This window comes from Candidatus Binatus sp. (assembly GCF_030646925.1).
Classification (GTDB): domain Bacteria; phylum Desulfobacterota; class Binatia; order Binatales; family Binataceae; genus Binatus.
The window spans coordinates 1-83601 of sequence record NZ_JAUSKL010000027.1 but is presented as its reverse complement, the minus strand read 5'-3'; the positions used below and the strand labels follow the sequence as shown (position 1 = coordinate 83601).

The window sequence follows — 83601 nt, the reverse complement described above, 5'->3', positions numbered from 1 at the left end:
GCCAGTGACGACGATCATGTTGAGCCCACCTTACAGGCAGCTTTCATAAGATTGCAGGGCGCGATCATTCTAACTGCTTTGCGGCGTCGCGATCATCAGGCGCGGGCGAATTCGAGCCGCGCACCGAGAACGGAATGGAATCGCGCGCGCGTCCCGATGCGTCGATAAGGGTAAGCGTGTGCGCGCCGGGGGCGGGCGGCCAGAGCGCGATGCTAGCAGCAGGCGCGAAACCGCGGCCGTCGAGTATCCATCGCGAGTCGGCTGGAGTATCGCGCGCTGCGAATGCGATGCGCTGCGAGCGGGGCGGCAGATCGGGATCGAGCGCGACGGTAGTGCCGGGCGTGGGCGAAGTGATGCGCGCGATCTGATGATCGAGATGCGGCGCGGGAAAATTCGGTTCGGTGCCGGCGATGAACCATTCGCGCCGCGGCGGCTCGATCGCGTCGGGAAAATTCACGACGCTCGCGACGACGCCGGGCGGGCGCGCGATCTCCCGGCTGCCGAGCCGATCGTTCAGATAGTTCATCACGTCGAGCCAGACCGGAGCGGCGCCGGTGACGCCGGTGACGTCGCGCATCGGCGCGCCCGAAGAATTTCCGACCCACACGCCGACGGTGAAGCGGCGGGTGAAGCCGACGCACCAGTTGTCGCGCATGTCCTTGCTGGTGCCGGTTTTGACGGCGCTCCAGTAGCGCGTGGCGAGGCTGTTCTCGAGGCCGAAGGTGGCGCTGCGACTGGCGCGGTCGGCGAGAATATCGGAAATCACGAACGCGGCCTGGGGCGAATAGATCGAGGTGCGCGAATCTTCAGTGCTGGCGCGCGGAATGAGCCGCGGCTCCGAATAGTCGCCGCGGTTGGCGAGAGTCCGATACGCGTTGGCGAGTTCCCAAAGACTCACGTCGGCGGAGCCGAGCGCGAGCGCCGCGCCGTAGTAATCGCCCTCTTCGCTGAGGCCGCGGAATCCAAGTTGGCGCAGATTGCGCGCGAACGGTTCGAGCCCAATCAGATCGGCGGTGCGCACGGCGGGAACGTTAAGCGAAGAGGCCAGCGCAGTGCGCATCGAGACCAGGCCGTGAAACCGGCGATCGTAATCAAGCGGGCGATAGATGCCGCGCGGTTCAGAGATTTCGAGCGGCGTATCTTCGAGCATCGAAGCGGCAGTGAGCAGATGTTGATGGAGGGCGAGCGCGTAGAGAAAAGGTTTGAGGGTCGAGCCGGGCTGGCGAATCGCGCGGACGGTGTCGAAGTACGGCGCGGCGGAGAGATCGCCGGCGCCGCCGACGTAAGCCCACACTTCACCGGTGGCGTTTTCGATCACGATGACGGCGCCGTCGTCAACGCGACGATCGCGAACTTCGGCGACGTGCCTGCGGAGAGTCTCGGCGGCGAAACGCTGGAGATCGCGATCGAGGGTGGAGCGGAGCGCGCCGGTGCGGCCGCGCATCAGGCGCTCGGCGAGATGCGGCGCGAGCGTGATGCGTGCGAACGCGCCTCGATGCTCGGCGAATGCGCGATCGATCGCGGCGGACACACCGTCACGCGGCGAGGAATCGAATTCAGGTTTCGCGAGCAGAGCCTCGGCACGACGCGCGACCGAATCGCGGCGGGCGTTGGGTGCGCGAATCAATGCGGCGAGGATCGCAGCCTCGGATGCGTCGATGCCGTGCGGCGACTTGGCGAACATCACGCGCGCCGCCGCGCCAACGCCCTGCAATTCACCGCGATAGGTGACGAGGTTGAGGTAAGCCTCGAGAATTTCGCGCTTGGTCCACGATCGTTCGATAGCGAGCGCGGCGCGAATCTGGCGGAGTTTCTGAAAGACGGTGCGAGGGGCGTTGGTGCGCGCGAAATTCGAATCGAGCAGCGACGCGAGTTGCATCGTGATCGTGCTGGCGCCGCGGCCGTGATGATCGGTAAGTGCATGCGACACGGATCCGAGCAGCGCGACGAAATCGACGCCGCGATGGCTCCAGAAGCGATGATCCTCGGCGGCGACGACCATCCTATTGAGCGCCGGAGAAATTTCGTCGAGCGAAGTCCAGGCGAGGCGCCGGCCGTATCGATCGATCCGCAACTCGTGAACCGGCTCTCCGTAGCGGTCGAGCAATTGAAGATCGGACGGACGCCAGCGGTCGCGCACGCCGGTAAAAGTGGGAGGCGACGGCGCGCATAGCATCCAGACAACAGCGATAGCGATGACGCCGATCGAGATGTATCCGCCGACGCGCATCACGGCGCAACCTCGAACGGCGCGTTGGGCAATTCGCCGAGCATCTCGGGTTGGTAGATGGCCTCGACGCGCGTCGCGGGCAGGTTGAAAGTGCCCGCCTGGTTGAGGCGAATCGTGTACTCGATATCGAAACTGCCTTTGGGCACGTAATCGTAGTAGGCGCGCAATCCGTCGAAGGCGCGCTCGGTGAAAGCGGGCCAGACGTAGGTGTCGTTGGTTTGATTTTCGCCGCTCGCAGCGATTTGCGAGTCGCGGCCAAGGCCGGCGCCGACATGCGATGCGCCGGCGGGAATCGGATCGTTGACGACGACCCACGTCATGGCGGTCTGCGCTTCGATTTTAAGTTGTACGCGGACCAGTTCGCCGCGTTTCCATCCGGCGCTGCGCCCGGCTTCGACTGGAGTCAGCGTGCGAGTGATTCGATAGCCGCTGGAAAACGGCTGCGAGAGAGGAATCGCGGCGAGCGCACGAACCTCGGCCCACGGATTTCCGCTGCCGGAATGCTCGAGCTTCAGATTCGCTTGGGCCGCAGGCCATTCAAAGGAGAGAGTTCCGCCTTGCGGATCGTGCACCCAATCGAGTTTCTGCGCGGCGGCGAGCATCGAGGCCGTGGTGACGCCCGCGACCGGCGCGGACTCGAATGCGCGCGCGAATTTATTCACCGCAACAGTGCCCCAGGCATTGGTGATCGTTTCGGGCCACGCGCCGCGCGATTGCAGAGCGATCGCACCGCGCAACAGGAGCGGCAGGTCGTCGTGCCAGAGATTGTTGTCGAGCAGGAGCACGGCGAGGCGCACCATGTTGCGATCGGGCGACACCATCAGCCACCACATGTGATTGCGCGCGTCGCTCGCGAGATGCATCGCGGTTCCCTGCTGATTCAGGCGCGATCGCATGACCTGCTCGATCTCGTTCAAGCGGCGGTCGCGATCCTTCAACTGCGGCAGGCGCAGCACGATACTCCACCAATCGATCACAGCAGAGTCGGGCCAGAGATTAGGTTCGATCGTGACGCTGGCGAGCAGCTTCGGGTCGGCCTTGCCGGCGCTCGCGAGCGCGTCGATCGCGGCGAGTTTTCGAAGCGGCAAGTCGGCGGCGAGGATCGGGCCAGCGAAAGCATTCTTGCCTTCGACGAAAGCGCGCAAACCGTTCGTGATGGTAGTTTCGGAATCGGGCGGAATAGTCAGTCCGCCGGCATGTGCTATTGAAACTACATATGCAGTGAGTACCTCACTGCCGCGCGGCATATTCGGGAAATATTTCAGCAATCCGTCGGAATCGATGTAGGACGGGAGATCGGCGATGATGGCGCTCCACAGTTTCGGATCGCCAAGCGCAACCGCGCGCGAGACGCGTTGCTCGAGGCATGAATACGGATACTCGCGCATCCAATCGCGCACCCCGTCGAGGCTCGCTGCGAGCGACGGACTGAGCGCGACTTGCACGCCGCCTTCGCCTGCGAGCGCGTCGGCAGGCCGCGCGATCGGTTGTTCGAGCGGCTTGTCCAACTGCGCGAACGTTGCCTGAAAAGTGCGAACGGGGACGGCGGGAATCACGCGTTGAGCGATCAGCAAACGATCGGACGGGCCGTTCTCGACGCTCGCGTCGACGTGGTACTTGAGTTCGCGCACTGTCTGCGGCGCCGCCACGTTCCACGTGATGCTGCGGCCTTCACCCGGGGCGAGCGCGACCTTGAACGGCGGTTGTGCGGGCGACGCGAGGCCGTCGATGCTGGCATTGATGCTGGCGTCGAACGGATGTTCGGACGCATTGCGCACAGTGAACTCGGCGGTAAACGAATCGCCGTTGCGGATGATCGGCGAGACGCCCGAGAGCAGCATCAGATCCTGCGTCGAGCGGATGGTTGCGGCGCCAGTGCCGAATTGGTCCGCGCCGGCGGCGGCAATCGCGACGATGCGAAAACTCGTGAGTGAATCGTTCAGCGGAACTTCGACGCTCGCGTTGCCGCTGGAATCGAGCGGCACCGACGCTTTCCACAAAAGCAGCGTGTCGAAAAGTTCGCGCGTCACCTGGCGGCCGCCGCCGCCGCCCGGAGGAATCGCCTTCAGGCCGAAGTGGCGCTTGCCGACGACCTGGGTCTCGGCGGTCGAAGTTTCGATCTGATAGCTGCGCCGATCCATCATCGCGTCGAGCAATTTCCAACTGTCATTCGCGCGAAGCTCGAGCAATCCTTCATCAACGGCGGCAATCGCGATCGCGCTGCCGGGAGCAGGCGCTTTGCCGTCGCTGGTGCGCACCGCGATTTTCACGAGCGCCTTGTCGCGCACGTGATAGACGGTTTTTTCCGGCGCGACGTCCACCTTGAGGCGATGATCGCGCCATCCGACGCGAATCTCGGCGATGCCGAGTTTGAAGGCGGGCTTGCCCAGATCGATCATTGCAGTTGGCTGCACGCCGGCGATTCGGCCGCGCACCGCAAGCACCGAGACGAACACGTTGGGAGCGTAATCGCGCACGGGCAGAGTGAGAACGGGATCGCGTCCGCTGAGATGCACGATCGACGCGGCGAGGATTCCCTCGCGTTCGACGGTCACGAGAGCGGTCGCTGCGGCGAAGGGCATCCGCACCTGGAAGCGCGCTTGGTCGCCGGGTTCGTAGCCCGGCTTTTCGGGCAGCACGTCGATGCGATCGTCGTCGCGGCCGGCGAAGGATTCGCGGTCGTTGCCGGGGATGTAGATCTCGCTGGTGGCGGAACTTGAATTGCCAGCGTCGTCGGTGACGGTCGCCTGCAGGATCGCTTCGCCGCGGAGCGGCGGCTTGACCTCGCAATTCAAGCGGCCGCGATCGTCGGTGGCGCCGGAGCATAGCGCCCCCGCGGCCTTCGTCTCGACGATATTTTCGTAGGCATAGAATCCGCCGATGAGGCGTTTGCGATAGGCGTAACGCGTGCGGCCGAAAATATCGACGTGAACGGGAACATGCGCGGCCGGCTTGCCGGCATCGTTGACGACCATGAAGTGCGCGCGGATTTGGCCGGGCGACGAGGCCCAATCCTCGACCTGGATTCCGGCCAGCAATTTGGCCGGCCACACCACGATGTTGTTCGAAACGGTCTGGCTCTCGCCGTTTGGATCGCGATACTCGAGCTCGGCATGCACCTGAACCGGGGTCGGCAGCCGCGGGAGGTCGCTGATGTCGGTGCGCGCGCCGCCCGCCGCGTCGAGGACGAGGTCCTTGCGCTGATGGACGCCGGGCGGCGGCGGCTCTGCGGGCTCCTCGGAATAATCATTGCGGACGATGCCGGTTTTCACGACGCCATTGGCGAACGAGAAATCGTCGAAGTCCGGGAACCGCGGAATCCAATCCTTGACAATCTGGCTTCGGAGCGTGACCGGCAGGCCCTTGGCCGCACCGCCTGACAGATACTGAGCGCTGAGATCGAGCGGAAACTCTGTGACCGCGACGAGCGGCTGCGAAGGAACCCGGATAGCGGCTTTCATCACGGGGATTCTGAACTCCTCGACGCGAAAGCTGCCGGTGGTGAGCGATTGATTGGATGAATCGTAGCTGTCTGACGCGGGCGTGGGACTAGTATTGCGCCGGGACATCGTGACCGTGTACTCGCCGAGCCTGGCCTCGCGCGGAATCTGCCAATCGCTTGCGGCGGCGCCGGCGCCGGACCATTTGAGGCCGAAGTCGTAGTGCTGATCGGAGTCGGCGAAGGTGATCGTCAGCCTGTTGGGTTGCTCGTTCGGCGATACCGGCGACAACCCGCTCATCGTTTTTGCGCGGATGAAATGCTTCATATGGACCGTTTCACCGGCGCGAAGCAGCGTCCGATCGAACACGGTGTGAGCTTCATAGGGTGAGGGCTGATAGTCAGTTGGTAAATGGAAACGCCATGACTCGATACCCTGTTGCCATGTCGAGTGTACAAAGCTGAAATCATCGCCGTGGCGTGCAGTGACTAATACGCCGTGACTCAATTCGCGAATCGATTCGACCTGATTTGAGTAATAGTCACTATCCTGTTCGCCCTGGGCGGAATCGCAGTGAGTGAGATTATCGAACGCGGCCAGTTTCGGCACCGTTGCGAGGCCGCGGCGATCGGTAACGCCGGACCAAAGTTCAGTTCCGTGACAATCGGTGATCGAGACGCGGGCGCCGTGCACCGGACGTGCGGATTCCAGTTCGGTGACCCAGACGATCGAGTTGTCATGTCCCTGCTTGAAATGCACCGCGAGGTTGGTGACCAACGCCGCGGTCGGAACGTACATCGGCTTGGGCTGGCCGAGCAGAACAGAGCCGAGGCGAGCGCTCTTGAGTTCGACGATATACAAGCCGGGGCGGCGGAGCGGAATTCCCATCACCTCGAAAGCCTGCGCGCCGTTGGGCTTCGGCATCGTGAAGGCCTGGGCGGATGCGGCCGGCTGTTGGCTGAAAACGGAGGCGGCGCGCTTCGCCTCGGCTACTCGCTTGAGCCATGAGAGGACGTTCTCGCTGCTCGGTTCGGGAACACGCCACAGGGTGGCTTCGAGACGACTGATCAAATTGCGAATGGTCGAAGAGCCGGACGACGAATCGCCGAGTTTGAGCGATGCGCCGGCGATTTGAGCCTCGAGGTTGCGCACAGTGACGGGCAGAATCGGATCGGCCTGCTCGATAATTCCGAAGCGCGCGGAGAATTTCGCGAGCGGCGGATATTCGCCCATCTCGACGGTCATCGGAAATCGCGATTGGTTGGCGAGTGCGCGTCCGGTGTCGTCGGCGAGCCTGGACGGCAGCTCAATTTTGTATTGCGACGATTCCGTGAACGGTCCCTTGAAGGTCACCGATGAAACGTCGGAAGGATCGGTGAGTTTGACGAATTGCCGCTGCCCATCAGGGGAAATCAACGCGATCTGCTTCGCCTGCGCCGCGCTGATTTCGCCGGTGAACGAAACGATAAGCGGCGTCAGCGGGATGCATCCGGCTTTCGGACTTTCGCGTTCGCATTGCAGCTTGGCCTCGAAAACCTTGCGCGTGGTGTAGCTGAAAGTCTGATCCTGGTCGTTGGCGATGCCAGTCTTCGACTTGATCCCCTTGCCCCAGACCAGCGTGACCGCGGTGTTGTTGGGAAAGCGCTGCTTTGCCTGGAGAATGATCACCGGTTGCTTCGCGGTGACTCTTTGAAAACGTTTCAGCAAGAGGTCGCGGTCCGCGCCGGCGACGATCGTGACGCTGATTCGCTCGGGGATTCCTTCGACGGAAAAACCAGCGTGCTCGAGAACGGAAGTTTCGTCGGCATCGCTGTCGAGCACGAGCACGAATGCCTGTTGTTCGTCGATGCCGCTGGCGCCCGACCACGGGCGGGTTTCGCTGATGGAAGGGCCGCCGGTATCGAAGGAAAAAGTCCTGATACCGCTGAAGTCCTTGCCTGCCAGCGTCTTTAGCCCGGCGCGGAGTTTGAAATTGCAGCGTAGCCCGGCGGGTAAATCATGATCGAAGTCGAACGACCAGTTGCGGCTGTCGATCCATCGCGCGGAGCCGTGCGCAGGGCAATCGATGTCGAAGGGCATCGAGGTGTCACGCGGATCGCCGAGCGGCACCATCGGCTCGGAAAATCGCGCGGTCACTTGGCGGACTTGTTTGACGGCGCCGCGCGGGCTGAATCGTGCAACGGACGCGGTGGCAGCGGCGGCTGAGACGGCCGTTCCCAGGATCGAAGCGATCAACAGCACTGCGAGGGGAATCGCCATCGCCGGGAAGTTGCGGGCAAATCGCAATCGAGCATTAGTTAGTTCGCGATTGATCGTACTTTCTCTCCGTTTTACGCGAATAGCTAGTTGTTATATAGTTTCGCGGCTCTCAGGTGGCGTTCCGCAAGATTGCGCCGCAACTCCCGCGGCTTCAATACCTCGACATAGGGCGCCATGCTCATTACCCAGTTCTCGAGTTCAGCGGTGCCGCGGACTGTCATAGTGATTACTGCCTTGCCGTCGCGCCGTCGGACGAGTTGCTGAGTGGGATGCAGCTTGCGCGATTTCATGTAGGTCTCGGTGCCGGGATTGAGCAGCAGCAATTCAACCTTGGTCTCGGGACCGTCAACGATCCCGAAGGCGCCTTCCGTGTAGGAGGCGGGATTGTGGGTGCGCGGGTATGGGAAGCGCGCCGGCTGTCCGTCTTTTTCCAGCACCATCTCGACCGACAGCATCCGCTCGACCGCGAAATAAATGGTTTTGCGAGCGAGCTTGCTATAGCCGAGGACATAGAGACCGCCACGATATTCGATGAGCGTATAAGGATTGAAGTCGTGGATTTTGTTTTTTCCGCCGACGCCAGTGTAATCGATTCGAACAGTAATCTGCTCGAGCAGCGCGCGCAGGATGATGTCGAGCTGATCGTTGTAGCTGGAATAATCCTTGGGGGCGTAGGGGACGGTGTAAAACTTGCGGTCGAGGTACGCGAGTCTGCCCTGTTGCGCGGGCAGGAGCTTGCCGTAAACGCGCTGCCAGAGGCCGTCGATGCCTTCCTGCAGCACGGTGCCTTCGAGAAATCGAAGCACGCTCAGGCCGAAATAAAGGAACGCCGCGTCGTAGGAACTGAGCTGGGGAACGCCGATCGTGGCGGCGAGGCGGAGCGCGCGGCTGTCACCCGCGCCGACTACGACGATCATCGGGACGCCGCGCGAATCGCGCATGCCTTCGCGCAGCGCCTGGACATATCTCAACAGCGTGCGGCTCGAGATCTCGAGCGCGGCCTCGATGTCCCTGAACTTCCAGCCGTAGGGGCGGGAGTAGAGTTCGGCGGCGATGCGCGCGAGGCGGACGGCGGCGCCATAGGTCGGTTTTCGGCGAGTCTTCTTCATCGGGCGCGATTCAGGCAATATCACCACCTCGCGCGTCGAATGACAACCGTTGTCGTAGTGCCCGAGTAGCATCGGCGTATCGAAGAAATCGCAGAGAGGAGTGAGCCGGATGCGGAGCGGGGGCAATCTGCACCAGGTGAAGTGTCACGGGTGCGGACTGAAAATGGCGTGCAGTTGCTGGACGGTGAAAGGGAAACCTCACATCATCATCCTTTGTCCAAAATGCCAGGTCGAGGAATTCACCGATATGCTGTGCGGGGGCGCAGGCGGCCCGGAGGAAAGTGAAAGCGAATCGGCGCGGCCGGCCGAGATCAAGCTCCGATGATTGAACTTCACTACTCGAACCGGCTGGAAAATCTGATCGAACCGCTCGCCGCGGCGATCAAGCGCCAGCAGCGCGGCGCGCCGCTCGAGCCGGTGTCGATTATCGTGCCGAACCGGGTCGTCGAGCAGTTCGTGCGCTACCGGCTGGCGGAAACGATCGGTATCGCGGCCAACTTGCGATTTCCATTTCTGAGGAGCTACTTCGCGCGGCAGCTCGAATCGATTGATCGCAGGCTTAAGATTCTCGACGCGGACAATTTGCAGATTGTCCTGTTCGAATGCATCCGAGGCGAGCGCCATCGCAACGATGCTGAGCTGGGACTGGTGCGCGACTACGTCGAGGCGGGCTCGAAGTCCGCATCGGACATCGAGCTGCGAACTCTGTTGCTGGCGGGGCACGTGGCGCATCTGTTCCGCGAATATTCGATCTCGCGGCGCGCAATGCTGCAGCGGTGGAGCGCGGCGCGCGCGAACTCGGCCGCGGCGATGACCGGGACGGAGCGATGGCAGCGGCATCTTTGGCGATGCGTTTTCGGTGCTGACGGCGCGGTGCTGCCGGAGTGGGTGGCAGATCCGTCGAGGCGCTGGATGATGCTGCCGGATGCGATCGACGCGCTGGATGCGGCGGAGCGGCGGTCCGCATTCAGCGGCGAACTCCACGTGTTCGGGCAATCGTACATGGGGACTGCGTTCGCGGAAATTTTCTCGACGCTCGGCAAGCAGGACGGCTTCAGCATCCATATATATGCGTGCAATCCGTGCTTCGAATTTTGGGAAGACGTCGCGGGCGCGAATCTGGTCGCGGGGGCAAAGCTGGTCCGCCGCGGAGATCGGATTGGCAAGTTGCGCGAGGATGCCGAGGATCCATTCGAGCTGGCGTCGGGCGACACGCCGGCGCTTCGGCTGTGGGCGCGGCCGGGGCGCGAGCATATCCGGCTGCTGAACGAGCTGACCGACTGCGATTTCACGGCGCACTTCAGCGATCCGACGAACGAACATAGCGCGACCCTTCTGTGCACGCTGCAGAATGACATCCTGACTCGCGCGCCGGAGCGTTCGCTGGTCGAAGACGGACACGGAGCGCAGATCGACGCGACCGTTCGGTTCCTCGCGTGTCCGGGAATCCGGCGCGAAGTCGAGATCGTCGCCAACGAGATTCAATCGCTGCTGAGCGCCGACGATCGCCGGCTTGCGGGCGGAGGTGCGGGACCGCTTCGGCTTCACGAAATTGCGATCGTGGCGCCCGATGGATCTTTCGAGCAGTATCTGCCGCATCTCGAAAGCGTGTTGCGCGAGCATCATCAGATTCCGGTCGATGTGGTCAACCGGCGCTTCGCGAATATCAGCCGCGTGGCAGAGGCGATCGAGCTGCTGGTGCGGCTGCCGCTGGGACGATTCGGCCGCGACGAGATGATTCGCCTGCTGACGCATCCGGCGATGATCGGCGACGCGGACGACGTCGAAGCGTGGCGGGTCTGGATCGAGCAACTCGGAGTATTCTTTGGCGCTGACGGCGACGATCTGCGCGATACTTACATCCGCGACGATCTCTTCAACTGGGACCAGGCGCTGAAACGCCTGGCGCTCGGCACGCTGATGGCGGGCGAGGTCAGCGGATTCGATGAGACTTTCGATAGCGCGGCAGGCGATCATTATCTGCCGCTTGAAATTCCGCAGGATTCGATCGAGAGCGTGGCGCGGCTGGTTTCGACGGCGCGCTCATTGATTGCCGACGCGCTCAAGATTCGCGCGGCGCAACTGACGCTGCCCGAATGGTCGCGCGTGCTCGGCGAACTTGTCGCCCGTTATATCCGCGCGGAGACTTCGATCGATGAGCGCGTGCGCGATTCTTTTCTGGAGGAGATCGAGGACCTGGCGGCGGACAGTCTGCGCAGCGAACAGGTCGGCTTTGAGACGGCGCAGCAACTGGTAGCGTCGCGAATCGAGGAGCTCGAGTCGCGCGGCGGCAAGCTAGCGGCGACGGGCGTGGCAGTGGGTTCGACGTCGGCGCTGCGATCGATTCCGTTCAAGGTGATCTTTGCGCTGGGATTGGGCGAAGGAGAATTTCCGGCGCGCAGCGCAGCCGACCAGCTCGACCTTCGTTCGCAGCGGCGGCAGGCCGGCGACGTATCTTCGACCGAGCGCGATCGCTACCTGTTCCTCGAGGCGCTGCTGGCTGCGCGCGATGCGATCTACCTTTCGTACGTCGCGCGCGATGGCCGCACCGGCGATCCGCTCGAGCCTTCGGTGCTGATTCGCGAGCTTCAGTTCATTCTGCGCGGCTACCTGGATGAAGCGGCGTTGCGCGCGCTAACGATCGAGCATCGCGTGAGCCGCTACAGTCTTGACTATTTTCCGACACTGCCGGGCGCCACCGATGCCGAGAAAAACGCGCGACTCGAGAGTTTCGACGCGGATGCGCGCCGCGGCGCGCGGATGATCGCGCTCAGGAGAAATCTCGGAAAGCATCTTGGCGCGCGGGATCTTCCGCTGCCGTCAAGGCCGCTCGCTTTGATGCCAGCCGAAGCTCGCAAGCGGATTCGCGAGAGTCTGAAATTCGTCGAAGCGAGCGCCGACACAACTTCAGTTGAGCCAGAGCGAGATGAAATCTGGCTGCCGATATTGGCCTTGAAGCAGTACCTGGAGTGCCCGCTCCAGGCGTCGGCGAGATATGCGCTCGGGATGTTGCGGGAGGATATCGACGACCAGGAGGACGCGCAGGAGCCGCTGGAGCAGTCAGCGCTGCAGCGCGCGGTGCTGATGCGCGAAGTGTTCTGGGAATGCGGCGGCGACAAAAAAGCGATCGCGGAGAAATTCGAGGAGGCGCTGCTAATCGCGCAAATGAAGGGCGAGGCGCCGGCGGGGATGTTCGGTGAGACAGTCGCAAGAGACGGCGAGGAGTTGATCAAGGGTTGGATCGATCTCGCGCGGAAAGAAGGCGTGAGCGATCTGGCCGAGTGGCAGGACATCCGGATCGGGCGCGCCGATGAATTTCTTACGGCGACGAAAACGCTCGATGCGATCTCGCTCGACGTAACGATCAAACGGCCCGATGGAGTTGCGATCAGCAAGCGCGTGAAGCTGCACGGCGCGGTCCGCCGATTCTCGCCGCGGCTAGACGCGTCGATCCAGGGAGTGGTGCGAAAGACGATCGAAGCGAAACATTTTTTGCCGCTGTTTATCAATGCGATCGCGCTGTCGGCGGCGGGCGAATCGATCGCCAGGAACTTTCGCGCGATTGTGCTTGGCGATGGTCGTGCTCAAGCGAAGGAATGGTCGCCGCCGAAGCCGAGCGACGCTCGCACCTATCTAGCGCGATTGGCCGGGAGTCTGCTGTCGGATGGAAATTCGTATTTCCTGCCGTTCGAGGCGATCGAAAAATTCTGGAAGGACGGGGACAAGGCGGGGGTCGATATCGAAGCCGACCTGGAGGAGATGCGGCTGAACAGCAACTCGCGCTGTTTTTCGGATTATGGGCCGGTGCGCAACGCGCGCGATTTGGATTTGCCGGATTTGAAGGCGATCCGATCGATCATAGCCGAACGTTATGAGCTGATCGGCGCGATTTTCGAAAAGGCGAAGACGCGAAAATGAACAGCTTCGAATATCGGCGTCCACGCATCCTCGATCAGATTTCGCTCGACCAGCACGCGGTGATCGAAGCGAGCGCCGGCACCGGCAAGACGTTTACGATCGAGAATATAGTGGTCGAGATTCTGTTCGAGGAAAAAGCGACGCTCGATCAAATTCTGGTGGTGACGTTTACCGAGAGGGCGACCAGCGAACTGCGAAAGCGGATTCGCGGCAGCCTTGAATCGGTGCTGTCAGGCAAATCGATCAACGACGCGCCACCCGAAGAGCGGCGCAGACTACCCGCCAGCAGCCGGCGAATTATCGAGGATGCGCTGTTCGCGTTCGATCGCGCACCGATTCATACGATCCACAGCTTTTGTCATCGCACACTGTCGGAGTTGGCGTTCCAAAGCGGGATGCGATTCGGGATCGAGCTGACCGACGCGCAGAGCAGCCTGCACGAGGCGTTTCGCGCCGAACTGCGCGAGCACTTTGCCGTCGATCCCGCGGCGAAAAAATTGAGCGACGAATGGCTCGCAAACAAGACGGTAGCAAATCTCGAAGAGATGCTGGTGGCCGCGTATCGCAAGCGCTATCTCGCGAGCGTCGATCATCGTTCCGCGATGAGCGCAGGCAAGCGAGCGTCATTTCCGCTCGAGGTGCGCGTCGCGGAGGCGTTCCTGCCGCGAGTGGCAGCGCGGATGGAACGCATGAAGCGCGAGCGCGGCGTGATCGACTACGACGACATGCTGCAGTGGCTCGCCGATTCGCTGGAGCAGCGGCCGGGCGCGGATCTGATCGCGTCGCTGCGCGCGCGTTATCGATACGCGTTGATCGACGAGTTCCAGGACACCGACGATTTGCAGTGGCAGATTTTCCGCAAGGTATTCATCGACGGCGGCGCCGGCACGGTCGCGCATCTGATCGGCGACCCCAAGCAGGCAATCTATTCATTTCGGGGCGCCGACGTTCACAGTTATCTCGACGCGCGCCGTGAGCTGGAGGAGCAGAAGATCGCGCCGATCAGGCTGGTCGAAAATTTCAGATCGACAGCGAGGCTGATCGAAGCGACCAATTTGATTTTTCGGCAGAACGTCAGCGCGCCGTTTTTCTCGGGCAATATTCGCTACGACGCTCCTGTGACGTGCGGACGCAAAAATCTGCGGGCGGTCGATGCGCGCTTGCAGGATGTGAAGCCGGTTTCGATGCTCAAGCTGGTTACCAGCGAGAAAATTTCTGCGCAGCGAGCGCGATTGGCGATTGGCCGGCGAATCGCGCGGATCCTGCGCGAAATGCTGGCGCCCAATTCGCGCCGGCTCAGAGTAGCGGAGGACAGCGGCGCGCCCCGGCAAATTCAGGCAGGCAGCGTGTACATACTTACGCGCACCAACGCCGAGAGCATCATGATCGGCAGGCTGCTCGCGGATGCGCGCGTGCCGTACGCGTTCTACAAGCAGGAGGGGCTGTTCGAGACGCGCGTTGCGGGCGACATTCTCGACGCGCTCAAAGCCGCGCAGGAACCGAATGTTCGCTCGCGCCGGCTGAAGGCATGGACGACGCCATTCTTCGCGGTGCCGGTTGCCGACCTGCCGCGGCTTGCGGATCCGCCGCCGGGACACGTGTTGCTCGAGCGCTTGTACGAATGGAAGTCGCTGGCCGATAAGGAGCAGTTCGCGCAACTGTTCGACGCGATGCTGCATCGAAGTGGCCTCGTCGATCGCGAGTTACTGCTGCGTGAGAGCGAGCGCGATCTGACTGACTATTTGCACATCTTCGAGATCCTGCTCGAAAAAGCCGTCGCGCGCAGGTTGGCGCTCGGCGAGCTGATCGAGCTGCTCGAGAATTACATCGCGAAGCGCGCGCTGCCCGGCGACGAAGACAGCGACGTGAAGCGCCTCGAGAGCGAGCGCCAGGCGGTGCAAATCATGACGGTGCATCGGAGTAAAGGACTCGAGGCCGACGTGGTGTTTTTGTTCGGCGGTACAAGCAACTCGTCAAACCGCGATCCGGTCGGCGTTTTTCATGATCAGAGCGGCCGGCGCGTGGCCGTCTGCAAACCGATTAAAGGCGAGGAGGGATATGACGAGCTGAAGCGCGAGGAAAAGGAGGAAGACGAGCGCCTGCTGTATGTCGCGCTCACGCGCGCGCGGCTGAAGTTGTATCTGCCATTCTTCCCGGAAGGCTCTTTGAAGAAATTCGACGGCTACTACCGGCATTTGAATGATCGGCTGGACGTACTGATTCAAAACGACAGGAACAAGACCGTCGCAGACCTGTTCGAGATTGAGGAAGTAGGCGAATCAAGCTCGGGTGGCGACGATACGATCGCAAAGGTCCGGAGCGCGCTCAAGGACTGGAATCCGCCGCCGGAACTGCTCGACGAATCGCACGATCATGACGGGGAGCATCATTTCGCGGAAATCCGCGAGCGTCACGCGCCGTTGGAAGTGCGGTCGTACACGGCGATCAAAGCGGCGCTGGAGGCAGCCGAACGCGCGCGCAAAAAAAACAGCGCCGAGGACATCGAAGCCGATGACTTCAAGAACGGTGTCGACTCGATCGACGAAGACGGCAGCATCGCCGATCTGCGGGGCGGACGCGAGGTTGGTATTTTCCTGCACGGGGTCATTGAAAAACTCGATTTGGCAACCTTCGGCGACGACCCGGACGAAAAGCTCTGGGCGGCGCGCGCCGACGTTCGCGAACTGTTCGCGAGCACGATGCGCCGCCACGGCGTCCGCGACGCGCGATGGCTCGAGCGCGGGCGCGAAATTGTTTTCCGCACGATGACATCGCCGGTCGCGATGGGCGATGCAATCCTCGCACGCGGCTTTTGCGCGACCAACGGCGTGCGGGAAATGGAATTTACCTATCCAATTCCCGAAGCTCATCACCGGCTGCTCGCGGGGAACGGCGGCGGCGAATGGCGCGCCGAGCGCGGCTACCTGAAGGGCTTTGTCGACTATATTTTTCAGCACGATTGCAAGACCTACTTCGCTGATTGGAAAAGCGATCTGCTTGCTTCATACGAAGCCGATGCAGTCGCCGCGCACGTGCAGGCTCATTACTCATTGCAGGCGCAGATCTACTCAGTCGGGGTAGTGCGGATGCTTGGAATACAGAACGAAAGCGACTACCGCGATCGCTTCGGCGGTTTGCTCTACGTCTTTCTGCGCGGCGTCGGACTCAACGGCGACGCTAATTCAGGTATCTATTTTGCACGGCCTGAATGGACAGAAATAGTCAATTATGAATCAAGCTTGATAGCTATTCCGGCTGATCCAGGAATAGCTCAATGAACTACGAATTGCTGGCGATGGATACTGCATGGCGGCGCTTTGAAAGGTCGCACGGCAATGCTCAGTCGATTCAGGAAAACCGGATTCGTGCATTTGAGATGGCATGTCCGGCGGTCAATCTTGCCCCGGAAACGGTACAGATTGCAACGGAAATAGCTGCTTTTCAGGCCGATCTGGATACTGACGATCGAACCGCACTGATCGTGCTCGTGCTTGTGTCGCTCGCCGCATTGCAGCAAGGCAGTACTCAGTTCCCGGTGATTGGACCGCAAGCCCGGCTGCCGATGCTCCGGATGGTCGGGGCGTTATGCGGAAGTCCTGGTGACGGCCTTGTCGAGCAGGTAATCGAGCGCATTGATAAGTTGATTACTCAGAGGCGTGCTTCTGCCGTAATTGGCTATCAAGGGACTGACTATAAGCCATTACTATTTGCCTCCCCACATATAATTAATCATCGCATCAGTCACGCCGAACGCCAGCTCGCAGCGATTTTTGCCGCGATGCTCCGCTCGCGTGCAGCCGCGCAATTCAGTGAGACGCAAATTCGAGCCGCGCTCGACAAGGTGCTGGCAAGGCCGATGAGAATCGGCGGCGTCACCGGCTCGCTATCAGCAGAACAGCGCGAAGCGTTAGTTGCGGTTGCGCGCCGCGGATTGACGCTGATCTCGGGCGGGCCGGGCACCGGCAAGACGTCGATTGTTCTCGCGATTATGCGTTTGATGGTGCGGCTCGGAATTCAGCCGTCACAAATTGTGCTGGCGGCGCCGACCGGCAAGGCGGCGTATCGGATGGGCGAGAGCATCCGCGAGGCGCTCGGCATCGAGGCGGAGCGCGACGAGATCGATCGAGCGATTGCCGACGCGCACGTGGACCCCGCGACGATACATCGCCTGCTCGGCTATTCGCCGGAGACGAATCGTTTCCGGCATCATCGCAACAACCAGCTCGCGGCAAAGGTCGTAATCATCGATGAATGTTCGATGCTGGACCTCACATTGATGGAACGGCTCGCGGGCGCGGTCGAATCAGATGCGCGCTTGATACTGCTTGGCGACGCAGACCAGCTTCCGTCGGTGTCGGCAGGCTCCGTTTTTCGTGACCTTGTAGCGCCGATCGGCAGTGCCAGGGCGGCGCTCACGGATGCGTCGATCCGGTTGCAGGAAAATCATCGCATGAAGCAGGAGGATGCGGGTGGCCGTTCGGTTCTGCGTGCGGCGATTTCAATCAATCAAGGCGATGTTGGACTATTGAATGCAGTCGAGCAGTCGGCGGATCGAGTTGCGTCGCGGCGGGCTTCGCCAACCGAGCTTGCATTCGAAGGATTCGAATTTCTCGCGGCGTTGCCGACAGAGCTTGGCACGTTTCTCGATCACTGGTACGAGAAGCGGCTTCGCGGCGACGCGGACATCGAGTCGTTTGTGGCGGATCAGTACGTGCAGCGCGATGCGGGCTTCGACGGCGAGGATTGCGCGCGGCTGCGGCGGCTGTTCGCGCATGCGGCAAAATCGCGAATCCTGTGCGTGACGCGAGTGTTTGACACTGGCGCGACGCGGATCAATGCGCGCTTCCACGCGCGGGCCGCGGCAGACGCGCGAGTTGCCGGCGAGCGCGTGGAATACGTAGTGGGCGAGCCGCTGATCGTGCTGCGCAATGACTATCAGCGCGGTCTCTTCAACGGCGATCAAGGCATCCGGCTGTGGGTGCGGCGCGGCAATCGCGCGCAGGTTCCGATGGCGGTATTTCCGCGCGGGGACAATTTTGTCGCGTTCCATTTCGACGCGCTGCGCGAGCATCTGGAACTCGGCTACGCGATGACGGTCCACAAGGCGCAAGGCTCGGAATTCGATTCGGTCGTGATCGTGCTGCCCGAGAAATCGATCCCGATCCTGACACGCGAGCTGATCTACACGGCGGTGAGCCGCGCGCGCAAATCAGTGATCGTCGTCGGCGATGAAGCGCGTCTCGCAGAGGCGATCGCGGCGCCGGTCGAGCGATTCTCGGGACTCACAGCTCAAATCGACGCCGCACTCTCCCGCTGAATCAGGCTTTCGGCGTGTGTGAGATCAGAAATTCGCGCACCCGCTTGACCGCCGGCTTGACTGCCTCGGGCGTTTTCCAGGTTTCGATCAATTCGGCATTGGGCGCCAGCGCGGCGATCTCCTTCGATGTCTCGGTGGGATGATAATCGTCGCTGCCGCAGAGGATTAGCATTGGCGTCCGGCAGGAGCGCACAAAATCGCGCGACACGTTGAACACGAAATCGCCGCTGTACATTCGTTCGCGGAACGGGCCGAACGCCGCTTCCTCGATTTGCGGGCGTTCCCGTTTGAGCGCCTTCGCCCAGCCGTCGAACATCGCGTAGAACATGTCGCGGTTGCGCAGGCTCAGCCCAATCGGATTTTGCAGGATCGCGGCGCTGACGCGCGCCGGCGCCAGCTTGATCAGGCCGAGGCAATAGGACGAACCGATACATCCGCCCATCACGTGGCATTGCTTGATGGCCAAATGATCCATCAGCGCAAGGTGGTCGTTCGCGTAGGTTTCCCATCCGTCGGACGCGGCGATCGGCGCGGTCGAGTTGCCGGCATTGCGTTGATCCATCGCGATCACCCGGAAATCGGACGCAAGTTCAACGGTGGGATCGAACGGGCTCTTGTGCCAGAACTCGACCGATGAGCGCATCCCGCCCGGCGCAAACAGTAAAATCGGATAGCCAGTTCCGTATTCTTCGTAGTAAAGCGAAGTCTCGGCGCGATTGAATGTAGGCATGGCTCGAATATCCTCTTTGATTGCCTAAGTGCTATTGTCTAATTACTCAGTTGCTAATTGCGAATGGCGGACGGAGATCGCGCCACGGCCGCGCGGCCTCGAAAGCGGAGGCAATAGATAGCAGCTCAAATTCACCATTCGGCCGGCCCACGATTTGCAGTCCAATAGGCAGTCCCGATGTACTGAATCCGCAGGGGAGAGTAATCGCGGGCTGACCGGTTGCATTAGCTGGATACTCAAATGCTATCCAGGTCCATAGTTCATCGAGGTAACGCTCCGGCTTCGATGGGAATGTGCCGTTACGCATTGCGGGCCGCGTCATGGTGGGAGTGAGTAATGCGTCGAAGGGGTCGAGGCGCTCGACAATTTCACGCGCCACGTTGTGCATCGTGGCGACCAGGTTGACGTATTCGGCGCCGCTCACCTTGCGGCCAAAGTCGTGCATTTCGCGCACGACCGGATCGACCCAATCGGGATTGGTGAGCGGAATCGCCGCGATGCCGACGCAAATCAGGATGCGCGCGCAATCGACCAGCAGCGCACCCGGATCGAGATCGATCGGTTCGACCTGATGCCCCAATTCGCGCATCGCGCTGCACGCGGATTCGCACGCCTGCGCCACATCGGGATCGACCTCGCCGAGTTTAGAAGTTGAAATTGATGCGAGCTTGAGATTTCGCGGAATCGCGCTGACGGCTTGCTCGAACGGACGAGTTGGAGGCGGCGCCCAATATGGATCGCCGGTGACGGGACCGGCGATGACGTCGAGCATCATGGCGACGTCGCGCACCGAACGCGCGATCGGACCGCGCGTTGCGAAGCCGCCCCACGCCTCGCCGCGATGAGGCGCGTAGGTGAGTCGTCCGCGCGAGGGCTTGAGTCCGACCACACCGCAATTCGACGCCGGGCCGCGAATCGAGCCGCCGCCGTCGCTGCCTTCCGCGATCGGTCCCAATCCCGCCGCGACTGCAGCCGCCGCGCCGCCACTCGAGCCGCCGGCGTTGTAGTCGAGGTTCCACGGATTGCGCGCCACCGGACAGAGGCCGCCTTCGGTGGTCGGCCGTCCGCCAAATTCGGGCGTCGTGGTTTTGCCGAGCAGGATTCCGCCAGCGCGCGAGAGGCGCTGGGCAATCACTGCTTCCATCGGAGCGAGATTGGTCGCGTAGTTGCGCGAGCCGAGCGTGGTGGGGATGCCGAGCGTCGGAGTGAGATCTTTCAGCGAATACGCAACGCCGAAGAGCGGCATCGAGGGTGCGTCCTTGCGCGAGGCCTCGAGTCGCGCGGCGTCGGCGAGCGCGCGATCGGCGGTGATCGTCATGTAAGCGCCGAGAGTTGGATTGAGGCGTTCGATGCGCGCGAGGAAAAATTCTGCGACCTCGCGCGGCGCGACCTCGCCCTTCGCAACCAGATCGCGCAGCGCCCAACCTTCGATAAACGGATCGAGCATCGCGATTCCTACTGCGCCGTCAGCGCGCCGTCCACGCTCATCGAGCATCCGGTTACGAAAGACGCGGCGTCGGAGCAGAGCCACGCGACGGCTTCGGCGATCTCTTCCGGTCGCGCCTTGCGACCGATTGGCCCGGCGGCTTCCAGAGCGGCCGCGAGGCGCGGGCGGCCCGCGACCATGCCATCCACAAGCGGCGTATCAACGACGCCCGGGCATACGTCATTGACGCGGATGCCGGTGCGCGCGTACTCGAGCGCGGCGCATTTCGTTAGGCCGACGACGCCGTGCTTGGCGGCGGTGTACGCGGGCATCGAGTGCGCGCCGACGAGGCCGGCCGCCGACGCGGTGTTGACGATCGCGCCGGGGCTCTTCTGTGCTAGGAACTGGCGGATTTCGGCGCGGATGCATAGCCATACGCCTTTCAAATCGACCGCGATGATTTGATCGAACTCCGCTTCGTCGTAGTCGGCGGTCTTGCATTGCGAGCCTGCGATTCCCGCGTTGTTAAACGCGCAATCGAGCCGGCCAAATTTCTTGACGGCCTCGGCCACGAGCGCATCGACGTCAGCGGCGCGCGACACGTCGCACTTGAAGAAATGCGCTTCGGCGCCGTTTTCGCGCGCGAGGCGGACGGTTTCGACGCCGCGTTCCTCGGCCATGTCGGCGACGATCAGCCGCGCACCTTCTCTTGCGAAGACCAGCGCGGCGGCGCGGCCGATTCCCGACGCGGCACCGGTGACGATCGCGCTTTTGCCATTGAGCAATCCAGCCATCAATAACGCCTCCGTCGAAACCCGCGTTCGCGGGGATCGCGATCGGGGCGAGTTTGGCATCATCGCGGCAATTCGTCCAAGCGCGCGGATGGCCCTGATCGGCGCCGGTTTGATAGACATCATGCGCCGCGTATTGGCTGAAAAAATCGACAGCGCGGCAATGGTGAAGATATGCGTCGCACGGAAAACCGGATTCTGACGACTCATGCGGGCAGCCTGCCGCGTCCCGCGGCGCTGGTCGAGATGCTGGTGCGAAAGAGCCGCGGCGAAGAGCCCGACGGCGCGTCGATGGCGCAGTTGATCGAGGAATCGACTCGCAGCGCGATTCGCAAGCAGCTTGAGGCGGGAATCGACGTCGGCAACAACGGCGAGCAATCGCGCGAGAGTTTTTTCACCCACGTGCGGCATCGGATGACCGGCTTCGGCGGGCGCAGCGAGCGGCCGATCATGCGCGATTTGGTGGAGTATCCGACCTATCGGCAACTGATGGCGCCCTTATTTCAGCGCACGATGGTGGATCTGCTGCACGCGCCGAAGGCGATCGGCGAGGTCAAGTATCGCGATCGCAGCGAAGTCGAATTCGAGTGCAGCGAGACGCTTCGCCTGCTCGCGGAGCAGCAATCGAAGTTCGTCGAACCATTCATGACGGCGCCGTCGCCGGGAATAATCGCGTCTGCAATGCTCAATGAGTATTACTCGAACTATGAGAACTATGTAAATGCAGTAGCTAGTGCGCTCAAGACTGAGTATCAGTGTATAGCCGCGAACGGATTCGTGCTGCAGATCGACGCGCCCGATCTGGCGATGGAACGGCACACGTCATACGCGGATCGTCCGCTGAAGGAATTTCTCGAATACGTCGAAACGAATGTCGAGGCGACCAATCGCGCGCTCGAGGGCATCGATGCGGAGCAGGTCAGGCTGCACGTATGCTGGGGCAACTACGAAGCGCCGCACGATCTCGATGTACCGCTGGGCGAAATTCTACCGATTCTGTATCGCGCGAAGGCGGGGGCGCTGGTGCTGGAAGCGGCAAACCCGCGCCATCAGCACGAATATCGCTGCTTCAAGCAGTGTCCGATGCCGGAGCACATGAGCCTGGTGACGGGCGTGATCGACACGAAGACGAACTACGTCGAGCATCCTGAAACCATTGCCGATCGGCTCGAGCGTGCGGCGATGGCGGTCGGCGATCCGCGGCGCATCATGGCGGCTACGGATTGCGGCTTCGAGACTTCGGCAGGGCTCGGCGAAGTCGTGGAGGAAGTGGTGTGGGCGAAATTGCGCGCGATGCGCGAGGGCGCCGATCTCGCATCGGAGCGGCTGCTTAGGAACTGAGGAGGTTCGGGATTCTGTGGCGGCGGCGTCCTGCACCCTCACCCGCCGGTCCCTCACTTTGTTCGGTTCCGGCGACCTATCCCGCAAAAAGGCGGGCGAGGTATAAGACGGCGGCCCGCGTCAGAAGTCTTGAGATGTCACACGATGATCAATCTCACCGCTTTGTCACTCTGCGGCGACCGCCATGGGCCCAAGAATTCCGATCTAGCTATGCCACGGTTCGACCAGAATCTTCGCGTGCGTCTCCGGTGAGGCTAAATCCTGGAAGGCTTTCGCAACTCCCTCGACGCCAACTTTGCCGGTGATGAGCGGATCGCCGTTCACTTTGCCCTCGGCGAGGTTGTGCAGCGTCTGCGCGAACTCGTCGGCGGTGTAGCCGAGCACGAACTGGAGATTCAATTCCTTGTTGGTGCCGTACATCGGCTCGATTTGATCGCGTTCCATGCATACGCCGACGACGACAACGCGTGCGTGTGACGGCGCGCCCGACATGATTGCCTCGATTACGCCAGGGACGCCGACACATTCGAAAATCACGGCTGGCCTGAGCGCCGGTCCGGGCATCCACGGCGGCAGCGCGGGCGCGCGCGAAGGATCGGGGTAGGTCGCCATCTGCTCTTCCATGATTCGTAGGGCGACTTCAGCTTCGGATCGACTACCAGGTCAGCGCCCATCTGCTGAGCGAGTTCGCGGCGGCGCGGCGAAAAATCCGCCGCGACGATCGGATGCACGCCCTTCAGCTTGAGCGCGCCAATCACCGACAGCCCGACCGGTCCGCATCCGATCACGAGCGGCGCATCATCCTGCTGCAGCCGCGCCATCTGCACGGCGTGATATCCGACCGCCATCGGCTCAGTCAGGGCCGCGCGCTCGGTCGAAAGACCATTGGGCACTTCCAGCAGCAACGATTCGCTGAGCCGCATCAACTCCGCGTATCCGCCGGGGTTGTCGTTGGAGTACCCGACCGTCTCGACGCCGGTCGGCTTGATCAGAATCGGCATCGCGCAGATCCGCTGACCCGGTTTGAATCGCTTTTGCGTGCCAGGTCCGTAATCGACCAGCTCGGCGCAGAACTCGTGGCCCATCACGATGTCACGGCTGAGATCCATCACGAACGGACCGCCGGAGCGTCGCGCGCCCTCGACCAGCTTGTCGGAAAATTTGAGGAAGTGCAGATCGGATCCGCAGATGCCGCAGGCGAGCGTTTTGACCAGCACCTCGCCCACGCCGGGGGTTGGGGTAGGAATATTATTATCGACCACGAGTTTTTTATTGCGCATTACGGTAGCACGCATAATCGTTCTCCTTTTCGAGCGGCCAGGCTGACGGGGCTGCGATCGCCGCTACTCTAACAGCATTGCGGTCGATGCAGTAAAGGTGTCGAAGCGGCGCGGCGTCGAGCGTGCGCGGTTTATGAACGCCGCACGGAATTCATTCGGCGAGAGCGGTTTTCCCCGTCTCTTTCATGCTGAGCACGAACAGCGCCGACACGATCGCCGCCGCGATCATGTACATCGGCGGCACCATCTCGTTGTCGGTCTTGTCGATCAGATAGGTCGCGACCATCGGCGCGGTTCCGCCGAGCAGCGCCATGCAGAGATTGTGGCTGAGTCCGACGCCGGTGCATCGCACGTTGGCCGGGAATGCTTCAGCCGCAGTCACCGGAGCGACGCCGACGAACAACGCGACCAGTGTCGCGAATATAATTTGGCTCAGCAGCGGCGCACCGAGTTTCGGATGCCACATCAAATTGAAGAGCGGCCACGCGAACACGATGATCGCGGCGGCCGACGCCAAGAGCATCGGCTTGCGCCCGATTCGATCGGAAATCGCGCCGGCGACCGGCAGCATCAGAACCGCGGCGGCCATCCCGATGGTGTTGATCGTGAGCGCCTGGGTTTTCGTGATGCCGACGATTTCAGTGAGATAAGTCGCCGCGTACACGAACATCAGGTAGAAGCCGACCGACTCGAGCACCTTGAAGCCGGCGACCTGCAGCACGCGCGGCCATTGCGCGCGCAGCACTTCGAGCATCGGCGGCGGCTTGACCGGCGGCAGATCGCTGACGTTGCGCAGTTCGCGGCGGATGATATAGCCGGCGATGCCGATCGTGATGCCGGCCAGAAATGGCAGGCGCCATCCCCACGCCGCGAGCGCCTGTTGCGACATCAGCGAGGCAACGATCGCGCCCACCGCAGAACCGAGCATCACGCCGCCGAACGCGGCCGCGGCGCCGAGCGCACCCATCATGCCGCGCCGGTCGCTGTGCGCGCCTTCAATCATGAATATCACCGAGGTGGTGTATTCGCCGCCGACCGACAGGCCCTGGATCAGGCGCAGGATGACAAGCAGGACGGGCGCGGCGACGCCGATCTGATGATAGGTCGGCAGCAGGCCGATGGTGACGGTTGGAATTGCCATCGCAACCACCGACAACGTCAGCGCGCGCTGCCGCCCGTAGCGATCGCCGACGTGGCCGAAGAGCAGTGCGCCGACCGGGCGCATCAGGAAACCCGCGGCGAACACGCCGAACGCGTCGATCAGCGAGGTGGCTTTGCTCTGCGACGGGAAAAAATTTTCGCCGATCGCGTACGCGAAAAATCCGTAGATCGAAAAGTCGTACCACTCGAGGATGTTGCCGGCCATGCCCGCGATCGCAAGCTTGCGCTGGGAATGGCCCGGAGCTTCAACGGCCACAATCGCCCTCCCGAATCGCCGCGACGATGCGACGGCGTAAACGCGCGACCGTACCAGAGAAGTGCGCGCGAGGGCAATTATTCGCGCTACTCGAGCGCGACGTCGTCGCCGATTGCGAACGCGCCGCCGCCGGCGACTGTGCAATACGAGCCGACATTCTGGTCAGCATCGCGCACGATAGTGCGCAGCACGGAGGGATCCTTCGGCAAATCGATCTGCTCGAGCGTCGTCATCACGCAGCGCACGCACGGCATCTCGATCTTGATTCGCGCCGCGCCGATTCTGAGCGTGCGGCCGGTCCAGTTCGCCTCGACCAGACCAGTCATCCCCGCGTTCGTCTCGATCAATACGTTGGGGCGGAAGCGGCGCACGTCGATCTTCGCGCCGGGCGTAAGCTCGCGCAGCTTTTCGATCGACGCGGTAGTGACGAGATGAATTGGCATCACGTCGAAGTAGGTTCCGAGCGGCGAAGTGAATTCGAGAATCTCGGGACCGAACATCGAAATGTCGGGAATCGGTTCGTTTTCGAGGCGGCCGAAAATTTGCCGCAGTTCCTGCATCATGTCGGGATTGTCGGGCGCGGAGCGGCGGTAGTGCTCGCGTGCCGTGACGGGCTGAAGCGGCCACAGCGTCACCGGCCGTCCGAGCAGATCGGAAAGTTTTTGATTTGCGTCGGGAGCGCCGGTCTTGAATTTGGCGCCGTCGGGGAGCGTGATTTCCGCCGCCGGAATTTCGGTTGCCGATGGTTCGCTGACGTAGTGCGCCTGACATTTCATCAAGGCGGGCATTTTTTTCGCGCCGCGAATCTCACCGGCTTTCTCATCGCGCAGCGCCCATCCGCGATCGCCCGGAATTCCGCGCGTCCCCACCGAAGCGCGCTCGAGCCGTTCGCCGGCCATCGACTTCACGGGATAGCGCCAAATTTCTGCGACACGTCCGATTTTTTCCATGCCGGCAAAGTACCGCATGACACCGGCGAATCCCAACTCCGGCGAATCTCGCGGCGCGGTGGACGGCGCGAATTTCGGCGCGTAGAAATATCAGTTGTGAAAGTGAATGCAGCAATCGCAAACAAGGCCGGCGAGCCGCTCGAAATCGCGTGCGTCGATCTCGAAGGTCCGAAGGCGGGCGAGGTGCTCGTCGAAATCAAGGCGACCGGCGTTTGTCACACCGACGCGTTTACGTTGTCGGGCGCCGATCCCGAGGGTCTGTTCCCGTCGATCCTGGGGCATGAGGGCGCAGGCGTCGTGATCGAAACCGGCGCGGGCGTCACCACCCTGAAGCGCGGCGATCACGTGATACCGCTCTACATCCCGGAATGCCGCAACTGTCCCGCGTGCCTGTCGGGCAAGACCAATCTGTGCGTCGCGATTCGTGAGACGCAGGGCCGCGGCGTGATGCCCGACGGCACCAGCCGTTTTTCTCGCGACGGCAAGATGATTCATCACTACATGGGCACCTCGACGTTCGCCAATTTCACGGTGGTGCCCGAGATCGCGCTCGCCAGAGTTCGCGAAGACGCGCCGTTCGAAAAAATTTGTTACATCGGATGCGGCGTCACGACGGGAATCGGCGCGGTGATCAATACGGCGAAGGTGCAGCCCGGCGATCGGGTGGTGGTGTTCGGCCTCGGCGGCATCGGCCTGAACGTCGTGCAAGGCGCGCGGCTGGCCGGCGCGTCGATGATCGTCGGCATCGATCTGAATCCGGCGCGCAAGGCGATCGCGGAAAAATTCGGGATGACGCACTTCGTCAATCCGGCCGAAGTCGAAGGCGACTTGGTGCCGTACGTCGTCAATCTCACGCGCGGTGGCGCGGACTTCTCGTTCGAATGCATCGGCAACGTGACGCTGATGCGCCAGGCGCTCGAATGCTGTCAGCGCGGATGGGGCACGTCGGTGATCATCGGCGTCGCGGGCGCGGGCCAGGAAATTTCGACGCGGCCATTTCAGCTCGTCACTGGCAGGACGTGGAAAGGCACTGCGTTCGGTGGCGCGCGGGGCCGGCGCGACGTTCCGAAAATCGTCGATTGGTACATGGACGGCCGCATCAACATCGACGATCTGATCACGCACGTGATGCCGCTCGAGAAAATCAACGACGCGTTTCACCTGATGCACGAGGGGAAATCGATTCGAAGCGTCGTGACGTTCGGCGATGCGAAGGCGGCGTGACGAAATGTTTATGAAGTCTCATCACGCAGCGATTCTCGTAGCGGCTTGCGTGCTTGGTGTCGCGGGATGCTGGCATAAGGAATCGCAACAGCAGCAATTTCTCGAAGCGCTGAATCGCGGCAACGGCGCGCAGGCCGGCGAAATCTGGCGCAACATGGATGCCGACAGCCGCGCGGCGCTCGCGCACAACGAAGGCATCAAGCCGAAACTCTCGCCGGCGCAAGTCCAGCAACAAGTGATGAAGCATTACGGCGGTGACTCGCAATCCGATTCGGACGAAACGATCGAACACGTGACGCCGAATATCGGGTCGGGCGGAATCGAGAGCCTGCCGGAATACATCGGGCCGTCGGGCGGCGGTGCGCCGACGGTCACCGTCCCGCCAATCACGACGCCGTCCAACTGAGAGAAATTGAAATGGATTTTGCACTCACCGGCGAGCAGGAACTGCTCCGGGATACGTTGCGCGATTTCGCGCGCCGCGAGTTGCTGCCCGGCTACGCTGCGCGCGACAAGGACGAAGATCTGCCGCCGGCGCTGGTGAAGAAACTTGGCGAACTTGGCGTACTTGCGCCGATGGTCGATGCCAAGCACGGCGGCTCTGGCCTGGATTACGTCGCGCTTGGCATCGCGCACGAAGAAATTGCGCGCGGCGACTTCAACGCCGCGTACGTATTGCTGTTGTCGGCGCTGGTCGGCGCGATCATCGCGCGCAGTGCCGATGCCCGCCAGCAAGCCGTGTTTCTGCCGCCGATTTGCCGCGGCGACCTGATTCCCGCGCTCGGCGTGACCGAGCCGTCGGGCGGTTCCGATGCCGCCCACGTCAAAATGCAGGCGCGCCGCGACGGCGATAGCTATCTGCTCACCGGCGAGAAAACTTCGATCTCGTTTTCGTCATGTGCCGGCGCCGCACTGGTGATGGCGCGCACCGGCACGCTCGAAGAAGGCGCGCGCGGTGTGAGCGCATTTTACGTCGATCTCAATTCGCCCGGCGTGACGCGCACTCGTTTCCGCGACCTCGGCTCGCGCGCGATCGGACGCGGCCAGTTATTTTTCGATTCGGTCCGCGTGCCGGCGGAATCGCGCGTCGGCGCGGAGGGCGCGGGCTTCATCCAGGTGATGCAGGGCTTCGATTTCAGCCGCTCATTGATTGGCCTGATGTGTATCGGCGCGGCGCAGCAGAGCGTCGATGAAACCTGCGCGTACGTCGCCGAGCGCGAGGCATTCGGCGCGCCGCTTGCGCGCTTTGAAGGCGTCTCGTTCCCGCTCGCCGAAGCTGCGGTGCGACTGCGCGCCGCGCGACTTCTTTGTTACGAGGCGCTCTGGCTCAAGGATCGCGGCGAGCCGCACGGCTGGCTGTCGGCGGGCGCAAAGTGGCTCGCGCCCGAGTTGTCCGCGCAGGTGCTGCATCAATGCCTCCTGCTGCACGGCCACCTGGGTTTCAGCCTCGACTTGCCGCATCAGCAGCGGATGCGCGATGTGATCGGCCTCGAGATCGGCGACGGCACCGCGCAGATCATGAAGACGCTGGTCGCGCGCGAGATTATCGGCAAAGTCGCGCGCCCCTACTAGCGTCACCGATCCACCTCGCGGGCACTGCCGCGGCAGTTGACTATCGCCCGTCCCGAAGTGGTAAGCATTGTGCTCGATGTCCGTGCTTAGTCCATATCGCGTGCTCGATCTGGCCACTGAGCGCGGCCTCTTGTGCGGCCAACTGCTCGGTGACATGGGCGCCGACGTGATCAAGGTCGAGCCGCCCGGCGGTTCCAGCGCGCGCAGCATCGGGCCGTTCTTCAACGATCAGCCGCATCCGGATCGCTCGCTCTACTGGTGGGCGTACAATCGCAGCAAGCGCAGCATCACGCTCGATCTCGAGCGCGAGCAGGGGCGCGACATTTTTCGCCGGCTGGCCGCGCGTGCGGATTTTCTGATCGAGTCGGACAATCCAGGCTACCTGGCGGAACGCGGTCTCGCTTTTCCCGATCTGAGCGCGATCAATCCACGGCTCATCTATGCGTCGATCACGGCGTTCGGACAGGACGGGCCCAAGGCGAGTTACGCCGACAGCGATTTGATCATCATGGCGGCGGGCGGTCCGTTGATTCTCGCTGGCGACGAAAATCGCCCGCCGGTGCGCCTCAGCGTGCCGCAAGCGTATCTGCACGCGTGCGCCGATACTGCTGTTGCGATGCTCGCGGCGAATCACGAGCGCGTTCGCACCGGCCTCGGACAGTATATAGATGTTGCGGCGCAGCAATCGGTCGGCATGGCGACGCAATCGTACATTCTCGCGGCGGCGCTCGGATCATCCGAAGCGCGTCGGATGGCGGGCGGCATCAAGTTCGGTCCGCTTGACATCCAACTGGTGTGGCCGGCGAAAGACGGGTACGTCGCGATGACGATGCTGTTCGGATCGGCGCTCGGCGTCTTCACCCGCCGCTTCATGCATTACCTCTGCGAGCAGGGTTTCTGCGATGAAGCGACGCGCGACAAGGATTGGATTCAGTACGGAGAGATGCTGTTCGATGGCAGCGAGCCGATTTCGGAATTCGAGCGCATCAAGGAAATCGCGCGGACATTTACGCGCAGCCACACCAAGGACGAACTGCTGCAACTGTCGGTCGAGCGCGGATTGCTGATCACGCCCGTGACGACGATCGACGAGGTGGTCGAGAGTACGCAGCTCGAGTCTCGCAATTATTTCCAGAACGTCGAGCATCCGGAACTGGGCGCGTCGTTTCGCTACCCCGGCCCGTTCGTAAAATTCGGCGCGACGCCGATCGAGTATCGGCGCCGGCCGCCAACTGTCGGCGAGCACAATCGCGAAATTTACGAAGCCGAACTGGGTTTCAGCCCGCGCGAAGTCTCCGAGTTGAAGCAGAAGGGGATCATCTGATGACGGATGCGCGCCCGCTCAGCGACGTGAAGATTCTCGACTTCATGTGGGTGATGGCAGGGCCCGCCTCGACGCGCATCCTCGCCGACTATGGCGCCACGATCGTGCGAATCGAATCGCCGACGCGCATCGATACCGCGCGCACGCTGCAGCCGTTTCATGGCAACGCGCTCGGTCCCGACAGTTCCGGACTGTTCGCCAATTGCAACGCCGGCAAGTTCGGCATCTCGATCGATCTCGGCAATCCGGCGGCGCGCGATCTGGTTTTCGATCTCGTGCGATGGGCCGACGTGGTCACGGAGTCCTTCTCGCCCAAGGCGATGCGCGCGTGGGGCTACGACTACGAATCGATCCGCAAGGTGAAGCCAGACATCATCATGCTGAGTTCGTGCCTGATGGGTCAGACGGGACCGCTCGCGAAAATCGCCGGCTTCGGCAACATGGCGGCCGCCATAGCGGGATTCCACAATCTCACTGGATGGCCCGATCAACCGCCAGCCGGGCCGTTCGGCGCGTACACCGATTACGTTGCGCCGCGCTTCACCGCGATGGCGCTGATCGCTGCGCTCGATCACCATCGTCGCACCGGCGAGGGCCAGTATATCGATCAGTCACAAGCCGAATGCGCGATTCATTTCCTGGCGCCCGCGATTCTCGACTACACCGCCAACGGGCGGGTTGCCGGACGCGTCGGCAACGCCGACTATGAGTTCGCGCCGCATGGCGTGTATCCCGCGGCGGGCGAGGATCGATGGGTCGCGATCGCGTGCCGCCACGACGACGATTGGCGCCGCCTGTGCTCGGCGATAGGTCGCGAGGATCTCGCTCGCGACGCGCGCTACAGTTCCGCTGCGCAAAGACGCGAGCATCGCGCGGCGCTCGATTCGGCGATCGCGGCGTGGAGCAAATCGCGCGATCCGGTCGAAGCGGAAACGATCCTTCAGGCGCGCGGCGTGCCCGCGCACCAGGTGCAGAACAGCGCCGAGACCTATCGCGATCCGCAGTTGCTTCATCGCGGACATTTCGTCGATCTCGATCATCCGACGCTCGGCAAATTCACGGTCGAGGGTCCGCGCGCGAAACTTTCGCGCACGCCGGCCGAAGTGCGCCGCGCCGCGCCGACGCTCGGCCAGCACAATCAGTATGTGCTCGAAGAAATCCTGAAATATGACGAGGCGAAGATCACCGAGTTGGCGACAGCCGGCGTGCTCGGTTAGACCTCGATCCGTTAGCAATCACTCACTGCGTCGAGATCGCCTCACTTGATGGCGCTCGCGGATGTTTAGTAATTGGACAGGTGCGCATCGCCCAAGTTGCGCGCCGAGGTCACCATGTTCCAGGGCATCGATCATTTTGTCGTCGTCGTGAGCGAACTCGAATCCGCGATCGCGAGCTTCACGGCGGCCGGCTTCACCGTCGTGCGCGGCGGCAAGCATAACATCGGCACGCACAACGCGCTGATCGTATTCGCCGACGGCGCCTATATCGAGCTGATCGCATTCCTGAATCCGGTGCCGGGGCATCCGTGGCAAGTCGCGCTCGAGAAGGGCGGCGGCATTATCGATTTCTGCATGCAGACCGACGACCTTGGCGCCGATGTCGAAGCATTGCGGCGCGCCGGCGCAGCGATGGGCGATCGGTCTGCGATGTCGCGCGAGCGGCCTGACGGCTACCGTGTCAGTTGGGTGCTTTCGATCCCGCAGCCGCCCTTCAACGGGCGCGTTCCTTTTCTTATCAAGGATGACACGCCGCGCGACGAACGCGTTCCGCGCGATCGCTCGCATCCGAACGGGGCCACGGGCATTCGCACTCTTGCGATCGCGGTCGAAGATCCGGGGGACACCAGTCGCTACTACGCGCGCGTGCTCGGGCGACCGGGCTTGCCGGTGCATCGCCCCGAGCTCGAAGCCGCTGGCGTCAGCTTCAAGATTGGATCGAACGCAGTGCAACTGCTTGCGTCCAAAACGGAAGATGGTCCGCTCGCGCGATGGATTCGCGAGCGCGGTCAATCCGTGTATGAAGTGGTGCTGGCGAGCGCGAACGGTAGCAAGGCCTCGCTCGATCCGGCGCTGCTGCAAGGCGCGCGCATCCGAATGGAATAAATCAACGGAGGCATCACGATGCCGACCGGAAAAGTAAGTTTCGGTTTCACGATTCCGCAGCGCGGCGTCTTTTTCGACATCGCGACGTGGCCGCAGATGCTCGCGCTCGCGCGCGACGCCGACAAAAATCCGCTGTTCGATTCAATCTGGGTCGGCGACTCCGTGATGGCCAAGCCGCGCCCCGAATCGATCGCGCTGCTGGGCGCACTTTCCAGCGCGACCGAGCGCCTCAGACTCGGCGTCGGATGCATGGCGAGCTTTCCGATTCGCGATCCGATCGTTTTCGCGTACCAGTGGGCCACGCTCGATCTCATTTCCAGCGGCCGAATGCAGCTAGCCGCATGCACCGGAATTGTCGCGGGCGGAGTGAGCGCGAAAGAGGGGGGCGTCTTTGGGATCAAGGACGGCCAGCGTGGAAATCGGATGGCGGAGAACATCGCGATCTGCCGCCGCCTCTGGAACGAGGACAACGTGAGCTTCGCCGGCAAGTATCGCTCGTTCGAAGGCGTCACGATTACTCCGCGCCCGATTCAGCAGCCGTGTCCGATCTGGATCGCGGCGAATCCGCCGCCGAATCAATCTGAGATTCCGCTGCGGCGCGTCGCTAGAATCGCCGACGGCTGGATGACGGTGCAGATTTTTCCCGGGATGCTCGGCGCGCTGTGGTCGAAGCTGTCCGATTATCTGAAGGATGAAGGCAAGGACCCGGCGACGTTTCCGAATATCGCGTATCACAACATCAATATAAATCCCGATCGCAACGCTGCGCTCGACGAATCGAAACGCTTTCTCGATCTCTACTACGGGCCGGTTTTCGCTCCGCAAATGGTCGAGGCGTGGACCGCCGCCGGCACGCCGGCGCAATGCGCCGATCACTTGCGCGCGCTCATCCGCGACGGCGCCAAGTCGATCACGCTGCGCATCACGTCGTGGGATCAGCGCGGCCAATACGATCGCCTGGTGAATGAAGTCCTGCCGCTGCTGCTGGGTTAGGCGTCTCCGGTTTGCTGCGGCGGCGCGGCGGCGCGCGATGTAGTAGAATCGGGCGCGATGGCGAATGCGCTCGACATTCCGCGAATCGTCGTTGCCGCCACCGGCAGTGGCGTGGGCAAGACGACCGCGACCGTCGCGTTGATGGGCGCGCTCAGGGCGCGCGGGCTCAAAGTCGCGCCATTCAAATGCGGTCCCGACTATCTCGATCCCACGTATCACCAACGCGCGGCGGGCATTCGCTCGCACAACCTCGACGGCTGGATGATGCATCGCGACGGCGTCGTCGCGACGTTCGCGCACGCCTCGCGCGGCGCCGATGTCGCCGTGATCGAAGGGATGATGGGTCTGTTCGATTCCGCGACGCCGACCAGCGACGAAGGTTCGACCGCGGAGATCGCAAAATGGCTCGACGCGCCGGTGCTGCTGGTGCACGACGCATCCGGCATCGCCCGCACTATTTCAGCGATCGCGGCCGGCTTCGCGCGCTTCGATCCGGCGGTCCGCCTTGCCGGACTGATTTGCAATCGCGTCGGCTCGCGCGGGCATCTCGATTTGCTCCGCGCGGCGGAGCCCGAAGTTCCAATAGTCGGCGGATTTCCCGAGCAAAGCGATCTCGCGTTTCCCGAACGTCATCTGGGATTGCTGATGGCCGACGAAGCCGCGGTGCCGCAATCGCGGCTCGACGGATGGGGCCGGCTTGCCGCCGAATGGCTCGATCTCGACGCGATTTTGGCGATCGCGCGTTCCGCGCCACCGCTCGACGACGTTGCGCAACGCGCATCGCAATCGCCGACGCAGGCAAAATGCCGCATCGGCATCGCCTTCGACGACGCGTTCCATTTCTACTACGAGGACAACCTGAATCGGCTGCGCGCGCTGGGCGCCGAACTGGTGAATTTCTCGCCTAGCCGCGATCGCACGCTGCCCGACGTCGACGGCCTCTACTTCGGCGGCGGATATCCCGAGGCGCTCGCGCGTGAGCTTTCCTCGAATGCTCAAATGCTCGACGCGATTCGCAAGTTCGCCGCGCGCGGTGGAGTGATTTACGCCGAATGCGGCGGCCTGATGTACCTGTCGGAAAGCATCCGCACGCTGGACGGAACGACGTGGCCGATGGCGGCGCTCATTCCCGGCGTCGCGGTGATGTCCGATCGTTTGCAGGCGCTCGGCTACGCAGAAATCACGACGCGGCGCGAATCTATCCTCGGGCCGGCGGGTACGTCGTTTCGCGGTCATCAATTTCGCTACTCGACTTTGCGGCGCGACGAAGGCGAAAACGAGATCGAATGCATTTACGATGTCAAACCGCGATGGGGCGCAAATGCTTTCGCCGAAGGCTATCGCCGTCGCCACGTGCTGGCGTCGTACGTTCACGCGCATTGGGCGTCCAATCCGAAGGTCGCGGAAAATCTGGTCGGCGCGTGCGCCAGCAATCGACGTGGTGTGTAGCGATCACGTGATGCTCGCACCTCGCGACAACGGCTGTCGAAAGATTTAGATTACTCACATGAGCAGCGACCGCCGCACAGGCGAGCAAACGATACCGGCTGATTTTCCCGCCGCGCCACTCACGCTGGAAGGCTACAGCATCCTGCATCAATTGTTTCGCGTGCGGCGATCGGCGTGGCGCGCGCTCGACGATGCGGCCCGCGAAGCCTTGCTCAACGACGCGGCGAAATTATTCGACGAGATGTCGCGCCGCGAGGACGGCGAGACGGCGCTCTTCTCCGCGCTGGGGCACAAGGGCGATCTGATGCTCGTCCACTTCCGCCGCGGCTTCGACCAGCTCAAGGATGCGGAACTCGCCGTCGCCCGGCTTGCGCTGAGCGACTATCTCGAGCCGGCCACTTCCTATCTGTCAGTCATCGAGATCGGTCTTTACGAAGCGACCGTTGCGCTCTATCAAAAGCTAATCGAGAAAGGCATCGGCCCGCGATCGCCCGAATGGAAAGCCGAGATCGACGCGGAGCTCGTCCGCCAGCGTGAAAAAATTTCGCCGCGCCTCTTTCCGCGCATCCCGAATCGCCCGTATCTCTGCTTCTACCCGATGGACAAGAAGCGCGACGGCGCCGATAATTGGTACCGCCTGCCGATCGCGAAGCGCCAGCATCTGATGCACGAGCACGGGATGGTCGGGCGGCGCTTCGCCGGCGAGGTCACGCAGATAATTTCCGGATCGATCGGCTTCGACGACTGGGAATGGGGCGTGGATCTGTTTGCCGACGATCCGATCGTCTTCAAAAAGCTCGTTTACGAGATGCGCTTCGACGAGGCGAGCGCGTCGTACGCGAAGTTCGGCCCGTTCTACGTCGGCCTGCGAATCGATCCGGCGCGCCTCAGTGAAATTTTCGCCGTGTGACGCGCCACTGAAGTCTCATTTGCGATCGTTAATCGCGGTCCGCGCTTGCCCGCGCGCGCCGTTCTGATTTAGCCTCCGAACCAGCGCGCAAGGAGAGTTTGTGATGATCACCAGCGGCGACGACTATCCGATCCATCAGACGCCCGAGCCGGTGCAGCAGGTTTTTACCAGCGACCGGAATTTTTACGACCGCTTTTTCTTCAACGGATATTTCCGCGAGGGCGAGCCGTACTTCGCCGCCGCGATGGGCATCTACCCCAATGTCGGGATAATCGATTGCGCGTTCAGCGTGATTGCCGGCGGCGTGCAGCATTGCGTGCGCGCGTCGCGGGTGCTCGGCGATGATCGGCTCGACACGCGCGTCGGGCCGATCTCGATCGAAATTGTCAAGCCGATGCGCACGATGCGCATCCGCGTCGATAAGGATCCCATCAAGGCGGATCTCATCTTCGAGGCGCGCGCCAACGCGATCGAGGAACCGCGCTTCACGCGGCGCACCGGCCCGAGAATCACGATGGATCTGACGCGCTTCACGCAGCACGGCGGCTATTCGGGCAGCCTCAGCGTCGGCGGCAAAAAATACGATGCACGCCCGTCGCGAGTGTGGGGATCGCGCGATCGCTCGTGGGGCGTGCGCGGCATCGGCCCGGCAGATCCGGCCGGCGTGCCGGGCAATCCGCTGGCGCAATTCTATTGGCTGTGGTCGCCAACCAATTTCGAAGATCTCTGCACGCACTTCGACGTCAATGATTATGCCGACGGCTCGCGATGGCACGAATTCGGCGCGATCACGCGCGCGGAGCCCGGCGCCGAGCTCGATCTCGCGACCGCGGTCGATTTCAACGTCAACTATGCGCCGAATACGCGCCACGCGAAGAGCGCCGAGATCATTTTGCGAACGCCCAAGGCCGGCGAAAGCCGCATCGAACTCAAGCAGCTATACAACTTCTACATGCAGGGCATCGGATATTTTCATCCGAAGTGGGGGCACGCGATGTACGTCGGTCCCGACGAATCAACCTACGAATCGTTCAAGACCGCCGACGTCGATGAGCGCGACCTGATTCATCAGCACATCCAGGCGGTGTGCAAGGCGAAGCTCGGCACGCGCGAAGGGATGGGCATCCTCGAGATGGCGATCTTCGGTCCGCACGACAAGAGCGGCTTCAAGGATTTCCTCGATATGCATCCATAGCGGATGCGCGTTGAGCGCCAGCTCTATTTCGCGGGCGGTTGCTTGCCGTCCTTGATCGCGCCGAAGATTTCCTCGACTTCATCTTCGACCGGGAACCGGCCCGATTGCGACTTCGAGAAAATCAGGCGGCCGTCGGCAATCACGTCGAATTGGCCCGATTTCCCCGGCGTGATTTGCACATCCTCGCCGAACTTGCTTTTCAATGATGCGGCCAGACTGGCCGCGCGCGGCTTGTAGCCTCAGACTGCGCAGTAGAGAATTTCAGTTGCCATAAGCGCGATCGTACCTGCGCGGCGCAGGCCGTTCAAACGCGAATCTCGGCCAGACTACCGCCCATTGGGCATATCGACGAACACCGCCGCCGCGACCACCGTTGACCACAGCCCGTCGCGATCGCCGATCGCTGACTGCGTGACGTTGCGCGTTGTGACGATCTTGTCCGACACGCGCCAGATATCCTTGCGCTCGTCGTAGCTGAGATTCGGATCGAAATCGACGCCGAGGATCGTCGCGAGCATCGACGCCGCGAGGTCTTCGGCGTAGTCGCCCGCCTTCTGATCGGTCTCGCCGAAGCTGTGATGCTCCGAGAGGTAGCCGTACTGCGACGGATTGGCGGGAATCGCGACACCGACCGACGACGCGATCAATCGATGCGGTTCGTTGGTGGCGTTGTCGCTCATCACTGCAAAAACGATCTGCCCCGGCGCCAGGTATTTCATCCCTTCCTGCTGGCTCAGCAGCTTGCAATTGGGCGGGAAGATCGATTTGACGCGCACCAGGTTGAACTCCGCGATACCTGCAGCGCGCAGCGCTAGTTCGAAGGAAGTGAGTTTCTCGCGATGCCTGCCCGCGCCCTTGGTCAAGAAAGCGCCCTTGGGAACTGGTCCCATCTATGGATTCTCCGCTGATTGCGCGGGCGTGCCGCGGAAACTGGTGGATTTCTGAATCTTCGTTCGCGCCGGAAAGTCCCGCGCGCCCCCCTTGGTCCGAATCGATCACTCCGATCTAGACGGTGATGACCGGCTTATATTCGCCGAACACGCGGCGCATCGCGTCCGAGATCTCGCCGAGCGTACACCACGCGCGGACCGCGTCGATAATCGATGGCATCAGGTTCTCGCCATTGTTCGCCACTGCCTCGACCCGCGCGAGCGCCGCCTTCGCTGCCTGTTGATCACGCTCGGCCCGCACCCTGGCGACATTTCGCCGCTGCTGCTCTTCGACTTCCGGCTTCACCCGCAAAATGTCGCCCGGCGGTTCGCCACCTCCGGTAAACTGGTTGACCCCTACGATAATTCGATCCTTCGTTTCAATCTCGCGCTGATAAATAAACGCCGCGTTCTGAATTTCGCGCTGCATGTATCCGCGCTCGATTGCCGCCACCGCGCCGCCAAGATCGTCGATGCGCGAGATGTACTCCGTCGCCTTCTGTTCGAGTTCCGTCGTCAGCCGCTCTACGTAGTACGAACCGCCCAGCGGATCGACGGTGTTGCCGACGTCGGACTCGTGCGCGATCACCTGCTGAGTCCTGAGCGCGAGCAGGACCGAATTCTCGGTCGGCAGCGCCAGCGCTTCGTCCTTCGAGTTCGTATGCAGCGATTGCGCGCCGCCGAGCACCGCCGCCATCGCTTGCAACGTGACGCGGACCACGTTGTTGTCCACCTGCTGCGCCGTCAGCGTCGAGCCCGCAGTTTGCGCGTGGAAACGCATCATCATCGAGCGCTCGTCCTTCGCGCCAAACCGCTCCTTCATGATTTTTGCCCACAGCCGCCGCGCCGCGCGGAACTTCGCGATTTCTTCGAAGAAGTTATTGTGCACGTTGAAGAAGAACGAGAGCCGGCTCGCGAACGCATCGACTTCGAGCCCGGCCTTGATCGCGGCATCCACGTAAGCGATTCCGTCGGCGAGCGTGAACGCCAGTTCCTGCGCTGCGGTCGAGCCAGCTTCGCGGATGTGGTAGCCCGAGATCGAAATCGTGTTCCAATTCGGAACTTCCTTCGACGCGAAGCTGAAAATGTCGGTGATGATCCGCATCGAGCCGCGCGGTGGATAGATGTATGTCCCGCGCGCCACGTATTCCTTGAGCACGTCGTTCTGGATCGTGCCGTTGACTTTGTCCCAACTCACGCCGCGCCGTTCGGCCGCGACCAGATAGAGCGCCAGCAGGATCGACGCCGTCGAGTTGATCGTCATCGAGGTGGAAATTTTGTCGAGCGGCAACTCGGAGAGCATTGTCTCCATGTCCGCGAGCGAGCAAATCGAAACGCCAACGCGCCCGACTTCCCCGCTTGCGAGTGGATGGTCGGAATCGCGGCCCATCTGCGTCGGCAAATCGAACGCCACCGAGAGTCCCGTCTGCCCCTGCTCGAACAGGTAGCGATAGCGGCGATTCGATTCTTCCGCGGTGCCGAAACCTGCGTACTGGCGCATCGTCCAGAGTCGCCCGCGGTACATCGTGGGCTGCACTCCGCGCGTGAACGGATACTCGCCGGGAAAGCCGAGGTCGTTCACGAAATCGAAGCCGTTCAGATCGTCAGGATCGTACGCGCGCTTGATCTCGATTCCGGAACTGGTGACGAAATTCGGCTTGCGCTCCTTGCCGCGCTTGAGGCTCGGACCCAGTTTGCGCTCCTCCCAGTTTTTGCGGGCGGACGAAAGCTTGCGCGAAAGTTTACGATCGTCTTCGGACATGGCGTTGGCCTCGGCTACTCGATTACCATCAGCAGTTCGCCTTTCTCCACCGTCTGGCCCGCCGTCACCCGCACCTCGATCACCTTGCCGGCCTTGGGCGATTTCACTTCGTTTTCCATCTTCATCGCTTCGACCACGATAATTCCCTGGTCGCGTTTGACCTCGTCGCCCTTCGCCACCAACACGTTTATGACGCGCCCCGGCATCGCCGCCTTGATTTCCGCGCGCCCGGTTACTTCGCGCCGCTTCCCGCCGGCGCGCGCGGTCCGCCGGCTCGGATCGATCAGCGTCAATCGCGTCGATCCGCTGCGCGACGCGACCAGCGTCTCCTCGCCGTCGCGCACGACTTCGAAGTCGAACGATCGATTATTGATCATAATCGAAAACGAAGCTGGCCCCACCTTGCGGACGTCCGCCTCGTAGCGATTTTCGCCGAGTTGGATCGCGTAGATGCCGCCGCCGACTTCCTCGAACTCGATTTCGTGCTCGATGCTCTCGATAGTTGCGACGTAACGCATCTGGCTACCTCCGCAACATGTCGAGCCGGCCAACCGCGCGCCACGCGGACGACCTGGCTGCGGGCGCTGGCGATGCGGCCGCCTGAGGAGCCGCGCCGTTGGCATGTAGCACCTGTCGATTCGAGGCGATCGCAGCAGTCAGAATCGCGGCCAACTCGTCGTTCGCCGGCCCGCTTTGAGCGCCGTCGTGCGGACGATACTCGGCATCGATAAAATTAGTGTCGAAGTTGCCCGCCAGGAACCGCGGATGAGTGATGATCCAGCGATGAAAATCCAGGTTGGTGCGCAACTCGCCTGAAATCACGAACTCGCCGAGCGCGCGCCGCATCCGATCGATCGCCTGCGCGCGATCGGCGCCCCAGACCGTGAGCTTCGAGATCATCGGATCGTAAAACACCGACACTTCCGCGCCCGCGTACACGCCCGCGTCGTTGCGGACGCCGGGACCTTCCGGAAATCGCACCGTCTCGATCTTGCCCGGCGACGGCATGAATCCCGCCGCCGGATCCTCCGCATAGATGCGGCACTCGATCGCCCATCCGCGCTGCGACAGATCGTCCTGCTTGAACGGCAGCTTTGCGCCCGCCGCGATCTCGATTTGCGTCCGCACCAGGTCCACGCCGGTCACCATCTCCGTCACCGGATGCTCGACCTGGATGCGCGTGTTCATCTCGAGAAAATAAAAGTTGCGATCCGCATCGACCAAAAACTCGACCGTGCCGGCGCTGACGTATTCGGCGGCTCGCGCAGCTCGCACCGCGACTTCGCCCATCGCGCGCCGCATCCCATCGGTGATGAACGGCGACGGCGATTCCTCGACCACCTTCTGATGCCGCCGCTGAATCGAGCATTCGCGCTCGAAGACGTGAACGATATTGCCGTATTGATCGGCGAGCACCTGCACTTCGATGTGGCGCGGCTGCTTCAGAAATTTCTCGACGTAGAAACGGCCGTCGCCGAATGACGACTTCGCCTCGCTCGCGACGGTGCGCACGATCGACGCAAGATTCTTCTCATCCTCGACGAAGCGAAGTCCCTTGCCGCCGCCGCCCGCCGCGGCCTTAACCATGATCGGAAAACCGATCGCGCGCGCGATCGCGATCACTTCTTCTTCGGTCTCGAGCGTGCCGGGCGAGCCGGGCACCACCGGCACCGCGGCCGCCGACATGATTTTGCGCGCTTCGACCTTGTCCCCCATCCGCTCGATTGCTTCGGGCGGCGGGCCGATCCACGTGAGACCCGCCTCCTGCACCGCGCGCGCGAACGCCGCACGTTCCGAGAAAAAGCCGTAACCCGGATGCACCGCGTCGGCGCCGGTCCGCTCCGCGGCTTCAAGAATTTTCGCGGTGTTGAGATAGCTCTCGGCCGCCGGCGACGGACCAATCGGATACGCGCGGTCGGCTTCGCGCACATGCAATGCGGCCCGGTCGGCTTCCGAATAAACCGCCACCGATTCGATTCCCATCTCGCGGCACGCGCGGATGATCCGCACTGCAATCTCGCCGCGATTGGCTATCAGGATCCGTTTGAACATCAGCTTTTTTTCAGCCCCCCGTGTGTACTATCAGCGCCGGCTCACGATCCTCATTCAATTACAGAGGGATGTTGCCGTGCTTGCGCGGCGGATTCTTGTCGCGCTTGTTCTCGAGCGCTTTCAGCGCCGAGATAACCTTCGACCGCGTCTCGCGCGGCATGATCACTTCGTCAACGTAGCCAAGTTCGGCCGCCTTGAATGGATTCGCAAATGTTTTCCGATAATCATCGGCCAGCCGCGTCCGCTCGACGGCCGCGTCCTTCGCATTCGCCAACTCGTTGCGGAACACGATGTTGATCGCCTGCTCCGGACCCATCACGGCGATTTCCGCGCTCGGATACGCGAAGTTGAAATCGCCGCGAATGTGCTTCGACGACATCACGTCGTACGCGCCGCCGTAAGCCTTGCGCGTGATCACCGTGACCTTCGGCACCGTCGCCTCGCAGAACGCATACAGCAGCTTGGCGCCGTGGCGGATGATCCCGCTGAACTCCTGCGCGGTCCCCGGCAGAAATCCCGGCACATCGACGAACGTGACGAGCGGGATGTTGAACGCATCGCAGAAGCGCACGAAGCGCGCGGCCTTCACCGACGCGTCGATATCGAGGCATCCCGCGAGAAACGCCGGCTGATTCGCCACCACGCCGACCGAGTAGCCGCCGAGGCGCGCGAACCCGATCAGCATGTTGTGCGCGTAGTCCTTCTGGATTTCCATGAAGTGGCCGTCGTCCACCACGCGCCGGATAATATCGGCCATGTCGTACGGCTTGTTCGGATTCTCCGGCACCGCGGTGTCGAGTTCCACGTCGCTGCGATTCGGATCGTCGACGGTCGGCACAAACGGCGGATCGTCGATATTGTTCGACGGCATGAACGACAGCAGTTCGCGAATCATCAGCAACGCGTCCTGATCGTCGTCGGCCTCGAGATGACACACGCCCGAGCGCTGAGAATGAGTATCCGCGCCACCCAGTTCCTGCATCGAGACTTCTTCGTGCGTCGTCGCGCGAATCACGTCGGGGCCTGTGATGAACATATAAGAGGTGTCGCGCACCATCACGATAAAATCGGTCATCGCGGGCGAATACACGGCGCCGCCGGCGCACGGCCCCATGATCGCCGAGATTTGCGGCACCACTCCCGACGACAACACGTTGCGCAAAAAAATGTCGGCGTATCCTGCGAGCGATACCACGCCCTCCTGAATGCGCGCGCCGCTGCCGTCGTTGAGTCCGATCACGGGGCATCCGGTTTTGGTCGCGAGGTCCATCACCTTGCAGACTTTTTCCGCGAACGCGCCCGACAGGCTGCCGCCGAATACCGTGAAATCGTGCGAGAAGATGCATACCTGGCGCCCGCCGATCGTGCCGTAGCCGGTAATCACGCCGTCGCCCGGGATTTTCTTGGCGGCCATGTCGAAGTCGGTGATGCGATGCGTCTTGAACTTGTCGAGTTCGACGAACGAGCCGGGGTCGAGCAGGGATTCGACGCGCTCGCGCGCCGTCATGCGGCCGCCACTGCGCTGTTTCTTCAGCCGATCGGGGCCGCCGCCGGCTTCCGCTTCCCGCTTCAGTTGTTCGAGTCGCTCGATATTTTCTTTGAGGCCCATTTATCCAGACCGCGCTACCAGGGTAATCAGGTCAACAAGCAAAGTGGCACGGACAATCCGGTCCCCGCGCCACCGGCAAGATAGATATCGTATGTTACGCGCGCATTAAAGCGTCCGCTGCGGAGAGTCGCAATCCCGGCCGGGCCCACTATGCTGCCGCGCAAGGTGCTCTGCGTATTTCGGGCGCCATGCGCCGACGCTAGTCGATCGCGCGATTCGCGAATCCCAAGAAATCCAGACGGTCGCCGGCTTTGATTCCGTGGCGGGCGCAGAATCCGGCATTCACTTCCAGCACGTACTGCGAATCGCTCTCGACGCCGAGCAGCGTCTCGGAGAACGGCTGCGCATTCGCGACGATTCCGACGACGCGCAAGCTCGCATCCGCAAATATCATGTCGAGCGGAAGCTCGGTGTTATGCATCCAGAATCTCAGATTGCTCGGCGACTTGAAGATGAAGATCATGCCCGCGTCGGCGTCCATGCTCTTGCGATACATCAGGCCGATCTCGCGCTTCGAATTGGTGTCCGCCACCTCGACTCGAACCGTCGCGCGAGTCCTGCCGTCCGGCGCGATGATCGCGACGCACGGCCCGCGGGCGCATCCGAGAATCGCGACGATCGCGAGCACCAACGTCAGCGAGCCTGGTCTGGTGCGCGAGCGAGGGTTCAAGTGCCGGCCAGACTAGTCATCATCAAGATAGCGAGCAGATTAACCTGTCGGGCGAGTAGGTGGTAGCAGGCGAAGAGTACTCCCGGCAAAGATTCACCGCTCACCTTTGTCATTCTGAGCCGAAGGCTGCGCAGGCGAAGAATCCCGGATCTTTTATCTGTCATTCTTTTCCATCATCCCGAGCGGACGCTGCCGGAGTCGAGGGATCTCCATGCTTGCGATCCTGCACCCTCGCCCGCCGATCCCTCACTACGTTCGGTTTCGGCGACCTCTCCCGCAACCAAGCGGGCGAGGTATAGGACGAGCCTGCGCTCAGACCGCGCATTCACAGCGCTGCGTGATGACCGGTTTCAGGTGAGATCTCTTCGAGTTCGCGGCCCGAGGTCTCAGGAAAAAACCACATGATCGCCGGCGCGATCAGCCAGAAGACCGTCAAGTAACAGACCGATCGCGCGTGCGAGCCGGTGAAGTTGAAGAGCACGCCTTCGAGGAACAGTCCGATCGCACCGCCAGTCGTGCCCGCGACCGCGAGTGCGCTGCCAGCCGTCGAGCGATACGAAGTGGGGAACATCTCGGCGCTGTATGCACTCATGATCGTGCCCGCCGCGATATCGAAAAATACCTCCAGAATCCACACCGGCACGATCGTGAATCCCGGCGCCGTGTACATCCAGATCGTCAGCAGCGGCGCGACGAACAGGAACGTGGTGCCCATCACGCGGCGTCCCAAACGATCGCTGAGTCGCCCCGCAACAATCGATCCCATCACGCTTAGCGCGCCGCCGAATAAGAACAGCGACGAGACGTTCCCCGGCGTCCATCCGTGCGCTTCCTGCAGGAATTTCGGAAACAGAAATCCCGCCGCGTTGCCGCCCATCGAGGCGAGGAACATCACCGAGAGCATCATCAGGAGGCGCTTCGGATACGCGCTGTATAGCTGCACCAGCGGCTCCCAAACTTTGACCGAGCCGGTGCCTTCGCTTTGTTCCTTCTCGAAGCGCGCACTCTCCGGCAATACGCGCCGCAGCGGAATCAGCAGCGCCAGCGGCACCAACGCGATCGCATACAAGCCGCGCCATCCGTAGGGCATCACGTTGATGAATGCGAACACGATCGCCGCGAGCCCATAGCCCGCCGACGAGATGCCGCCGAGCAATCCGATCGCCCATCCGCGATGCGCCGCGTCCACTTCCTCGGCCAGAATCACGAGCGCGACTGCCGCTTCGGCGCCGGCGAACGCGCGCGCCAGGATTTGGTACAGGACGAAGGTCTTCTCGCCGGGCGCGATCGCGCTGAGTCCGGTGAATATCGTGTAGCCGACGACCGTATAGAGCAGTAGGCGGCGGCGTCCGAAAACATCGGCGAGCGGCGTCAGCAGCAGCGACAGGATGTAGCCGATGCGGATGACCGCGAGCATCGTGCCGATCTGCGATTCCGCGATCTTGAGTCCCGCTTGAATCTGCTTGAGCGCGATACTGAGCAGCGCGCGATCGTATTGATCGAAAAATCCGGCGGTGGTCGCGATCGTAAACACGCGCCGCTGCCGCGAGGTGAATGGCGGCGTGCGGCCGAACAGCCCGAGATGCACGCTGTGGCGCGCAGGCGCGTCCGGCGCAGCTATCTCAGGTTCAGTCCGAATCGCGGAGGCCGGCTCGATCACTACTGCTTCCCCAATCCCTTGGATGTTCTCGCCGCCAAATGGTTTCGCCTTAATTTATCGCCATCGGCAGCGAGCCAAGCCCGCGCAGAAAGTAAGAGCCTTTGTAGGCCGGCTTGAACGCGGGATCTTTCAAATCGAGGCGCGGAAACCGCGCGAGCATCGATTCGAACGCCACCGCCGCTTCCATCCTTGCGAGCGGCGCGCCGATGCAGAAGTGAATTCCTTCGCCGAACGCCAGGTGATCGTTCGGATGGCGCGCGATATCGAAGCGCTCCGGATCCTTGAACTGCGCCGGATCCCGATTCGCCGCGGCGATTACCACCAGCGTGATTGCGCCCGCGGGAATTTCCGTGCCGCCAACTTCAACCGCAGCCTTTGGAAAACGCGCGGTGGATTGCACCGGCCCGTCGTAACGCAGCATCTCCTCGATCGCGCTGGGCAATAGCTCAGGCGCGCGCTTCAGCTTCGCGAACTGCTCCGGATTGCGCCCGAGCGCGAGCATCCCGTTGCCGATCAGGTTGGTCGTAGTCTCGTTGCCCGCGACGAGCAGCAGCGTCACGAAGCTCAGCAGATCCGCCGACGACAGCACCTCGCCTTCGTCATGAGCGGCGATCAGCGCGCTTACGAGATCGGCACCCGGAGTTTTGCGGCGACGCTCGATCTCCGTGGTGAAGTATTCGCCGATTTCATCGACCGCCGCGATCACCTGCGGAGGCGGCGGCTGTCCCGGCACGTTGTTGCCGCCTTCGATCAAAATGTCCGACCATTTCTTGAAAGTTGCGTTCAGCTCGGGTGGCACGCCCAGCATGTGCGCGATCACCTTGACTGGCAGCACGTTGGCGAAATCGGCCATCAGGTCGAACTCGCCGCGGGCCTCGGCCTGATCGAGCAGATCGGACGCAATCTGCCGAATATGCGGCTCGAGCTCGCGGATTCGCCGCGGCGTGAAATCGCGCGACACGAGACGCCGCAGGCGCGAATGACGCGGCGGATCGGAACCGAGCATGTTTCTCGCGCCAAGGAAGCGGCCCTGGTACGCCTCCGGCGGGGGGGGCGGCCCGACGCTCGAAAACCGTTCGTGATCGCGCAGCACCGCGGTCGCGTCGGCATAGCGCCCAATCAACGCGAGAGTCACGGGACCGAACACCAGTTTCGATGGAGGCCCGCCGTGGAGCGCCGCGTAGTGCGGATAAGGATTCGCGCGAAACTCGGGATCCCACGGATTGAAATAAATTTGCGAGGCTTCAGCCATGCGAATTCTCCACCGCGAGTTCAGTCGCTAGATCAATCTATAGACATCGGCAGACCCGCGAGTCCGCGCAGAAAATACGAACCCTTGTAAGCGAGCGGCGCGTCGGGATTCTTCAGCCTGAGCCGCGGAAATCGATCGAGCATCGCGCCGATCGCGATCGCACCTTCGAGCCGCGCGAGCGGCGCGCCGATACAGAAGTGGATACCGTCGCCGAACGCGACGTGGTCCTTGGGCTCGCGCGTGATATCGAAACGATCGGGATCGTCGAATTGCGCCGGATCGTGATTCGCCGCCGCGAGGATGACGAAGCATCCCGTGCCGGCGGCAATCATGGTGCCGCCGACGTCGGCGTCCACCAGCGCGCGACGCGTAGTCGATTGCACCGGCCCGTCGAAGCGCAGGATTTCCTCGATCGCGCGCGGCATCAGCTCGGGGCTTCGCCGCAAAAGATCCATCTGCGCGGGATTGCGCCCGAGCGCGAGCATCCCGTTGCCGATCAGATTGGTCGTTGTTTCGTTGCCGGCGAGCAGCAGCAACACCGCGAACGCGAGCAACTCGTCCGCCGCCAACGATTCCCCGTCATCGTGCGCCGCAACCAGCGCGCTGATCAGATCGGCGCCCGGCGCGCTCCGCCGCAGCACGATTTGCTCGGCGAGGTAGCTGCGCAATTCGTTGGTCGCCTGCTTGACGTCTTCCGGCAGCGGCATTCCGGGCAACACCGCGCCACCTGAGATCACCGCGTCCGACCAGTGCTTGAACTGCGAATACAACTCGCTGGGGATTCCGAGCATCTCCGCGATCACCATCACCGGCAGCGCATTCGCGACGTCGGCCATCACCTCGAGTTCGCCCTTGCGCTCGACGTCATCGAGCAGCTTGGCCGCGATCTCGCGGATGCGCGGTTCCATCTCGCGAATCCGCCGCGGGGTGAAGTCGCGCGACACCAGGCGGCGAAGCCGCGTATGCACCGGCGGATCGGCAAACAGCATCGTGGTCGCGCCGGCGAACGGACCTTCGGCGACCATGTCGGGCGAGCGCAATTGAGTGCTGGAAAATCGCTGTTGATCTTTCAACACCGCGGTTACGTCGGCGAAGCGCGCGATCAGCGCCGTCGGGCCGAACAGATCGATTAATCGCGGCGGCCCCGCGATCAGTTGCTTGTAGAACGGATATGGAAAGGCGCGAAACGACGGATCCCACGGATTGAAGTTGATTTCAGCGGCCATCGGCTCACTTCCTTGTCAGTATTTTTTCATCGTTCGATCGCCGACATCTCGCCGCGTTGATCGCGTCCGAAGTGGAGTGCAATCGCGATGCCAGCGCAGCATCGCCGTCCACACACGGTTTCGTCGCGACCACGACGCAGCTTCAGCGCTGCATGCAGTCGCAATCATCCGCTGGTCTGAGGCGCGATGGTACCGGCTTAGCGACCGGCAAAAGTGGGGCGCCGCTTCTCCAGGAACGCGCGCACGCCTTCGCGATAATCGTCGCTGTCGAAGCATCGCGCGACCATCGTCGAGACGATCTTCGAATCGCGCTCTTCGCGATCCTTCAGGCTCTCGCGAATCGCGACCTTGGCCGCCGCCATCGTGAGTGGCGCGTTGGTCGCCATCTTGAGCGCGTAGTCGCGGACATTTTCCTCGAGCGAATTCCCATCGACCAGGCGGTTGATAAGGCCCATGTGCAACGCCTCTTCAGCGTCGAACAGCCGCGCCGACAGCAGGATATCGCGCGCGTTGGCGGGACCGACTGTCTGCGTCAGCATCACGACGCCGTCGAGCGGATACGCCAGTCCGAGGCGCGCCGCCGGGACTCCCATGCGGGTGCCGCGCGCGGCAATCCGGATATCGCAGGCGAGCGCAACCTGCACGCCGCCGCCGATACAAACGCCAGAAATCATCGCGACGATCGGCTTGCGGCATTCGACCATCGCGGCGATCGCATTGTTCGGCGCATCGCGATAGGCGCGCGCCTGGCCGGCGTCCGCGCGCATCGCGGGAAACTCCGAGATGTCCGCGCCGGCAATAAACGCCTCGGGCGTCGCGCCGCGCATGATGATCACGCGCACCGCGTCGTCGCTCGCAAGTTCCGCGACGCCTTCCGCAATTCGCTGCCAACTCTTAAGATTGAGCGCGTTGCGAACGTGCGGGCGGTTGAGCACCAACCATCCGAGCGGGGCTTCGTGGCGAACGATCAACGGGTCAGCCGACTTTTCATCCTTCACGGCATTCGTGCCTCTGGCGTTTTAGTCATGACGATAATCGAGCGCGCGCAGCTCGATTTTCAAATTTTCGCGATCACTTCGTTCTGAAGTTTTTCGAGGCCGCGCGTGAGTCCGTCTGCGTCGAATGCCGGCGGCGCGATCACGACGCGCGAAATCCCGATGTCCTGCAGCGCCTTCAAGTCATCGACGCGCGGACGCCCCATGCACGACAGTTCGATCGATGCCGGATTGCGCCCCGCCTTCTCGGCCTCCGCCTTCATGATCGCGAACAGATCCTTGAGCTTGGGTATCTCGCCGAGCGCTGGAAAAAAGCCGTCACCGTAGCGACCGGCGCGCTTCGCCGCCGCCGTCGAATGCCCGCCGATGTGGATCGGCACGCCGCCTTTCTGGATTGGCTTCGGATAACACTTCACGGGACCGAAATTGAAATGTTTGCCATGAAACGACGACGATCCCTCACTCCATAACGCGCGCATCGCCTTGATCGATTCGTCAGTCCGCGCACCCCGCGTATGGAAATCGAGCCCCAGCGAATCGAATTCTTCCTTGAGCCATCCGCTGCCGATTCCCAGGATCGCGCGCCCGTTCGATAGTGTGTCGAGCGTCGCCAACTCCTTGGCCACATACAAAGGATGACGCTGCGGGAGAATCAGCACGCCGGTCGCGAGCTTCACCTTCTTCGTTATCGCCGCGATGAAGGTCAGCGGCAGCAGCGGGTCCGGTATCGAGACGTCCTCACCGCCGGGAATTTTGCCGCTCGACGAATACGGATACGGCGACTGATAGTTCTCCGGAATCACGACGTGCTCGACGGTCCACAACGACTCGATACCGCATCGCTCCGCCGTGGTCGCGAGATGAGCGAGCAAAGTTGGATTGGAGAACGGTCCCGAATTTACAAACATCAAGCCGAGCTTCATTTTGATCGATCACCTTTTGCGATTTTGCGAATCCGACGCAGTCGCCAGCCTATCGCGACCCCGCCAAAGATGAAAACGCGAGATCACTTCCCTTGTTAGAAAATCGCCGGCGCGTTAGTTACTTGTTCCATGGATATCGGAAAAGTCGGAATATGGTTCTTCCTCGACGCGATGCCTGCGGCCGACACCGCCGCGTTCGCGAAGATGGTCGAAAAGAATGGCTACAAGGCGCTCTGGATCCCCGAGGCGATCGGCCGCGAGCCATTCGCGCACGCCGCCTATCTGCTGAGCCATACCGAGCGGCTGAATCTCGCGACTGGTATCGCCAACATCTATGCGCGCGATCCCATCACGATGTCGTCCGCTTCGAAGACCGTCTCCGAACAGTCGGGCGGCCGCTTTCTGCTCGGAATTGGCGTCAGCCACAAACCGCTGGTCACCAATCTGCGCGGGCACAGTTACGACAAGCCCTACAGCTACATGAAGGATTATCTGCCGAAGATGAAGGGCGCCCTCTATGGGGTTCCAAGCGGGCCCAAGGAAGTGCCGGTCGTGCTTGCGGCGCTCCATCCCAAGATGCTTGCGCTGTGTGCCGAGCAGGCCAACGGCACGCATACCTACTTCGTGCCGCCGGAGCATACCGCGAAGGCGCGCGCGCTAATTGGACCCACCGCGATGATCTGCGCGGCGCAAGCGGTGATCCTCGAGACCGACGCGACCAAGGCTCGCACTGCGGCCCGCGCCTACATGAAGACCTACGTGCCGCGGCTGCCGAACTACACCAACAATCTCAAGGCGCTCGGATGGGCCGACAGCGAATTCGAAAACGGATGCAGCGATCGGCTCGTCGATGCGATCGTGGCGTGGGGCGCCGAGGATAAGATTCGCGATCGAATCGACGCTCACCTCAAAGCGGGCGCCACTCACGTCTGTATTCTGCCGCTCCGCGCCGATAATACGCCGCTCCCCGACAATCGCGCGGTCGAGGCCTTCGCGCAGCGCTAGAGTTTAGCTCATCGCTATTGTGATGCCGTCGCGGGTGATCGCTCCCCGCGGCGGCTGCCAGTTAAATCGCGCGACCTGCAACCTATCGGAGACCTCGACTCGATGAACCCATACGCGCGCAAAGCAGTCTCGATAGCCTTCGCAGCCGGTCTCGCTTTGACGATCGCGGGATGCGCCGCGTCGCGTGATGAGCAACGAGCAGAGCAAGCCGAAGCCGCCGCCGCGCGAGCTCAGGCGTCGGCATCCCGCGCTGAGGATGCCGCCAACAAAGCACTTGAAGCCGCCAACAAGGCGACTGCCGCAGCCGACCATGCGACCAAGGTCGTCGAGGAAGCGACCAGAGAAATCAATCGCGTCGCGGATCATCTCGAGCAGTTGATCAAGGAACGTGACGCCCGGGAGCATGCACATCGTTCGTCACACGTGAGGGCGAAGGCTGGGTCGCCCGAGTCGGGAAGCATCGCGCCGGACAGTTCGCCGGCCACGGCCGCGACCGCCGCTGCCCCTTATGCGACCTCATCACCGGCGAAATAGGATAATCAGGATTCGTGGCGGAACCATCTGAATCGCAAGACGCTGAAGCGCAGAAACTCGAAGCGCAGAAGCTCAAGGCCCAGCGCGAAGCCGCGATTCGCGCCGACAATCTCGCCCCTCAGGTTCGCCGCCACACCTGGATCAATATCGCAGGCCCGATTGCCGCGGTCTTTCTCGGTATCGCGGCGGCCGCGATCTATCTGCGGCCGATCGATGTGCTCCGCTTCATCCAAATCTCGCGCCTCGGATGGTCCGGCGTCGTGCAAAACGACCTCGCGCTGAAAGACACCCTCATCACTTATCTCGTGACTGGCGGCTACGCGGAGCAGGAGCCGGTCGTGATGATTCACGGCTTGGGACCCAACGCCGCGCTGGTCTGGCGCGGAGTGATGCCGCTGGTCGCGTCGGCGCACTTCAAGGTCGTGGCGCCGAATCTGCCGGGCTTCGGATCCTCGGAGCATAAGCAGGTCAATTATTCGATCGCGTACCAGGCCGCCGCCGTCGCCCAGATGATCGACGCGCTCAAAATCGACAAGATTAATCTAGTCGCGAGCGACCTCGGCGCCGACGTCGCGCTCTACTATGCGGTCGATCATCCGGACAAGGTCGAACGGATCGTGCTCGTCGGCGGAGGCCTCGCCGGCAAGCGCGGCGCTGACAAGCTGCGCGCCGGCATGCTGCCGACGACCGTCGAAGCGATCCGCGCGCAGGCGCAGATGAGCCTCTTCGACCTGCCGCCGCTGCCCGAAGTGATCTACGAACGCATGATGATGGAGCTCGCCAGGGACATGCAGGCCCAGACCGACATGCTCAATTCGGTGCCGCGCGACGAGGCGCACATCCGCTCGAAAATCGGCCAGATTTTTAACACCCTGACGATCATCATCTGGGGCGCCAGGAGTCCGTTCTTCGCCGCCGCCGAGGGCGAAGCCCTGCATGCGGCGCTGCCCGGTTCAGCAACGGTGGTATTCAAAACGTCGGGGGCGTTTCCCCAACTCGAGCATCCCGACGACTTCGCCGATTCACTGATCTTTGTAATGAAGCAGACCGAAGGCGGCCGCTAACTTTCGATCGTCGCGCAGGATCGCTTTGCGCCCGGATTGACTGCGCGTCTTGCGCATCGCGACTCACTTTGCGATAAGCGACTGATCGCTTCGTTCAATCTCAAGCAGGAAATTCCACGGATAGTAAAAGGAGTCACGCTATGAAGCTCTACAATATGAATCTATCCAACTTCGCGACCAAATCACGGCTCGTGATTTACGAAAAGGGCCTCAACGTCGAGATGGTCGCGACGGACAGTCATTCAGCCGAATACCTCAAGATCAATCCGCTCGGCAAAATCCCGACCCTCGACGCCGACGGCGCCATCATCCTCGAGTCCGAAGTCATCAATGAGTACCTCGAGGAGAAATACCCGACGCCCGCCTTGATGCCGAAATCGCCGGAAGCCCGCGCCAAAGTCCGCGTGATGAGCCGCTTCCACGACCTCTATCTCGAGCCGCCGCTGCGCGCGCTGTTTCCGCAGATGAATCCCAAAACGCGCGATCAAAAGCTGGTCGCCGACAAGCTCGCCGAAATCGCGACCCGTCTCGATCAACTCGATCGGATGCTGCCTGAGAGCGGCTTCGCCTGCGGCGCCGATTTTACGCTCGCCGATTGCGCGATCGCACCCACCATGTTCTTCGTCGCCAATCTGCTGCCGGCCTTCGGCGCCAAATCCGCCCTCGAGGGACGCCCGCGCCTCGCGGCCTGGTGGGAGCACGTGCAGACCCGGCCATCCGTGCAGAAAGGCCTCGCGGAAATGGGCGAAGCGATGGCCGCGATGCAGCGCGGCGGCAACTGAACCGCACCGACTGATCCATCCGATACCGCGGGAGCATCCAATCGGGATGCTCCCGTTTTTCAATCACACGCTGGCGACAATTCGCGACCCGCGTGACAGCCAGCTATGGCCAGACTCGCCCGCCGGTGCTCCACTATCCGCCGCCATCTGCTAAACTGTCGCTATCGCCGCGCGAGGATTTCGAGGACTGACGCAAGAATGGCTGTTCCCCCGCTTTCCGAAGTAAATCGGAACCTGTTCAATACCCTCATCGATCATCACATCCGGTTCACGCTCGCCAAGCGCCGCGTCCAGCTCACCAAAATCGATTGGTATCGCGTCACCGCGCTGGTCGTGCGCGATATGCTGGTCGAAAAGATGCTCGCGACGCGCGCCCGCTTCGACCGCGCCGACGCCAAGAAGCTCTACTACCTCTCGCTCGAGTTCTTGATCGGGCGCTCGCTCGAAAACAATCTCTTCAACCTCGGGCTGATCGGCATTTGCCGCGATTTTCTCGCTGAAAACGGCATCGACCTGCAGCAACTGTTCGACGAGGAACCCGACGCCGCGCTCGGCAACGGAGGCCTCGGCCGCCTCGCCGCATGCTTCCTCGATTCGCTCGCCACGATGGACATGCCGGGCTACGGCTACGGCATCAACTACGAATACGGCCTGTTCCGCCAGGAAATCCGCGGCGGCTATCAGATCGAACGCCCCGACGCGTGGCAGCGCGAGATCTCGCCGTGGCTGGTCCCACGGCCGCACGAGTCGTGCCGGATTCCGGTGTACGGCCGCGTCGAGCATCGCTTCGACCGCAAGGGCCGCTACCGTCCGATCTGGATCGATCAGCGCATTCTGATCGGGATGCCTCATGATTTGCCGATCGCCGGCTTCGGCGGGCGCACCGTCAATTTCGTAAGGCTCTATTCCGCCAGCGCATCGGACGAATTCGACATGCAGATCTTCAACGCCGGCGACTACATGAAGGCGGTCGAGCAGAAGATGTTCTCCGAAAACATCTCGAAGGTGCTCTACCCCTCCGACTCCGTCGCCGCCGGCCGCGAGCTTCGCCTCTTGCAGGAATACTTCTTCGTCGCGTGCGCGGTGCAGGATATAGTACGCGGCTACTTCAGCCGCGGCGAAGACTTCATCGATTTTCCCGCCAAAGTAGCTATTCAACTTAACGACACTCATCCCGCACTGACTATTGCGGAGTTGATGAGATTCTTCGTCGACGAGCAGGACCTGGAATGGGAGACGGCGTGGGAAATTACGCGCAACACGGTCGCCTACACTAATCATACGCTGATGCCCGAGGCGCTCGAACGATGGCCGGTGAGTTTGCTCGAGCGCGTCGTCCCCCGCCATCTGCAAGTCATCTACGAGATCAATCGCCGCTTCCTTGGCGAGGTCGCCGCCGCCTGGTCCGACGCGCCCGAACGCGCCAAACGAATTTCTATCGTGCAGGAAGGCGGCGATCCGCAGATTCACATGGCGAACCTCGCGATCGTCGGCAGCCATTCGATCAACGGCGTCTCGAAACTTCATTCCGACCTGCTGAAAACCCGGCTGGTGCCGGACTTCTTCCGGCTGTGGCCCGAACGTTTCAGCAACAAGACCAACGGCGTCACCCAGCGCCGATGGCTGCTGATGGCTAATCCCGGACTCGCCCATCTGCTCGACGCGACTATTGGCGGTGGGTGGGCCACCAACCTGGAACTGCTGGGCGGCGTCGAAAAATTTGCCGACGACGCCGAATTTCACAAGGCATTCAACGCCATCAAGCGCGCCAACAAGGAGCGGCTCGCGCGAATCGTCAATCGTCTCGCGGCAGTTGACGTCGATCCGACAGCGGTTTTCGACGTTCAAGCCAAGCGTATCCATGAATACAAACGCCAGCTCCTGATGGCGCTCGGCATCGTCCACCATTACCTGACGCTCGTCGATGACGGCGTCGAACCTTCGATTCCGCGCGCCTACTTCATGGCCGGCAAGGCCGCGCCCGGCTACTGGGCCGCCAAGATGATCATCAAGCTGATCAACAACCTCGCCGACGTGATCAACGGCGATCCGAAAACGCGCGAACTGATCAAGGTCGCGTTTCTCCCCGACTACCGGGTCTCGCTCGCCGAAAAAATCATCCCGGCCGCCGACGTGTCGGAGCAGATTTCGACCGCGGGCCGCGAGGCGTCGGGCACCGGCAACATGAAGTTCGCGATGAACGGCGCGCTGACCATCGGAACCCTCGACGGCGCAAACATCGAAATCCGGGACGCGGTCGGTGCGGAGAACATTTTCATCTTTGGCCTGACTGCGGAAAAAATCGAGGAGCTCACGACGCTGGGCGCGTATCATCCGCGCGAGTATTACGAAGCCGATCCGCGCCTGAGAAGAGTGCTCGACGAACTCGCTTCGGATCGGTTTTGTCCCAACGAACCGGGACTCTTTCGATGGGTCCGCGATGTATTACTCAATCACGACGAGTATTTCCTGCTGGCCGATTTTGGTTCTTATGTAGATACTCAGTCGGAAATATCAACTCAGTATCAAAATCGGCAATTGTGGAACAAAAAGGCGATACTCAATCTTTCGCGGATTGGCTATTTCTCGAGCGATCGCGCGGTCGCCGAGTATGCGCGCGACATCTGGAACCTGTCGCAAGCCTGAGCCCTTCCCGGAGCGCGTTTGAGCAGACCCGCCTCACCGCGGAAAACGGCAACCTGATCGCAGGAATGTGTTCGGAGGTGGCTGCTTTAGACCAGTTTGCCCCGCGTGGGGCAAACCGCGAGGCTTAAGGTCCGCAAGCGGGTGGCGAACGCGCCCGGTTGGAGCAGTGCTATCTTTGTCACAAGACCACGAACTGGTACGACTTTCAGAAGCGCACGGGTGGCCACCATTGAGCACACGCTACCTGCCGATTCGAGAACGTTCTAGTTTCGATCAAGTCGGAGCGGGCTGGCCAGGACGCATTCAAAAATCCAGATACAAACTGACCCAAGCGCGACCGGTGAACGGTTTTGGTTCGGTTATCGGAAACTCGTACCCCGCCGCGATCCATGTGTCTCTGAATACCAGCCATCGCGTGCCCGGCAGCAGGTTCAGCGTGGTTCGGCTGATGCGGTTGCCCGCCCTCGTTTCACCGTCGCCTTCGATGAAGAAGGTCAGGTCGCCGAGGTAATCCATCGATTTTGGCGTTACCGTGATGCTGGGAGCGATCGCGTATTGCAGCACGGCAGTTGGCGAGGAAGACCCAGAACCGCCGAGCGGAAATTCGCTCCCCAGGTAACTGTGGAGGCCAATCCTATGGCCCAAGTCTCCCCACAGCGCGAGATAGGGCGTCAGACTGGTTCGCCCTTGCTCGACTGCTCGACCGCCGGTGGGAGTCTCCACCACCAGCCCGCTGGAAAAAGAGAGTCGATGCGTTTCGATCAACATCACCTCAGGCGTGATTCGAAGGTCAGATGCTTGCGCCATCCAGTGACGGCCGGCCTGGCGCGCCGCAGCGACGCCCCCTTCGAATTCGATCAGGAAGCGACGGCTTATAGGGAGCTCCAGTTCGAACTCGCCTTCTTGCTCGTCGTTGCCATGCGCATCGGGACGAAACGCAGAGTTGTAAGTGAGGCGGAGCTCGCGCTCCCAGAATGCCCGCTGGATTCGGAGCAACCGAAATCGCGGGGCGTCATCCGGTCCCTCCTCGGGTTCGCTCCATCCTTCAGTCCATCCGTAAGTGAAAAAGTTGTTGAGGCCGAGGTTCGAACGTCTGGATTCCGGCGGGTACCAGCCAACGACAGGATCGAACAGCTTACGCAACAGATCTTGCAGCGGAGGTTCTTCGGCTTGCGCGTTCTGGATCGCGTTTGGTTTTGCGGCTGACAGTGGCAGCGGGACTTCCGAGGCAAGCGCTTGCGATGGCAGCGCGAGCCATGAGACGAGGCAAAACCCGAAGATTGAATTAAGTCGGTGTGCGCTTTCTTTGTGAGATTTCGTGGGTCTTCGCAATTCAGTCTCGATTCCACTTCCGCCGCGAGCTTGAGACGCTATCGAAACGATCATGTGAGGGAAAGTTAGCCATGTATCCGCAGAGACTATTCGGAAACAAATCTACTACCCGGATTGGCCGCCGCCGCTTCGTGCAGGGACTTATGGCCAGCGGCGTGATCGCTGGTTTGGACTTATGGCGCTGGCCGGCGCTGGCGTTGAACGCGCGTAACGAGCAAGCGGTACTTACGGGAAATCACTTTGACCTTGTGATCGAAGAAGTAGCGGTCAATATCACTGGTCGGCCAGCAATCGCCACCGCGATCAACGGATCTGTTCCGGGGCCGCTGCTGCGCTGGCGGGAAGGTGACACGGTCACGCTTTCTGTCACCAACCGCTTGCGGGAGCAGACATCAGTACATTGGCACGGCGTCCGATCTCCGGCGGACATGGATGGGGTCCCCGGGCTGAGCTTTCCCGGCATCGATCCGGGCGCGACGTTCGTTTACCGCATTCCGGTCCGACAGTACGGTACCTACTGGTATCACAGCCACAGCGCGTTTCAGGAACAGACCGGACATTACGCACCGCTGATTATCGAGCGTCGGGACAAGGATCCGATTCAGTTCGACCGTGAGTACGTGATTATGCTTTCGGACTGGACCGACCAGAACCCTGAAATGGTATTGAGCAATCTCAAGCAGCAAAGCAGCTACTACAACTTTCACCAGCGGACGATAGGCAACTTCCTATCGGATGCGCGCAAGGGCGGCCTCGGCGCAACGCTCTCGGATCGCCTGATGTGGGGCGCAATGAACATGAGTCCCACCGACATTCTCGACGTTAGCGGCGCAACCTACACCTATCTTCTTAATGGACTGGCGCCAGCCGCTAACTGGACCGGCCTGTTCAAACCAGGAGAGCGCGTCCGGCTTCGTTTTATCAACGCTTCATCGATGACGATCTTCGATGTTCGCATCCCGGGCCTTGCGATGACCGTCGTTCAGGCCGACGGCAACGATGTGGAACCTGTCGACGTTGACGAGTTCCGAATCTCAGTCGCTGAAACCTATGACCTCATCGTTCAGCCCAATGATTGGTCTGCCTTCACGATCTTCGCTCAGAGCGAGGATCGAACCGGCTACGCTCGCGGAACCTTAGCGCCGAGAGCCGGCGTGGTGGCGGCGATCCCGCCGATGGATCCTCGGCCGATGCGCACCATGGCCGACATGGGCATGGGCAGCATGCCGGGAATGGAGATGGGCCACCCCTCGTCCAAACTGCAGTCGGTGCAACCCTCGCCGGGCCACGCCGAAGGGGATATGGGCAGCATGCCCGGCATGGAGATGGCAACTCCAAAGCCGTCGCCGTCCATTGGGCAGAGTCATCTCCCGGTGGCGAATCCGGTTCAACTGCAGCTCGGGCCGGAAGTCGACCACGTTGCCGAGACGACTACCGACCGGCTAGCTGAGCCTGGAGCTGGTCTCGAGGGTAATGGCCGCCGGATCCTCACCTACGCGAACCTGCGCGCGCGTTACCGTGGCGCCGATCCGCGCCCTCCGGATCGTGAGTTCGAGTTTCACCTGACCGGAAACATGGAGCGGTTCATCTGGGGGTTCAACGGCAGGACGTTCTCACAGAATGCGCCCATTCGTTTGAAGCTTGGCGAGCGGGTGCGCTTCGTTCTGATCAATGACACCATGATGGAGCATCCGATCCATCTGCACGGTCTCTGGAGCGAACTGGAGAACGGCAACGGGGAATATCGCCCCTACAAACACACGCTCAACGTCAAGCCGGCGGAGCGCCTCAGCTTCCTCGTCAGCGCGGATACGCCTGGGCACTGGGCATTTCATTGTCACCTGTTCTTCCACATGGAAACCGGAATGTTCCTGACCGTGATCGTGTCATGAGCACGTCAGGTTTGGTGATAAAGACCCCGCGCGCAATTCCGCGCGCGTTTACCGATACGATTGCCGGATTCAGACGTTTGGTTGGATTCGTTTGCCTGATTGTGATTCTGGGCAGCGTGCGGGCAAACGCTCAGTCAATCGTATCGAATGCTCAGAACTCCTCCGGCCAAGCGCCCTATCCCCAACCCGGTTCGTCGGTGATGCCGTCGCCTGAACCTGCGCCGACCTATCCGAAAGAAGAGCCATCTTCGATGGGTGAGGATAGGGTCTTCTATCATCTGCTGTTCAATCAGTTGGAAGGCCGCACCAACGGTCCGGACAACGAGTTTCGCTGGGACGGGGAGGCATGGATCGGCACCGATCTGAATCGGCTGTGGTTCAAGTCCGAGGGCTCCTTTGAGAACGGCCAAGCTAGCGACGGAATTACCGAGGCGCTCTACGCGCGCCCGATACCGCATCTTAGATATTTCGACCTGCAAGCGGGCGTTCGCTACGACCTGGATTCCAATCCCGGGCGCACTTGGGGAGCGATCGGAATCGAGGGCTTGGCCCCTAATTTCTTCGAATTCGAGCTCACCTTCTATTTCAGCGACGGGGGCCGCATCGCAGGGCGCGTGAATGGCTTCTACGATATGCTGATTACGAATCGCCTGATATTGCAGCCTCAATTCGAGTTGAACTTTTACAACAAGAACGATCCCAGCCGCGGCGCCGGTTCGGGGCTTTCAGAGCTCGATACGGGTCTCCGCCTGCGCTACGAAATCAGTCGCAAATTCGCGCCCTATATCGGCGTAGCCTACAACGGTAAATTCGGTGAGACGGCGGATTTCACCCGCGACGAAGGTGGCATCGTCAATGATGTGCGCTTCGTCTTCGGAATCCGGGTCTGGTACTAGGCGCGAGGCAAGCGGATCGATTACGCAAGATGGCGCGCCCGCTGAGGAGGTGATCAGACAAGGTACAGAGAGCCGCAGCTGGTTAGAGGAAGAAAACTGCTATTGGCATTGGCATAGAATTAGCTTTCCAAACGGCCCCGCGCGAGTTCGTGACGGCGGCGAAAAAGGAACGGGAGGAGAAAATGAAGCGAGTAACGATGTTGCTTGCAGCGGGACTGCTACTGCTTGCTGCGGCCGCCCTGCCCACCATTCGGGCAGGTGCTCAACAGCCAGTCGTCACAGACGACGACCTGGACCAGATGATCACGAGCGCGAAGACGCCGGCGGAACATGAAGCGATTGCCGCGTTCTACGAGCAACAAGCAGCAAACGCCAAGCAAAAGGCCGACCTCCATCGGCGTACGGCGGAGACCTATCGTAAGATGAGGATTCACAAGCCCGCCTACATGGCGGAGATGTGCGACGGGATAGCCGCGATGTGGGACAAAATTGCGGCTGACAACTCAAAGCTCGCTAAGGAGCACCAGGAGATGGCCAAGGCCGCCGCACCACCCGGACAGTAAGTCCACGATGGGCAGGGCGGCACTGCCGCCCTGCCCGAAAACATCAGCAGGTATTCGGGCTCGATTCATCGCCCGTCGCAGTCTGCCGCCGGAGCGCGCGAAGTTCAGGATCACCCGGTGGCGGGACGCCGCAGACAAACCCGCGCGCCGGCACGATTCGATAGGACACCAACCTCGATTCGCCGCGGTGCGCCACGGCTCGGCGAGCACACGCGCGAAGTGCTGGGTGGATTGGAAAGATCGGCGATGGTGGATCACTTTGACGCCTATGATCCTGATCTCGATGCCCGCCGCGGTCCAGTACATCTTCTGGCAAAAGTTCAGGCTCCCGTTCGCGGCGACGCTCCTGACCCTCTGCCTGGTCGCTGGCGAGTGGCTGAATTGGACCGCCAACTTCGCCGGGTGGGGCTACTTCCCGCTCGACTTTGTATGGCCGGCGACGCTGATTCCGTCGGGAATAGCGCTTGACGTTATCTTGATGCTGACTGGCAGCTACGTCATGACGGCGATCATCGGCGGCGGGCTTTGGTCACTGCTGTTCTACCCCGCGAACTGGGTGATGCTGGCGCGCTACATGTTGCCTACCAACATGAACGGCTTCCTCATGTCGCTCGCCGATGTAATGGGCTATCAGTTCGTGAGGACCGGAACTCCCGAATATCTGAGGTATATTGACCGGGGCACGCTACGCTCCTTCGGCCAGGATCCGATCTATATATCGATGTTCTTCGCGGCGTTTGCCTGCATGGTGGTGTACATATTATTCGTCGGCGTCGGCTATCTATTTACCAAAGCTCAGTTTAGTTGGCTCAAGCGCATATAACTCTATCGATCGTCTCGCGACGGGCCCCGTCAATGGCGCCGGAATGGGGTAAACTAATGCAATCGAAAAGGTTCATTTCGAAGACGGTGTCGGTCAGAGCCTCAGCGCTGTCACTAGTAATTGCTGTGAGCATCGCGGCCGCGCTGGCGCCAGGAACGGCGGCGGCGCACGGCGAGCGCGCCGAACCCCCGTTTCTAAGGATGGCCACCGTACAGTGGTATGATACGCACTGGTCGTCGACTCGCGTCAATGTAAACGAGCAGATGACTATATCCGGGCGTTTTCACATCGTTAAGTTTTGGTCATTCGCGATCGCCGCGCCCGAACTGGCGTATCTCAACGTTGACGTGCCCAGGGCCGGTGATGGTCCGTATGGCCAGCACGCTAAACGGCGTTAATGGCGCCGCTTCGACGCCGCTCGAGCTTGGCAGAGACTACGAATATACGATCGTCCTGCGCGGCAGAATCCCAGGGCGCTATCACATACATCCCATGCTCAGCGTGCGCGATGCGGGCCCGCTCCTGGGCCCCGGCGATTGGGTCACGGTCGACGGCGACAGGGCCGCCTTCACCGATCCGATCACGACGCTGACCGGTGTAAAGCTGGATTTGGCGCACTACGGGATGGGTGCGGTAGTCAGTTGGCATGTGCTGTGGGCATTGATGGCAGTTGGATGGCTCATGTACTGGATCGCCAAACCTCTGCTGATGCCTAGATACGAAGCCTTGGAACACGGCGAGGGTGACAGCCTTATTACGACCGACAAGATCGTAGGCATCGCCTTTCTCGGTGCGACTATTGTGATCGTCGTCCTGGGCGCCCTGGTTACCAACGCGTGGTATCCAGTGACTATCCCGTTGCAGTCCACCTGGTTGCGGATTCCTCCCCTGCCCAAGCAGCCCGATACCATCACCGTGACTGCGGATCGCGTCATATACTACATTCCCGGACGCATGGTGGAGTTCTGGGTAAAGGTCACTAACAACGGTACCAAGCCGGTGCGGATTGGTGAGTTTACTACCGCGGCGGTGAGGTTCCTGAACTCATCCGTCCGCCAACCAGAATCTGATTATCCGCCTGAGCTGATTGCGCCAGCCGGCCTCGTGGTCGAGCCCAACGAGCCGATTCAGCCCGGCGAGACGAAAGCGCTACACATCCTGGCCAGCAGCGAGGTGTGGGAGACAGATCGGCTGGCATTGCTGATCGCGGACCCAACCAGCCGACTAGGTGGACTGTTCATGTTCTTTGACTCGGATAACAACCGTTCGCTGGTGGAGTTCGACAGCGAAATAATTCCTACTTTCGCGCGGCAGGGTGCTCCAGCGAAGACGGGGATCTAATCTCAACAAGCCGGTGTCGGCGACTCCGACGAAGCTGTGCGCGCATCCGGGTCCAGGCAGCGTTCAGTGAGCTGGTTCAGAGTGATAAGACGGTGAGCCGTAGAGTTAGTTTGGTCGTTGGTTTGCTGCTTAGCCCGACCTATGCGGGATCGGCGTGGGCACACGGGGGCGGCCCGGGCCTCAGCTTCGATCCCTGCGCCAAGCGTGCGCTCAGACGGGAACATCTGGCCGCGCTGCACAAGACCGAGATGCGCAGCCGTATTCGCGCTGTCGGCAGCGCCTGAGGTCGTGCAGCCAATGTTCCGAGTGGCGGGTCGCCCGCTCATGAAGTCTTGCGGGTCAGAGGTGTTCGACAAATGAAGTCGCGGTTCGCGGTCTCGATCAGGCGCCACGCGATGTATGCACTGGCGATCGCCGCTGCGGTCTCATTCGCAGCCTGCGGCGGGCGCGCGACCAACTCCGCGCCATCCTTGGGACCAGGGCTGCAGGGGGTTTCGCCAAAGCTGGTGCTCTTCAACCAGGATGCCAAGCCGGTCGAAGCCAGATCCTTGACTGGCAAGCCCCTGCTCATCGCCTTCATCGACACCGCCTGCACCGGCATGTGCCAACTTACCACCAACAATCTGCATCGGGTCGCAGACGAACTCGGAGCGGCGCAGGGGCAGAACGTTCAATTCGTACTGGTAACCTACAACCCGGTCTTCGATGGACCGAAGCGGCTGGCTCGCTATGCCAGAGATATGCACCTCGACACCTCGCGCTGGACCTGCTGACCGGCTCTCCCGACAATATCGATTGGATGCTCGGGCGCTTTGGCTTGCCGGTGGTGGGCAGAGAGGAGGAGCCGGCCAAAATCATGGACGCGCTCGATTATGTTTTCCTGGTCGCGCCCGACGGCAAAATCGTGAAGAAGTACAAAGGCGCGGACTTAATTACTACCGACGTTGCGCAGGATACGCGCAACGTGCTGAAACAAGGGGCCTCATAACGGCCTCGCTCTCATAATATCGATCCTGGTTCGATTGATTGTTTAGAATTTCTAATTTGCAATTGCGTGATTTGATTCTCATGAGACGAATCCTAGCGAAAATGGGTGACCTAGCATGAAAGCAGCGGTTATTAGAACATTCGGCGCGCCACTGACTATCTAGAATCTCCCAAAACCGGAACCTGGCCCCGGCCAGGTGGTGGTAAAAATCGAGGCGTCAGGGCTTTGCCATACGGACATCCACGCGGCCCACGGCGACTGGCCGGTCAAGCCGAAGCTGCCGCTGGTGCCGGGGCATGAAGGCGTCGGAATCGTCGAGCGCCTCGGCGCCGGCGTCTCGGAGGTCAAGGAGGGTGATCGCGTAGCGATTCCGTGGCTGGGATACGCGTGCGGCGCCTGCGAGTACTGCGGATCAGGTCGGGAGACGCTGTGCGAGCAGCAGCTAGACACCGGCTATTTCATCGATGGCAGCTACGCCGAGTACGCGCTGGCTTATGGAAAGTACGTCTGCAAAGTGCCCGCGGGGGGTCGATCCTTTTGCGGCGGCGCCGCTCACCTGCGCTGGCGTTACGACCTACAAGGCCGTCAAGGTGGCCGGCGCGCGATCGTCCGACCTGGTTGCCATTTTCGGTATCAGCGGACTGGGACATCTGGCGCTTCAGTATGCGCGGATTGCCGGGGCGACGGTCGTCGCGGTGGATGTTCTCGACGACAAGCTCGAACTCGCCAAGGAACTCGGCGCGCGTTACACGATCAATGCGCGCAAGGAGGATGCCGCGGAGGCGCTCAAGAAGCTCGGCGGCGCCGATTCCGCAATTGTGGTCGCGGTTTCGCCCTCGACATATGACAGCGCATACAAGGGAACTGCGCCGCGGCGGCAGATTGGTGTTCGTCGGACTGCCGGCTGAGAACTCGGTCCAGATTCCAATCTTCGAGACGGTGCTCAACGCGATCTCGATTGCCGGCTCGGTCGTCGGCACGCGGGTTGACCTCGCGGAGACGTTCGAGTTGCAGGCCGCCGGAATGACCAAGGTTATCTATGAGAAGCGCAAACTCGAGCAGGTCAACGAATCGTTCGCGGAAGTCGAGGAAGGTCGCGTCCGGGCTCGGCTGGTATTCGGCTTGACCTGATAGTTACGATCAAGCTTTCCGGATGCGGCCCGCCCGCGCTACGGGCCGAGCCGCGTTCGGTTAGATCTCGACCGTTCGCCGAACAGGTCAGAGGAGAACTCTTACCGACGGCGAGGCTGGGCAGCGAATGTTTACCCGGAACGGGCCAACATTATCCTCAGGAGCGACATAACTATGCAGCTAACTGTCACGATCAACGGCGAGCGCCACGATGACGACATCGACCCGCGCATGCTGCTCGTGCACTACCTCCGCGATGTCGCGCAACTGACCGGCACCCATGTCGGATGCGAGACCTCGCTGTGCGGCGCATGCACGGTGCTGATCAATGGGCAAGCGGTCAAGTCGTGCACCACACTCGCCGTGCAGGCTGAAGGCAGCCAAATCACGACTGTCGAGGGCCTCGCCAAAAACGGCAAGATGAATCCTATTCAGGAAGGCTTCTGGGAGGAGCACGGCCTTCAATGCGGCTATTCACACCCGGCATGATCATGACGGCGACGGATCTCTTGAGCCGAAACCCGAACCCGACTGAGGCGCAAATCCGCGAGGCGCTCGAGGGCAACCTGTGTCGATGCACCGGCTACCAGCACATCATCAAGGCGATCCAGTACGCCGCTGAAAAGATGCGTTCCAGCGAGCGCGCTTGAACGATTTCCAAGGAGAGAGCGATGGCCGTCATTCCGAAATTCGTGGGCGAGCGAATCAAGCGGCGTGAAGATCCGCGCCTGGTTTCTGGACAAGGCATCTACGTCGATGACCTGCGGCTCCCCGGGATGCTTACCGCGATGATCCTGCGCAGCCCGTATGCGCATGCGAAAATCAATTCGACCGACCTCGCCAAGGCGCGCGCTCTCAAGGGCGTCGTCGCGGTGATGTCCGGAGATGACTTCAAAGACAAGATCGGCTCGCTGCCGTGCGTCGCAGTGATCGAGCGCATTCCGTTTGGTGCTGGCCCAGGGCAAGGTACGCTACGTAGGCGAGGGCGTCGCGGTCGTGATCGCGGCGGATTCATACATCGCGCAGGACGCAATCGATCTCATCGACGTTGATTACGAGCCGCTGGACGCCATCGTCGATCCCGAAAAGGCGCTCGAGCCCGGCACCCCGATCATCCATGACGAACTCGGCACCAATTCGGTCACCTTGGCGCAGGTCCCGAACCCTGCGGTGGACGAGGCGATGCGCAAGGCCGACAAGGTGATCAAATTCCGCATCGTGAATCAGCGGCTCGCGCCGGTGCCGATGGAGCCGCGTGGCGTCGTCGCCAGGTGGGAAGCCGGCTACAAGCAATTGACGGTCTGGTCGTCAACGCAAATCCCCCATCTGCTGCGCTCGCAACTCGCCGAGATGCTCAAGGTGGGTGAGAACAAGATTCGCGTGATCGCACCTGAAGTCGGCGGCGGCTTCGGATGCAAACTCAATGTTTACAGTGAAGAAGCGTTGGTCGCCTACCTCGCGATGGCGCTTAACAAGCCAGTTAAGTGGATCGAGCGCCGCCGCGAGAACCTCTCTGGCACCACGCACGGGCGCGATCAGATCACGTATCTCGAGGTCGCCGCGCAGAAGGACGGCACCGTGCTCGCGCTCAAGGCCAGGTTCATTTGCGACATGGGCGCTTACCTGCACCTGCTAACGCCGATAATCCCCGGCTTCTCGGGCCTGATGATGACGGGCTGCTACAAGATTCCAGCGCTCGCGTTCGAGCAACAGATGGTCTTCACCAACAAGATGGCGACCGACGCGTATCGCGGCGCGGGACGCCCCGAGGCCGCCTATATCGCCGAGCGCACGATGGACATGGTCGCGGGCGAGTTCGGCCTCGATCCGGCCGCGGTGCGGCGCAAGAACTTCATACCCAAGGAAGCGTTCCCGGCCCCGACCGCCGGCGGACTCGTTTACGATTCGGGCGACTACGAACTCACCCTCAGCAAGGCGCTCGAGATTGTTGACTACAAGCGGGTGCGCGCCGAGCAGGCCGAGGCGCTCAAGCAGGGCCGCTACATTGGCGTCGGGATGGCTTCCTACGTCGAGATTTGCGGGCTCGGCCCCTCCTCGCTGCTGCCACCCAGGCTCAAAGGCGGCGGATGGGAAAGCGCGACGGTCCGGATCGAGCCAGACAGCAAGGTGACCGTGCTCACCGGCATTTCCCCGCACGGCCAGGGTCAGGAAACGACCTTCGCGCAACTCGTGGCCGACGCCTTGGGCATCGACATCGACGACATCAATGTTGTCCACGGCGATACCGCGATGGTGCAGTACGGCATCGGGACCTTCGGCAGCCGCGGCACCACCGTAGGCGGTCCGGCGCTGATGATGACGGTGGCCAAGCTGCAGGACAAGATCAAGAAGATCGCTTCCACGATGATGGAGGACCCGACCAGCTCACCTTCGTCAACCGGACGATCGCGATGGTGGGCGACGCATCGAAGTCGATTCCGCTGCAACAGGTGGTGGATGCCGCCTACGGTTACAAGCAGCCGATCCCCGGCGTCGAACCGGGCCTCGATGCGACCAGTTTTTACGAACCGTCGGCCTGCACGTTCCCGTTCGGCACGCATGTCGCCGTAGTCGAGGTTGATCCGGAAACCGGCGTCGTCCAGTTCCTGCGCTACGTCGCAGTTGACGATTGCGGCAAGATAATCAGTCCGCTGCTGGTCGAGGGCCAGATCCACGGCGGAATCGCCCAGGGAATCGCGCAAGCGCTCTACGAAGAAGTCGTGTACGACGAGAACGGTCAGCTCATCACCGCATCGCTGATGGACTACGCGGTGCCCAAGGCCAACATGCTGCCGCACTATGAGCTCGAGCCCACGGTCACGCCGTCACCGGTCAATATCCTGGGCGTCAAAGGGGTGGGTGAGGCCGGCACGATTGGCTCGACCCCGTGCGTCGTCAAGGCGGTGCTCGACGCGCTCAAGCCCCTGGGCATCCGCTCGCTCGACATGCCGCTGAAGCCGGAGCGAGTGTGGCGCGCGATCCGGGACGCCAAGCAGTCCGGAGGAAAGGTGTAACCCGATGTTTCCTGCCTCATTCGAATATCACCGCGCCTCCTCCGTCAAGGATGCGCTCGCGATGCTCTCGCAGTTCGGCGACGATGCCAAGTTGCTCGCCGGCGGTCACAGTCTTATCCCGATGATGAAACTGCGGCTGGCGCAGCCGGCGTATCTCATCGATATCGGCGCCGTCACCGGCCTGGCCGAGATTAAGGAGGAAGGCGGCAGGATTGTGATCGGCGGCCTGGCCACGCATCACCAGGTCGAATCCTCGGGGCTCGTCAAGGGCAAGCTCGCGATGCTATCGGAGTGCGCCGCGCTGATCGGAGACGTGCAAGTCCGCAACCGGGGCACCATTGGCGGCAGCCTGGCCCATTCGGATCCTGCCGCGGACTATCCGGCGGCAATCCTGGCGCTCGAGGCGGAAATCCGCGTGGAAGGTGCCCGCGGCACGCGCACGATTAAGGCAGAGGACTTCTTTGTCGATCTCACTCATGACCACGGCCGTTCAGCACGGCGAGATTCTGACCGGCGTTTCGGTCGCGCCGCTTCCAGCCGGCGCCGGCGCAGCTTATTTGAAGCATCGCCAACCTGCTTCCGGATTCGCGCTGGTCGGCGTCGCCGCAGTAGTCGCGCTCGACGCCCAGGGAAATTGCGCCCGAGTGCGGGTCGGTATCACCGGCCTGGCCTCGAAGGCGTTTCGCGCCACGGCAGTCGAAACGGCGCTCGCAGGCAAACCTGCGGCCGCGATCGCAACGGCCGCATCGCACGCGGCCGACGGTGTCGATGCGCTCGCCGACATTCACGCGGCGGCGGATTTCCGCGCCGAACTCGCGCGGGTTTATACTCGCCGCGCACTCGAGCTGGCGGTCGCCCGCGCGAAAGCCTGACTCGTCGCGATTGATCGCTCGCACCGGGACTACATGAATCTGCGATGAAGCTGGCTGGTGAAACCACTCTTCCCGCCCCGCGCCAACGGGTGTGGGAACTTCTCAACGATCCCGAGCGGCTGTCGCGGCTTATCCCCGGATGCGAAAAGCTCGAGATCCTTGGCCCCGATCAATTCGCCGGCGCCATCAACGTCGGAATCGCGGCCGTCAAGGGAACCTACGCGGGGAATCTCAAGCTCGAAGAAAAACGCCCCCCCGAGCACTACAAGATGCTCCTGGACGGCAAGGGCAAGCAGGGTTTCATTCGCGGCTCGGGAACGCTCGACCTCGAGGCAAAAGATCCTCGCACCACGATTGTGAAATACGCCGGCGATGTACAAATCGGCGGCCCGCTGATGCAGGTTGGTCAGCGCTTGACCTGCGGGCCAATGATGCCAAAGCACGATGGCTGGCGCGGATGCGATCCAGTCGTGGCAGTAGTCCCACGCGACATTCAAACTTTCCGTGCGTGCGCCCGGAAGAAGGTGCGCCATCCCCGCGCCGTTATTTTCGATCGACGACCGTTGTCCGAACCCCAGCGCCCTGGCGAAGGGTCTGGTCTCGCTCGGAATTTCCGAGCCGCGCGCGCCGGCCTGCTGAATGTGGTAGCCGCGTCGCTCGGCTTCTTGCAGCAGCCACGGCGACTCACGCAGCGACAACCCGTCAAGGATCAAAACGGCCTTGCCGCTGGTGGCGCTGTTCCAGAAGTCGATGACGGATTGCGCGGTGCGCGGCACGGAGCTTTCAAATTCGCGCCAGAGTTCCCATGCGGAACTGGAAAGCAGCAGTTCAATTTCGCTGACCTTACTCTCGCGGTCGGCGACTTCCTGTTCGGCATGCTGCGAGGTAAGGGGGGCCGAGAAGATTTCCCAAAGCCTGTCAAATATCACCTGCCAGGCCTCCTTGGATGTGGCGGTAAGAATGGAATCGAGCGTCGGATCGCGGTCAGCCGTCATTGCGTTTGCTTCTCCAGGGTCAGCGAAAACATTCCGCCATCCGGGAGCTTCTTGAGCAAATCGGTCAGTTGCGCGCCGGTCATTTGAGAGACGTTAATGTTCACGTTGGTCACGCTGGTCGCTGGACTGATACCCCATTTCTCAACTTCGCCAAGCAGGTTCATCGGAGTCTTTGGTGGAGTACCGAACGGTTTGAGTATCGGCGTAGTAGAAGCCAACGAATCGTCGCCGAATATTTTGGACGGCGGAACAACTCCGGGCACCGATGCCGTTGTCGGTGGCTGTTGAGTTGTCGGAGTCAATTGAAACGGCATCGTACCTCCACTCTGGGGATAAGCACCGGGTACTTGTAGGATGGTTTGCTCAAGCTCCTTGCCCGAACCGAGCTTGCCCTTGATGCGTATCCACGCAGCGTCTTCCGGTTCGCCGGGCTGTGCTTGAAGGAGTTCCAGACCACGCAAGTTGATCGAGAGCTTTCCATCGGCGCAAAGATGGAGAACCTTTTCTTTCGTCGCCACTTCACCGAGCCAAGGAATGCAGTGCTTGCCGTCGATGCTTGGCTCTTGAAGATCACCCATGAACTTAGCGAGCGACGAACTGGCGGTGGCGTGCGCCAGCGCCGCGGCTTCGAAGTCTTCCGCGATGAACAGTTCGTTCACAATCTTCTCGTCTATGGCCTTTGGAATCTTGTCGCCGATGGCGTTGTGCTTCTCTATAAGGAAACGGCACTGCTCTGGCTGCACGAAGTTCCAGACATCGAGGATAGCAAAAGTGTCGAACAAGTCTTTGAGCCGTGGGCGAAGATGAGAATTCTGGTAGGTCGTGTACAGCGGGCGAAACGCTGAGTCAGTGTCCTTCCATTGGTTCGCCAGATAGATGCCTCGCGCATACACAATCAGGTCGCGGTCGAAATAGATGTTTGCGGACGCTTTCTTCGGCAGGAGGAACCGGAGCGTGTTGCGGCGTTGGGGAAGATGTCGCTTTAGCCACGCGCCGAGGATCGCCTCGACATTGTCAAGATTCTCCGGCAGTGCGATGAGAGTCAGACGACCATCCCATCGATCAGGTCGCTCGTTCTCCGGGAGTTCCGTCCACGGGTCACTTTGCCAATTCTTTCTGAGCACCACCACGCGGAACTTGCGGGAGACTTCCTCGCTGCCGCCGATCACGTAGCGGACTTCCGCCGCGAGCTGCTCGATGTCCTGATTGCTCTCGAACAGCTTGTCATTCTTCGCGTGAGCCAGCAGCTTGCCTTCGGCATTCTCCTCTTCCCTGAACACGAGACGGTTGCCAACCGGGTGGATGTTGAAGCTGTTCTCGCGGATGAGCGCCATCTCGGCAGCGAACGTGTTGTCGTCGATGGCCTCATTGCGAGTGATGTCGGACTGCAATTCGGCAGGTGCGGCGCCGTTGATTCTATCAACGCTTAAGGAACGGAGCCAAAGCGCACTGATAATGTCCGAGGAGTGTGGAATATTCTTGTCAGGGTCTTGGACCGCAATGCGGACCGCCTCAAGGTTGCGCCGCGCTTTTTCAAGCAGTGTCCTGTGGAGTTGATTGGCCACAGAACTCAAAAGCGAAGTCACGCTACCTTTGTCGCTGCTGATGTCAAAGTCTGCTGCGGTGATGACCGGTGACTTTTCGCCACGGGTTTTGAACAAGTCAACCAGGATGCGGATGAGATCGCGAGTTTCTTGCGCTTCGGTGGCGACGAGCACTTGGTCTTCAAGCAAGCGCATCAGCACGGGCGAGTAGGGCCACGCCTCCGCGAATTCGCTTCGCTTCGCTTCGTGCTGCGACGGAGGAATTTCCGCGAGACGAACGTATTCCCAGAGATGCGGCTCGATGAGAGCCTTGATTTGCCCGCCAGGGACGTTCAGCCGATTCTCGAAAATCCGGTAAAGTAGAAGGCGCTGACGATCTTGCTTGGCGTGAGTGCCTTGAAAATCGACGAGCACCGGATTGATGCGGTGAATTTGCTGATATGCCTGCGACTGATTGTCGCGGATGGAGGCGACGAATACGAGCAGTTCGGGATGGTCATTCGCGATTTCGGAGAGCAGTTGGATGAAGTTAAACGCCCAAGTTTGGGTTTTCGCCTTTGGACTATCGCTCAATCCATCAAACCACGTCTGGAACTCGTCGAGCAGTAGTACGGTTGGCTGCGCCTTAAACATCTCAAGGAGCAGGTCGATGCTGGGCACGTTGGTCCTGGCATCGCCTTTGCCAAGCCATTTTCCTTTGACGAGTTGGCCTTGCGGATGCCGGTCAAACAGGATCTCCCACAAGAACTTAAATCGTTGCTGGTGGAGGCTTTCAGCAATGACGCAAAAATCGGTGCGGAACTTGAGGGTCTTCAATTCCGGACGGTTCAACTTCGCGGCCCAATTCGCCAGCCACTTGGTCGCCTCAGCCGGGTCTTTGATTGCGTGCCAGAGCGCAGCCATCAAGTGCGATTTGCCCTGACCGCGCGCGCCCAACAGCACAACGGGGTGCGATTTGTCCGGCTGCGTCGCCTCGAACACGCGCAGGAGGTCAACGGACGGATAGGTGATGCTCAGGAACTCGGCCGTCGACCTTTGGAGGGCGCTTGTCGGCTTATCGGCTGAGAAGTCGATAGTTGTCCCTTTGAGGCGTTCCCCCTTGAACTCATCCCGTAAAGTTAATTCGAGCATACTAGGCGCCGCTTTCCTCTTTCGCCTCGACGGCGACGTTTATCTCTCTATAACGACTTGGTGTTGCGGCCCTTTGCATGCCCGGTCTTTTGTTTGTCGGCTGCTCAACACATCACGAAACGCCATGAAACGACAAATGGCAACCCAATTTCCGCGAATAAATTATCGCTGCCGCGCGCGAACATGATGGGCTCTTTGGTCACAAAGGGGCCGCGGGGGTGACGACCCGACTTCGTGTTGATCAAAAATGCGGACGAAACTTTGGCACTGTTACAGTTTGGCGCAACCATTATTCGCCCCTGGCACGATCCACGAACATCAGGGTCGAACATCGCGCTTAGACCCGACAGAGGCAATCTCATGGCGTCGAAGTCGGGTGCCCTGCTTGTTGACCAGATCATGCCCTCATCGTGCAAGTCATTAAAACGCTTTATCAAAGCTTCATGCAGACGATACTCTCGCGATACTACGAGTTACAGCCGAATCGCATCTTCCGCGGTTCCCATCAACAATACGATGGCAGCAATCCAAACAAACCGCGGTGCGCCCAAGAAGAGGAGGGGTGCGGGACCTATTAGCCAATTCATAGATTGCGACTTATTGAGGTCGCCGCCCCTTTTTATCTGTTATGATGCTCCATATGATAGCCTATTGCTTGCCTCACAGGGGAGGAATTGGCTAAATATTCGCAGCACGTCGAGAACAAACTGCGACGCAAGATCGACAGAACACGAGCGTGAACACGGCGCGCGATCGCGAATAAATGAAAGCTGGAGAGGGGTCCGCGCCGTGCTTACCGATGATTCGATCAACGCGCCGAATCTGCGCAAGGTTCGTGATCTCCCCGAATTGGTGCGCTCTGCGGCGCAGACGTTTCAGCGATTATGGAATTCAAGGATCGACTATTCCAACGGCTGGCGGAGCATAGCTGCCCCCGTGATCTAGCAGCGTATGCGTTCGCGGAATAAGACCGTGCCGGCGGGACGAAATAGCGGGACCCTCCATGCTTTCAATCGGCGCATTCTGGCCGAGGATCTCGTCCGTGTCCGCCGCCCGGATGACCGGGAACGCTACGCGTCGTCGCAGCGGCAGGCGCGAATCGACCCGAATCCGCATCAGATCGACGCAGTGATTTTCGCGCTTCGGCGCCTGCGCGAGGGCGGTTGCATCCTTGCTGACGAGGTAGGACTGGGAAAGACGATCGAGGCGGGGCTGGTGCTCGCGCAAAGCCTAGCCGAAGGTGCAAAGCGCGTCTTACTAATTGTTCCCAAGTCACTGATCGGGCAGTGGCAGGACGAACTCCTCAATCTATTCGGCATTCAAGCTCGCGAGGACCGGGCCGACTTTTCCGGACCCGGAGTTTACCTGGTCGGGCGCGAGTTCGCAGGGAGTGAACGTGGTGCCGGGCTGCTTGGCGCCGTCTTACCGTTTGATCTGGTGATTATCGACGAGGCCCACGAGATCTTTGCGGGCCTGCACAAGCGCTACGGACGCGACGGACTCTACGACGAAACCTCAATCGAGGCGCTGATGGCGCATCGGGTGCGCGGCTTCCTGCGCACGGCGCCGGTGCTGCTGCTGACCGCGACTCCGATGCAGAACTCGCTGGCTGAGTTATGGGGCCTCGTGCAGTACGTGGAACCGACGGGCACTTTGCTCGGGGACATCACGACGTTTCGCCAGGTGTTCTGCAGTGAGGACGACCGAACGCTGATCCCCGGCCAGGAGCACGAGCTGCAACGGCGATTGGCGATGGTGCTCCAGCGGACGTTGCGCCGCCAGGCGCAGGAGTTTCTCGATCGGCCGTTTACGCAACGCCGATGCCGTCTTTACGAGTACGCGATGAGCGACGACGAACGTTCGCTCTACGACGACGTGACCGAGTACCTCCTCCAGCCGACATTGTATGCTTTCGCCGGACGACAACGGCGCTTGCTGCTGATTGGATTTCATCGCCGCATGGCGTCCTCGATTCCAGCCCTTGCTGCGAGCCTCGAGAACGTAGCTGCGAGACTCCGGCGCCTCGGCGCCGGTCAACCGGTTATCGGCGAAGCGACCGAGGTGCTCGACGACCTGGAAGAGGATCAGGAGGTGGAAGAATCCACCGAGGAGGCGCCGGTCCCGGTCAATCATGAAGCGGTCGCCGCCGAGTTAGCTCTGGTGGATGACTTTGTCGCTCGAGCACAATCCCTTCCGCACGATGCCAAAGCGCGCTCGTTCCAGGACGCTATCCGGGTCGTGCTCGATCTCGGTCGTGATGGTCGCGGCAGTGGCAAGGCGGTGGTGTTCACCGAGTCCATCACCACCCAGGAGTACCTGCGGAAGCTACTCCTCGGTATTGGCCTGGCTGACGAGGAAATCACCCTATTCCGCGGCACGAATGATGGTGCACGCGCGCAGCAAGCGCACGCCCGCTGGTTGGAGGAAGAGGGGAGCAAACTTGCGCCGGGTTCTCGACCGACACGCGAAGTCGCGGTGCGGCTGGCACTCGTTCACGAGTTCCGCACGCGGTCGAAGGTGCTGGTGTGCACGGAGGCTGGTGCGAAGGGGCTCAACCTTCAGTTCTGCGAGACGGTCATCAATTACGACTTGCCGTGGAACCCGCAGCGGATCGAGCAACGTATCGGGCGATGCCATCGCTACAGCCAGCAACGCGACGTGACCGTCGTTAATTTCATAGCGAAGGACAATGAAGCGCATCGTCTGACTTTTGAAATCCTGAGTCAGAAACTCGACCTGTTCGGAAGAGTGCTCGATGCCTCCGATGTGGTTTTGCATGAACCGCGCACTGACGCGCCCGAAATAGTCGTGTCGGCTCTCTCTCTCGAGTTCGAGTCTGATCTCCGGAACATTTATAGCCGGTCGCGGACGCTGGACGAGGTGACGCGCGAGATTGCTGCATTGAGGGACAAGATCGATGGCCGAAGGGACGCTTACGAAAAGGAATATCAACGCACCTCGCAGATTATCGAGTCGCGGTTCGATGAAGACGTGCGGAAGGTTTTCAAACGCTTGCGGGAGGACCTTCCCGAGGGACTCGTGCAGTTGGACCGTGATATCGCCGACCTAGTGGAAGGCTACCTTGCTTCAGGCGCTATCGCTCATAAGCGTTTCGAAAAGTCGGGCCGGGTAGTGTTCGAAATCGCGCCGAGCGCCGAACTACCTGCAGAGATCGGAGAGGGTCGTCGGTTCGCGACTGGCGACGCCAGAGGCTTGATCGACGCCGAGCCGTTGAATCTCGCGCATCCGCTCGTTCGTGCGGCGATAGCAGATGCCCGTGCCTGGCCGGGCGGATCGATCGAGTTGATGCTCCCGCGCGACGCTACTCCGGACCTCGCTGCGATGGCCGGAAAGATTGGCGTCCTCGCCGTCGCAATGGTCGATTACGCCGGCTTCGAGCCGGTACAGCGCCTGATCTTCGGTAGCGTGGTCGATGGTATGCCGATCGATCCCGAGGTGGCCGCCCGGATCGCGCGGTTAAAGGCGAGCGATAGTCAGACAGTCAGCGTCACTGTTGACCCGCAGGAGCTGGACGACGCGATCGACGAGGCCATCTTTGTCGATCAACGCGAGACTGAGAAGCGTGAGCAAAAGCATTTCGAGCTGGCGATTGGTCAGCTCGAACGATTCGTCGACGACAAGGTCCTGGTCAGCCGGCGCGAGCGGGCGAGTATCCTCGACAAGCTGGATTCCGCGAAGGCTCGGCGTGATGCGGTGGTCGGCGCCACCGCGCGCGAGCGAGTCGAGGAGGAGATCAATCGTCTGGCGATAACGGCCGATCTGCTGGAACGCCGGATCGACGCTTTGGATTCCAGGGCGGACGAGGTCTATCGAAAATGGCGAAACGAATATCACGAGCTTCGGTACCGAGCCCCAAACGCAACCCGGCTGTTCCAGGTGGCGTTCCGGATCGCGCCGATGAATCGGAAGGCGTAGTGCTGAAGATCCTGCACACTGCGGATTGGCATCTCGGGCGGCGGTTTCCGTCCTTCCCCGAGGAGGCGCAGCAGAAGCTGTCGCGCGCGCGGATGGATGTGATCGCGACCATCCTGGATGTCGCTCGGCGGAATGCGGTCGACGCGGTGCTATGCGCCGGCGACCTGTTCGACGACCCTACTCCAGCCCAGGATTTCTGGGAGGGGCTGGCCGTGACGTTTCGCAATCAAGGCGGCACTCATCCCCCAGTCTTCCTGGTGCCGGGCAATCACGATCCGCTTACCTCCGAGTCGGTGTGGGCGAAGAGTCACCCGTTTCGATCGCAACTTCCTAAGTGGGTGCACGTCGTCGATGATGACGAGTTTTTCTATGACCTTGCGCCTGGCGCAATCCTCTATGCGAGACCGTGCCGGTCCAAGGCAGGCGAGAACGACCTCGCGATGTCGCTTCCCGCGCGCGAACCGGGTGACGCACGAATACGAATCGGATGCGTCCATGGCAGCACGTTCGACATGGACGGCTATCAGACCAACTTCCCGATTTGTCGGGATGCGGGCGTGCATCGCGGGCTCGATTATCTCGCGATTGGCGACACGCATTCGTTTCGCGACGTCACCGCGTCTTCGCCGGTCCCGACCATTTACCCCGGTGCACCCGAACCCACGACCTTCGACGAGCCCGATGCCGGCTACGTGGCACTCGTCGCGCTCTTCAGGCATGGGACGCGGCCTCGCGTTTCTCGCGAGCCGGTGGCGTTCTGGCGCTGGATCGACCAGCGATGCCGCGACCTCAACGAGTTGCGCACATTTATGACCACGCCAGACCTCGAGCGCCACGTGGTCAGGCTGCATCTGGACATGACGGTGTCCGTTGCCGAGGAGAGCGAGGTCGAGCGCATCTTGCGTGACCTTGAAGGCACCGACGCCACCCATGGCCGCGCCGGCGTCCTCTTGGTGGACAAAGCCAACCTGAAGTTGCAAGCCGGTTCCGGAGGAATCTTCCCGGACGATCTGCCGCCGGTGCTAAGGGACACTATCGCGCGGCTCGACCGCTTAATCGAAGACTCGATTGACGAGGCCGAGCGGTCGCGTGCAACTCGCGCGCTCGCGCACTTGTACAAGCTGCTGCAGAGCCAGGAGGGCCCTCCGGGTCGCGCGCTTTGAAGCTCCTTCGCCTGCATGTTGCCGACTTTGCGGCGATCACGAACGCGGATATCGAGTTCGGTCCGGGGCTCAACGTGCTGTACGGCCCGAACGATCTTGGCAAGTCCACGCTTGGAGAGGCAATCCGATTGGCGTTGCTCCTTCCTCACACCTCGACCCACATCGACGGCTACGTCCCCTGGACCGGCGGTCGCGATCCGGTGGTCGAACTCACTTTCGAGACGGAGCAGCAGCGAATCTGGCGAGTCAGGAAGGAATTCCGAAAAGGCGGCGCCGCGTTGTTGCAGGAGTCGAAAAACGGCAAGGATTTCGACGATGTCGAGCGTGCGCGGAAAGTGGACGGCAGGCTCCGTGACCTCCTGCGATGGGGCATCCCGGAGCCGGGCGGCTCGGGAGGCGGCAGAGGGCTGCCGACCAGCTTTCTTGCGACCGCACTGCTGTCGACGCAATCGGAGGTGACTGCCGTCCTTAACGAAAGCTTGCAAGGCGATCCGAGCGGCACCGGACGGGAACTGATTGCGGCTGCGCTACAGGCGGCGATACAGGATCCTCTCTTCACCGCGATGCTTCGAGCCACGCAGGCAAGACGCGACGAGGCGTTCACCGATAGGGGCGCGAGGAAGACCGCAAAGGGAAGCGTATTCCAGCGCGCCGCGACGCGCGTGAACCAGGCGAGGGTGGAAAGGGAGGATCTCCAGAAACTGGTCGAGGATTCGGAAGGTGTCGAGAAGCAGTTGCGCGAGTTCACGTCGAAGCGCGGCGATCGCGAAGAGGCGGTGGCGGTCGCGACAGCGCAGCTTGCAACTGCTGAAAAGCTCGCAGCGCAGGCCGCCGATCTTAACGAAGCCGACGGGCTGGTAAGCGCAGCGCGCGAAGAGGTGCTGCGTATCCAGAAGATCATAGCCGACGCGGATGCGGCGGAGCGAAGCGTCGGAGAGCTCGGTCGAAAGCTCGAGGCAGCAGAGCAGGCGCTGAAGGTCGCGCAGTTACAGAAAGAACAAGCGGATGCCGCCTTCGAATCCGCAAAGAAAGCTGCTGGATCTGATTCCGCCATGACCGACACGGTCGCTCGCCAGACTCTGGAGTTGAGAAAGGTCGCGGCAGACCAGGCGTCGAACGAGGCACAAAGCAAGATCGATAGCGCGACGAGCGCGCAGAAGCTCGTCGATGCGGCGACGGCCGCCGATCGTGAGAATCGCGCTCAACAGGCAGCAGCTGAAAAAGCGCAGGTAGCGCTGGCCGACGCGGCCGCTAAAGAACATTCTGCCGACGAGCAGGTTGGCAGGATAGATCTACTTCAACGGGCGCTCGAGGCCCGCGATGCCGACGATCGCGTCACCTCCGCGCAAGCCGAGGTGGACCGGCGCGCGAACCTTCAAGCGCGCCTCGAAGCGGGAGCAAGCGAACGCGAGGCGCTGCAGAAACGACGCGAGGCAATCGTCGTTCCGCCGGCCGATACGCTGAGTCCGATGCGCCAGCTCGCCAACGATCTCGCCGGAGCCCGCGGCGCGCTCAATGTCGGTCTCGTGGTAACGGTCACACCGAACCGCCCGATCGAGGTCAGGGTGACAAACGATGGGACGGCGGCGAACCCGACGCGATCTGGTGCAACGTTGGAGGTCGAAGCCGATGCCGAGGTGGACCTCGATATCGGCGATGTCGCAACTGTGCGCATCCGGGGCGGGCGCCGCGACGCACAACGGACAGCCGAAGCGCTGGAAGGTCGTTGGAGAAGCGAGGTCGAGCCACATCTGGCGGCGGCCAAGGTTGCGGACCTCGACGGCCTGAGCGCGAAGATCACGGAGTCGCAAACGCTGGAGGCGAGCATCAAGGCGAAGGCCGCGGAGTTGCAGTCGCTGCAGGCGGAGATCGATTCGCTGATCGATACGGCGCAAAAGCTGCGCGAGGCGCTCGACCGCAAAAAGGCGTGCCGCGCCGCGCTCGGACACGTAGCCCTTGAAACACTCCTTCCCGAGCTGGCTGCGCTCGGCGCTGAGCCATCGCAAGCGTTACGAGAGCGCCGACAGCGAGCGTCGAAAGAGATTGAGCAGGCTCGCGCGACTACGCTTCAGGCCGGTAACGCGCACACTCTGGCGGAAGAACGCGCCAAGAATTCGGCGATAGCGCTGAACGGTGCGGTCGTCGCGCGGAATGCCGCTTTGACCGCTTTTCCTGAAGGGGTGGCTGCGACGCTAGGTGGTGCTCAAGCTGCGCTAGCGGCCGCGGCGGGCGAGCAACGGAAGGTCGCGGCGGAACTCGCCTCGTATGAGAGCACGATCGCAGCACAGAATGCTCGGGTGGAAGCGGCAATCCGCGAAGCTCGCGCTAGCGCGGAACGAGCACAAACCAAGCTCGACGCCGCATCTACGGAGCGAACGAACGCGATCACTGCGCACTCGTTGCAAGTCGGCCGCCTCGAAGAATTGCGAAAACTGCGAGACGCGCAGGACCTCGCCGCCGCCGAGTCCAGATTGAAAAGCGCAACGGATAGACGGGCCGCGATGCCGGTCCCGGATCGAATCGTGACCGAGGCCGAAGTCGACGCTGCGCGGGGCGCCAAGACGTCGGCGGAGTCGGGTCTCGAAGCGATTCAGCGGGAGATCGATCGGACGCACGGTGCGCTTGAGCAAGTGGGTGGCGCCGTTGCGCGCGAGCGACTGCGGGACGCGAGCGAGGCGTGCGAGTCGGCGGAGCGCCAGGAGCGGGAAATCGAGGCGGAATATGATGCGTGGCAGTTGCTGCTTGAGCAGATGAAAGAGGCCGATGTGGCGCAGGCGAGCAACCTCGGCCAGACGCTCGCACCCGCCATCGCGAGCCGCTTCGAGGATTTGACACAGCGTCGCTACCAGAACGTCCAGATCAACGCGGAACTCGGGACGGAAGGGGTCGCGGTCGCGGGTGCGATTAGACCAACGGACCGCATATCAGTCGGTACTCGCGAGCAACTCTCGACATTGTACCGGTTGGCCCTTGCAGAGTACCTATCTACAACTATCGTGCTCGACGATCAGCTGGTACAGAGTGACGGTACGCGGATGGAATGGTTCCGCGCACTGCTCGCCGAGAAGGCCCGCAACTTTCAGATCGTTGTGTTCACATGCCGACCAAGCGACTACCTGACCGCGGGCGCGATGGTACCCAAGGGGAAGAGCTTTCAGAGGGACACCGACGACGGGTTTGTGCGAGCGGTCGACCTGGGCCGCGCTGTGCGCCGAAAGTAGGTGGCTGGGAGCCGCAAGAGCTAGGTGCTTGTACTATCCTGCAAAACTTCGGGGCCAGTATAGAATAGCCTCAGCCGGATTGCGGCGACCGGTGAAATCACGTTGCCGCCAAAATACGATCCCGACGGGCATTCCTACCGACTCGGGCTTTTGGAAGACGGCGAACGCCACCTCGTGATGCATCAACCTATCGTGCTCCGCTTCCAGCGCGGCCGGTGCACGGCATCTGCGACGATGCCGTGCCATGGCAAACGAGCCTCGCGCTCGGCGAGCGGCTCGAGAGCCGCAATGCCGTGGTGATTCTGCTGAAGTACGGCGATCACCGGCCGTCGAGTGAATCCGATCTTGCCCGCCTTGGGCGGAACTTTGGACGAACTCGTATGAGAGTCGCAGTTATTAAAAGCATCTTCCTGTGTGGCGTGTTGACGCTCTTGGCCCATCTCGGCCGCGGAGAGGCTTCGGCGCAGGACACTGGCGCGGAAGAGGCGTCGCGCCGCGCTATGGCGATAGCACAGTTGCCGCCGGATGCGGCGCAAGTTTTGTTCGGACGTGAGAGTACGCCGGCGGCCGGACCGCCGCAGGCGATCGGGTCCTATGAACGCGGCTGTCTAAGCGGCGCCATCGCACTGCGTGCCGACGGGCCGAACTGGCAGGTCATGCGCCCGTCACGCAACCGCGCCTGGGGCCACCCGGTCCTGATCGCCTTTCTCGAGCGGTTGGCGCAGAAACTGCCGGGTGAGGCCGGCTGGCCCGGGCTTCTGGTCGGTGATATCGCGCAGCCGCGCGGCGGACCGATGCTGACCGGCCACGGCTCACACCAGATCGGGCTCGATGTCGATATTTGGCTGACGCCAATGCCAAATCGGCGGCTCAGCCCGGCCGAGCGGGACGGCATCTCGGCAACAGACGTTGTCGCGGGGGAGGGGATGGATATCGACCCGACGGTCTGCACACCGCAGCATCGTCTTCTGCTGGAGGCGGTCGCCCGAGAGCCCTTGGTGGAGCGCGTTTTTGTCAACGCGGCGATCAAGCGCGCGCTGTGCCGCGAGGGCGGGCCGGAGCGGGCCTGGATGGCCAAGATTCGGCCGTGGTGGGGGCACAATTACCATTTCCATGTCAGGCTTTCCTGCCCGAGCGGCAGCCGTCAATGTCGCGGGCAAACACCGCCGCCGCCAGGCGACGGTTGCGGCAAGGAGCTCGATTGGTGGTTCACCGAAGAGGCGCGTCACCCGCGACCGTCACCCCGAAAACCGCTGCGGCTTGGCAACCTGCCACCGGCCTGTGCCGCGCTCGTCGCTGCGCCGACCGGACAAGCGCTGCAGCTTCGGGGCGCAGCGCAATGAAGCAGTCAGGCCTGCGGTCGGTCCTTTGCTGGGGTCACCTGCACGGCACTGCTGATCAATGCGCTTTTGCCGGCGGCCGTTTGCGTTGGGCTGTTCGACGCGAGCCGCGGGCCAGCCAGTTTAAGTCTTTGCAACGCAGCACCCGCGCGCGAACCGCCCGGCGAGACCGGATTGCTCTGCACCCCTGCGCCTTGTGCCTGCTGCCGGTCGGGCTCCCGCCTGTGCGGCGAGGCGATCGCGGAAGGTCGCCAGCCTCCGACCTCACCATGATAGGCCTGACCCGTCGTGTCGATCCGCCCTGGCGCTGGAGCGCGCAAGAACAGGTGTCGGCATTCGCTGAGTCACGCCCAGGATCGTTTGCTTCCGTCAGCGGGAGGCGTTTATCAACCTGATAACACAGGATCGGACTGCTTCGAGGAGCCCGGCCCAATGACAATTGTTCCGCGCGGTGAAACTACTTCGCCGCCTTGACCCTCCGAGTGCGCGAGTCCGTCTTGGTCCGCGCAGTCGAACCGTAGCGCTTCTTGAAGCAGGCGCGGCATCGCGCGTCGCGTCTCTTCTTCAAGCACGGCGCAAGATCGCGGCCGGAGCAGATCCACAACCCTCTGCGTATAGTTCGCAGACGCTAACACTGCGTCGCCCGGACGTGTCAACGCCGGAGTAAAAAGTGCATCACATGGGATTATAGACGTCGGAAGTCTCTAACCTCTCCCGGCGCTCTCACTGGGGCGCGCCGCTCACGATCGCTTCAGCTTGCCAGCCTGGATAAGGGGCCGGATTTCGTAACCGTATCAGCTTCGCCCAGAAGCCTTCGAGCAATCTGGTCCCAAGTACCGTGCATCGGATCGCCGCCTGATACGGACGGGGTGACCGGCTTCCTTATAGCATAAGCCGTGCGGCTACCTCCTACACAATCGAGGTATGCCAGCGCCGCGCCGGCTTTTCGCGCGACCTGTCGCCTTTAGGGCAAATAAAAGGCGGCGGTGTCTGGCCGATAGACGCGGGCGAGCCACAGCGGGCGGCGCAGATTGTCGGGCCCAGGCGCCGGCCGCGCCATCGCTAGCCATCGCAGGTAAACTTGGTGCGATAGTTCGGTGTCGACAAAGATATCGCCATAGCGATCATCGGGGCCAGGACGCTCGACGTAAACCTTCTGATGCCAGCAGTGCTGACCGCTCACGGGGTCGGGCTGCACAGGAAAAATAAGATTCTGATGCACGCCCGCATCTTGCCACCAGATGCGTGCGGAGTCGGGGTCGTCGCTCTGAAACGGTTGCACGCCGTGCACTTGGCGCATCTTCCATTGGCCGGGGGCGAGTTGGGTCAAATT

58 protein-coding genes and 8 pseudogenes are annotated in these 83601 nt (G+C 61.7%); 41 read left to right on the top strand and 25 right to left on the bottom strand.

Annotated elements, in window-relative coordinates; translation table 11 throughout:
* Window positions 1-64: 64 nt before the first annotated feature.
* From pbpC to Q7S58_RS03830, 3 genes are all read right to left on the bottom strand, one after another.
* Window positions 65-2230 (bottom strand): penicillin-binding protein 1C, encoded by a 2166-nt coding sequence (gene pbpC, locus Q7S58_RS03840; RefSeq protein WP_304821000.1) that lies wholly within the window; start codon window positions 2228-2230, stop codon window positions 65-67.
* The gene (locus Q7S58_RS03835; protein WP_304820998.1) at window positions 2230-7929 is read right to left on the bottom strand and encodes an alpha-2-macroglobulin; all 5700 of its coding nucleotides are present in this window, start codon (window positions 7927-7929) and stop codon (window positions 2230-2232) included. The genes pbpC and Q7S58_RS03835 overlap by 1 nt, the downstream gene beginning before the upstream one ends.
* An 83-nt stretch (window positions 7930-8012) precedes the next feature.
* A complete protein-coding gene (locus Q7S58_RS03830) occupies window positions 8013-9110 on the bottom strand; it encodes a YafY family protein (RefSeq protein WP_304820996.1) in 1098 nt (365 codons plus the stop codon).
* 249 nt (window positions 9111-9359) lie between these two features.
* On the opposite strand from Q7S58_RS03830, the gene Q7S58_RS03825 reads away from it, so the two are divergent.
* The 3 genes from Q7S58_RS03825 to recD are packed head-to-tail and all read left to right on the top strand — an operon-like array spanning window position 9360 to window position 18273.
* The gene (locus Q7S58_RS03825) at window positions 9360-12956 is read left to right on the top strand and encodes an exodeoxyribonuclease V subunit gamma (protein ID WP_304820993.1); all 3597 of its coding nucleotides are present in this window, start codon (window positions 9360-9362) and stop codon (window positions 12954-12956) included.
* A complete protein-coding gene (locus Q7S58_RS03820; RefSeq protein WP_304820991.1) occupies window positions 12953-16234 on the top strand; it encodes an exodeoxyribonuclease V subunit beta in 3282 nt (1093 codons plus the stop codon). Before Q7S58_RS03825 ends, Q7S58_RS03820 begins: the two co-directional genes overlap by 4 nt.
* Window positions 16231-18273 (top strand): exodeoxyribonuclease V subunit alpha, encoded by a 2043-nt coding sequence (recD, locus tag Q7S58_RS03815; protein WP_304820988.1) that lies wholly within the window; start codon window positions 16231-16233, stop codon window positions 18271-18273. Before Q7S58_RS03820 ends, recD begins: the two co-directional genes overlap by 4 nt.
* A 1-nt stretch (window position 18274) precedes the next feature.
* On the opposite strand, the gene Q7S58_RS03810 is transcribed toward recD, so the two are convergent.
* From Q7S58_RS03810 to Q7S58_RS03800, 3 genes are read right to left on the bottom strand one after another with little or no spacing between them, the layout of a single operon-like run.
* A complete protein-coding gene (locus Q7S58_RS03810) occupies window positions 18275-19003 on the bottom strand; it encodes an alpha/beta fold hydrolase (RefSeq protein ID WP_304820985.1) in 729 nt (242 codons plus the stop codon).
* A gap of 46 nt (window positions 19004-19049) precedes the next feature.
* Complete coding sequence (locus tag Q7S58_RS03805; protein ID WP_304820983.1) at window positions 19050-20534, bottom strand: amidase; 1485 nt, start codon at window positions 20532-20534, stop codon at window positions 19050-19052.
* On the bottom strand, window positions 20459-21223 hold the full coding sequence (locus tag Q7S58_RS03800) for a glucose 1-dehydrogenase (protein ID WP_304820981.1): 765 nt from the start codon (window positions 21221-21223) through the stop codon (window positions 20459-20461). Before Q7S58_RS03800 ends, Q7S58_RS03805 begins: the two co-directional genes overlap by 76 nt.
* Between Q7S58_RS03800 and Q7S58_RS03795 the strand changes: the two genes are divergently transcribed.
* Both Q7S58_RS03795 and Q7S58_RS03790 read left to right on the top strand, forming a co-directional pair.
* Window positions 21207-21422 carry a hypothetical protein gene (locus tag Q7S58_RS03795; RefSeq protein WP_304820979.1) on the top strand — a complete coding sequence of 72 codons (216 nt, stop codon included), beginning with the start codon at window positions 21207-21209 and terminating at the stop codon, window positions 21420-21422. The genes Q7S58_RS03800 and Q7S58_RS03795 overlap by 17 nt on opposite strands.
* Window positions 21395-22561: a cobalamin-independent methionine synthase II family protein gene (locus Q7S58_RS03790; RefSeq protein ID WP_304820977.1), complete on the top strand. Its 1167-nt coding sequence runs from the start codon at window positions 21395-21397 to the stop codon at window positions 22559-22561. Before Q7S58_RS03795 ends, Q7S58_RS03790 begins: the two co-directional genes overlap by 28 nt.
* 204 nt (window positions 22562-22765) lie before the next feature.
* Here the strand turns inward: Q7S58_RS03790 and Q7S58_RS03780 are convergent.
* From Q7S58_RS03780 to Q7S58_RS03770, 3 genes and pseudogenes are all read right to left on the bottom strand, one after another.
* Window positions 22766-23856, bottom strand: a pseudogene (locus Q7S58_RS03780) (zinc-binding dehydrogenase).
* A gap of 136 nt (window positions 23857-23992) precedes the next feature.
* Complete coding sequence (locus tag Q7S58_RS03775) at window positions 23993-25258, bottom strand: MFS transporter (RefSeq protein ID WP_304820971.1); 1266 nt, start codon at window positions 25256-25258, stop codon at window positions 23993-23995.
* 86 nt (window positions 25259-25344) lie between these two features.
* The gene (locus Q7S58_RS03770) at window positions 25345-26226 is read right to left on the bottom strand and encodes an MOSC domain-containing protein (RefSeq protein WP_304820969.1); all 882 of its coding nucleotides are present in this window, start codon (window positions 26224-26226) and stop codon (window positions 25345-25347) included.
* Window positions 26227-26304: 78 nt separating this feature from the next.
* Between Q7S58_RS03770 and Q7S58_RS03765 the strand changes: the two genes are divergently transcribed.
* The 10 genes from Q7S58_RS03765 (at window position 26305) to Q7S58_RS03720 (ending at window position 36977) form a co-directional block, all read left to right on the top strand.
* On the top strand, window positions 26305-27432 hold the full coding sequence (locus tag Q7S58_RS03765) for an S-(hydroxymethyl)glutathione dehydrogenase/class III alcohol dehydrogenase (RefSeq protein WP_304820967.1): 1128 nt from the start codon (window positions 26305-26307) through the stop codon (window positions 27430-27432).
* 4 nt (window positions 27433-27436) lie between these two features.
* Entirely contained in the window at window positions 27437-27838 is a 402-nt protein-coding gene (locus Q7S58_RS03760; RefSeq protein ID WP_304820965.1) for a hypothetical protein, read from the top strand.
* Between the two features lie 11 nt (window positions 27839-27849).
* Entirely contained in the window at window positions 27850-29004 is a 1155-nt protein-coding gene (locus tag Q7S58_RS03755) for an acyl-CoA dehydrogenase family protein (protein WP_304820962.1), read from the top strand.
* A 76-nt stretch (window positions 29005-29080) separates the two neighbouring features.
* Window positions 29081-30328: a CaiB/BaiF CoA-transferase family protein gene (locus tag Q7S58_RS03750; RefSeq protein WP_304820960.1), complete on the top strand. Its 1248-nt coding sequence runs from the start codon at window positions 29081-29083 to the stop codon at window positions 30326-30328.
* Window positions 30328-31545, top strand: a complete 1218-nt coding sequence (locus tag Q7S58_RS03745; protein ID WP_304820958.1) for a CaiB/BaiF CoA-transferase family protein — start codon at window positions 30328-30330, stop codon at window positions 31543-31545. The genes Q7S58_RS03750 and Q7S58_RS03745 overlap by 1 nt, the downstream gene beginning before the upstream one ends.
* Window positions 31546-31617: 72 nt before the next feature.
* Window positions 31618-32430: a VOC family protein gene (locus tag Q7S58_RS03740; protein ID WP_304820956.1), complete on the top strand. Its 813-nt coding sequence runs from the start codon at window positions 31618-31620 to the stop codon at window positions 32428-32430.
* Between the two features lie 18 nt (window positions 32431-32448).
* Window positions 32449-33423, top strand: a complete 975-nt coding sequence (locus Q7S58_RS03735) for an LLM class flavin-dependent oxidoreductase (RefSeq protein ID WP_304820953.1) — start codon at window positions 32449-32451, stop codon at window positions 33421-33423.
* A gap of 57 nt (window positions 33424-33480) precedes the next feature.
* On the top strand, window positions 33481-34872 hold the full coding sequence (locus tag Q7S58_RS03730) for a cobyrinate a,c-diamide synthase (protein WP_304820950.1): 1392 nt from the start codon (window positions 33481-33483) through the stop codon (window positions 34870-34872).
* 58 nt (window positions 34873-34930) lie between these two features.
* Window positions 34931-35782, top strand: a complete 852-nt coding sequence (hemQ, locus tag Q7S58_RS03725) for a hydrogen peroxide-dependent heme synthase (protein ID WP_304820948.1) — start codon at window positions 34931-34933, stop codon at window positions 35780-35782.
* 103 nt (window positions 35783-35885) lie between these two features.
* Entirely contained in the window at window positions 35886-36977 is a 1092-nt protein-coding gene (locus Q7S58_RS03720; protein WP_304820946.1) for a hypothetical protein, read from the top strand.
* A gap of 23 nt (window positions 36978-37000) precedes the next feature.
* Here the strand turns inward: Q7S58_RS03720 and Q7S58_RS03715 are convergent, their stop codons facing one another.
* The 12 genes from Q7S58_RS03715 to Q7S58_RS03660 all read right to left on the bottom strand — a co-directional run bounded on the left by Q7S58_RS03715 (window position 37001) and on the right by Q7S58_RS03660 (window position 50055).
* Window positions 37001-37249, bottom strand: coding sequence for an Rdx family protein (locus tag Q7S58_RS03715; protein ID WP_304820945.1), 249 nt, complete (start codon window positions 37247-37249; stop codon window positions 37001-37003).
* A gap of 54 nt (window positions 37250-37303) precedes the next feature.
* Window positions 37304-37867, bottom strand: coding sequence for a pyruvoyl-dependent arginine decarboxylase (locus Q7S58_RS03710; RefSeq protein WP_304820942.1), 564 nt, complete (start codon window positions 37865-37867; stop codon window positions 37304-37306).
* A 115-nt stretch (window positions 37868-37982) separates the two neighbouring features.
* Window positions 37983-39668, bottom strand: a complete 1686-nt coding sequence (locus tag Q7S58_RS03705) for a methylmalonyl-CoA mutase (protein WP_304820939.1) — start codon at window positions 39666-39668, stop codon at window positions 37983-37985.
* A 14-nt stretch (window positions 39669-39682) separates the two neighbouring features.
* On the bottom strand, window positions 39683-40186 hold the full coding sequence (locus tag Q7S58_RS03700; RefSeq protein WP_304820937.1) for a biotin/lipoyl-containing protein: 504 nt from the start codon (window positions 40184-40186) through the stop codon (window positions 39683-39685).
* A 4-nt stretch (window positions 40187-40190) separates the two neighbouring features.
* On the bottom strand, window positions 40191-41720 hold the full coding sequence (accC, locus tag Q7S58_RS03695) for an acetyl-CoA carboxylase biotin carboxylase subunit (protein ID WP_304820935.1): 1530 nt from the start codon (window positions 41718-41720) through the stop codon (window positions 40191-40193).
* A 58-nt stretch (window positions 41721-41778) separates the two neighbouring features.
* Window positions 41779-43329 (bottom strand): acyl-CoA carboxylase subunit beta, encoded by a 1551-nt coding sequence (locus Q7S58_RS03690; protein ID WP_304820933.1) that lies wholly within the window; start codon window positions 43327-43329, stop codon window positions 41779-41781.
* 199 nt (window positions 43330-43528) lie between these two features.
* Entirely contained in the window at window positions 43529-43999 is a 471-nt protein-coding gene (locus Q7S58_RS03685) for a DUF192 domain-containing protein (protein WP_304820931.1), read from the bottom strand.
* Window positions 44000-44324: 325 nt separating this feature from the next.
* On the bottom strand, window positions 44325-45659 hold the full coding sequence (locus Q7S58_RS03680) for an MFS transporter (protein ID WP_304820929.1): 1335 nt from the start codon (window positions 45657-45659) through the stop codon (window positions 44325-44327).
* 49 nt (window positions 45660-45708) lie between these two features.
* Window positions 45709-46911: a cytochrome P450 gene (locus tag Q7S58_RS03675; RefSeq protein ID WP_304820927.1), complete on the bottom strand. Its 1203-nt coding sequence runs from the start codon at window positions 46909-46911 to the stop codon at window positions 45709-45711.
* 32 nt (window positions 46912-46943) lie between these two features.
* On the bottom strand, window positions 46944-48137 hold the full coding sequence (locus Q7S58_RS03670) for a cytochrome P450 (RefSeq protein ID WP_304820925.1): 1194 nt from the start codon (window positions 48135-48137) through the stop codon (window positions 46944-46946).
* 197 nt (window positions 48138-48334) lie between these two features.
* Entirely contained in the window at window positions 48335-49135 is an 801-nt protein-coding gene (locus Q7S58_RS03665) for an enoyl-CoA hydratase (protein ID WP_304820923.1), read from the bottom strand.
* A gap of 59 nt (window positions 49136-49194) precedes the next feature.
* Entirely contained in the window at window positions 49195-50055 is an 861-nt protein-coding gene (locus tag Q7S58_RS03660; RefSeq protein WP_304820919.1) for an LLM class F420-dependent oxidoreductase, read from the bottom strand.
* 129 nt (window positions 50056-50184) lie between these two features.
* Here Q7S58_RS03660 and Q7S58_RS03655 point away from each other — a divergent pair, with 129 nt between their 5' ends.
* Window positions 50185-51060, top strand: coding sequence for a TIGR03620 family F420-dependent LLM class oxidoreductase (locus Q7S58_RS03655; protein WP_304820917.1), 876 nt, complete (start codon window positions 50185-50187; stop codon window positions 51058-51060).
* A 3-nt stretch (window positions 51061-51063) separates the two neighbouring features.
* Here Q7S58_RS03655 and Q7S58_RS03650 read toward each other — a convergent pair whose 3' ends face one another.
* Window positions 51064-51426, bottom strand: coding sequence for a hypothetical protein (locus tag Q7S58_RS03650; RefSeq protein ID WP_304820915.1), 363 nt, complete (start codon window positions 51424-51426; stop codon window positions 51064-51066).
* A 182-nt stretch (window positions 51427-51608) separates the two neighbouring features.
* Between Q7S58_RS03650 and Q7S58_RS03645 the strand changes: the two genes are divergently transcribed.
* From Q7S58_RS03645 to Q7S58_RS03635, 3 genes are all read left to right on the top strand, one after another.
* Entirely contained in the window at window positions 51609-52658 is a 1050-nt protein-coding gene (locus Q7S58_RS03645) for an alpha/beta fold hydrolase (protein ID WP_304820913.1), read from the top strand.
* Between the two features lie 140 nt (window positions 52659-52798).
* Window positions 52799-53440 carry a glutathione S-transferase family protein gene (locus Q7S58_RS03640; protein ID WP_304820911.1) on the top strand — a complete coding sequence of 214 codons (642 nt, stop codon included), beginning with the start codon at window positions 52799-52801 and terminating at the stop codon, window positions 53438-53440.
* Window positions 53441-53638: 198 nt separating this feature from the next.
* Window positions 53639-56086, top strand: a complete 2448-nt coding sequence (locus Q7S58_RS03635; protein WP_304820909.1) for a glycogen/starch/alpha-glucan phosphorylase — start codon at window positions 53639-53641, stop codon at window positions 56084-56086.
* 303 nt (window positions 56087-56389) lie between these two features.
* On the opposite strand, the gene Q7S58_RS03630 is transcribed toward Q7S58_RS03635, so the two are convergent.
* Window positions 56390-57229 (bottom strand): hypothetical protein, encoded by an 840-nt coding sequence (locus Q7S58_RS03630; protein WP_304820907.1) that lies wholly within the window; start codon window positions 57227-57229, stop codon window positions 56390-56392.
* Between the two features lie 332 nt (window positions 57230-57561).
* Between Q7S58_RS03630 and Q7S58_RS03625 the strand changes: the two genes are divergently transcribed.
* The 17 genes and pseudogenes from Q7S58_RS03625 (at window position 57562) to Q7S58_RS22025 (ending at window position 70020) form a co-directional block, all read left to right on the top strand.
* Window positions 57562-59310, top strand: a complete 1749-nt coding sequence (locus tag Q7S58_RS03625; RefSeq protein ID WP_370655451.1) for a copper resistance system multicopper oxidase — start codon at window positions 57562-57564, stop codon at window positions 59308-59310.
* A gap of 251 nt (window positions 59311-59561) precedes the next feature.
* Entirely contained in the window at window positions 59562-60206 is a 645-nt protein-coding gene (locus Q7S58_RS03620; protein WP_304820903.1) for a copper resistance protein B, read from the top strand.
* A gap of 182 nt (window positions 60207-60388) precedes the next feature.
* Complete coding sequence (locus Q7S58_RS03615; protein ID WP_304820901.1) at window positions 60389-60769, top strand: hypothetical protein; 381 nt, start codon at window positions 60389-60391, stop codon at window positions 60767-60769.
* A gap of 30 nt (window positions 60770-60799) precedes the next feature.
* A pseudogene (locus tag Q7S58_RS22045) lies at window positions 60800-60970 on the top strand (hypothetical protein); the annotation flags it as partial.
* A 25-nt stretch (window positions 60971-60995) separates the two neighbouring features.
* Entirely contained in the window at window positions 60996-61592 is a 597-nt protein-coding gene (locus tag Q7S58_RS03610) for a methane monooxygenase/ammonia monooxygenase subunit A (RefSeq protein ID WP_304820899.1), read from the top strand.
* Window positions 61593-61624: 32 nt separating this feature from the next.
* Window positions 61625-61990: a methane monooxygenase/ammonia monooxygenase subunit B gene (locus tag Q7S58_RS22040; protein WP_370655450.1), complete on the top strand. Its 366-nt coding sequence runs from the start codon at window positions 61625-61627 to the stop codon at window positions 61988-61990.
* Complete coding sequence (gene amoB, locus Q7S58_RS03605; RefSeq protein WP_370655449.1) at window positions 61935-62933, top strand: bacterial ammonia monooxygenase, subunit AmoB; 999 nt, start codon at window positions 61935-61937, stop codon at window positions 62931-62933. The genes Q7S58_RS22040 and amoB overlap by 56 nt, the downstream gene beginning before the upstream one ends.
* Before the next feature lie 92 nt (window positions 62934-63025).
* Entirely contained in the window at window positions 63026-63217 is a 192-nt protein-coding gene (locus Q7S58_RS03600) for a hypothetical protein (RefSeq protein WP_304820897.1), read from the top strand.
* A gap of 72 nt (window positions 63218-63289) precedes the next feature.
* Entirely contained in the window at window positions 63290-63706 is a 417-nt protein-coding gene (locus tag Q7S58_RS03595; protein ID WP_304820895.1) for an SCO family protein, read from the top strand.
* Window positions 63707-63732: 26 nt separating this feature from the next.
* Window positions 63733-63921, top strand: coding sequence for a hypothetical protein (locus tag Q7S58_RS03590; RefSeq protein ID WP_304820893.1), 189 nt, complete (start codon window positions 63733-63735; stop codon window positions 63919-63921).
* A gap of 115 nt (window positions 63922-64036) precedes the next feature.
* Window positions 64037-65052 (top strand): annotated as a pseudogene (locus Q7S58_RS22035) (zinc-dependent alcohol dehydrogenase).
* Between the two features lie 174 nt (window positions 65053-65226).
* Window positions 65227-65702: pseudogene (locus Q7S58_RS03575) on the top strand ((2Fe-2S)-binding protein).
* 21 nt (window positions 65703-65723) lie between these two features.
* Window positions 65724-66104 carry a hypothetical protein gene (locus Q7S58_RS03565; RefSeq protein WP_304820883.1) on the top strand — a complete coding sequence of 127 codons (381 nt, stop codon included), beginning with the start codon at window positions 65724-65726 and terminating at the stop codon, window positions 66102-66104.
* Window positions 66001-68066, top strand: a pseudogene (locus Q7S58_RS03560) (xanthine dehydrogenase family protein molybdopterin-binding subunit). Before Q7S58_RS03565 ends, Q7S58_RS03560 begins: the two are co-directional and overlap by 104 nt.
* A gap of 4 nt (window positions 68067-68070) precedes the next feature.
* Window positions 68071-68481 (top strand): annotated as a pseudogene (locus tag Q7S58_RS22030) (FAD binding domain-containing protein); the annotation flags it as partial.
* A gap of 61 nt (window positions 68482-68542) precedes the next feature.
* Window positions 68543-68938, top strand: coding sequence for a hypothetical protein (locus tag Q7S58_RS03545; RefSeq protein WP_304820877.1), 396 nt, complete (start codon window positions 68543-68545; stop codon window positions 68936-68938).
* A gap of 44 nt (window positions 68939-68982) precedes the next feature.
* Window positions 68983-70020 (top strand): carbon monoxide dehydrogenase subunit G, encoded by a 1038-nt coding sequence (locus tag Q7S58_RS22025; RefSeq protein ID WP_370655448.1) that lies wholly within the window; start codon window positions 68983-68985, stop codon window positions 70018-70020.
* Here Q7S58_RS22025 and Q7S58_RS03535 read toward each other — a convergent pair.
* Window positions 69930-72608 (bottom strand): DUF499 domain-containing protein, encoded by a 2679-nt coding sequence (locus tag Q7S58_RS03535; protein WP_304820872.1) that lies wholly within the window; start codon window positions 72606-72608, stop codon window positions 69930-69932. The genes Q7S58_RS22025 and Q7S58_RS03535 overlap by 91 nt on opposite strands.
* Before the next feature lie 972 nt (window positions 72609-73580).
* Here Q7S58_RS03535 and Q7S58_RS03530 point away from each other — a divergent pair.
* The 5 genes and pseudogenes from Q7S58_RS03530 (at window position 73581) to mepA (ending at window position 82271) form a co-directional block, all read left to right on the top strand.
* On the top strand, window positions 73581-76544 hold the full coding sequence (locus Q7S58_RS03530) for an SNF2-related protein (RefSeq protein WP_304820870.1): 2964 nt from the start codon (window positions 73581-73583) through the stop codon (window positions 76542-76544).
* Window positions 76544-77707: a DNA repair exonuclease gene (locus tag Q7S58_RS03525; RefSeq protein WP_304820868.1), complete on the top strand. Its 1164-nt coding sequence runs from the start codon at window positions 76544-76546 to the stop codon at window positions 77705-77707. The genes Q7S58_RS03530 and Q7S58_RS03525 overlap by 1 nt, the downstream gene beginning before the upstream one ends.
* A pseudogene (locus Q7S58_RS22020) lies at window positions 77704-77850 on the top strand (AAA family ATPase); the annotation flags it as partial. The gene Q7S58_RS03525 and the pseudogene Q7S58_RS22020, both read left to right, overlap by 4 nt.
* Window positions 77851-78585: 735 nt before the next feature.
* Window positions 78586-80928: an ATP-binding protein gene (locus Q7S58_RS03520; protein ID WP_304820866.1), complete on the top strand. Its 2343-nt coding sequence runs from the start codon at window positions 78586-78588 to the stop codon at window positions 80926-80928.
* Between the two features lie 215 nt (window positions 80929-81143).
* Window positions 81144-82271: a penicillin-insensitive murein endopeptidase gene (gene mepA, locus Q7S58_RS03515; RefSeq protein ID WP_304820864.1), complete on the top strand. Its 1128-nt coding sequence runs from the start codon at window positions 81144-81146 to the stop codon at window positions 82269-82271.
* 961 nt (window positions 82272-83232) lie between these two features.
* On the opposite strand, the pseudogene Q7S58_RS03510 reads toward mepA, so the two are convergent.
* Window positions 83233-83601 (bottom strand): annotated as a pseudogene (locus tag Q7S58_RS03510) (formate dehydrogenase); the annotation flags it as partial.

What these genes read in the sequence shown, in the direction of transcription:
- Q7S58_RS03535 (WP_304820872.1), bottom strand. Translation starts at nt 72,608, where the DNA reads ATGCTCGAATTAACTTTACGGGATGAGTTCAAGGGGGAACGCCTCAAA.
- Q7S58_RS03800 (WP_304820981.1), bottom strand. Translation starts at nt 21,223, where the DNA reads ATGGCTGGATTGCTCAATGGCAAAAGCGCGATCGTCACCGGTGCCGCG.
- Q7S58_RS03770 (WP_304820969.1), bottom strand. Translation starts at nt 26,226, where the DNA reads ATGCGGTACTTTGCCGGCATGGAAAAAATCGGACGTGTCGCAGAAATT.
- Q7S58_RS03810 (WP_304820985.1), bottom strand. Translation starts at nt 19,003, where the DNA reads ATGCCTACATTCAATCGCGCCGAGACTTCGCTTTACTACGAAGAATAC.
- Q7S58_RS03720 (WP_304820946.1), top strand. Translation starts at nt 35,886, where the DNA reads ATGATCACCAGCGGCGACGACTATCCGATCCATCAGACGCCCGAGCCG.
- Q7S58_RS03835 (WP_304820998.1), bottom strand. Translation starts at nt 7,929, where the DNA reads ATGGCGATTCCCCTCGCAGTGCTGTTGATCGCTTCGATCCTGGGAACG.
- Q7S58_RS03710 (WP_304820942.1), bottom strand. Translation starts at nt 37,867, where the DNA reads ATGGGACCAGTTCCCAAGGGCGCTTTCTTGACCAAGGGCGCGGGCAGG.
- Q7S58_RS03640 (WP_304820911.1), top strand. Translation starts at nt 52,799, where the DNA reads ATGAAGCTCTACAATATGAATCTATCCAACTTCGCGACCAAATCACGG.
- Q7S58_RS03615 (WP_304820901.1), top strand. Translation starts at nt 60,389, where the DNA reads ATGAAGCGAGTAACGATGTTGCTTGCAGCGGGACTGCTACTGCTTGCT.
- Q7S58_RS03670 (WP_304820925.1), bottom strand. Translation starts at nt 48,137, where the DNA reads ATGGCCGCTGAAATCAACTTCAATCCGTGGGATCCGTCGTTTCGCGCC.
- Q7S58_RS03750 (WP_304820960.1), top strand. Translation starts at nt 29,081, where the DNA reads ATGTCCGTGCTTAGTCCATATCGCGTGCTCGATCTGGCCACTGAGCGC.
- Q7S58_RS03730 (WP_304820950.1), top strand. Translation starts at nt 33,481, where the DNA reads ATGGCGAATGCGCTCGACATTCCGCGAATCGTCGTTGCCGCCACCGGC.
- Q7S58_RS03655 (WP_304820917.1), top strand. Translation starts at nt 50,185, where the DNA reads ATGGATATCGGAAAAGTCGGAATATGGTTCTTCCTCGACGCGATGCCT.
- Q7S58_RS03690 (WP_304820933.1), bottom strand. Translation starts at nt 43,329, where the DNA reads ATGGGCCTCAAAGAAAATATCGAGCGACTCGAACAACTGAAGCGGGAA.
- Q7S58_RS03650 (WP_304820915.1), bottom strand. Translation starts at nt 51,426, where the DNA reads ATGATCCGCGACGCGATTGATTTCTCTGGTCGCTTCCTCGACGACCTT.
- Q7S58_RS03705 (WP_304820939.1), bottom strand. Translation starts at nt 39,668, where the DNA reads ATGTCCGAAGACGATCGTAAACTTTCGCGCAAGCTTTCGTCCGCCCGC.
- Q7S58_RS03735 (WP_304820953.1), top strand. Translation starts at nt 32,449, where the DNA reads ATGCCGACCGGAAAAGTAAGTTTCGGTTTCACGATTCCGCAGCGCGGC.
- Q7S58_RS03760 (WP_304820965.1), top strand. Translation starts at nt 27,437, where the DNA reads ATGTTTATGAAGTCTCATCACGCAGCGATTCTCGTAGCGGCTTGCGTG.
- pbpC (WP_304821000.1), bottom strand. Translation starts at nt 2,230, where the DNA reads ATGCGCGTCGGCGGATACATCTCGATCGGCGTCATCGCTATCGCTGTT.
- Q7S58_RS03545 (WP_304820877.1), top strand. Translation starts at nt 68,543, where the DNA reads ATGACCACGGCCGTTCAGCACGGCGAGATTCTGACCGGCGTTTCGGTC.
- Q7S58_RS22025 (WP_370655448.1), top strand. Translation starts at nt 68,983, where the DNA reads ATGAAGCTGGCTGGTGAAACCACTCTTCCCGCCCCGCGCCAACGGGTG.
- Q7S58_RS03635 (WP_304820909.1), top strand. Translation starts at nt 53,639, where the DNA reads ATGGCTGTTCCCCCGCTTTCCGAAGTAAATCGGAACCTGTTCAATACC.
- Q7S58_RS03825 (WP_304820993.1), top strand. Translation starts at nt 9,360, where the DNA reads ATGATTGAACTTCACTACTCGAACCGGCTGGAAAATCTGATCGAACCG.
- Q7S58_RS03595 (WP_304820895.1), top strand. Translation starts at nt 63,290, where the DNA reads ATGAAGTCGCGGTTCGCGGTCTCGATCAGGCGCCACGCGATGTATGCA.
- Q7S58_RS03625 (WP_370655451.1), top strand. Translation starts at nt 57,562, where the DNA reads ATGGCCAGCGGCGTGATCGCTGGTTTGGACTTATGGCGCTGGCCGGCG.
- Q7S58_RS03565 (WP_304820883.1), top strand. Translation starts at nt 65,724, where the DNA reads ATGGCCGTCATTCCGAAATTCGTGGGCGAGCGAATCAAGCGGCGTGAA.
- Q7S58_RS03675 (WP_304820927.1), bottom strand. Translation starts at nt 46,911, where the DNA reads ATGGCTGAAGCCTCGCAAATTTATTTCAATCCGTGGGATCCCGAGTTT.
- Q7S58_RS22040 (WP_370655450.1), top strand. Translation starts at nt 61,625, where the DNA reads ATGGCGCCGGAATGGGGTAAACTAATGCAATCGAAAAGGTTCATTTCG.
- accC (WP_304820935.1), bottom strand. Translation starts at nt 41,720, where the DNA reads ATGTTCAAACGGATCCTGATAGCCAATCGCGGCGAGATTGCAGTGCGG.
- Q7S58_RS03745 (WP_304820958.1), top strand. Translation starts at nt 30,328, where the DNA reads ATGACGGATGCGCGCCCGCTCAGCGACGTGAAGATTCTCGACTTCATG.
- Q7S58_RS03590 (WP_304820893.1), top strand. Translation starts at nt 63,733, where the DNA reads ATGCTCGGGCGCTTTGGCTTGCCGGTGGTGGGCAGAGAGGAGGAGCCG.
- recD (WP_304820988.1), top strand. Translation starts at nt 16,231, where the DNA reads ATGAACTACGAATTGCTGGCGATGGATACTGCATGGCGGCGCTTTGAA.
- Q7S58_RS03700 (WP_304820937.1), bottom strand. Translation starts at nt 40,186, where the DNA reads ATGCGTTACGTCGCAACTATCGAGAGCATCGAGCACGAAATCGAGTTC.
- Q7S58_RS03660 (WP_304820919.1), bottom strand. Translation starts at nt 50,055, where the DNA reads ATGAAGCTCGGCTTGATGTTTGTAAATTCGGGACCGTTCTCCAATCCA.
- Q7S58_RS03830 (WP_304820996.1), bottom strand. Translation starts at nt 9,110, where the DNA reads ATGCTACTCGGGCACTACGACAACGGTTGTCATTCGACGCGCGAGGTG.
- hemQ (WP_304820948.1), top strand. Translation starts at nt 34,931, where the DNA reads ATGAGCAGCGACCGCCGCACAGGCGAGCAAACGATACCGGCTGATTTT.
- Q7S58_RS03755 (WP_304820962.1), top strand. Translation starts at nt 27,850, where the DNA reads ATGGATTTTGCACTCACCGGCGAGCAGGAACTGCTCCGGGATACGTTG.
- Q7S58_RS03820 (WP_304820991.1), top strand. Translation starts at nt 12,953, where the DNA reads ATGAACAGCTTCGAATATCGGCGTCCACGCATCCTCGATCAGATTTCG.
- Q7S58_RS03790 (WP_304820977.1), top strand. Translation starts at nt 21,395, where the DNA reads ATGCGTCGCACGGAAAACCGGATTCTGACGACTCATGCGGGCAGCCTG.
- Q7S58_RS03620 (WP_304820903.1), top strand. Translation starts at nt 59,562, where the DNA reads ATGGGTGAGGATAGGGTCTTCTATCATCTGCTGTTCAATCAGTTGGAA.